Below are 114,474 nucleotides of genomic sequence, written 5' to 3'. Positions count from 1 at the left end.
GCTCTGGTCGACGTCGCATGAGGTGAACCGCAAGGCGTGCGCGGACACGAAGAACCGAGCTCGACGTGTGAGCTCCTCCGGAGCATCGACTTGGTTGAGGCTCACGCGAGGACGCTATCTCATCGGCCGGTGCCCCGGAGGCTCCGCACGGGCTCGATCACCGGCGCCACCTTGTCCTCCGGGAGCTGATCCACCAGCGCATGGCGCGGAGTACGGGGGCCGGAGGCGAGCCATGCCTTTGGTGTCCTGCCCGCGGCCCCGGCGCCGTCTTGACGTTCTTGCCTCCGGGTTTTCCTTGGGTCGCCGTCCTTGGTGGGTGTTTTACAGGGCCTTTTCGATGGCGGACACGATCGCCGGGTCCTCCGGAGTGGTCCGGGGGCGGAAACGGGCGATCACCTCGCCCTCCCGCGAGACCAGGAACTTCTCGAAGTTCCACTGGACGTCCCCCGCCTCGCCGTCCGCGTCCGGAGTCTCGGTGAGGGTGGCGTAGAGCGGGTGGCGGTCCGGGCCGTTGACGTCGGCCTTCTCCAGCAGCGGGAAGTCCACGCCGTACGTCGTCGAGCAGAACTCCTGGATCTCCTCCGCCGAGCCCGGCTCCTGGCCCATGAACTGGTTGCAGGGCATGCCGACGACGCTGAAGCCGCGCGGGCCGTAGCGCTGGTGGAGCTCCACCAGGCCGGCGTACTGCGGGGTGAGGCCGCACTTGGAGGCGACGTTCACGATCAGGAGCGTCTGGCCGCCGGCGAGCTCGCCGAGGGTGGTGGGGGAGCCCGCGAGGGTGCGGAGAGGAATGTCGCGAATGGTCATGATCCGACCCTATAGACCTCCCTCCGCGATCAGCTCCGTCGGCCGCCTTCCGGATCTCCAAACGTGATCGCCGGAAAGTGTGACGAGCCTCACATTTCGCTACAAATGCCCTGATAAGGGGCATATTACGCTCTTTGCTACGGATCTACGCACAGATGGACAACTAGCGGTAAAGGGCGCAATTCGGGCATGGTGGCGCTTCCCCGACCCCCGTTCGAAAGGGACCCCCACCCATGCCCATGCTTCGCCGCGCCGGAATCCTGATCCTCTCCGCCGCCCTCGTGACCTCCGGTGGGGCCACGGCCGCGCAGGCGCAGACCGCCCAGGCGGCCAGCAAGCACAACAAGGCCATCGCCAAGCACCTGGCCGCCAAGCGCGGCTGGACGAAGAACGGCCAGTTCAAGTGCCTCGTCAAGCTCTGGCGCCGCGAGAGCGGCTGGGACCACCGCGCCCAGAACAGCTCGTCCGGCGCGTACGGCATCCCCCAGGCGCTGCCCGGCAGCAAGATGGCCACCAAGGGCAGCGACTGGCGCACGAACCCCAGGACGCAGATCAAGTGGGGCCTGTCCTACATCAAGCAGCGCTACGGCTCGCCGTGCGGCGCGTGGGCGCACTCCGAGTCCACCGGCTGGTACTGATCCCCACGGCTATCGGGCGTCCTCGTTTCCCGTAAAGGTGGCGCAATCCCGGCGCCGGGCCGCGCCACGCGGAGCCAGCGAGACGGCGATCGGTCGTGAAGGATCTCGCAAACACCTGTCCGTCGCGTGTCGCTGTCCGTGACCGACGATTACGCAGCGTAATAGAAACCGGCTAGAGGAACGTCGCGGAGCCCTCCGGGCCGCCCAGCACGACCGGGCGGTCACAGGAACCCGGAGCGGCCGCGCGGACCGTCCTCGTCCGAGCCACGGACGCGGATCGTCAGGGCGGCCGGCCGGCCGGTGCGCCCGTCCGCACGCGACCCGACAGCAAGGATCGCATTGGACAGCAAACGCGCTCTTCACAGCGCTCTGGCCGCGACGGCAGCCGTCGTCGCGCTCGGCACCACCACAGCGGCAGCCAGGGCCGACTCGCATCCGGGAGCACTCCGGCGCGAGAGCGGCCCGCCGGTGGTCCACGAGGGCGTCTGGCACGCCCCGGTCGTCCGGATGGGCACGTGGAGCCCGTCGGCCCGACCGCGGCTCGCCACCGTGCTCATGAACGGCCGCCGCGCCGCCGACCTGCGGCCCAAGCGCAGGAACAAGGTGATCGCCCTGGACCAGGTGGTCCGCAGATCCTGGTCCTACCAGGAGTTCCGGTGCCTGGACAGCCTCTGGACCCGGGAGAGCAACTGGGACCATCGCGCCTATAACAGCTCATCCGGCGCGTACGGCATCCCGCAGGCCCTGCCCGGAGGCAAGATGAGCGGGGCCGGCGCCGACTGGCGCTCCAACCCGGCGACGCAGATCCGCTGGGGACTCGCCTACATCAAGGGCAGATACGGACGCCCGTGCGGCGCCTGGGGACACTTCCAATCGCACAACTGGTATTGACGGTCGCGCGACCGGCTTTGACGGCAGCCGTTCAGGGGAAGGGACGGCTGCCCCGCCCGGAGGGCGCCCGGTGTCAGCGGGCGCCCTCCTCGCGTGCGTGGAGCACGGTGATCGCCTGGATGAGCAGCTCGACCCCGAACTCGAACTCGGCGTCGTGGTCGCACGCCCCGAGCAGCGGCGCGAGGGCGCTCACCTCCGGGAACAGGGCCGGGTCGACGGCCTCGGCCCCGGCCAGGTGCCGGTGATGGACGGGCGCGAACGTCGGCGTCACCCCCACCTCCCGCAGCAGCGAGCCGACGATGAAGGCGATGAACAGCCGCACCACCCGCACCGCGTCGGGCCCGTCGAACCCGGCGCTGCGCAGCGTGGCCAGCGCCCGCTCGACCGGCAGCAGCCCGGCGGCGGAGGAGAGCTGGCGGCTGACCACGAGCATCGTGCAGCGCGGGTAGTGGTGCGCGATCTGCCGGAAGGCGCGCGCCTGGGTCCGCACCCGGTCGGTCCAGTCGGCGTCGGGGTCGTCGGTGAACTCGATCTCGCTGAGCACGGCCTCGGCCACGCCGTTGAGCAGCGCGTCCTTGTTGGGCACGTGGTTGTAGAGGGACATCACGCCGACGCCGAGCTCGGCCGCGATGCGCCGCATGGACACCGCGTCGGCGCCCTCCCGCTCGATGAGGTCGATCGCGGCGGTGACGATGCGCGCCCTGGACAGGGGCTCCGTGGTCATAGCTCATTCTATTGACGGACGTACGGTGTACGTGCCAGCCTCGAAAGGGTACGTACGGTGTACGTCCCCCCTTGGAGGTCCGATGTCCACGCACGATCTCTACACAGTCCCTCCCGAGCTGCGCACCTGGAGCCTGGACATGGCCGGGCAGAGCCGGTTCACCTGGGAGTACGACGACGGCCGGGACCGGATGCTCGCCCTGTACCAGAAGGGCAAGGACAAGCAGTGGGACTCCACCAAGCGCATCGACTGGGACCTGGAGGTGGACCCGTACGACGTGCTCGGCGTCCCCGACGAGACGCTCGCCATCCACGGCACCCCGCTGTGGGAGCGGATGGACGAGGCGCAGCGCCGCGAGGTGCGCCGGCACAGCGCCGCCTGGCAGTTCTCCCAGTTCCTGCACGGCGAGCAGGGCGCCATGATCTGCTCGGCGAGGATCGTCGAGAGCGTCCCCGACCTGGACTCCAAGTTCTACGCCGCCACCCAGACCATGGACGAGGCCCGCCACGCCGAGACCTACGCCCGCTTCCTCCAGGAGAAGGTCGGCCTGGCCTACCCGATCAACGAGCACCTCAAGGCGCTGCTGGACAGCACGCTGACCGACTCCCGCTGGGACATGCCGTACCTCGGCATGCAGGTGCTCATCGAGGGGCTCGCCCTGGCCGCGTTCGGCGTGATGCGCGACTTCACCACCAAGCCGCTGCCCAAGCAGATCCTCGCGTACGTCATGCAGGACGAGGCGCGGCACGTCGCCTTCGGCCGGATGGCGCTGCGCGACTACTACCGCGACCTGTCGGAGAGCGAGCTGCGCGAGCGCGAGGACTTCGTCATCGAGGGCTGCTACCTCATGCGCGACCGCCTGCGCGGCCGGGAGACCTGGGAGTACATGGGCCTGTCCAAGGCCGAGGTCGACGAGGCCATGGAGGCCACCGACCGGTCGGAGTACCTGCGGGTATTCCGCTCGCTGCTGTTCAGCCGCATCGTCCCGTGCGTGAAGGACATCGGGCTGTGGAGCCCCCGGCTCCAGCAGGCGTACGCGGACATGGGCGTGCTCGACATGGCCGGCCAGTCGCTGGAGGCCCTGATGAAGCAGGACGAGGACATCGCCGAACGGCTCGACCAGCAGCGCTTCGCCGAGGAGGAGGCCGAGCGGCACGCCGAGGTCGCCGAGACCATCGTCCTCGGCGACTCGACCTCCTGACGGCCGGCTGAGGCCCCGCGGTCAGGCGGGGCCCGCGTCGTCCTCCGCCACCCGGGCGATCAGCTCCTCCACCTGCGCGTTCAGCTTCGCCCCCCGCGACCACCCCGCGTAGTGGGTCACGAACACCACGACCTCGCGCAGCTCGCCCTCCGACAGCAGCTTCGTGCGCAGGGCGGCGTCGAGCTGGATCTCGGCCTGGTCGTCGATGCCCTGCCCGACCAGCAGGCCGAGCAGCAGCAGGCGGCGGTCCCTCATCGACAGCACGTCGCGGGCCCACAGGTCGCTGAACTGACGCTCAGCCGTCATGCCGTAGGAGTCCACGGTCTCGATCACCGGTTCCTTCATGAGAGTGCTCCCCAGTCGGAGGGATCCTCATATCTTTCGTCACTTCCTGAGAGGAACCAATGGGGGGTTGCACGAACGTTGTACGGCGGTGACCGTGGAGGGTGCCGCCCTGACTGGGGCATTGCCTGGTCTGTAACAACTGAAGCCAAGGCCCGGCCAAGATTTGGTCAAGATTTCTCACCGTACATCCGGCTCACCGAGCCTGAAAACGGGCACAACAACGGCGTCGGTCCGCAAAGCGGAGGTACCCCCCGGTGAGAACGGCACGGGCCAGGGTCGCGCTCATGGCCGCGGCCCTCATGCTGCTGTCCGCGTGCGGACAGCCCGAGTACACCTACGTGCGCGACCGGGACGGCACCACCTACTTCAAGGTGCCCTCCTCGTTCGCCCAGCTCAACGCACACCCCATCGACCTGTACCTGAGCGGGACCCAGCCCGGCTCCCTCGCCGAGGCCGAGCGCGCGCGGCGCGTCTGGTCGGTCGCCTTCGACCAGTCGGCCCAGCCGGACGTCACCCACCTGCTCGGCTCCGCCGACCCCTTCCTCTACGCCACCGTCCACCAGCTCACCGACGAGCAGCGCGACACCATCTCCCTCGACCAGTTGCGCGACTTCCTCTTCCCGGTGACCGAGCGGGTGCGCCAGCTTTACCAGGCGCGGGCGGCCGCCTCCGGCAGGCAGCCGCTGTTCAGCGGCTTCGAGGAGATCAGCGACCAGGTCCTCACCCTGGACCGGGGCGCCAGAGGCGTCAGGGTGCGCTTCAACTACCGGATCGGGACGGAGATCCAGACCTTCGACCACACCGCCATCCTCGATGAGCGGGGCGACACCGTCTCGGTCATGCTCATCGGCTGCCAGGCGATCTGCTTCCGGGCCCGCTCCGCGGAGTTCGACAAGATCGCCGACTCGTTCCGACTGCTCCGGCTGCCCGGTTAGAGGGGGCACAGTTGACCACCACCACCCACCACGAGGGGCTGCGCGCGCCCGGCAGCGGGCCGGCCGACCCCGACTCCGTCACCAGGAAGCGGATGCCGTTCTGGGACCGGAGCAAGTTCCTGCTCGGGCTGGTCCTGGCCTTCCTCGTGCTCTCCTGGAAGACCATGGCCGACTACGAGGGCATCGTCGGCTTCGCCGAGGCTGTCCGGGTCATCGCGTACGAGCACCAGTGGATCTTCTGGCTGCTCGGCGCGGAGGCCCTGCGCCAGCTCCACTTCCTCGTCAGCGAGCGCTCCTCCCGCTACCACGGCTTCTGGAGCCGCCGGGTGTTCGGCGGGCTCGAGCGCTGGTCGCAGCGGCGCTTCGACGACTGGACGCGCTACCGGATCGCCCGGGCCGTCAAGGTGGTCTTCTGGGGCGCGCTGGTGGCGCTGGTGCTCGGCGCGGTGCTGGAGACCAGCCCGTTCCTGGCGCTGTTCCGGGCCCCCGCGCTGCTGTTCCAGGCGCTGCCGTTCCTCTTCCAGATCGTCTTCCTGTTCTTCGTGGTCATCATCCAGTTCGTCGGCATGTTCTGGTTCCTGTCGCGCGGCGGCGTCGAGACGTACTTCCCCGACGACATCAAGACCCGCTTCGCCGACGTCTGGGGCCAGGACCACGTCGTCGAGCGGGTCCGCGAGAACATCGTCTTCCTCGAACGGCCCGGCGAGATCGAGCAGCGCGGCGGCTACGTGCCCAGCGGCCTGCTGCTGTGGGGGCCGCCCGGCACCGGCAAGACGCTCATGGCCGAGGCAGTCGCGGGGGAGACCGGCAAGCCGTACGTGTTCGTGGACCCCGGCGCGTTCACCAACATGTTCATGGGCATCGGCATCCTCAAGGTCAAGACGCTCTTCCGCAAGCTGCGCAAGCTCGCCCTGCGCTACGGCGGCGTGATCGTCTTCTTCGACGAGGCCGACTCGCTCGGCAAGCGCGGCCGGCTCGCCGTGCAGGGGCCGCCCGGCCAGGGCGGCGGCTGGTCGGCGTTCTCCGGCGCGCACGGCTGCCACGGCCTCGGCTACCTGTCGGAGGAGACCCGCTCGGCGCTGGCCTTCCGGCGCGCCCGCGAGCCGGAGGAGCCCGGCGCCCGCGACCGCTTCATCATGGGCGGCGGCATGAACGGCGGCGACCCCGGCACCCTCCAGGCGCTGCTCACCGAGCTGTCGGGGCTCAAGAAGCCGCGCGGGTTCTTCAACCGCCTCGTCCGGCGGCTGCTCGGCATGCGGCCCAAGCCGCCGCCCAAGTACCGCATCCTCGTCATGATGGCCACCAACCGGCCCGACGCGCTCGACGAGGCGCTGCTGCGGCCCGGCCGCATCGACCGCATCTACAAGGTCGGCTACCCGTCCAAGGCCGGACGGCTGCGCACCTACCAGGGCTACTTCGACAAGGTCGAGCACGAGCTCACCGCCGAGCAGATCGACAAGCTCGCCACCATCACCCCGTACGCCACCGGCGCCACCATCAAGGACCTGGTCAACGAGTCGCTGATCACCGCCATCCGCGACGGGCGCGAGGTCATCACCTGGTCCGACGTGCTGCGCGCCAAGCGGCTCAAGCAGCTCGGGCCGCCCGAGGACGTCGAGTACATCGAGCGGGAACGGCACGCGGTCGCCGTCCACGAGGCGTGCCACGCCGTCGTCGCCTACGTCACCCGCTTCCACCTGGAGATCGACATCGCCACCATCGAGAAGGGCGCCGACTACCTCGGCATGGTGGCCTCCATCAAGCCGGAGGACCAGTTCACCCGCTGGAAGTCCGAGTACGAGGCCGACATCATGGTCTCCCTCGCGTCCCTGGCGGGCGAGCGGATGTTCTTCGGCGAGGACAACTCCTCCGGCGTGTCCGGCGACCTGCACTCGGCGACCTACCTGACCGCGCTCATGGAGTCGCACTGGGGCATGGGCTCCGGCGTCACCTCGCTGCCCGCCCTCCAGGAGCTGGAGATCATGGGCGGCAAGGCGATGCCCCGGCGCGGCGGCGGTCCCGTCGGCATCGCCGGCAAGCCGCCCCTCCAGGGACAGGCCGAGCTGACGCCCGACGTGCTGGGGGAGCGGATCGAGTTCAACCTCGTACGGCTGCTGGAGCGGACCGAGCGGCTGCTGGAGGAGCACCGGCGCGACGTGCTGTGCGTGGCGCACGCCCTGGAGACGCACAAGACGCTCAACGGCGACGACGTGGTGGCCGTCATCCAGCGGCGGCCCGGGCCGATCATCGACGGCGCCGTCTACGCCTCGGACGAGCTGTACGAGGAGCTGGAGGCGTATCACCGGGAGGCGGCGCGGGCGCACCAGGAGCACAGCCGCATCGACCGGGACCTGCCGGAGGCCGCCGGGCCGCCGCCCGCCGGTGAGGTGGTCACCGGGGAGATCGTGCAGGTCACCACGGCCGAGCCCCCCGCGGCCGAGCCCTCCGCCGTCGGGACGTCCGCGGTGGTGGCGTCACCGGGGGCAGGGGGTGACGGGCGGCCGGAGTTCGTGCCGTGGGCGCCGGAGACCGGAACGGCCGTCGTCCCCGGGACCGGCCCCGTGGCATCGCCCGCGCCGTCCCGCCACCCGGCCGCGCCCGGTCACGGCGCCGTACCCGGTCACGGCGCCGCGCCCGGTCACGGCGCCGCACCCGGTTACGGCGCGCCGCTCCCGCAAGCCGGACCCGCCGCCGAGGCCGTCACCACCGAAGCGGTCGTGGCCTCCCACGCGCGCGGCCCGCGCGGCCGGGGCTGGGTGCCGGTCATGAGCCTGCTCGCCCTGGTGACGCTCGTGCTGCTCGTCGGCCTGGCCCTGACCGGAGTGGCGCCGTCCACCGGCGCCGGTCAGGGGGCGGGAGTCGCCTCGCCGGGGCTGCTGCTGATCGTGTTCGTCATCGTGGTCGCGGTGATCGTCGGCATCGGGCTGGCGCTCGTCGCGGTCCGCGGCATGCGCGCGGCCCAGGTCAAGGCCGAGCGCGAACGCGACGAGGCGCACGCCCGCGCGCAGCTCCTGGCCGCCGCCATGGACCCGGACACCGCGATGCGGCTGCTCGGCTACGACGGCAGGCACGGAGGGGAGGGCCGCGTCGCCTGAGCGGCGGCGGGCCGGTCGGCCGGTGAGGCGGGTCAGATCTGGATCCGCAGCCGGCCGATCGGCCCGGCCAGCTCCTCCTCCTCGTACGCGAAGTGCGACGACAGGACCTCGGCCAGCCGCACGGCCCGGGCCCTGACCTCGTCCACCTCGGCGGACCCGGCCACCAGCCGCACGCACGCCTCGTCGAGCGCCGTCAGCAGTCCCGCGATGACCTCGTGCTCCTGGGTGAGCTTGGCCACCACCGGCGCCAGCGCCGGGTCGCGCTCCGCGATGGCGGGGAACAGGTTCTCGTCCTCGATGGTGTGGTGGATCGTCACCAGCCGGCAGAACGAGGCGCAGAACGCGCCCAGCGTCCAGTGGTTCTGCCGCATGGTGAGCCGGTTGATCTGCGAGCGCAGCGCCTCGGGGTCGAGCGTGCCCGCCGCCACCTGCTCGACCGCCGTCACCACCTGCCGCATCTCGTGCCGGTAGCCGTCGTGGACGGCGGCCAGGTGCTGCCCGAGCCGGCGCTCCTCGGGGGTGAGCTCCGCCGGGTCGGTCCTGGGCGCGTGCGGCCGGGCCGCCTCGTCGAGCTCCGTCGTCGCGGCTTCATGGTGGATGTGCATGGGGGAACCTCCAGCCCGACATGATCGCACGATCCGCACAGCGGAACGTACGGACCGGTGCTGATTAACACGACGTTCACATTCGGGCAAAAACCGGGAAACGGCCGTCCGGAAGACTCGGCGTGGCTGAGAGAGACCCCGAAAGGACCGTTCGTGAGCTACAAGGCTGAGTACATCTGGATCGACGGCACCGAGCCCACCGCTCTGCTGCGCTCGAAGACCAAGATCCTTGCCGACGGCGCCGAGCCGCCCGTGTGGGGATTCGACGGCTCCAGCACCAACCAGGCCGAGGGCCACTCCTCCGACCGGGTGCTGCGCCCGGTGTTCACCTGCCCGGACCCGATCCGCGGCGGTGCCGACATCCTCGTGCTGTGCGAGGTCGAGGAGATCGACGGCACCGCGCACAAGAGCAACACCCGCGCCCTGCTGCGCCCGATCGCCGAGCAGTTCGCCGACCAGGACTCCTGGTTCGGCATCGAGCAGGAGTACACCTTCTTCAAGGGCAGCCGCCCGCTCGGCTTCCCCGAGGGCGGCTTCCCCGCGCCGCAGGGCCACTACTACTGCGGCGTCGGCGCCGAGGCCGTGTTCGGCCGCGAGATCGTCGAGCTGCACCTCGACCGCTGCCTCGCCGCCGGCCTGGCGATCTCCGGCATCAACGCCGAGGTCATGCCCGGCCAGTGGGAGTTCCAGGTCGGCCCGGCCGGCCCCCTCGAGGTCTCCGACCACCTGTGGGTCGCCCGCTACCTGCTCTACCGGACCGCCGAGGAGTTCGGCGTGGAGGCCACCCTCGACGCCAAGCCCGCCCGCGGCGACTGGAACGGCGCCGGCGCCCACACCAACTTCTCCACCAAGGCGATGCGCGAGAACTACGACGCGATCATCGCCGCGTGCGAGGCCCTCGGCGAGGGCGACAAGCCGATGGAGCACGTGACCCAGTACGGCGCCGACATCGAGCTGCGCCTGACCGGCCACCACGAGACCGCCCCGTGGAACAAGTACACCTACGGCGTGTCCAACCGCGGCGCCTCCGTCCGCATCCCGTGGCAGGTCGAGGTGGACAAGAAGGGCTACATCGAGGACCGCCGCCCCAACGCCAACGTCGACCCGTACGTGGTCACCCGCCTGCTGGTGAACACCTGCTGCGCGGCGCTGGAGAAGGCCGGCCTCGTCTGAGCGTCAGCCGCTGACGGCTGAGGGAACGCGGGCACCCCCGATGGGGCCCGCGTTCCCGTGTTTCCCGGCTGCGCACCGTCGCCGTTCGGAGCCGTTCCGTAACCGGGGTACGCCCATCCTGGCACGACGCCGCTCCGCCGGCAGGCGAACGCCGGCCGGCGGAGTGGCTTTCTTGGCTTCCGGCGGCAGGATTGTCCACCTGAGGCGCCGTATTGCCGTGTTCGTGCTACGGGAGACGGAAGTCGAGGTCCGGCGTGATGTCGGCGACGTCCATCTGCGCCTTCTGCAGGCGGCCCGAGTGGTCCCAGTTCATGGCCTGCCAGCGGGTGAACTGGTCCAGCACCCACATGCCGGACTGCCGGCTGCCGTTGCCCGACTTGCCGTTGCCGCCGAACGGCAGGTGCGCCTCCGCCCCCGACGTGGAGTTGTTGACGCTGACCATGCCGGCCGAGACGCCCTCACGGAAGCGGAAGGCGTTGCGGGCGTCGGTCGTGTAGATGGAGCTGGACAGGCCGTACCCGGGCAGGTTGGCCAGCTCGATCGCCTCGTCCAGGGTCCGGAACGTCGTCACGCCGACGATCGGCCCGAACGTCTCCTCCAGGAACAGCCGGTCGTCCGGCCGCACCCCGTCGACCACGACCGGGTGGTAGTACAGCCCGCCCTCGCCGGTGAAGTCCTGGCGCGGGCTGTCCTCGGTGACGCGCCCCGTCGGGCCCGAGACGACCCGGTGGTGGGGCTGGATCCAGGTCAGGTACTCCTCGTACCGGTCGGCGAACTTCTGGTCGAGCAGCGGGCCCGCCAGCACGTCCTGGTCCGGCTCGCCGATCCGCGCCGCGCGCACGGCCTCGGCGAAGCGCCGCAGGAACTCGTCGTGGACGCTCTCGTGCACGATCACCGTGCCGAGGCTCGTGCAGCGCTGGCCGGCCGTGCCGAACCCGGAGAACAGCGCCCCCTCGACGGCCAGCTCCAGATCGGCGTCCGGCATGATCACCATGGGGTTCTTGCCGCCCAGCTCCAGGCACGCCGACTGCAGGTGCCGTCCGGCCAGCTCGCCGACCTTCCGCCCGACCTCGCTGGAGCCGGTGAACCCGACCTTGTGCACCGTGCCCTCCTCCAGCGCCCGCTCAAGGCCCCGGAACGTCTCGGCGCCGTCGGCGAACACCACGTTGAGCACGCCGTCCGGCAGCCCGGCCGCGGCGAACAGCCGGTACAGGGCGTGCCCGGACGCGGCGGCGTACTCGGCCGGCTTCCACACCACGGCGTTGCCGCACAGCAGCGCCGGCACCAGGTACCAGGACGGCACGGCGACCGGGAAGTTCCCCGCCGTGATCACCGCCGCCACGCCGACCGGGTTGCGGAAGGTGAACAGGTTCTTGTCCGGCATCTCCGACGGCACCGTCTGCCCGTACAGCCGCCGCCCCTCGCCGAGGAAGAAGTCGCACGTGTCGACGATCTCCCGCACCTCGCCCAGCGCCTCCGCGTACGGCTTGCCGATCTCCTCGGTGACCAGCCGGGCCAGGCTCTCGGCGTTCGCCTCGACCAGCCGCCCGATGGACGCGATCACCCGGCCGCGCACCGGCGCGGGCACCTTGGCCCACTCGCGCTGGGCCTCCTTGGCGGTGCGGCAGGCGGCGGCGAACGTGTCGGCGTCCGCCATCCCGACGCTCGCGACCACCTCACGGGTGCGCGCGGGGTTGGTCGACTGGTACGTGCTCGCGCTGGCGGCGTCCTTGCCACCCACGACGGAGACGATCTGACGGGTCACCGGTGCCCTCCTCATAGTTCCTACGGTCAGACAATCATCCCGCCGCAAAAAACCCAACCTCATGGCGCTCCCGCGCCTGCTCCCGTACGCCGGGACCAGCTCGTCCCGGTGATGTCGTAGTCGTGAGTACTCCCGGCGTCGCAGTCGCGGGCCGGTCGTTGATCCCGGTGTGGTAGGGACGAATGACCTCCCACGGGGACGCCTCGGAGCGGCGGATGGCCGACGATTACCGGTCATGAGGACCCCAGTCAGGTACATCCACGGCGCGGCGTTGCTCGCCACCGGGCTGCTCGCGGGGGCGTTCGGGTACGGCGCGGCCAACGTGATCCCGACGTTCGGCGCCGTTCCGCTGGAGGTGCGCCTGACCTTCCACACCACGATGATGAAGGTCAACGAGCCGGTCATGCAGAGCGCGATGGCGCTGGCCGTCGTCACCACCTTCGGCCTGGCGGTCGCCGGGCGCGCGTGGACGCGCCGGCTGGCGCTCGGTGCCGGCGCGCTGGCGGTGCTCTCCTTGCTGATCACTCTGTTCGGCAACGTTCCGCTGCACGCGTCCTTCCGGAAGTGGGCCGCCGGCCCGGTCCCGGCCGGCTACGCCGAGGTCTTCCAGCGCTGGGAACTGTTCCACACCCTGCGCACCCTGACGGCGTTGGCCGCATTCGTGCTGATCGTCGCCGCCGCCGTCGTCCCCCGTCCCGCCACTGCCTGAGGTGGTCTGATGCCCGACTTCCACGCCTTCCTGACGCGATTGCCGTACGAGCTGGCCTTCAGCCAGGAGGACCCCGCCACGATCGTGGACCGCTACCACACGCCGGACCTCGAGTACCGCGCCGACGGCGTCATCTTCGACCGCCGGCGGCTGATCGACCACGCCGCCCCGGCCCGCAAGAACGCCCGCGAGCTGGACGTCGAGGTACACGAGACGCTGATCGACGGCGACCGGGCCGCCGCCCGCTACACCATGACCGTCCGGACCAGGAAGGACAAGGCCCTGCGGATCGAGGTCCACCTGTTCGCCCAGCTCGCCCCCGACGGGCGGGTGCGCCGCGTCGACTCCCTCACCAGGACCGTGACCCCATGAACCTGACTCTCGTCGGCTCCACGGGCCGCACCGGACGCCACGTCCTGGCCGAGGCCCTGCGGCGCGGCCATCGCGTCACCGCCTTCACCCGCGACGCCGCCGGCCTGCCGGCCGAGCCGTACGCCGTCGTGGAGGGTGACGGCCGCGACCTGGAGAAGATGCGTGCGGCCGTCGCGGGCGCGGACGCGGTGATCTCCATCATCAACGGCGGTGACCGCGACGACCCGCACCGCGCGGCCGAGGCCACCCGCACCGTCATCCGGGCCATGGCCGAGACCGGAGTGCGGAGGCTCGTGGTCACCACGCCCTATCCGATCGTCGCCCGCCGGCCGTACCCGCTGATGTGGCTGCTGCGCCGCCTGCTGGCCACCCCGTACGCCGACGCCCGCGACCTGGAGCGGGCCGTGAGCGCCAGCGACCTCGACTGGACCGTCGCCCGGCTGACCCGGCTCACCGACCGGCCCGCCACCGGGGCGGTCGTGATCCGCCGCGAGCTGCTGGCCAGGCCGCGCGCCCTGACCCGGGCGGACGCTGCCGGCACTCTGCTGGACATCGCCCAGGAGCCGCACCTGAGCGGCGTGGCCGTCAACGTCCACGGACGCTGAGCCCCGCGAAGGCCGGGAAATCCGCTGATCAGGGAGGAAGAGTGGCTGTTATCGTCCCTCGCATGGCAGAACTGATCGCTCCAACGGCACGGCTGCATTCCTCCTGGCTGGCGGCGCGTGGCGAGTGGCGGCCCGGCGCTCACCAGGACGGGGCGGGCCTGCGCCTGGTCGCGGACGACGACCTCGACAGTCCGGAAGGGTTCGCCTCGTGGGTCGAACGGCTGCGTCGGCAGTCGGACCGGTCGCTGCCCATGGGGGAGGGTCACGTCCACGCCACCCACTGGTGGATCGCCGACGGCGAGACCTACCTCGGAGCCATCGACCTACGCCACTACCTGAACGCCTTTCTGCTGGAAGGCGGCGGAAACATCGGTTACAGCATCCGGCCTTCCGCCAGAAGGCGGGGCCTGGCCACGTGGGCGTTGGGAGCGGTTCTGCGGAAGGCGCCGGCGCTCGGCCTGGACCGCGTCCTTCTCACCTGTGACGACGGCAACGTCGGCTCGGCGCGCACGATCGAACGCAACGGCGGTGTCCTGGAGGACGTGCGCGCCACGGAGATCGGGGTCAAGCGCCGTTACTGGATCGCTCTCGGCGACGCCGCTGCTCACGGCTGTTGATCGAAGACGATCCAGCGCCCGTCCGACGTTGCCCGTTCCGAGAATTCCGATCTTCATGGCGTCGAGGCCGGCTCGTCGGGCGGGCTCTTAGTGGTCAAGGGCGCTTACCTGGTACGTAATTGGCACCCCTACCTCCCCACGCCAGACTTGTCTCATCAGTGCATCGCCCTGGACCGGCGCGGCCACGGCCGTTCCGACCGTCCCAGCACCGGCTACGACATGGACACCGCGGCCGACGACCTGGCCGTGCTGATCGAGCTGCTCGACCTGCGCGACGTGATTCTCGTGGGCCACTCGATGGGCGGCGCCGAGATCGCCCGGTACCTCGCCCGGCACGGCGACGAGCGGGTCGCGCGGATCGCGCTCATCTCGGCCATGCTGCCGTTCATGCGGCAGACCGACGACAACCCCGAGGGGATCCCCGGCGCCCTGCTGGACGCGTCGATGGCCGCGATGGACGCCGACCGGCCCAAGTGGCTGGCCCGGCAGGCCCAGGCGTTCTTCGCCACCCACCTGGGCAACGACGTCTCCCCGGCGCAGGTCGACTTCACCATGCGCCAGTGCCTGGAGACCTCGCCGTGGGCGGTGCGCCAGGCCCAGCGCAACGTGGTGAACTTCGACCACCGGGCCACCCTGCCCGAGATCAAGGTCCCCACGCTGGTCGTCCACGGCGCCGCCGACTTCTCCGCGCCCATCGACGTCACCGGCCGCCGTACCGCCAAGATGATCCCCGGCGCCCTCTACCACGAGTACCCGACCGCCGGCCACGGCCTGTTCGTCAGCCACCGTGACCAGCTCAACGACGACCTGCTCGCCTTCGTCGAGGCGCGTTGAGCCGGCGCCGGCGCCGCTCCTCAGCGGCGCAGGCGCTCCAGGACGAAGGCGACGCGGGCGGCGACGTCCGCCCTGGGCAGGGGGATCACCTCGTACCCGTGCCGCCCGTACGCCTCCACCATGGCGTCGTGCGTCCGCTCCGCCTCGTCGAGGTCCTGGCGGCGTTCGGCGTCGTGGGTGTAGATCTCGGGCCACGGCGGGGCGGCGAACACGCGGCGGTGGTAGCGGAAGAGACCGGCGGCGGCCGACACGTGCGGCGGGACGGGACGGCCCAGCAGGAGGTGGTAGCCGACCACGTCGGGGACGCCCCGGTCGAAGAACACCGGGCCGGCCAGGGCGCGCGCCTCGTGGTGCGAGCGCATCTCCCAGGCCAGCATGACCTCGGCGAACAGCGCCGTGTCGCCCTCGTGCAGGGCCCGGCCGCCGATCGCGGCCTGATCGCGGATGATCGCCCGGCCCGCCTCGGCGACGCAGGCGTGACCGGCGGCGCGCAGGGCCTCGATCAGCGTGGTCTTGCCGGCGCCGGGCCCGCCGGTGATCACGACGAGGTCGTCGGGCGTGTTCATGTGGATCACCACCTCTGGTGTGTCGCGTCTGCTCGGACTCACGGGCGGAAAACGCGATGCCGTCACGCCGGAAGGGGCGGTACGGTCCGTCGCATGGCCATGATCTCGAACGACGACCTGATCGCCTCGGCCCAGGCGGTGCTCAACCCGCGCGAATCGGGTGACATGGCCTCCGGTCAGGTGGCCTCGACCCTGGTCACCGCCCAGGGCACCCTCTACTCCGGCGTGTGCATCGACACGCCCTGCGGCATGGGCTTCTGCGCGGAGCACGCGGCCATCGCCGCCATGGTCACCGCCGGAGAGTACCGCATCGCCCGGATCGTGGCGGTACGGCGCAGCGAGGAGGGCGCCCTCCACGTGCTGCCGCCGTGCGGACGCTGTCGCGAGTTCATCCGGCAGATCGACCCGGCGAACCTGGAGGCCGAGGTGGTTCTGGGCCGTGAGCGTTCCGTGCCGCTCAGGGAGATGCTCCCGTACCACGAGTGGCCCGCCGCCATCTAGGTGTATCGCCCCGCGGGCTTGCTGGTTCTGGGATTCATCGAGGGCTTCCTGCGGTGGGGTAGTCGGCCGAGCGGCTCACATCGGCCCATTTCTCGGTTTCCGCGGCGCGGATCTCGGCGGCCTTCTGGGCGGAGGCGACGGCGTCGCTGCCGAGAAGGAGTCGCCGGGGCGGGTCGTCGTCGCGGACGACGTCGATGATGATCCTGGCGGCGCGGGCGGGGTCGCCGGGCTGGGTGCCGTCGGTGTCGTGCCGGTAGCGGTGGATGGCGCCCACGGTCTGCTCGTAGTCCGGGCCGACGGGGTGGATCTCCATGGAGGAGCCCTGCCAGTCGGTACGGAACGCGCCCGGCTCGACGATGATGACCTTGACGCCGAAGGGTGCGACTTCGCTGGCGAGGACTTCGGAGAAGCCTTCGACGGCGAACTTCGCGGTCTGGTAGGCGCCCATGCCGGGAGTGCCGCCGACGCGTCCTCCGATGGAGGAGAACTGGACGAAGACCCCTGATCGCTGGGCGCGCAGGACGGGCAGGGCGGCCCGCGTGACGTTCACGACGCCGAAGAGGTTGGTTTCGATCTGGGCGCGGAAGTCGTCTTCGGCCATCTCTTCGATCGGCGCGCTGTTGCCGTAGCCGGCGTTGTTGACGACCACGTCGAGGCTGCCGAAGGCGTCGGTGGCCTCCTTGGCCGCTCGGGCGGCCGCGGCGGCGTCGGTGACGTCGAGTGCGACCGCTCGCATCCGGTCGCCGTGGCGGACCACCAGGTCGTCGAGTTGCCTGGGATCGCGTGCGGTGGCGATGACCTGGTCGCCTGCCTCGAGGACGGCTTCGGTGAGGTGGCGTCCGAAGCCGCGTGACGCTCCGGTGATGAGCCATGTCTTGGCCATGGGTGTTCCCTCTCTCTAACTGCCTCATCAATGTAGCGCTTATAGCGGCAATTGCCACGAAAATGAGACAGAGGTCTCTTCATCGGCTGTCACCGATCCCAGCCGGCCGGTTCCCCGCAGGTCTGCTCGATCCCGATGCTGACCGTCGACCGACTGATGTGCCGGTCCCGGCCTGAGATGGTCAGAAGCGGTCCACGTCGACGACGGCCTGGGCGAAGGCCGTGGGTGCTTCCTGCGGCAGGTTGTGGCCGATGCCCGGCAGGGTGCGGTGTTCGTAGGTGCCGGTGAACATGTTCCGGTACGACGAGCCGTCGCCCGGCGGCGCCGTGAACGGGTCGCGCTCGGCGTCCAGGGTGATGGTCGGCACCTTGATGACCGGCCGTGCGGCGAGCCGCTTCTCCAGACCGTCGTAGCGGCGCTCCCCGTCGGCCAGGCTCAGCCGCCACCGGTAGTTGTGGATCACGATGGCGGCGTAGTCGGGGTTCTCGAAGGCCGCGGCCGTGCGTTCGAAGGTGGCGTCGTCGAAGTCCCAGGTCGGGGAGACGGTGTCCCAGACGAGCCGGGTCAGGTCGTGGCGCTTGTCCTTGTCCTCCATGGCGAGCCGGCCCCGCTCGGTGGCGAAGTAGTACTGGTACCACCAGGCGAGTTCGGCCTTCGGCGGCAGCGGTTCGAGGTTGGCCGCGAGGTTCGTGATGAGGTAGCCGCTCACCGAGACCAGGGCCTTGCACCGCTGCGGCCACAGGGCCGCCATGATGTCGGCCGTCCTCGACCCCCAGTCGAAGCCGGCCAGTACGGCCCTGTCGATCTTGAGGGCGTCCATCAGCGCGATGATGTCGAGTGCGATCGCCGACTGCTGGGCGTTGCGGAACGTCTTCGAGGACAAGAACCGCGTCGTGCCGTGACCACGCAGGTAGGGGACGATCATCCGGTAGCCCTGCGCCGCCAGCAGCGGCACGACGTCGACGAAGCTGTGGATGTCGTACGGCCAGCCGTGCAGGCAGATGACCACCGGCCCGCGGGCGGGGCCCGCCTCGGCGTAACCGATGTCCAGCAGCCCGGCCTTGACCTGCTTCAGTGAAGTGAAGGACGTGTGCGTGCCCGGCGTGACCGCGGGCAACGCCGGGGCCGCGCCACGCGTGGTGGCGGCGGCCGGGACCACCTGCATGCCCGTCAGTGAGGCGACGGTGGCCAGCCCCAGTGCCCTGCCGAAGGTACGCCTGTCGATCATGTGAGTTCCTCCGTGTCGTGTCGCTGGGAATGCGACATCTCTCTTCCTTCGCTTCTCTACGCCGTTAAATGCCTCACTACTGTGACACTAAATTCCGTCATGTGCTACGTGAAGGGGGTATCTTGGGCGGGTGAGAGCAGACGCGACACGCAACCTGGAACGCGTTCTGAGCACGGGCGCCCGCATGCTGGCCGCCGACCCCTCGGCGAGCATCGCCGCCATCGCCGCCGAGGCAGGAGTGGACCGCCGCACGGTCTACCGCCGCTTCGCCTCCCGCGAAGACCTCATGGCCGCCGTCTACGGAGCGCGCTACGACGCGGTCGAGGAGGCCATCGAGGCCGCCAGGCTACGCGAGGCCCCGGTCGCGGTCGCACTGCATCGCTACGTCGAGGGCATCATCGCCGTCAACCGCGCCTGGCCCGTGGAGACGAGCCGCATGCTCCGCGACGTGACGATCCGCCAGCGCCGCCGTCGCCTGATCGACGAGGTCGACGCCTTCCTGCGGCGCGCCACCGACGAGGGCCTGCTGCGCTCCGACCTGCCGCCTGGTTGGGTGGCCACGGTTCTGCCGCCGCTGATGGAACGCGCCGCCGAGGACCTGTCCGAGCTGAGTGCCGCGCAGGCCGCCGACGTCGTGGTCGACACGCTGCTGCGCGGCGCCGGCACCCCGCAGGCGCGCTGACCTGCGTGCGGCGGTGATCTGGCCGGCCGACCCGCCGCAGGCATGGCCAGACCAGCACCTGGACGAGGAGCTGTCGGCGGAACGGCACCGAAGGGCGCGCGGCCACCGCGCCGGACCCCGCGCAGCGGGCCTACGACGCGGACGAATGGCTCGTGCGGTCCTGCCTGTGAAACCCGGAGGGGCAATATGGTGCGCATTCCCCCGTCCATGAGAGCGCTGGCCGTGGCCGTGATCGTGGTGGCCGTCGCCCTGGGCTGCCTCGCCCAGGTGTTCTGAGCAGTCGGCGCCGCGGCATGGCAGGGGTACGGCAAAAAGCGGTGCGTGCCGGTGTCGTCCGTCCCGCGCGGGGATAGGGATCGGGGTGTCAGGGCCCGGTCCCGGTTCTCAAGCAGGAGATGACACATGGTCACTCCCCTTCTCGTCGCCGTGAGCGCCACCTCGGCCGACCTGGGCGCCGCGCGGGCGCAGATGGCGCTCTCGCTCGGCTGGCACATCGTCCTGGCCTGCCTCGGGGTGGGCATGCCGGCGATCACGCTGCTGGCCGAGTGGCGGGGTCACCGCACCGGGGACGTCCACTACCGGCTGCTGGCCCGGCGCTGGGCCAGGGCCATGGGCGTGCTGTTCGCCGTGGGCGCCGTCTCGGGCACCATCCTGTCGTTCGAGATGGGCCTGCTGTGGCCGGGGCTCATGGGCACCTACGGCGAGGTCATCGGGCTGCCGTTCGCGCTGGAGGGCATCGCGTTCTTCATCGAGGCGATCTTCATCGGCGTCTACCTGTACGCCTGGGAGCGGCTGTCGCCCGTCCAGCACCTGCTGTCCGGCGTGCCGATCGTCCTCGCGGGCGTGGCCAGCGCCTTCTTCGTCGTCACCGCGAACGCCTGGATGCAGCAGCCCACCGGGTTCACGCTGCGCGCGGGCAAGGTGGTGGCCGTGAGCCCGTGGGCGGCGATGTTCAACCCGGCGACGCCGCCGCAGACGGTCCACATGATCCTGGCGGCGTTCATGGTCGCCGGGTACGGCATGGCGAGCGTGTACGCGGTCGCCATGCTGCGCGGCCGGCGCGACCGCTACCACCGGCTGGGGCTGCTGCTGCCGATGACCGTGGCGGCGGTCGTCACGCCGTTCCAGATCGGCGTGGGCGACTGGGCCGCGCACTTCGTGGCCGACTACCAGCCGGTCAAGCTGGCCGCCATGGAGGGCGTGTTCGCCTCGGGCCGCGGGGTGCCGCTGCACCTGGGCGGCATCGCGGTCGACGGCGAGCTGAGGTACGCCCTGGAGATCCCGTACGGGCTGTCGCTGCTGGCCCACTGGGATCCCCACGCCGTCATCCAGGGCCTGAACATGGTCCCGCCCGCCGACCGGCCGCCCGTCAACGTCGTCCACTGGGCCTTCCAGATCATGGTGGGCATGGGCATGGCGCTGCTGCTGCTCGCCGCGTGGCTGGCGGTGTCGTGGTGGCGGCGGCGCGACCTGCCGCGCACGGCGTGGTTCGCGCGCGCCGCGGCGGTGTCGGGGGTGGCGGCGGTGGTGGCCCTGGAGGCGGGCTGGGTCGTCACCGAGGTGGGGCGCCAGCCGTGGATCGTGTTCCGCGTGCTGCGCACCGCCGACGCCGTCAACCCGGCGCCCGGCCTGGTGTACGGCTTCGCGCTGGTCACGGCGGTGTACGTGGTGCTGACCGTCGCCACCGTGTACGTGCTGCGGCGGCTGGCGCGGGACGTGCCGGTGCCGGTGGCGCCGCAGGAGCCCGACGTCGCCGGCTACAAGGTGGTCTGACGATGGGGCTGCCGGAGATCATGCTCGCGGTGCTGTGGGTGGGACTGACCGCGTACGTGCTGTTCGGCGGCGCCGACTTCGGCGGCGGCGTGTGGGACCTGCTGTCCGGCGGGGCCGGGACGGGGCACCGGCGGCGGGAGCTGGTGGAGCACTCCATCGGCCCCGTCTGGGAGGCCAACCACGTGTGGCTGATCTTCGTGATCGTGCTGATGTGGACGGGCGTCCCCTCGGTGTTCGCGGCCGTCGCCTCCACCCTGTACATCCCGCTGACGCTGGCGGCGCTCGGCATCATCGCCAGGGGCTCGGCCTTCGCGTTCCGCAAGGCGTCGACGCGGCTCTGGCAGCGCCGGCTGTTCGGGGCCACGTTCGCGTTCTCGTCCGTGGTGACGCCGTTCTTCCTGGGCACGGCGGCGGGCGCCATCGCCTCCGGCCGGGTGCCGCCGGGCATCGCGCGGGGCGACCTGGTGACGAGCTGGGCCAACCCGACGTCGCTGACGGCGGGCGCGCTGGCCGTGGGCACCGCCGCGTACCTGGCCGCCTGTTACCTGACCCGCGACGCCGAGCGCACCGGGCAGCCGGACCTGGCGGAGGAGTTCCGGCGCCGGGCGCTGGTGACGGGCGTGGTCGTGGGCGTGCTGTCCGCGGCGGGGCTGCTGGTGCTGCGCGCCGACGCGCCGGGGTTGTTCGCGGAGCTGACCACGGGGCGCGCGCTGCCGTTCCTCGTGCTTTCGGTGGTGGCGGGGGTGGCCTCGCTGCCGCTGCTGTGGCTGCGCCGCTACCGGGAGGTGCGCGTCACCGCTGCGCTCGCCGTCGTGGGGCTGCTGTGGGGGTGGGGCGTGGGGCAGTACCCGGTGCTGCTGCCCGGCGTGACGCTGCGGGAGGCGGCGGCGACCACGTCCGTGCTGGCGGCGAGCCTCGGCTCGCTGGCGTTCGGCGCGGTGCTGCTGGTGCCATCGCTGTGGTGGCTGTACGCGACGTTCCAGCGGGAGCACACCGCGGGCGGCAAGCAGGCCGGGCCCTGACCCCGCGCCAACTCCTTACGCCATAAGCTATCCTCTTCCTCCGATAACTCTTTATGGCATAAAGAATCAGAGGAGAAGCGGATGACGACCACCACGGTCAAGCTGCACGACGGGGCCGCCCTCGACGTCGAGATCAGCGGTGACGGCCCCACTGTGCTCCTGCCCGTTAACCCCCGCCCCGTCGAGGGCCCGAAGGCGGCGGAGATGCGCAAGTGGGGCGTGGACCCGGCGCTGGGCCGTACCCTCATCGACGGCCTCGCCGACGCCTTCCGCGTCGTCGCGTTCGACTACGAGAACCACGTCCTGGCCCACCCCAAGGCCGACACGCTCACCCCCGCCAACGTCGCCGCCGACCTGCTGGCCGTGGCCGACGCCGCCGGCGCCGGGCGCTTCGCGTACTACGGCTACTCCTGGCTGGCGCTCAGCGGCCTCCAGCTCGCCATCCGCACCGACCGGCTGTCGGGGCTGGTCATGGGCGGCTACCCGCCGATCGGCGGCCCGTACGCGGAGATGCTCGCCGTGACCATGGCGACCCACGCGATGGCCTCGCCCGAACCGCCCGCCGCCCCCGCCGAGCCCGCGGAGCCCGCGGAGCCGGGGGACTGGTCGAAGGCCGAGGTGACGATGAGCCCCGACCAGACCAAGCAGTTCGTCACGCTCTACGAGGGGCTGCGCGGGTTCGACGACCGGGCCGTCCAGGGCCGGGTCACCTGCCCGCGGCTCTGCTTCGCCGGCTCCGCCGACGTGATCGAGTACGACCAGCGGTGGGGCGGCGTCCGCGTGGACATCGCCGGGCCGTTCCTGAACCGGCGGGCCGAGCTGGAGTCGCTCGGCTGGGAGGTGCGGGTGCTGGACGGCCTCGACCACACCGGCGCCATGCAGCCGTCCGCCGTCCTGCCCGTGCTCCGCCCCTGGCTGCAGGCCCACCTGGCGGTGGACTGACCGGGCCTCAGACGTAGTAGCCCTCCACCGGGACCCGCGCCTCCGCGTACAGGGCGGGCCCCTCCAGGCGGGGACCGGCGGCCGTGGCCGGCGGCTTGAGCCCGCTGAGCTGCTCGGCGGACAGCGCGAACACCACCCGGCCCAGGAACGAGCGCTCGATCGCGCCCGCGCACATGCCGCACGGCTGGCAGCTCGTGTACATGGTGGTGGCCGCGGCGGCGTCCGGCGTGAGCTCGCGGGCCGCCCAGCGGGCCAGCTTCAGCTCGGGGTGGGCGGTGATGTCGCCGCCGGTGACGGTCGTGTTGCGCTCCTCGGCCAGCACAGCGCCGTCCGGGCCCACCAGCAGCGAGCCGAACGGCGGGTCGCCGCCCTCGCGGGCCTCGGCGGCCAGCTCGATGGCCCGGCGCAGGAAACGCTCTTCGTCGCTGGTCATGATGTCTTCTCCGTTCGTACGAGGGAATCGGTGGGGCGGGCGGCGGCCAGCGTGGCGAGGTCGCGCCAGGCCGCCTCCGGGTGCAGGGTCTCGCGCGGGTCCGTGCCGAACGGGTCGACGACCACGGTGTCCACGCCGAGCAGCCGCAGTTCCTCCAGGTCGCCGAGCACCTGGTCGAGGGTGCCCTCGCCGGCGAGCCGGTCCGGGCCCGTGACCGGGGCGCCGGTGAGCCGGAGCCGGATGCGCGGGACCATGGCGGGCACGGGCCGTCCCAGCTCCGCGGCGGCGGCCTCCATCCGGCCCGCCGCCTCCCGCATCCAGGGCACGGTGCGCCGCAGCGGGTGCCAGGCGTCGCCGAGCCGTACGGCCCGGCGGATGCCCGCGTCGCTGTTGCCGCCCACCCACAGCGGGATGTGGCCCGCGCGGTAGTCGTCCTCGTCCTCCCACGCGGCCCGCATCGCCAGCAGGTGCTCCTCGGTCAGCCTGCCGCGCCGCTCGAACGGCACGCCCAGCGCCTCGAACTCCTGCCGCGCCCACCCGACGCCCACACCGAGCACCAGCCGCCCGCCGCTGAGCCGCTGGAGGTTCGCGGCCATCCGCGCCACCAGGAGCGGGTGGCGGTACGGGACGATGAGCACGGTCGTGCCGAGCCCGATGCGGTCCGTGACGCCGGCCAGCCACGACAGCGTGGTGAACGGCTCGTAGAACGGGGCCGGGTACTGCTCGGCCACGTCGGGCGTCACCACCACGTGGTCGGAGACCATCAGCAGGTCGAAACCGAGGCCCTCGACGGTCCGAGCCCACCGGCGCAGGGTGGCGGGGTCGGTGCCGGGGCCGAAGTTGGGGACATTGACTCCTATACGCACCCGTCCCACGCTATCCACCCCTACAGGCGGTGTGGAAGGGAATCCTCGCGGGGTATCGGCGGTGTTGCCGTGGATTCATCGGTAGTTTTGGCATATGACCGAGAATGTCGACATGACCGACTGGGCGATCATCTCCGAGCTCCAGCGGGACGGCCGGATCCCCCTCACCGAGCTGGCCCGGCGCGTCAGCCTCAGCGCCTCGGCGACGACCGAGCGGGTCAGACGGCTGGAGGCGGCGGGCGTCATCACCGGCTACCGGGCCGAGATCGACCTCGGCAAGGTGGGTTTCACGGTCCTGGCGGTGGTCCGGCTGAAGTACCCGGGCAACCGGCACGAGCCGCTGCACCGGCTGCTCGGCGAGCGCCAGGAGATCCTCGAATGCCTGCGCACCACCGGGGACGACTGCTACACGCTCAAGGTGGCGGCCGTCTCCATGGGACACCTGGAGCGGATCGTGGACGAGCTCGCGCAGTTCGGCAGCACCACCACGAACGTCGTCTACAGCCAGACGCTGCCCTACCGGGCGCCGTCCGCCCCCTGCTCCTGAGCCTCATCCTGCCCGGGTGTCCGCGCGTCCCAGCCCTTCCGTCCGCGCCTCCTCCGGCGCGCGGTCGGGGCGCAGGCCCCGCCACGAGGGGTGGCGCAGCCGCCCGTCACCCGTCACGTCCGCGTATCGCACCTCGCCCACCAGCCGCGGCTCCACCCAGCGGGCGTCGCGGGCGTACTCGCGCGGCACCGGCTGCCCGAACGGCGAGGTGGGCCGCTCCAGCGGCGCCAGCTCCGCGCGCAGCGCCTCCAGCATGGCGTCGGTGAAGCCCGTGCCGACGTGCCCCACGTACAGCAGCCGGCCGCCCGGGTCGTACGCGCCGAGCAGCAGCGACCCGATCCCCCCGGCGCGCCGCCCCGCGCCCGGCTTCCACCCGCCGACCACCACCTCCATGCTGGAGAAGTTCTTCACCTTCGTCCACTCCGGGCCGCGCCGGCCCGGCCGGTACGGCGAGTCGCGGCGCTTCACCACCACGCCCTCCAGGCCGAGCCGGTGGCTGGCCTGCAGCGCCGCGCGCGGGTCGCCGAGGAACGCCACCGGCGTCTGCCACCGGAAGCCCGGCCGCACCAGCCCCTCCAGCAGCTCCCGCCGTTCGTCGTACGGCAGCCGGACGGTGCTGTGGTCGCCGACGTGCAGCACGTCGAAGACCATGTACGTGACGGGGACCGTCTTCACCAGCTCGGCGATCCTCATGGGGCGGCGCTGGTGCATCCGCAGGGCCAGGGCGCCGAAGCTGGGCAGCCCGCTCTCGTCGAACGCGACGATCTCCCCGTCGAGCACCACGTCCTTCCCGCCCACGGCCCCGGCCATCGGGTACAGCTCCGGGTAGGCGAGCGTGACGTCACGCCCGTTGCGCGACATCAGGCGCAGCGCCCCCGCCTCGACGTACGCCAGACCGCGCACGCCGTCCCACTTCATCTCCGCCGACCACAGCTCCCGCTGCGCGGGCGGCGGGAGGGGGCCGAGCTGGGCGAGCATCGGCCGGTACGCGGGCAGTCGCCCCATGACCGATGGCCTTCCCGCCCGCGGGACGGCTACGGTCGGGCGCGGGTACAGGGCAGGCCAAGTCCCGGCAAAACGCCTTCCCGGCTGGAAAGGCCGGGCTCAGGTGGAGAGGGCCGGGCTCAGGTGGAGAGGGCCGGGCTCAGGTGGAGAAGGCCGGGCTCAGGCGGAGAAGTCGGCGAAGTCGAAGCCCGGCGACACCACGCAGCTCACCAGCACGGCCTCGTCCCCGGCCGGGCGGGCCGCCTGCCAGACCCCGCCCGGGACCACGGCCTGCGGCACCTGCCCCTCCTCCACCAGGGGCCCGAGCACGACGGTCTCGTCGCCGACGGTGAGCGCCAGCGGCCCGCCCCGGTGCCACAGCCACACCTCGTCCGACCGTACGCGGTGCGGCACCGACTCCTCGCCGGGCTGGAGCAGGAAGTAGATGCCCGTGGCGCTGGCGCGCGGGCCGGGATAGCCGTCGGGCCGGAACTCGACCGGCGCCCTCCAGGTCTGGCGGTACCAGCCGCCCTCGGGGTGGGGCAGCAGGTCGAGGGCGCGGGCGATCGGCGGGCGCTCCTCGAACCCGACCGGAGTCCCGTGGACGTCGCGGCGCAGGAACCGGGTGCCGTCCAGGACGAGCTGCCCTTCCAGGCCGCCGGCCAGGGCTTCCGCCTCGTCCGCGACCTCGATGGACGGGCCGTCGGGATAGATCATCAGCTCCACGGGCCGAGTCTATGGTCCAGGCTCTGACTAGGGTGTCAATGAGGGCTGGAAATGTCAGCCGGAGTGGCTAGTGTGCCAAGGTGATCGAACGGTGGAGCCCGGAGCAGGTGCTCGCCCTCGCCCCCGACGCGCCGTCCCGCAAGGCCGCCCAGGGCGTGGCGCGGGCTGAGGCGTGGCCGCTGCTCGGGGTCGCGACGGCCGCACCTCCCGCCGCCGTGCCCAGCAGTGTGCCCGCGACTGTGTCCGCCACCGTTCCCGCCGCCGTGCTGTTCGGCGAGTGCGAGGGCAGCGGGGCGACACCGTACCAGGTCTGCGTCGATCTCGACGACCCCGCCTACCGGTGCGGTTGCCCGAGCCGGAAGTCCCCGTGCAAGCACGCGCTCGGCCTGCTGCTCCTCTGGTCGGCCGGTGACGTGCCCGCCGCCGAGCCGCCGCCGTGGGCGGCCGACTGGCTCGCCCGCCGCGACCGCGGCGCCACCCGCTCCGGCGCGGGTGAGACCGCGCGACAGTCGCGCCAGGGCGCGACGACCGGCGGCAGGGCCGGCGCGCGGAGCGCGGCCACGGAGTCGGCCCGGCACGCGCGCGTGGCCGCCGGCCTGGCCGAACTGGAGCGCTGGCTGGCCGACCAGATCCGTCAAGGGCTGGCGACGGCCGGCGACGGCGCCTGGGACGACCTGGCCAAACGGCTGGTCGACGCCCAGGCGCCCGGGGTCGCGAGCACGGTGTCGCGCCTGCGTGAGGCGCGGGCGGCCGACGACTGGCCGGAGCGGCTGCTGGCGGAGTACGCCCTGATCGACCTGCTGGCGGTGGCCTACCGCCGCCGCGCCCACCTGCCCGCCCCGCTGGCGCAGACGGTCCTGTCGCGGGTCGGCTTCCCGGTCATGCGCGAGGAGGTGCTGGCCGGTCCGGCCGTCCGCGACCGGTGGGACGTGCTGGGGCGGCGCGACGAGGTGCAGGAGCGGCTGACCTCCCGCCGGGTGTGGCTGCGGGGGCGCGACACGGGACGGCCCGCGCTGGTGCTCTCGTTCGCCCCGCAGGGCCAGGCGCTCGACCCGTCGTTCGTCACGGGCTCCACCGTGGACGCCGACCTGGCCTTCTACCCGGGCGCCGCCCCCCTCCGCGCCCTGCCGGTCACCGCGACCACGCTCGCCTCGCCGATGGGGGAGCCGCCGGGGATGACTCCGGAGGAGGCGATGGACGAGGTGGCCGCCGCGCTCGCCGCCGACCCGTGGACCGACTCCTGGCCGCTCGTGCTGGCCGGCGTCGTGCCCGGGCGCACGGGTGTCGGCGGGTTCCCGCTGCACCGGAGCGCGTACGACCCGTGGCGGCTGATCGCGGTCTCCGGCGGACGGCCCGTCACGGTGGCCGCCGAGTGGACGCCCCACGGCCTGCGGCCCCTGACCACGTGGGCCGACGACGGGACGGTGGTGCTCCTGTGAACTGGGACGATCTCGCCTCCACGGCCCTGGTCGGCACGGACCGCCGGCCGTACCACGCGGACCTGCTGGCCGACGCGGCCGTGGAGGTCGCCCGCCGCCGCGCCGGCCGCCGCCTCGCCACGCCGCCCGCGGACGGCGGGGTCGCGGCCGGGGAGGAGCAGGAGGCCGTCGGCCGTCGGGCCGCCGAGCGGCTGGCGCGCATCCTCGGCGGCGAGTACGAGCGGCTGCTGCCCGAGTGGCTGGCCGCCGCGGCGGCGACCGGCCGCCGGGTCCCCCCGTACGTGCTGCCCGAGCTGCTCGACCGCGGCCGCCGCGACCACTCCATCCGCGCCCACCTCGGCGTGCTCGCCGGCCGGCGCGGCCGGTGGCTGGCCGGGCTCAACCCCTCCTGGGCCTACCTCCTGGAGGAGCCGACCGGCGAGACGTGGGAGCTGGGCAGCCCCGCCGACCGCCGCGCCTACCTGCGGCGGCTCAGGGCCGGCGATCCCGGGGCGGCGCGGCTGCTGCTGGAGAGCACGTGGGCGAGCGAGACGCCGGACGACCGGGCGGAGTTCGTGACGGTGCTGGCCGACGGGCTGTCCATGGCCGACGAGCCGTTCCTGGAGAACGCCCTGGACGACCGCCGCCGCGAGGTCCGCCAGCAGGCCGCCAACCTGCTGGCCCGGCTGCCCGGCTCCCGCCTGTCCGGGCGGATGGCCGAGCGGGCCCGCGCCTGCTTCACCATCGCCGCCGACGTGATGCACGTGCGCCCGCCCCAGGAGTGCGACCGGGCGATGGAGCGCGACGGCGTCAAGGCCAAGCCGCCCCGGGGCATCGGGGAGCGGGCCTGGTGGCTCCAGCAGGTCATCGCCCGCGCCCCGCTGGAGATCTGGGGCCCCGACCCGGCGCCGCTGCTGGCGCTGCGCATCCCCGACTGGGACGCCGAGGTGAAGACCGCCTGGGTGCGGGCCGCCCTGTTGCAGCGCGACCCGGAGTGGGCACGGGCGATGTTCGCCTGGGACCCGATCGCCGACCTGCTGACCGTGCTGCCGCCGGGGGAGCAGCAGGTACTCGCGGCGGCGTTCGTGCGGGACCACGACCTCGACAGCCAGTTGATCATGGTGTTGGGCGGCGTGTCCCCGCAGTGGCGCGAGGAGCTGGCCACGGCCGTCCTCGCCAAGATCGTCAAGGTGGCCGGCACCCAGCCCTGGAACCTCGGCGAGCTGGTCAAGCTCGCCGGCGAGCGCGTCGCCCCGGCGCTGGCCGAGCCGGCCGCCCGTTACTCGACCGAGCCGGCGGTGCAGCAGGTGGCCGCCCTGCTGCGGTTCCGCGCCGACATGATGGAGGAGCTCTCGTGAACGACCTCAGCCCGGTGAGCAGCCCCCGCCAGGGGAGCGACGCCGAGGTGCTGCGTCCCCACGCGGAGGAGCAGTACGCCGAGGAGCTGCACCTGCTCGCCAAGGAGGACGACCGGCCCCGGCCGCCCGGCTGGAAGCTGTCGCCGTGGGCGGTCACCACCTACCTCCTCGGCGACGGCGACCGCGTCACGCCCAAGTACGTGGGCGCCCGCCGCGTGGTCGAGGTGGCCGTCGCCACGCTCGCCACCGACCGCGCGCTCCTGCTGCTCGGCGTGCCGGGCACGGCCAAGACCTGGCTGTCGGAGCACCTGGCCGCGGCCATCAGCGGCGACTCGACGCTGCTCGTGCAGGGCACCGCCGGCACGCCCGAGGAGGCCGTGCGCTACGGCTGGAACTACGCCCGGCTGCTCGCCGAGGGCCCGTCGGTCGAGGCGCTGACCCCGTCGCCGGTGATGCGGGCCATGGCCGAGGGCCGCGTGGCCCGGGTCGAGGAGCTCACCCGCATGCCGTCCGACGTGCAGGACGCGCTGATCACCGTGCTGTCGGAGAAGACGCTGCCCATCCCCGAGCTGGGCCGGGAGGTGCAGGCGCGGCGCGGCTTCAACCTCATCGCCACCGCCAACGACCGCGACAAGGGGGTCAACGACCTGTCCAGCGCGTTGCGCCGCCGCTTCAACACGGTCGTGCTGCCCGTCCCGGCGACGGCCGAGGAGGAGGTGGACATCGTCGCCCGGCGCGTCGACCAGCTCGGCCGGTCGCTGGAGCTGCCGGGCGCGGGCACGGGGCTGGAGGAGATCCGGCGCGTGGTGACGGTGTTCAGGGAGCTGCGCTCGGGGGTCACCGAGGACGGCCGCACCCGGGTGAAGTCGCCCAGCGGCACGCTGTCCACGGCCGAGGCCATCTCGGTGCTCACCAGCGGCATCGCGCTGGCCACCCACTTCGGCGACGGGGTGCTGCGGCCGGCCGACGTGGCGGCGGGCATCGTCGGGGCCGTGGTGCAGGAGCCGGTGTCGGACCGGGTGGCGTGGCGGGAGTACCTGGAGACGGTCGTCCGCGAGCGCCCGGGCTGGCAGGACTTCTACCGCGCCTGCCGCGGCGTCTCCTGACCCGTCATGACGCTGCGCCTGTGAGGAGATGCGATTGACTGTCTCGGTCCTGGGGGTGCGCCACCACGGGCCCGGGTCGGCGCGGGCCGTCCGCGAGGAGCTGCGGCGGCTGCGGCCCGACGTGATCCTCGTCGAGGGGCCGCCGGAGGCCGACCCGCTGGTGGCCCTCGCCCCCGAGCTGGAGCCGCCGGTGGCATTGCTGGCGCACGTCCCGGGGTCGCCGTCGAGCGCGGCGTTCTGGCCGTTCGCCCGGTTCTCGCCCGAGTGGCAGGCCATCCTGTACGGGGCGGAGCGCGGCGTGCCCGTGCGCTTCTGCGACCTGCCCGCCGCGCACACCCTCGCCGACCCCGCTTCGGGGCCGCCCGCCGGGGGCCAGGAGGACCCCGGTTCGGGCCCGCCCGGCGGCGGCCACGAGGATCCCGGTTCGGGCCCGCCCGGCGGCGGCCCGGAGGACGCCGGTGAGGCGGCGCCCGTGGAGGTGCGGGCGGATCCCATCGCCGCCCTGGCCGGCGCCGCCGGCTACGACGACCCCGAACGCTGGTGGGAGGACGTCGTCGAGCACCGCGGCGACACCCCGTTCGAGGTGATCGCCGAGGCGATGGCCGCCGTGCGCGAGGGCCACCTGCCCGACGCCCGGGAGGCCCGGCGCGAGGCGTACATGCGCAAGACCCTGCGCGCGGCCCGCAAGCAGGGGCACCAGCGGATCGCGGTGGTCTGCGGCGCCTGGCACGTCCCCGCCCTGACCGGGCCGCCGCCTCCCGCCAGGGCCGACGACGCGCTGCTGCGCGGCCTGCCCAAGGTGAAGGCGGAGCTGACCTGGGTGCCGTGGACGTACGGGCGGCTGGCCTGGTGGAGCGGCTACGGCGCCGGGGTCGCCTCCCCGGGCTGGTACGACCACCTGTTCGCCGCCCCCGACCGGCCCGTCGAGCGGTGGCTGGGCGCGGCGGCGGCCGTGCTGCGCGAGGAGGGCCTCGCGGTGTCGTCCGCGCACGTGATCGAGGCGGTGCGGCTCGCCGACGGCCTCGCCACCCTGCGCGGACGTCCCCTCGCCGGGCTGGGCGAGGTCACCGAGGCGGTCCGGGCGGTGCTGTGCGAGGGGGACGAGCTGGCGGTCGAGCTCATCCAGCGCCGCATGGTCGTCGGCGACCGGCTCGGCCACGTCACCGACCGCACGCCCATGGTGCCGCTCCAGCGCGACCTGCGCGACCAGCAGCGGCGGCTGCGGCTCAAGCCCGAGGCGCTCGACCGCGACGTGACCCTCGACCTGCGCAAGCCGCTCGACCTCGAGCGCAGCCACCTGCTGCACCGGCTGCGGCTGCTCGGCGTCGGCTGGGGCACGCCGGGGGAGTCGCGGGGCAAGGGCACGTTCAAGGAGACGTGGCGGCTGCGCTGGCGGCCCGAGTTCGACCTGACGCTCATCGAGGGCGCGGCGCTCGGCGTCACGGTGGTCGAGGCCGCCACCCGGCGCGCCCGCGATCTGGCCGCGGGCGACGGCACACCGTCCGGCGGCGGCACACCGTCCGGCGGCGGCACACCGTCCGGCGGCGGTGGCTCCTCCGCCGCGGGGCGGGGCCGCACCGCCGTGGTGTCGCTGGCCGAGCTGGCGGACCTGGTCGAGCAGTGCCTGCTGGCCGAGCTGCCGGACGCGTTGCCCGAGGTGCTGGCCGCCCTGTCCGCCAGGGCCGCCCTCGACACCGACGTCACCCGCCTCATGGCCGCCCTGCCCGCGATGGCCCGCGCGCAGCGCTACGGCGACGTGCGGGGCACCCCGGCCGAGGGGCTGGCGGTGATCGTCCGCTCGATGCTGGACCGGATCCGCGTCGGGCTGCCGGCGGCGGTGACCGGGCTGGACGACGAGGCGGCGGCCACCCTGCTCGGCCACATCGACGCGGTCCACGCGGTGGTCGCCCTGCTCGACGCGCCGCCCGCGCGCGACCCGTCCCCCGAGCAAGCCGATGTGGGGGCGGCCGCGGAGGCCGAGGAAGCCGGTGTGGGGGCGACCGCGAAGGCGGTGGAGGCGGCGGAGGCCGAGGGAGCAGACGGGAGCGTGCGGGCGCGGTGGCTGCGCGCGTTGCGCAACCTCAGCGAGCGGCCCGGCCTGCACGGGCTGATCGAGGGACGGCTCACCCGGATCCTGCTCGACGCCGGCGAGCTGGGCGACGCGGCCGAGCGCATGTCCCGGGCGATGTCGCGCGGTCAGGCGCCGGCCAGGGCGGCGGCGTGGGTGGAGGGGTTCCTGGCGGGCGGCGGGCTGCTGCTGGTGCACGACGCCCGGCTGCTGGAGCTGGTGGACGGGTGGCTGACCGGGCTTTCCGGCGAGCAGTTCACCGAGGTGCTGCCGTTGCTGCGCCGCACGTTCGGCGGTTACGCCGTACCGGAGCGACGGGCGATCGGCGAGCGGGTGCGGTCGGCGGGGCGGCACGTGCGGCGGCCGGAGCGCGACGTGGACGAGCGTCGCGCGGCTCCCGCGGTCGCCACGGTGCTGGCCATCATCGGCGCCCGCGCCGGGGGAGCGGACACGGATCAGGAGAACACGGGTGAGTGACGGCACGGAGGAGCGGCTGCGCAGGTGGCGGATGGTGCTGGGCGGCGGGGAGGCCGACGGCACCGGCGTGGCGCTGCACGGGTCCGACGCGGCGATGGACGGCGCCCTGTCCGCCGTCTACGAGCGCGACGGCGGGCTCGGCGCCTCCGCCCCGCGCGTGGCCCGCTGGCTGGGCGACATCAGGACGTACTTCCCGTCCACGGTCGTCCAGGTGATGCAGAAGGACGCCATCGAACGGCTGGACCTCACCCGCCTCCTCCTCGAACCGGAGATGCTGGAGGCGGTCGAGCCCGACGTCCACCTGGTGGGCACGCTGCTCGCGCTCAACCGGGTCATGCCCGGCCGGGCGCGCGAATCGGCCCGCGCCGTGGTGCGCAAGGTGGTGCTGGAGCTGGAACGGCGGCTCGCCCAGAAGACCAGGGCGGCCGTCACCGGGGCGCTCGACCGCTCCGCCCGCACCCACCGGCCGCGCCGGGCGGCCGACATCGACTGGGACCGGACGATCCGGGCGAACCTGTCGCACTACCTGCCGGAGCACCGCACGGTCGTGCCGTCGCGGCTGGTCGGGCACGCCCGCAGGCAGCGGGCGGTGCGGCGGGAGGTGGTGCTGTGCGTCGACCAGAGCGGGTCGATGGCGGCCTCGGTGGTGTACGCGGGGGTGTTCGGCGCGGTGCTGGCGTCGCTGCGGTCGCTGCGGACGTCGATGGTGGTGTTCGACACGGCCGTGGTGGACCTCACCGACCGGCTGGACGATCCGGTGGAGGTGCTGTTCGGCACGCAGCTCGGCGGCGGCACCGACATCAACCGGGCCGTCGCCTACGCCCAGGGGCTCATCACCCGGCCCGCCGACTCGATCTTCGTGCTGGTCAGCGACCTGTACGAGGGCGGGGCGCGGGAGGAGCTGCTGCGCCGGGTCGCCGCGATGACCCAGGCGGGCGTGCAGGTGGTCGTGCTGCTGGCGCTGTCCGACGAGGGGGCGCCGTCGTACGATCGCGACAACGCGGCCGCGCTCGCGGCGCTGGGCGTGCCCGCCTTCGCGTGCACGCCCGACGCCTTCCCCGAGCTGATGGCCGCCGCGATCGAGCGGCGCGACCTGGGCCACTGGGTGGAGAGCCACACCTCATGACGGGCGCCGCCGTCAGTGGCCCGCCTGGTCGGTGCGGGCCCGCTTCGGGAGGAGGAACGACAGCGCGAGCGTGAGCCCGAGCAGCCCGATCTCGACCCACACGGTGGCCTGCATCGCCGCGCCGAAGCTCCACCGCGCCTTGAGCAGGTGGAAGAAGAACGTCCCGAGGACGGCGGTGCCGAGCGCGGCCCCGAGCTGCTGCACGGCCGTGAGCGTGCCGGAGGCGGAGCCGGACTCGTGGTTCTCGACGCCGGCCAGCACGATGTCGAAGAACGGCGCCATGATCATGCCCATCCCGATCCCGGCGATCGCCAGGCCGGGGGCGAGCTGCCACGGGGAGGCGTCCAGGCCGGTGAGGTGGACGGTCACGCCGAACACCGCGGCGCCGGCGGCCATGATCACGGCGCCGATCTGCAGCAGACCGCGGCCGAGCTTCTCCTGCAGGCCCGACATCGCCAGGCCGAAGCCGGCCACGGAGCCGAGCGCCTGCGGCAGGGACGTGAGCCCGGCCTTGAATGGGCTGTAGTGCAGACCCACCTGGGTGAACAGGGACAGGACGAGGCTGAAGCCGATCAGGCCGGAGAAGAACGCGAGCCCCGCGACCAGCCCGCCGGTGAACGCCCGCTTGCGGAACAGGCTGGGCGTGACCAGCGGGTCCTTGCCGCTCCTGGCCCGGCGCGTCTCGAAGGCGGCGAAGACGGCGAACAGCACGATCGAGCCCGCCATCGAGGCGAACGTCCAGACCGGCCAGTCGAGCTCGGGACCCTGGATGAGCGGGTAGACGAGCAGGAACGCGGCCGCGGACACGAGCAGCACACCGACGAGGTCGAGCCGGGTGGCGGCGGAGAGCCGGATCTCCGGCAGGAACTTCAGCCCGGCCAGCACCGCGGCCAGCCCGAGCGGCAGGTTGATCAAGAAGATCATCCGCCAGCCCATGCCGAACAGGTCGGCGTCGACCAGCCACCCGCCGAGGATCGGCCCGCCGACCGATCCGAGCGTCATGACGGGGCCGAACGCGCCGAACGCCTTGCCCATCTCCTCCGGCGGGAACATCTCCTTGATCATGCCGAGGCCCTGCGGGAGCATGACCGCCCCGAACAGGCCCTGCAACGCCCGGCCGGCGATGAGCAGCTCGGGGTTGCCGGCCAGGCCGCACAGCAGTGACATGACCGTGAACCCTGCCGCGCCGATCAGGAACATCCTCTTGCGGCCCAGCAGGTCGCCGAGCCGGCCCCCGGTGATGAGGCCGACGGCCATGGCCAGGGTGTAGCCGGCGCCGAGCCACTGCACCAGGCTCTCCTCGCCGCCCAGGTCCTGGCGGATGGTGGGGGCCGCGATGGTGGTGATGAGGGCGTCGAGCATGTCCATGACCTCGGCGGCCAGGATGACGCCGAGGGCCGGCCAGCGCCAGCGGTGTGGTTGCGGCGCCGTGACGACGCCGGGTGCGGTGAGGGTCATGGGGGAACTCCTTGGGAAACATCGTTCGTGATCTACGAACGCCGTTCGTCAACGAACACCGTTTTATGGGCGAACGGTGTTCGTGTCAAGTACAGTGTTCGTATGCGACGCGCGAACAGTGACGATGACCTCCCGGAAGTCCCCCTGCCGCCCTGGCGCAAGGCACGCAAGCCCTCCCAGCCCAGACCCCAGCTCAGCCGCGAGCTGATCGTCGAGACCGGCCTGCGGGTCCTCGACGCCGAAGGGCTCGACGCGCTCAGCATGCGGCGGGTCGCGCAGGAGCTCGGCACCGGCCCGGCCTCGCTGTACGCGCACGTCTCGGCCAAGGAGGAGCTGCTGGAGCTCATCTACGACCGGGTGCTCGGCGAGGTCAGGCTGCCGGAGTACGACCCCTCCCGCTGGCTGACGCTGCTGCGCCAGTGCGCGCTGGAGCTGCACCGCGTCATCGTCGGCCACGCCGACGTCGCCCGGGCGGCGCTGGCCAGCATCCCCACCGGGCCGAACGCGATCCGGCTGTCCGAGTACATGTTCGGCCTGCTCATCGACGCCGGCATGCCGCCGCGCGACGCCTCGCTGGCCTTCGACCGGATCGTCCTGTACGTCTGCGCGGACGCCTTCGAGGGCTCGCTGCACTACCCCCGCATGAAGGCGCTGGGCCACACCAAGCTCAACGAGTACTTCCACATGTACGTCGCGCAGATCGAGGAGTACTTCTCGTCGCTGCCGTCCGACCGGTTCCCGCACCTCAGCCGGCACGCGCGGGCCCTGGTGGCGGACGGCGGCGAGGCCCGCTTCCGCTACGGGCTGGACCTGCTGTTCGACGGCCTCGTGGCGCGCATGCCCGGCGGCGGGGGCAAGCCCGCGACCTGAGCCGCCCACGGGCGGGGACCCGACGGGCACGGGCCCCGCCCCCAGTCCTCAGGCCCCGCCCCCAGTCATCAGGCCCCGCCCCGAGTTCTTAGGCCCAATTGCCTAGGACCCGGGCCCGATGTGCCGCGACGGCCGTGACCCTAGCGTGCCGGTATGACAACGACTCTTGAAGCTCCCCCCGTCCCCGGCGTGGTCTCCGCCAGCTACCGGACGCTCAGCGTAGGCCTGGTGGCCCTGGTCATCCTGGTGGCGTTCGAGGCCATGGCGGTGGCCACGGCCATGCCCGTCGTGGCCCGCGAACTCGGCGGCATGCCCCTGTACAACCTGGCGTTCAGCGCCACCCTGGCGGCCAGCGTGATCGCGACCGTGCTCGGCGGCAGGTGGAGCGACGTGCGCGGCCCCGTCGCGCCGCTGGCGGCTGGTGTGGCGAGCTTCGTGGCCGGGCTGCTGGTGGCCGGGTTCGCGCCCACGATGGAGGTGCTGGTCGCCGGCCGGTTCGTGCAGGGACTCGGGGCGGGCCTCGTCCAGGTCTCGCTGTACGTGCTGGTCGCCCGGCTCTACCCGCCGGCGATGCACCCCAAGGTGTTCGGGTTGTTCTCGGCCGCGTGGGTGGTGCCGTCCATGGTGGGGCCGGCCATCGCGGGGTTCGTCGTGGAGAACGCCGACTGGCGGTGGATCTTCCTCGGTGTGTCGCTGATCGTGGTCCCCTCCGCGCTGCTGCTCTGGCGCGGCATCGCGGGCCGGGCGGAGGCGGCCCGCGGCAGCGCCGGCGACCAGGAGGGCGCGCCCCCCGCGCGCCTCGGCGGCAAGCTGGTCTGGGCCACGCTGACGGCCGTCGCCGCCGCCCTCGTCCAGTACGGCAGCGCGCTCAAGCTCGCCGGGCTGCCCCTGCTCGCCGCCGGCGTCGTCCTGCTGGCCGTCGGCCTGCCCAAGCTCCTGCTGCCCGGCTCCCTGCGCGTCGCCCGCGGCCTGCCCACCGCGCCGGTGCTGCGCGGCCTCGCCTACGGCGCGCTCATGGCCACCGAGGTGCTCATCCCGCTCATGCTGAGGAGCGAGCGCGACCTGTCGCCGACGGGCGCCGGCATCGTGCTGACGATCGGCGCGCTCGGCTGGTCCACCGGCTCCTGGATCAAGGGCCGCGGCGTCATCGGCAACGTGGCCGCGGTCCGCGGCGGCGCCGCCATGATCGCCGTGGGCATCGCGCTCGTCTCGCTCGTCCTGGTCGACTCCGCGCCGCTCGTGGTGGCCCACGTCGCCATGGCGATCTCCGGCCTCGGCATCGGCGTCCTGCACCCGACGGTCTCGGTCATGGTGCTGGAGATGTCGCGGCCGGGCGAGGAGGGCGGGAACACCGCCGCCGTCGGCGTCGGCGAGTCCGTCTTCACGGTCGTGGCCGTGGCCGGCGCCGGGGCCCTGTTCACGGCGTCGGGCGAGTCGTATCTGGTCGGGCTGGCGTTCACGTTCGCGCTGGCCGTGCTGGCGGTCGTCGTGGCGCCCCGTTTTGCCCAGTCCGCCGAGGCGGGCACACTGGAGGGAGCCGCGTCATAAAGGGGGGCACATGCCGCGAGTGCGGGAGGCGGAGGTCTACCGGATCGTCCTGCCGTTCGGCAGACGGTCCGAGAGCCTGCTCGTGAAGCTCACGGACTACGCCGGCATGACGGGATGGGGCGAGGCGCTCGCCCCCCACCCGAAGACGTTCTCCCGGCTGGAGGAGACGCTCGGCGCGCTGCTGATCGGCGTCGACTGGGAGCACCCCGACGCCCTCCCCGCCAGCGACCCGGCGGTCGACATGGCCTGCTGGGACCTGTGGACCCGCATGCGCGGCGTCCCCCTCGCCCACGCGATCGGCGGCGACCGCACTTCCCTCATGGCCACCGTCCGCCTCACGCCCGACACCTCGGCCGAGAACCTCGTCGCGCGCGTCAACCAGCAGGTCTGCGCCGGATACGGCCACGTCACGCTCGACGTCCGGCCCGGCTGGGACGTCGAACCGGTCCGGGCCGTGCGCCAGGCGTACCCCGCGCTGACGCTCGCCGTGGACGGCGGCGGCTCCTACACCGACGACGGCCAGCTCGTGGCCCTCGACTCCTACGGCATCGAGGTCATCGAGCGGCCGTTCGCCGCGGGCGACGTCTACCGCCACGCCTCGCTGCAGGACCAGGTGTCGGCCGCGGTCGCCGTCGAGGTCCGCTCGACCGCCGAACTGGACGACTACCTGACGCTGCGAGCGGCCCGCGTGCTGCTGCTGCGGCCCACGGCGTTCCCGTCGCTCACGGAGGCCCGCCGCGCCCACGACCGCGCGGCGGCGGCCGGCTGGGACATCCAGTGCGCCGGCGGGCAGGGCGCGGGCCTGGCCCGGGCGGCGACGGTCGCGGTGGCCAGCCTGCCGGGCTGCACGCTGCCCTGCGACGTCACCCAGCCGCCGCGCGCCAACCAGATCGTCACGCCCATCGTGGGCGCCAACGCGGGCGTCGTGGCGGTGCCGCTCACGCAGCCCGGCCTGGGACACACGATCGACGAGGCCCGCGTGCACCGCCTGGCCAAGGACCACGCGCGGGCGTGACCCGGGTGTGATCCGGCCGCCCTACCTTGATCGCCTACGGGTGAGGGAAGGGGCGAGGCGTTGGGGGACTCCGCGACGATCGCCGCAGAGCTTCGCGAAGGGGGCGGCATGAGCGGATTTCGTCCGGCCGGCGGGCTCGGGGTGGGCGAGATCGAGGACCTGCGCGAGCCGGGGCGCCGCCGCCGGGCGGCGCCCCGGACGCCGGTCAGGAGGCCCGTGGCAGCGAGAACGTGACGTCGTCGAAGTCGAGGTGCGTGAAGCCCTCGGCGTAGAAGCCGACCTTCCCGGACGGGTTGTGCGCCGGGTTCTCGCCTTCGAGGACGGTCTCACCGCCGACGCTGACGCTCACCGACGCCCCCCGCACCGCCATCCGCACGTCGTAGACGGTGTCGGGGCGCAGGCCGCGCTCGGCCGGCAGGACGGCCTGCCTCAGCGTCCGCCACTGCGCGTCGTAGAGCGTCCAGGTCGGCCCGGCCGCCGCGTGCCGGTAGCGGACGTAGCCGCCGCCGGCGCCGCCCTGGCGGTCGTACATGATGAGCACGGCCCCCTCGGGCACCTGCGCGGGCGTCCGCAGCCGGTACGACAGCGCGTAGTCGGTGAAGGGGCGGTCGAGCAGCGCGTTGGCGCCCTTGACGATCCGGTACCAATGGTTGCCGGCGGCGTCGGCGACGATGGCGCGGTTGGGATCGACGGGCCAGCCGTTGCCGCCGGACTCGAAGTCGGTGGCGTGCATGACGCCGTCGCCCTCGCTCACGGTGACGGCGGCCGTGTCGGTGATCTCCGGGTGGGCCTTGGAGGCGACCGAGACGGTGGTGGTGCCCGGCATGAGCGCGGTGACCGTGCCGTCGGCGCTCACCGTGGCCACCGCCGGGTCGCTGCTCGCGTACGTCACCGCCTGGTCGGTGGCGTTCCACGGCACCGGCTCGGCCCGGACGGACACCGTCTTGCCGAGCGGGACGGTGAGCTCGTCGCCGGGCAGGTGGAGGGCGGTCAGCTCGATCCGGTCGGGCCCGCCCGGCAGCCCCACCTTGCCGTGGGTGCCGATCTCGGCGAACGGGACGGCCTTGAACCCGGGGATGCGCCGGAAGACCTCGGCGTCCGCGGTCAGGGAGAAGTCACCGGCCTGCCAGTCGGTGAAGCCGGGGTTGCGGTCGGCGACCCAGTTGCCGGCGTAGTTGAGCAGGTTCTTGACGTCCCGTGCGCCGTGCTGGTTGACGCTGGACGCCCGTGCCAGCTCGGGGTTCCAGACGAGGTTGTTCTCGAAGAAGTTCTTCGCCGGGAAGTAGTGGTTCTCGTCGAAGAAGGTGAGCAGTTCCGGGTACTTCGCGGCGTACGGGGTGCCGGCGAAGCCGCCGTTCTCCTCGAAGAGCTTCCGCCAGGCCGGCAGGTAGTTCTTGTCCACCGTGTTGCCCGGCTGGTCGCCCATCCACAGCTCGTAGTTGTCGTACGGGACGTGGGTGTCGACGAAGACGTTGTTCCTGGCCTTGATGTGGTCGCCGGAGCCGCTCTTGATGGCGTCGTTGCCCATCCGGTAGAAGAGGTTCTCGTCGATCGTCAGGCCCATCGTGAGGTTGTCGGGGTAGATGCCCTCGACGCCGCCGCGCCCTTCGCCGATGTGGTGGAAGTAGTTGCGCCGGATCACGGTGCCCCGCTCGTGCGGCGTCATGCCGGCGTTCATGTAGATCGCGCCGAGGTCCTGGAAGTCCTGGCAGATGTCGTGGATGTCGTTGTACTCGATGAGGTGGTCGTTGCCGTGGACGATGATGCCGGGATGCGGCGCGTCGTGGATCTCGTTGCCGCGGGCCGTGTTCCCGACGCCGTCGAACATCACGCCCGGGTTGTACGCCCTGTGGTAGTAGGCGAAGTCGTGGATGTGCGAGTTCTCCACCCGGTTGCGGCCCGGCTCCAGGGTCTTGCCGTCGCCGCCGTTGAGGACGACGCCCACGCCGCCGACGTGCCGGATCGTGGAGGACACCACGGCGTGGTCGCGGCCCTTGCTCTTGTCCGGGATGCCGTCGTAGACGTAGCGGCCGGCCGCGTTGATGTACACGCCGCCGTCGGCGAAGTTCTGGATGTCGCTGCGTTCGATGGTGACGTGGCTGCCGCCGAGGATCACCGCGGGCAGGCTGCGCCCGTACTCCAGCGCCAGCTCCTGGAAGGAGACGTGGGAGGCGCCGGCGGTTCTGATCATCGGCTCCTTGAGCATGGTGACGGTGACGTCGCCCTGCTTCGCGCGGAAGGCCGCGTTGGGCATCAGGTACAGCACGCCCTTGGCCCGGTCGATGTAGTACTCGCCGGGGGCGTCCAGCTCCTCCAGCAGGTTCTGGGCGAAGTGGAAGTCCGGGTACCACGACTTCATCAGGCCGGACATCTCGCCGTAGCGCAGGGTGATCGTCTTCGCCTCGGGGTCGATCGCGGAGATCTTGTTGTACGACCACTCCCAGCTGTAGCCGAAGATGCCGTCCAGCCAGACGTCCTCGGCCTGCGTCCAGTGGCGCGGCCGGTCGTAGCCGTAGCTGAACGTGCCGCCACGCTTCTGCAGGTCGGCGTCCTTCACGGTGGGCCCGGCGTCGATGATCTTGTTCATCTGGACGGTACCGTCGTTGGGCCAGCGGGCCAGCGTCATGCCCTGGCCCGCCACGTACAGCTCCATGGGCGGGACGGCGCTGACGTCGTTGGCCTTCCAGTAACCGTGCCGGCTGAGCTGCCCGTAGTCGGTGATGCCGAGGGCCGCGAGGTCGGCCCGCAGCACCTTGCCCCGGGCCGGCTCGTCCACGATGCGCCGCAGCACGGCCTCGTCGGTCACCGGGGTGAAGCTGTCGTGGTCGAGCTGCCGCCCGCCGGTGAGCCGGGCCGTTTCGCCGGGGTAGGAGCGGTAGACGACCGGTGCCTTCGCCGTGCCGGAGTCCCGCTGGTCGAGCGTGAACGACGCGCTCCGCTGGTACGTGCCTTCGCGCAGGTAGACGGTCACCCCGCCGCGGGGCAGGCCGTGGCGGGCCTTGAGCTTCCTGATGGCGTCCCTGGCCCCTTCGAGGGTGCGCAAGGGGCGGCCTTTCGTCCCGCTGCCGGCGTCGTCACCGCCGGGCGCGACGTAGAGGATCTTTCCTGGCGGCCGCGGGGCGGTCTCCGCGTGCGCCACCGCGGGCGTCGCCGCCAGGGATAACAGGAGGCAGGCCGCCAGGGTGGCGCCCAGCCGTCGGGTGATGGACACTCTTCCGCCTTTCCGGGGGTGGGGGATGGGGCCCGCTCAGCCCTTGAGCGCGCCGACCGTCAGGCCGCTGATGATGTGCCGCTGCATGTGGACGAAGAAGACGATCACCGGGGCCACGGCGAGGAGGAGGTTGGGGAAGACCTTGGTCATGTCGGTCGAGTACTGGCTGATGCCGGCGTAGACGGCGGTGGTGACCGTGTAGGTGCCGGACCCGGGGCTCAGCAGGATCTGCGGGCTGATGAAGTCGTTCCAGATCCCGATCGAGTTGAGGATCAGCACCGTGATCACGGCCGGTCGGGTCAGCGGGAAGATGACCTGCCAGTACGTGCGCAGCCGCCCGGCCCCGTCGATCGCGGCCGCGCGGTCGATGTCCCGGGGGACGGTGCGGATGAAGCCGACGAACAGGAAGATGCTCACCGGCAGCGTCATGGCGACGTCGTGCAGGATCAGCCCGGTCACCGTGTTGCCCAGCCCGATCGCGCGCAGCACGTGGATCAGCGGCACGACGAGGGCCGAAGCGGGGATGAACGTGCCGGCCAGGAAGAACAGCAGCAGGAGCTGGGTGCGCCGCTTGAGGCTGCGCGCGATCACGTACGCGGCCGGCCCGGCGAACAGGACGCACAGCAGATCGACGGCGACCACCAGCGCGAGCGTGAAGCCGTAGCTCTTGAGCACGTTGTACTGGGGGCTCTGCACCGCCGCCGACAGGTGGTCCAGCGAGATGCCGGCGAACGGCAGCGAGAACGGGCTGTTCTGGATGTCCTGCCGCGGCTTGAAGCTGTTGACGAGCAGGAGGTAGACCGGCACGGACATGACGGCGAACAGCAGGGTCAGCAGCGCGGCGCGGACCGGCGACGGCCGCCGCGCCCCGGCGCGGGGGTTGAGGGTCATGGGGGCTCCTGGGGGTACCTAGCTCGCCGCGGCCCGGTCCTGCCGGTTGCGCAGGGCGGTGACGGCGACCGACAGCGCCGCGCAGGCCACCATGAGACCCACGGCCTGCGCGGTGGCGAAGCCGACGTCCGTGCCGGCGAACGACTGGGTGAGGATGACGTACGCGATGGTCTCGGTGGCCCCGGCCGGGCCGCCGCCGGTGAGGCTGACGACGATGTCGTACACCTTGATCAGCCCCACCAGGTCGAGCACCATGGCGACGGTGACCACCGGCGCGATCATCGGGATGACGATCCTCCGGTTGATCTGCCGTCGCGACGCGCCGTCGATCTGCGCCGCCTCGACGAGCTCGCGCGGCACCGTCTGCAGGCCGGCCACGAACAGCACCACGTTGAAGCCGAAGCCCGCCCACACGACGACGCCCACCAGGGTGATCACCGCGAGGTTCTCGTCGAACAGGAAGCCGACGGGGCCGACGCCGAGGTCGGCGAGGCTGTTGTTGATCGCGCCGTTGGTGCCGAGGATGGCGCTCCACAGGAAGCCCAGGATGAGCGAGCTGATCACGTGCGGGTAGTAGGCGAGGGTGCGGAAGAAGGAGTTGGCCCAGTTCCGCTCCTTGAGCTGGAGCGCGTAGACCAGGCCCAGCCCGAGCATCCCCACCGACCCGAAGCAGGCCACGATCACGGTGACCACCCCGGCCCGGGCGGTGTCCGGGTCGTCGAACAGGCGGGCGTAGTTGTCCAGGCCGACGAAGGCCGCCGAGGAGAAGCCGTTCCAGTCGGTGAGGCTCAGGTACAGCGCCACGACCACCGGGACGACGGTCATGACCGTGTACACCAGGACGGCGGGGGCGAGCATGCCCGCGCTCAGCGCCGCCTCGCGCAGGCGGCGGCGCCGGCCGCCCGGCGTGCTGCGATCGGAGCCGGGACTCCGCGCGGCCACCCGCACGGAGTCCGCGCTCAGCCCTGCGAGTCCCACCACTGGTCCAGCCTCGTGGCGACGTCACCGGCCGAGGCGCCGGTGAACAGCGACTGGATCTGCTTGTTCAGCTCGTCGGCGTAGCCCTGGACCGGCTGCCGCTCGCCCTGCTTGACCAGGACGGCCGGCGCCTCGTCGAGGATCTTCTGCACGCCGCCCCCGAGGCTGGAGACGTCGCGGGCGAACCCCTTGCGCAGGTTGCCGTCGGCGGCGAGCTGGACCTTGATGGCCTCCTCGTCGGTCACCAGCCACTCGACCAGGTCGATCGCCGCCTCGCGGTGCTTGGACTGCGCGACCACCGTGTACGGCTGCGCCATGTTGCCGAACTGGCCGGGCGGGTACGCGCCGTCGGACGGCACGGGGAAGACGCCGATGCCGTCGCTCTTGCCCGCCTCGTCGGCCGCGGGCACGAAGTAGGAGCCCATGACGTACATCGCCGAGTCGCCCTTGAGGAAGGCGGCCTGGCCGTCGGGGTACTGCAGCCCGAGCGCGCTCTTGTCGAGGAAGCCCTGGTCGAGCCAGGACCGGTAGAGCGCGTAGTAGCGCTGGTAGCCGCCGGCCGCGAAGGACGTCTCGCCCTTCTTGCGCTTGAGCGTCCAGTCGGGGTCGGCGGTGAGCACGCCCGCGTCGGCCAGCATGCTGAACTGCGCCCCGGTCACCCACTGGCCGGCGGTCTGCAGCGGGACCAGCCCGGCCTTCTTGAGCCTGCCCATCGCCTCCTCGAACTGGGCGATGGTCCGGATCCGGGTGGCGTCGAGGCCCGCGTCGGCGAACGCCTTCTTGTTGTAGAAGACCAGCGACTGGATCTGCTCGCCGACGCCGACCACGTAGTGCTTGCCGCCGATCGCGTAGTCGTCGTACAGCGGCGTCCCCGCGGCCCACGGCTCGCCGGCCAGGTCCACGAAGAGCTCGGCGGTCTCCGGGGTGGGCACCACGTGCTGCGCGATGTCGGGCGGGTCGCCGGCGGCGAGGTCCTGGCGCAGCTTGGCCTCGGCCTCGATGGTGCCGGTGAGCTCCAGTCGCACGGTCACGTCCGGGTGCTTGGCCTCGTAGCGGTCGAACAGTCCGTTCCAGAACTGCTCGGTGAGGTTGGGCGTGATGTTGACGATCATCCGCAGCGTGGTCCTGCCCGCTCCGCCGTCCGTGCCGCCACCGTCACCGCCGCACGCCGACGTCGCCGTCAGCGCGAGAGCCGTCGCCGCGGCCGCCAGCAGTCGCCTCTTCATGTGGCCTACTTCCACCGTTAATCGTCTATCGATAGCAAGGGTATTTCGCCGGTCCTCACATGTTCAAGAGCCAGTTCGTGACCGGCATCGGCGCGGCGGCGCCGTCTACCGGCGAGCCGCGCCCTCCGCCGCCAGGGCGTGGCGGAGCAGGGCGCGGGCGGCGTCCGGATCCGGCAGCCCGGACGTGTCGCCGGGCGTGGCGACGACGCGGCCGGCCAGCTCGGCGCCGAGGCGGGTGGCCGCGCCCGGCCCGGCTCCCGACAGCCGGGCCGCCAGGTAGCCGCCGAGGAACGCGTCGCCCGCGCCGACGGGGTCGCGCACCTCGCGCGCGGCGCTCGGCACGTGCGCGGGGCCCGCTTCCCCCGCGTACCAGGCGCCCTCGGGGCCGCCCTTGAGCACCACCTCGCCCACCCCGGCGGCCCTGGCCGCGGCGAACACCCGCGCCGGGTCGCTCTCGCCGAACAGCACCCGCGACTCGTCCTGGCCGAGCACCAGCAGCCCGACCCTGGGCAGGAGCGGCGCGAGCGCGGGCACCGGCAGGGCGGGGCGCAGGTTCGGGTCGAGGACGACCAGGGCGTCCCCCGCCCGCTCGCACAGGGCGGCGACCAGCCGGGCCGGTCCGGGCCCGAGCGCGGCGGTCAGGCCGGACACGACGACCGCGCGGGGACGCCGGGCCAGGATCGGCCCCGCGTCGGGGACGTCCATGGCGGAGGCGGCCGAGCCCGCGCGGTAGTAGTGGACGCGCCGCCCGCCGTCCGGCCTGATCTCCTTGAAGAACACGCCGGTCGGACGGCCGGCGTCGGTGACCACCAGGCCGGTGTCCACGCCTCTTTCCGCCGCGTCCCGCAGCACCCGCCTCCCGAACGGGTCGGTCCCGACCCGCGAGGCGAACGCCGCCCGCAGGCCGAGCCGGGCGACCGCCGTGCACACGTTCAGCTCGGCGCCCGCGACGGAGGCGTCGAAGCGCTCCGCCCCCGCGAGGTCGTCCGCCTCCAGCAGCACCATGGCCTCGCCGACGCCCACCACGTCGAGCCGCCCGGCACCGGCCTCCGGGCCGGCTCCGCGGCCGGTCACGGGAGGAACCGGGCCCGGAGGTCCGGGCGCAGGTAGGCGGCGGGCGAGGCGATCGACAGCCCGCCGTCCACCGGCAGGACCGCCCCGGTGATGAACGCGGCGCCGGGCGAGGCGAGGAAGGCCACCGCCTCGGCCACGTCCCGCGGCGTCCCGGTGCGCCCGAGCGGGTAGCCCTCCGCGGCGTTCTCCAGGCCCTCCCCGCCGATCAGGCCGGGAGCCACGGAGTTGACGCGGATCCCGGCGGGGCCGTACTCCAGGGCGAGCTGGCGGACGAACGCGTCCAGGCCGCCCTTGGCGGCGGCGTACGCGGGCACGCCCGGTGCGGCCAGGAACGCGTTGACCGAGCTGACCGCGACGACGGCGGAGCCCGGCGCGAGGCGGGGCAGCGCGGCCCTGCACAGGTGGAAGGCGGCGTCCAGGGTGGCCCCGATCGCAGACCTCCACTGCTCGTCGGTGGTGCGCACCACGGACGCGACCGGCATCACGGCCGTGGCCAGCACCAGGACGTCCAGCCGACCGAGGAGGCCCTCAGCCTCGGCGACGGCGGCGTCGGCCTCGGCGGGGACGGCGCAGTCGCGGACGAGGAAGGCGTCGTAGACGGGGTCGGCGCACGGCTGCAGGCCGATCCCGGCCACCCGGTCGCCCCGCTCGGCGAACGCGGCGGCGACGGCCAGGCCGATGCCGGAGTTGCCGCCCGCCACCAGCACGCCGCGCACCTCGGGCGTGGCCGGTGATCCGGCGCCCGCCGTCACCACAGCTCCGCCGTGAGCGCGTCGAGGAGGGCGCGGCTGTCGCGGTCCAGGGGGCGGGCGGGGGAGCGTACGGCGGCCGAGTCGATGAGCCCGCGGCGGACCAGCACCTCCTTGTGCACCGCCCAGGCCAGGCCGGGCTGCATGCCGAAGCGGATCAGCGGCAGCAGCCTGGCGTGCCCCGCGCGGGCCCGCTCCGCGCGCCCGGCCGCCCAGTCGGCCAGCACCGGCGCGAGCAGGTCGGTGAACTCGCAGGCAGGCATCGTGCCGACGGCCCCCAGCGCGTACTCCTCCAAGCAGAACAGCGCGTTCTGCCCGCCGAAGACGGCGAAGCCGTCGGGGACGCCCGCGGCCACCGCCCCGACCTTGGGCGCGGTCGGCGGCGCCTCCACCTTCACCGAGGTGACGCCGTCGAGCTTGCTGAGCTCCACGATCAACGGCTCCGGCATGCTGACGCCGGTGGCGCCGGGCGCGTCCTGCACCATCACGTCGATCCCCGCTCGCTCGGCCACGACGCCGTAGAAGTCGACGAGCTGCGCCCCGGACGGCTTGACCAGGTACGGCGGCAGCACCATGAGGGCGTCGGCGCCGCCGTCCCGCGCGGCGAGCGCCTGTTCGAGCGCGGTGGCGGTGCTGGTCGCGCCGACGCCCGCGACGACCGGGGCGGCGCCGGCGGCGGCCCGTACCTCGGCGAGCACGCGCGCGCGGTCGTCGGCGGTCAGGGCGAAGCCCTCGCTGGCCATCCCGAACACGGCCACCCCGTCGGCTCCGGAGGCGAGCTGCCACTCGGTCAGCCTGCGCAGGCTCGGCAGGTCGAGCTCGCCGCCATCGGCGAAGGGGGTGGCGAGGATGGGGATCAGTCCAGACAGAACCAACGGATACTCCCTTTCAGCTGCGTCGGAGGTGGTGGTCACAGGGCGGCGGGGTCGACGTCCACGCCGAGGCCGGGCCCGGACGGCACGGGGAACCCGGTCGCGTCGCCGGGCAGCGGCGCGGTCAGGATCGAGCCGGCCGCCTCGCAGGTGGTGGGCTGGTACTCGAAGAACGCCAGGTTGCCGAGGGCGGCGCTGACGTGGACGCCGGCGGCCAGCGCCACCCCGAGCCCGGTGGAGTGGTGCGGCGCGACCCGGACGTGGTGCGCGGCGGCGAGCTCGGCGATGGACATCAGCTCGGTGATGCCGGTGCGCCCGACATCGGGCTGGACCAGGCCGACGGCGCGGCGGCCCAGCCAGTGGGCGAACTCGTACCTGTTGCGCAGGGTCTCGCCGACGGCGACGGGCAGGTCGGCGCGGCGGACCAGCTCCCTGTGGCCCTCGACGTCCTCGGGGGCGAGCGGCGCCTCCAGGAACAGCGCGCCGCGCTCGGCCAGCCCGCGGGCCAGGCGGACGGCCTGCGGCACGTCGTAGACCCAGTGGGCGTCGACGGCGACGCGCAGCCCCGACGCGGCGACGGCGTCGTACGTGGCGAGGTCCTTCTCGACGCCGTGCCCGAGGTGGAGCTTGACCATGGTGGCGCCCTTGGCGGCCCACTCCCCGGCCAGCTCGGCGCGTTCGGCGTCGGTGGGGCGGGGCAGGCCGCTCACGTACACGGGGACGCTCTCGCGGAAGGCGCCGCCGAGCAGGGAGGCGACGGAGCGGCCGGTGAGGCGGCCGGTGAGGTCCCACAGCGCGATGTCCACGGCGGCGAGCGCGTCGGCCTGGTGGCCGGTGAGGTGGCCGCGCTCGCGCATGAGGCCGGTGAGCTTGTCCCAGAGCGGGCGGATCCGGGTGGGGTCCTCGCCGACGAGCACGGGGGCGAGCAGCTTCTCGACGATCGCGGCGGGCACCTCGGGCGCCACGGGTGCGAGCGCCTCGCCCCACCCGACGGTGCCGTCGTCGGCGGTGATCGAGACGAGCAGCGTCTCGAACCGAGCCGAGTAGAGGCTGCGCCACGGTGGGCGGACGAAGTAGCCCTCCTCCTGCGCGGGTGCGCCGAGGTAGGCGTCACGGTGCCGTAGCTTCACCGGAAAACATCGCACTTGACGGATTTGCGCCATGTGCGTGACCATCCCACATAGTGCAAGCCGATTGCAATGGAGACAGGGTGGCTTCCGATCAGAGCAACAACCAGAGCGTCGAACGGGCGATCTCGGTCCTGCGCGCCTTCCTGACGGGCCGGCCGGAGCTGCGGGTGTCGGACGTCGCCAAGGCCACCGGGCTCGGCGTCTCGACGGCGTCGCGCCTGCTGGCCACGCTGGAGACGCTGGAGTTCGTCGAACGGGACGAGGTCAGCGGCCTCTACCGGCTGGGCACCGCGCCGATCACGCTCGGCGGCGTCGCGCTCAACCAGAACCCGGTGCACCGCGAGGCCCGCCAGGTCGCCCAGGACCTCGCCGCCGCGCTCGGCCTCGGCGTCAACGTGGCGGTGCGGCGCGGCGAGTCGATGTTCTACCTGCTCAACTTCGAGGGCAGGCTGGCGCCGCGGTCCTTCGTGCTGACCGGCCAGCGCAAGCCGCTGTACGCGACGGGCATCGGCAAGTGCCTGCTGCTCGCGCTCACCCCGCAGGAGCGGCGCGAGCTGATCCCCGAGGCGTCGATGCAGCCGTACACATCGCGCACGATCGTCACGCACGAGCGGCTCGACCAGGAGCTGACCGCGGTGCTCGGCCGCGGGTACGCGACCGAGGTGGAGGAGCTGGCGTTCGGCCGGGCCTGCGTCGCGGCCCCCATCCGCGACATGTCGGGCGCGGTGGTGGCGGCGATCTCCATCTCGGGCCCGCTGTCGGCGATCGCCCTGGAGGCGCGCGAGGCCGAACTGGCCCGCACGGTCATCGAGACCGCCGACTCCATCAGCATCGGCCTCGGCTACGTCGGGCCGGTCCACGCCGTCGCGGCGGACACGGCGTGAACCGCCGGCTGACCGACGGCCAGTTCGCCTGGCTGCTCATGGTGCCGGGCCTCGCGCTGTTCCTCGCCATCATCGCCTACCCGCTGGTGTCGGCGCTGGTCACGGGCTTCTTCGAGCAGAGCCTGGTGCTTCCGGGACGCGCGTTCGTCGGACTGGACAACTTCGCCGACCTGCTCGGCGGCGACTTCTGGCCGGTGCTGCGCAACACGCTGGTCTTCACGCTCGGCGCGACGATCGCGCCGTTCGTCATCGGGTACGCGCTCGCCCTGGCGCTCGACGCCGGGCTGCCCGGCTGGCTGCGCGGCGTGTTCCTGTTCCCCTGGGTGATTCCCGGCGTGGTCGTCTCGTTCCTGTGGCTGTGGATCTTCAACGCCAACTACGGCGTGCTGAACGGTCTGCTCGGCACGCACGTGAGCTGGCTCGGCGCGCCTGCCACCGCCATGATCGCGGTGATCGTGACGAAGACCTGGGCGAGCTTCCCGTGGATGATGGTCATGCTGCTCGCGGGCCTGCAGACGATGCCGAAGGAACTGCACGAGGCCGCCTCCGTCGACGGCGCGGGCGCGATCCGCCGCTTCAGGTCGGTGACGGTGCCGCACATGCGGGCGATCGCCGGCATCGCCTTCCTGCTGGAGTTCATCTGGAACTTCCAGCACTTCGACACCATCTACGTCCTCACCGGAGGCGGCCCCGCCGGGGCGACGAAGACGTTCGCCGTGGCCGTCTACGACACCGCGTTCAAGGGCTTCGACCTGGGCCACGCCACCGCGCTCGGCGGCCTGTGGATGCTGTTGCTGCTCGTCCTCATGGCCTTCTACCTGAGGAAGGAGAACGCATGACGGCCACGCTGTCGCGCTCCGTCCCGATCACCCGCGCGCCGCGAGGGCGGAGGCCGCGCTCGCGCGCCGCCGCCTGGGCGGCCGTCGCGGTCATCGGGCTCTTCGGGCTCGCCCCGATCTACTGGCTGGTCGTCACCGCGTTCACGCCGGACGAGCGGGCCTTCACCTTCCCGCCCTCCCTGGTGCCGACCGAGCTCACCTTCGACCACTTCACCAAGCTGGCCGACAACGAGAAGCTGTTCGGCTACCTCGTCAACAGCGTCGTCGTGTCGGTCGTGACGGCCTTCCTCAGCGTCGTGGTGTCGGCGTACATGGCGTACGCGTTCTCCAAGTTCCGCTACCGCGGGCGCAAGTCGCTCATGCACCTCGTGCTCGCCTCCCAGCTGTTCCCCCAGGCGCTGCTGCTCGTCACCCTGTACGCCGTCTTCAGCGCGTCGGGGCTGCTCGGCGGCTACACGTCGCTCATCCTGTCGTTCACGACGTTCACGCTGCCGCTGTGCGTGTGGATGCTGAAGGGCATCTTCGACACGGTGCCGTCCACGCTGATGGAGGCGGCCGCGATCGACGGCGCCTCCCGGTGGCGGACGCTGCACCGGATCGCGCTGCCGCTGGCCGCCCCCGGCCTGGTCGCGGCGGGGCTGTTCGCGTTCGTCCGCGCCTGGAACGACTTCATCTTCGCGCTCACCCTCACCGACCCGGACCGGCAGACCCTGCCCCCGGGCCTGGTGCACACCTATCTCGGGGAGTTCCAAACCGCCTGGCCGGACCTCATGGCCGCGTCCTTCGTCGTCTCGCTCCCGGTCATCGCCGCGTTCATGTTCCTGCAGCGGTACCTGGTCGGCGGGCTGACGGCGGGCGCGGTCAAGGGCTGACCCCCCCCTCCCCACCCCGGAGGAGAGACATGGAAACGCTCAACCGCCGCGCCGCCTTCCGCCTGGCCGGCCTGTCCGCGCTCGGCGCCGCCCTGGCCGCCTGCGCACCCGACGCCGCCGGAGGAGGCGCGCCCAAGGGCGACGCCGCGGCCAAGAGGTTCGGCTTCACCTCGTGGTCGCTGAACGAGGAGGCGCAGAAGGCCGCCGTGCGGGCGACCGTGGACGCGTACGCGGCCAAGCACGGCGTGCGGATCGACACCGCATCGTTCCCGTACAACGAGTACCTCAACCAGGTGACGCTGAAGCTGCGCGGCGGCCAGCTGTCCGGCGCCGTCCAGCTCGACATCTCCTGGCTGGCCGCCCTGGCCGCGATGGGCAAGCTGAAGGACCTCGGCGCGCAGGCCGCCAAGGGCGGCTACACCGACGTCGCGCTGTCCAGCGGCCGGTTCCAGGACAGGCAGCTCGGCCTGCCGTGGACGACCGGCTCGATCGGCCTGGTCGCCAACACCGAGGTCCTGAAGAAGGCGGGCGTCGAGGGCATGCCGGCGACCGTCGAGGAGTTCGAGGACGCCCTGCGCAAGGTGGCCAAACTCGGCGGCGGCATCACGCCGTACGCGGCGGCGACCAAGGCGGCGCAGCTCAAGGACATCCTGCCGTGGATGCGCACGTTCGGCAGCCCCCTGATGGAGGGCGACACGATCACGGTCGGCGACGACGCGTCCGTGGCCGCGGTCGAGTGGTACAAGAAGCTGTACGACGCCAAGCTCATCGCCCCCGACGTCGACCGCTTCGACGCCCGTGCGCTGTTCGCCCAGGGCAAGGCCGCCTTCTACGACGACGCGGTCATCGCGCGGGGCGTCGTGGCCGCGCAGTCGCCCGACAAGTCGCTGACCGAGAAGATGGCGCCGCTCGCCAGGCCCGTGCTCAAGGCGGGCGACCAGCCGCAGGCGCTGCTGTGGGGGCACGTCATCGTGGTCGTCGACGGCGAGGGCTCCGACGCCGCCGCCGATTTCGCCTCGTACGCGACGTCCGACACGGCCACCGTGACGGCGTTCTTCGAGAAGGTGAAGCTGCCGCCCACGACGACGGCGGGCCTGGCCGACCCGAAGGTCGCGGGCGACGCGTTCACCACCGAGTGGACCGAGAAGATCACCAAGACCGCGACGCCGAACCCGTTCTGGCGCTACGCGGGCTACGCCCAGATCGAGACCGCCATCGCCGAGCAGGTGCAGGCCGTGCTCGTCGGGCAGTCGCCGGCCAAGGACGCGCTGGCCAGGGCCGCCGAGACGGCCAAGCCGCTGCAGAAGTAGGACACACCTTCCACCCCCCTCCCCTGAAACGAGGAACGGTGCTCCGTCCAGTCATCCTCACCGCCGCCGCGCTGCTCGCGGCCTCCCTCGCCCCCCTGCCCGCCGCCGCGAGGACGACCGCGCCGTCCGTCGCGGCCGCCACCGCGATCGCCGAGCCCTCCGTCGAGCAGGTGCCCGTCACCGTGGACTCCTCCAACCAGTCCGGCTGGTGGCGTCCGCTCGACTCGTTCGGCGGCACCGACTACTTCGCCTACAACGCCCCCGCCTCCACCGCCGGCCGCCACGAGGTGCACATCGCCTCCCGCGCCGAGGACGGCACCTGGCGCGACGGCTGCCTGCCCGACGCCTCCGGCGCCTGCGTCACGTACGTGGACGACGTCGGGCACAACCAGCCGTCGATCGTCCTGGACGGCGAGGGCGTCATCCACGCCTTCGTCTCCATGCACGGCGACGGCTGGCGCTACTACCGCGCCACCAGGCCCGGCGACGTCACCTCCCTGACCGAGGCGTCCTCCACGCTGCCCGACGCCGGGCTCGGCTTCACCTACCCGGTCACCGCGCGCGGCAAGGACGGCTCCGCGTACGTGATGGTCCGGGCGCACAGGGACGCGGCGGCCGTCCGGGACGGACGCCTGTACCGCTTCGACACCGCCGCCCACGCCTGGAGCCGCGTCGCCGTCATCGCCTCCGGCACCAACTACTCCTTCTACCCCGACGACCTGCAGGTGGACGCCGCCGGGCGGGTGCACGTGCTCTGGGAGTGGGGCCCGTGGCCGGCGACGACGCACCGGCACCTCGGCTCGTACGCCGTGTTCGACCCGGCGGACGGCTCCTGGCGCGACGTCACCGGCGCCGCGCTGACCGTGCCGCTCGCGCCGGGCGCCGGGAACGCCGTCGTCTACCAGCCGTACGAGGACGGCGAGACCATCACCTCGACCAGCCGGGCCGTCCAGAGCGCCAAGCTCGCCGTGTACGGCGACCAGCTCGCCGGCATCGCCTACCGGTACCTGACGGCGCGCTCCGGCAGCACGTTCACCGGCTTCGACGTGCGCTACGCGAGCTGGGACGGCGCCGCGTGGAAGCGGGAGACCGTCCTCGCGCGGGCCGACCACGCCGTGGACAACTCGGCCACGATCGGCGTCACCCGCGCCGGGGCCGTCACCCGGATCTACTTCGTCGCCGAGGCGGGCGGCTGCGGCGGCGTCCGCAGCCAGGTCGTGCGCGCCGAGCGGTCCGGCACCGGGCCGTGGGCGTTCAGCGCGCTCGGCGACGTCCGCCAGGGGCTCCAGCGGCTGCGCGCCCAGCGCTCCGTCAACGGCACCGACCTGCTGTACGTCACCGCGCCCGTCATCGGCGCCCTGTGGCGGGCCACCGTGCCGCGCGACGGCGAGCCGGGAGCGGGCGGGCCGTTCTCGGAGATCGCCGACCGGCTGCTCGCCTCCGGCGCGGGCGGCTTGAACGTCGCGCTGAACGCCTCCGTGACCGTGTCGTCCGTGCTGCGCGCCGGGACCGAGGGCGGCAAGGCCGTGGACGGCCTGTGCTCGGACGACAGCCGGTGGATCTCCGCCGAGGGGGACACCGCGCCGACGATCACCGTGAGGCTCGCCCGCGCGTACCCGATCAGCGAGATCCGGGTGCACTCCGGCTACACCAAGGCGCCCGTCCCCGGCACGGACGTGCTGCGCGACTTCGCCGTCGAGGCGCACACCGCGTCCGGGTGGCAGCAGGTCGCCGCGATCACCGGGAACACCGCGGGCACGGTCCGCGTCCCGGCCTCGGTGACGGCCGACCAGGTGCGCATGTCGATCTCCGACCCGTCCGGCAACGCGCTCGACGTGGCCCGCGTGTACGAGATCGAGGTCGTGTCCCGTGGCTGAGCCCCGCTGGGCGCTGACCGCCCGCCTCGTGGAGCGGCGGGTGATCGGCATCGTCCGCGCGCCGTCGCCGGACGCCGCCGTCGAGGCGGGCACCCGCCTCACGGCGGCGGACGTGACGGCCGTCGAGATCTCGCTGTCCACCCCGGGCGCGCTGTCCGCCGTCACCGCCCTGCGCGCCGCCGCGCCGCCGGGGGCGCTCGTGGGGGCGGGGACGGTGCTCGACGCCTCCCAGGCGGTGCTCGCGATCCAGGCGGGGGCCCGCTTCCTGGTGTGCCCCTCGCTGAGCCGTGAGGTGATCAGGGCCGCGCATCGCCACGGCGTGCCCGTCGCGGCGGGGGCGTCCACGCCCACGGAGATCGTGACCGCCCTGGAAGAGGGCGCTGACCTGGTCAAGCTCTTCCCCGCCTCGCAGAGCTCGCCCCGGGTGCTGCGGGACGTCCTGCAGGCGCTGCCCCACGCGCCCCTCGTCCCGACGGGCGGCGTCACCATCCGTACGGCGTCCGAGTGGATCGCGGCGGGAGCGGTCGCGGTCGGCATGGGCGGCGAACTCACCCGCGCCGCCCCCGCCGACGTCCGCGCCTTCCTGTCCGCCCTGACCTCCCTGGCCCCCTGACCTCCCCGGCCCCCTGACCCTCGGGACGGAACCGGCCGCCTGGAAGACCCCACGGGCCTACCAGGCGGCTCCCGCACAGGCCCTAGGCGAGGACGGCGTCCAGCAGCAGGGAGCCCGCTCCGAGCAGGGCGGCGTCCCGGCCGGCCCGTGCCGGCGCGATCTCCAGGTCGCGCGTGGCCAGCGGCAGGCACCGCTCGTACACGGCGGCCCGGATCGAGGTGATGAGCGGCTCGGCCGCCGACAGGCTGCCGCCCACGGCCACCACGTCGGGGTTGAAGAAGTTCACGAGCACGGTGAGCACCTCGCCGATGCGGCGCCCGGCGGTGCGGACCATGCTGGTCGCCTCCGGCACGGCGTCGTTGACCAGGTCCACGATGCCGGAGGTGTGCCGCACCTCGACGCCCGCGTCGGCCAGCGCGGCGATGAGGGCGGCGCCGCTGGCGTACGCCTCCAGGCAGTCGTGGTGGCCGCAGGCGCAGATCACGGAGGAGTCGGAGCTGACCCGCACGTGGCTGATGTCGCCGGCCGCGCCCCGGCCGCGGTGCAGGCGGCCGTCCACGATGGCGCCGCACCCTATGCCGGTGCCGACCTTGAGCACCATGAGGTTCTCGCGGCCCGGCCAGGAGCGGGCCTCGCCGGCGGCCATGAGGTTGGCGTCGTTCTCGACGAGCACGGGCAGGTCGTAGCGGGCGCGCAGGTGGTCGGCGACGGGGAAGTCGTTCCAGCCGGGCATGCGCGAGGGCGTCACCACGCGTAACGTCGCGGGGTCCACGGGGCCGGGCACGCCGGTCCCGACGCCGCGCAGCGGCACCGACGGCGGCACCCGCTCGGCCAGCAGGCGGTCGAAGGCGTCCGACAGCAGGTCGAGCGTCGCCTCGGGCCCCTCGGCGATCTCGCACGGGACCTCCTCGACGACCAGCGGGGCGCCGCTGAGGTCGAGCAGCCCGAGCCGGGCGTGGTGGGCGCCGAGGTCGGCGACCGCGAGCACGCCGGCGGTCGGCGACAGGCACAGGCGGCGCGGCCTGCGTCCGCCGCGCGAGGTGCCGGAACCCTCCTCGACCAGCAGTCCCGCCTCGATGAGCTCCTCCACGCGCAGCGACACGCTGGACGCCGCGAGGCCCGACAGCCGGGCCAGTCCGGCGCGAGACTCGGCCGCGCCGGTGGCGACGAGCCGTAACAGGTCCCCCTGAGCCCCCTGTACGGGCAGCCGCTGCTTCATGGGAGATGCATACCATCGATCTACTTCCGCCAGCAACGTGTTGACTTCGTACGAAATCCACCATTACGGTCCCCTTTATCTTCGACATCGAAGGAAGTGGACGCTCATGAAGAAGATGCTCGCTGTGCTGGCCGTCTCCGTGTTAGGCCTGACGGCCTGCGGCGAGACGAGCAACACCGCCGTGCCCGCCGTGCCCGGCGAGTCGAAGACCGCCGCTGCCGACGTGCTGGCGAACGCCCCCGTCGCCGAGGCGGCCGCGATCCTGCCCGGCTCGACCATGGAGAAGATCAAGAAGCGCGGTGAGCTCCTCGTGGGCGGCTCGCTCGACGCCCCGCTCCTGTCCCAGCAGAACCCCGCCACGGGTCAGGTCGAGGGCTTCGACGCCGACCTGGGCAAGGCGCTGGCGAAGTACATCCTCGGCGAGCCGAAGGTCAAGATCGTCAACTCGGCGTCCGAGACCCGCGAGGCCCTGCTGTCCAACGGCACCGTGGACGTCGTCTTCCAGACGTACACGATCACCGAGGAGCGCGCCAGGCAGGTCGCGTTCGCCGGTCCGTACTACACCTCGGGCCTGACGATCGCCGTGAAGAAGGGCACGTCCGGCATCACCAAGCCGGAGGACCTGAACGGCAAGAAGGTGCTCGCGGGCGCCAACACCCCGGCCATCCCCGCGATCAAGAAGCTCGCCCCCCAGGCCGAGATCATCACCTTCGGCAGCGACCCCGAGTGCGTGCAGGCCCTCAAGCAGGACCGCGGCGTCGCCTACGTCCAGGACGAGACGCTGCTGATCGCCGACGCCAAGAAGGACCCCTCCATCGAGATCGTCACCAAGCCCTTCACCGTCGACCCGTACGGCATCGGGCTCAAGCACGGCGACGACCAGATGAAGAAGTTCGTCAACGACTGGCTCGGCAAGATCCAGGGCAACGGCGTCTGGCAGGGCATCTGGAAGAACTCCATCGGCACCGTCGTCACCGGCGACGCGCCCCAGCCGCCCAAGATCGGCTCCGTCCCGGGATCCTGATGTCCGTCATCCTCGATCACCTGCCCGAGCTCTGGCAGGGCCTGGTCGTCACGCTCCAGCTCACCGCCGCGTCCTTCCTCGGCGCGGCGGTGCTGGGCGTGGTCGTCACCGCCCTGCGCGTGAGCCCCGTACGCGTGCTGCGCGCCATCGGCACCGCGTACGTGGAGACGTTCCAGAACCTGCCGCTGCTGGTGCTGCTCGTCCTCGCGGTCTTCGGCCTGCCCGAGATCGGCATCCAGGCCGACCTGCTCGTGACGGCGATCGTGGTCATCGCGGTGTACGAGGCGGCCTACATCGGCGAGGCGCTGCGCTCGGGCGTCAACGCCGTCTCCAAGGGGCAGGGCGAGGCGGCCCGGGCCATCGGGCTGACGTTCACCCAGTCGCTGCGGCACGTGATCCTGCCGCAGGCGCTGCGCACGGTCGTCCAGCCGCTCGGCAACATCTTCATCGCCCTGACCATGAACACCGCCCTGGCCGGCGCGGTCGGCGTCATCGACCTCACCGCCGCCGCCAACCGGGTGAACCTGGTCGAGGCGCAGCCCATCCCCATCTTCGTCGGCGCCGGGCTCGCGTACGCGCTGCTCGCCGCCTGCGCCGGCTTCGTGACCGGCCGCCTGGAGAAGAGGCTGGTGGTCCTCAGGTGAGCGCGCCCAGCACCGTCCTGTTCGACGAGCCGGGACCGCGCGCCCGGCGGCGCATGCGGATCGCCACCGTGCTCGGCGCGCTGGCCACCGTGGCGCTCGCGGTGCTCGCCGTGCGGCAGTTCGCCGCCAACGGCCAGCTCGACGCCGCCCGCTGGCAGCCGTACGCGACCTGGCCCATGTGGCGCTACCTGCTGAACGGCCTCGGCTCGACCGCGCTGGCCGCCGTGGTGTCGGCGGCGCTCGCCATGGCGTTCGGCCTCGTGCTGGGTCTCGGGCGCCTGTCGCCGCGGCGGTGGGCGCGCGGGCCCGCCGTCGGCTACGTCGAGGTCGTGCGGACCGTCCCGGCGCTGCTGCTGGTGTACGTGGTGCTGTTCGCGCTGCCCCGGTACGGCCTCGACCTGCCGCTGTTCTGGAAGCTGGTCGTGCCGCTGAGCGTGTCGCACGCGGCGTCGTTCGCCGAGATCTTCCGCGCCGGCATCCTGTCCGTCGAGCGCGGCCAGAGCGAGGCCGGCCTGGCCGTCGGGCTGACCCCGGGGCGCACCATGCGCCTCATCGTGCTGCCCCAGGCGGCCCGGCGGGTGCTGCCCTCGATCGTCAGCCAGTCGGTGGGCCTGCTCAAGGACACCTCGCTCGGCTTCGTCGTCAGCTACACCGAGCTGCTCTACAGCGCCAAGGTGCTGGCCAACTACAACGGGCTGCTCATCCAGACCTACATCGTGGTGGCCCTGGTCTACCTGGTGGTCAACATGTCGCTGTCCAAGCTCGCCCGCACGCTGGAGGCCCGCCAGCGCGCCGTCCTCAGGAGGAGAATCGCCCGTGGTTGACTCCACAGCGCCTGACCCCGCCCCATCGAGTCTCGCCGTCCTCGCCGAGGTCGTGCGCTCCGGCTTCACCGAGAGCGTCCACTACGGCAGCGCCGTCGGCCTGGGCCCGTCGGGCCACGCCGAGGTCGCGCTCGGCCCCGTGGACGCCCCGGTGCTGCCCCGCTCCTCCACCAAGCCCTTCCAGGCGCTGGCCTGCCTCACGGCCGGCGCCGCGCTGGCCGGCCCGCGCCTGGCCATCGCCGCGGGCAGCCACACCGGCGAGGACTTCCACGTACGGGTGGCCGGCGAGATCCTGGCCGACTACGGGCTCGGCTTCGACGCCCTGGCCTGCCCGCCGTCCTGGCCCGAGGACCAGGCCACCGCGCACGGGCTCGTCCGGCAGGGCCTCGGCCCCACCCGCGAGCGCATGAACTGCTCCGGCAAGCACGCCGCCATGCTGGCCGCCTCGGTCGCCAACGACTGGGACGTGCGGTCGTACCTGTCCGCCGACCACCCGCTCCAGCAGCGGGTCCGCTCGGTCACCGAGGAGCTGGCGGGGGAGAAGGCCGCGCACGTGGCCGTCGACGGCTGCGGCGCGCCGCTGTTCGGGCTGTCGCTGACCGGCCTCGCGCGGGCCGTGCGCGCCCTCGTGACCGCCGCCCCGGGCAGCGGGCCGCGCCAGGTCGCCGACGCCATGCGCACCCACCCCGAGTACGTCGGCGGCACCGGGCACCAGAACACCGAGCTGATGCGCGCCCTGCCCGGCGCCCTGGTCAAGGGCGGCGCCGAGGGCGTGCTGGTCGTGGCGCTCGGCTCCGGGCACGCGGTGGCCGTGAAGGTCATCGACGGCAGCCCGCGCGCCACCACGGCCGTCGCCCTGGCCGTCCTGCGACGCATGGGGGTGGACGTGTCGGGCGCCGAGGAGTTCGAACGCGTGGACGTGCTGGGCGGCGGCGTCCCGGTGGGACGGATCGTCACGCCGCTCCGCAGCCCTCGGTGAGGGACCTGGCCGGGGTGTCGGACGACTTGGCCTTCGGGGTCCTGCGCGGCCCCGGGGTGCCCGTCTCGGCCGACGGCGTCGTCCGAGGAGTGGCGGACTCGGTGGCGGCGGCCGGCGTGGGCGTCGAGGTGGCCAGGTCAGCGGCGGTCGGCGCGGGCGTGGCGCTCGCGACCGCGCCGGCCGGGACGCTGCGCGTGGACTCACGGATCGCGTCGTGGGTGATCTGGCGGATCTTCTCCCAGTCGGGGTAGCCGGTGTTGATCAGCGGCGGCACGAACTGCACGCTCGTCACCTTGGCGCCCTTGACCTTCAGCGCCAGCGGCACCAGGTCCTTGAGCATCGGCCGCGGGATGTCGGTGCGGATCAGCTCCTTGGTGGCCAGCGCGATCCGGCGGAACCGGATCAGCACGGTCGCCGGGTCGGCCTGGTCCAGCAGCGCCCCGATCACGCAGCGCTGGCGGCGCATCCGCGTGTAGTCGTCGCTGTTGGTGCGCGAGCGGGCGTACCACATGGCGTCGGCGCCCTTCAGCCTCCGGGTGCCCGCCTTGACCAGGCCCTCGTTGTACTTGCCGAAAACGACGTCCTGCTCGACGTGGATCCGCACCCCGCCGATCGCGTCGATCAGCCGGGCGAAGCCCCACATGTTGACCAGCGCGTACCAGTCGATCTTGAGGCCGAGGGTGTAGCCGATGGTGTCCATCAGCACCCCGGGGCCCTGGTGCTGCCGGCCGCCGAAGATCTCCGGGTGCGCGTCGGCGTACTCCCACACGCTGTTGAGCAGGTCGCTGCGCCCGCCGCCCGGGTCGGGCGGCAGCCGGAAGCCGTCCGGGAAGTGCTGGGCCATCGGCGTGCCCGGCCGGAACCGGACGTCCTCCAGGTTGCGGGGCAGGCTGATGAGCACGGTGTTGCCGGTCCGCACGTCGACGCTGGCCACGTTCATGCTGTCGGTGCGCACGCCGATCCGGTTGTCGTCGGCGTCGCCGCCGAGCAGCAGGATGTTGACCCGCTCGCGGCCCGCCCACGGGTCCTCCGGCCGGGACGAGCCCTGTGCCAGCGGCTCCGGGGTCTCGGGCGCGGTGAAGATGTCGTTGAGGCTCTCCCGGTAGGTCCACACGTTCTGCGCGGTCAGCCCGAACGGGATCACCACCACCACGGCGAGCAGCCCCGCGAGGGTGCCCGCGAGGACCTGACCGCCCTGGGGCAGCCCGCCCGGCCGCAGCACGACGAACGAGTGGACGACGAGGGCGAACCAGGCCACGCTCAGCACCGCCGCGCCGACCGTGATCGACATGAGCCAGGTGTCGTCGCCGGCCAGGTTGCCGAGCAGGTTGTCGGTGGTCAGCGCCACGGCGAGCAGCGCCAGCAGCAGCGCCACGTACAGGCTGAGCAGCACGAGCCCGGTCCTGCGCCACCCGGCCCGCAGGTGCGCGGCTCCGGGGGCGAGCGCCGACAGCGCGAGCCAGCCGAGGACGCCCCAGGCGCTCACCGGTTTCGTTGCCTGCCCCACGCCATCCCCGTTCCCCGTGAACCACTTCGTAGGCCGAATCGAGGCGGCAGCCTACGCGTCGAATGCGAAAAATCTCGTTATGCCGGAGTGAACATCAACAGCCGATTCGCCGTCGGGCTCGGCCGCGCGGCGGCCCGCCTGACGCGGGTGACCGCTCTGCCGGATATTGAACCGCCCCGCCGGGCCCCGCGTCCCCCTCTTCGCCAGGACCGGAGGGTCCGTCCGGGATGCCCATCAAAGCGGTGAAACCCTATGGTGTCTCTTATGTACGAGATCACCGTTCTGCCGATGAAGCCAGACTTCGAGGGCGAGGTCGTCGCCACGCTCGTCTCCCGGCGCACAGGCTCCCGCCGGGCGGTGCTCTACCTGCACGGATTCACCGACTACTTCTTCCAGGACCACCTCGCCGAGCACTACCTCGGCCGCGGCATCGACTTCTACGCCCTCGACCTGCGCAAGTACGGCCGGTCGCTGCTGCCCCACCAGACCAGGGGCCTGGTCAGGAGCGTCACCGAGTACTTCCCGGAGATCGACGAGGCCGTCCGCCTCATCGGCCGCGACCACGACGAGGTGACGATCAACGCCCACTCCACCGGCGGGCTCGTCGCGTCCCTGTGGGCCGACCGGGTCCGCGGCCGCGGCCTCGTCCGGGGGCTCGTCCTCAACAGCCCGTTCTTCGACCTCAACGTGCCCACCCCGCTCCGCGTGGCCGCCGACCTGCTCAAGACGCCGCTCTCGTACAGCAAGAGGGCGCTGCCGCTGCCCCCCAGCACCGTGTACGGCCGCACCCTGCACCGCTCCGAGGGCGGCGAGTGGGACTACGACCTGGAGCTGAAGCCGCTCGGCGGGTTCCCCGTGCACGCCACGTGGCTGGCCGCGATCCGCCGCGCGCAGCGCCGCCTGCACGCCGGGCTGTCCGTGGACGTGCCCGTGCTCGTGCTCGCCTCGTCCCGGGGACTGCGGGTGCGCGACCTCGTCCCCGAGGCCAGGTCGGCCGACGTCGTCCTCGACCCCGAGCACATCGCCCGCTGGTCCACCTGCGTGGGCCCGCACGTCACGTGCGTGCGCGTGCCCGACGGCGTCCACGACCTGGTGCTGTCGGCCGAGCCGGTGCGCGAGCGCGTGTTCGCCGAGATCGACCGCTGGATGGACGCGTACGTCACCGCGCCCCTTCGGGACGCTCACCAGGGGAACGCGAACAAGCCGTAATAGGCGGCCGCCACCAGCAGCAGCCCCGTGCCGCCCAGCACGCCGGCCATCGCCACGTGCTGCCAGCGGCTCGGCCGCATCCCCTCGCGCAGCGCGGACACCACCGCCGCGACCGCGGTCACCTCCTGCACGAGCATCAGCGCGGCCAGCACCCGCACGATCACCCAGCCGGCCAGCACCGCCGGCCACGCCCCGGCCTGGTTGACCGCGAACAGCACCAGCACCGTGATGAACAGCACCACCGAGGCCAGCAGCCCCAGCCCCGTCCACGCCATCCTGGTCAGCCGCCGCCTGATCGGCGGCCACAGCCGCGCGTCGGTCTCGCCCAGCGCGAGCGGCCCGCCGCGCAGCCGTACGAGCATGACGGCGACCGGCCCGGCCACGTAGCCGACCGCGGTCAGGCACAGCGTCAGCCCGAGCATCGCGCCGCCCGCGTACCACGGCGCGGCCGGCACGTCCGCCGCCTCGAAACGCTGGACCGGCGTCGCGCCCGCCAGGTGCACCGGCGGGACCGCCGTACCGGGCAGGCCGATGATCCAGTTGGCCATCGTGTCCAGGTAGCCGGGGGTGAAGTCGCCGCCGTTGATCCGCATCGCGTGGTCGCCGCCGGCCATGAACCGAATGGTGTAGCGGTTGTTGCCCGACTCCGTCAGCGCCGTGGTCAGCGCCCGCGTCGACTCCACGAACGGGATCGACGGGTCCTGCGTGCCGTAGAAGGCCAGCACCGGCTGCCTGATCTGGCGCAGCGCCGGCATCGCGTCGTAGCGCAGGAAGTCGAAGCCCACCCCGCCCATGGCCCGGGTCAGCAGGTCGCGCACCCCGATCGGCGCGCGCAGCCGCAGGAGCTGCTCGTTCAGCGCCCACGCCACCTGCCGCAGCGGGGAGACGTTCGGCGAGGACACCAGCACCGCGAACCCCACCGCCGGGCTCTTGGCCGCCGCGATCGGCACCACCCAGCCGCCCTCGCTCACGCCCCACAGCCCGATCCGCGACGGGTCCACGTCCGGCCGCTTGGCCAGCAGCTCCACCATGCGCAGCGTGTCGTCGGCCAGCAGGCCGAAGTCGCGGTCGCGGAAGTTGTAGCCCACCGTCCGCTTGTCGTAGGCCAGCGTCACCACGCCCGCCCGGGCCAGGAACTCGGCCTGCGGCGTGAACTCCGTCCGCGACCCGTTGCCCGACCCCGACACGAACACCAGCGCCGGATGCCGCCCCGGCGTCAGCGGCGCCCGCACGGTGCCCTCCAGGCTCTGGCCCTCGGCCGGGACCGTCACGCTCTGCTCGGCGAAGCGCGCGTGCCGCGCCACGGGACGCAGCTCGCCGCGCGGCTGCGCCGGGATCGCCTGGAAGGCGTGGTCGGCCTGGAGCGGCGGGGGGTCGAACGCGGGAGGCAGGACGTAGCCGACGCACGCCAGAACCACCAGCACCAGACCGGCGGCGACGCTCAAGGTGCCACGGCCCGCGCCCATCGGCCTCCCCATGTGCGTTGGTTTGCCCGCTGATCTTCCAGCCTACTCCCGGGTTCTGTGGCGTATGAGGCCGCATTTGTCGGTGGGAACTGTTAGCTTCCTGCGACATGCGGATCCTGCACACCTCCGACTGGCACCTCGGGCGCTCCTTCCACCGGGAGAGCCTGCTGGAGGGGCAGGCGGCGTTCGTCGACCACCTGGTCGAGACCGTGCGCGCCGAGCGGGTCGAGGTGGTCGCGGTGTCCGGCGACGTCTACGACCGGGCGCTGCCCCCGGTCGACGCGGTCTCCCTGTGCAACGAGGCGCTGGCCCGCCTGCGGTCCGCCGGTGCGCGCGTGATCCTCATCAGCGGCAACCACGACTCGGCGCGGCGCCTCGGGTTCGGCGCCTCGCTGTTCGACGCCTCCGGCGTCCACCTGCGCACCGACCCGGCCCGCGCCTGGGAGCCGGTGCTCGTCGACGACGTCGCCTTCTACGGCATCCCCTACCTGGAGCCCGAACTGGTCCGCACCCCCTGGGAGCTGGACGAGCGCAGCCACACGGCGGCGCTGACGTACGCGATGCGGCGCGTGCGCGCCGACGCGGCCCGCCGCCGCGCCTCGGTCGTCCTCGCGCACGCCTTCGTCACCGGGGGAGAGGCGAGCGACAGCGAGCGCGACATCACCGTCGGCGGCGTCGCCCACGTGCCGCTCACCGCGTTCGACGGGGTGAGCTACGTCGCGCTCGGCCACCTGCACGGCCGCCAGCGCATGTCCGAGACCGTCCGCTACTCCGGCTCGCCGCTGGCCTACTCCTTCTCCGAGGCCGACCACGTCAAGGGCTCGTGGCTGGTGACGATCGGGGCCTCGGGGGCCGTGGACGGCGCCGAGTTCGTGGCGGCGCCGGTGCCCCGGCCGGTGGCCCGCCTGCGCGGCCTCCTCGACGACCTGCTCGCCGCTCCTTCCCTCGCCGTCCACGAGGACCACTGGCTGCAGGTCACCCTCACCGACCCGGTGCGGCCCAAGTCCGCCATGGACCGGCTGCGCGCCCGCTTCCCGCACACGCTCGCCCTGTCCTTCGACCCGGTCGGCGCGGCGCCCGCCGCCGCGCCCGTGCGGCTCAGCGGCCGTCCCGAGGCGGAGGTCGCGCTCGACTTCGTCCGCGAGGTGCGCGGCGAGCCCGCCGGCCCCGACGAGGAGGAGCTGCTGAGACAGGCCGTCGAGGCGTCGCGGATGAAGGAGGCGATGGCGTAGATGCGTCCGCACCTGCTCTCCCTGACCGCCTTCGGCTCGTTCCCCGGCACGGAGACCGTCGACTTCGACGCGCTCGCCGAGGCGGGCCTGTTCCTCGTGCACGGGCCCACCGGCGCGGGCAAGACCACCATCCTCGACGCGCTCTGCTTCGCCCTGTACGGCCAGGTGCCCGGCCAGCGCAACAGCGCCCGGGCCCTGCGCTGCGACCACGCCCCGCCCGGCACGGGCCCGTCGGTCACGCTGGAGGTCACCATCCGGGGCCGCCGGCTGCGCGTGCGCCGCTCGCCGGCCTGGCAGCGTCCCAAGCTGCGCGGCACGGGCGTCACCGAGGAGAAGGCCAAGGTGGTGGTGGAGGAGCGGGCCGGCGGCGGCTGGCAGGGGCTCACCACCCGCTCCGACGAGGCCGGCGACCTCATCGGGGGGCTGCTCGGCATGAACGCCGACCAGTTCTGCCAGGTCGCCATGCTGCCCCAGGGCGACTTCGCCCGCTTCCTGCGCGCCGACGGCGACGACCGGCGCCGGCTGCTGGAGCGCCTGTTCACGGTCAAGGTGTTCACGCAGGCGGAGTCGTGGCTGGCCGAGCACCGCAAGCAGACGTGGCGGGAGCAGGTCGAGCTGCGGCAGCAGGTGGACTACGCGATCCAGCGCCTCCAGGAGGCCGCCGGCCCCGACCTGCCGACGCCCGCGACCGCCACCCAGGAGCCCACACCCGACCCCGCCTCCATGAACGGCCCCGACCCCGCCTCCATGGACGGCCCCGACCCCGCCTCCATGGACGGCCCCGACCCCGCCGCCGTGGACGGCCCCGACGCCGCCTACAAGGACGGCCCCGACCGCCCGAGTGACGCCACCAACTCCCGGATCAACGTCCCCTCCCCAAGGGCCCCCGTCCTCTCCCCGGCGAGGCCCGCGTCCGAGGCCGGCGCGACGACCGGCGCGACCCCGGCTTCGTCCTCGGCCGCGACCCCGGCTTCGTCCCCGCCGTCGCCCGAGAGCGACCCGCTGGGCTGGGCGGGAGCCCTGCTCGACGCGGCCCGCGCCGTCGTGTCCCGTACCGGCGCCGGCCACGCCGAAGCGGAACGCGCGCTCAGAGCGGCCCGCACCCGCTACGAGCAGGCCGCCGCCCTCGCCGCCCGTCAGCGCCGCCACGCCGAGGCGCTGACGATGCGCCGCACCCTCGACGAGCGCGCCGACGAGCGGGCCGAGCTCCAGGCGATCCTGGACGACGCGCTGCGCGCGGACCGCGTCCTGCCGCTCATCACGGCCGCCCGCCAGCGCGCCGAGGCGGCCGCCAAGGCCCGCGCCCTCGCCGCCGACGCCCTGGCCCGCGCCCGCCCTCTCCTGCACCCCACGTCCGCCACGTCCGCCGGCGCCCGTACGGGGGAGAGCACCGCACGACACGACGGCCTCTCCATGGGTCACGCGGACGACGCGCGCCGAGAGGGCGTCCCGAGCGGTCACGGCGACACCTCGGAGAGACCGGCCCAAGCCACCCCCACTCCGCTCGGCATGGTGGAGCCGGAGCGGCTGGCCACGCTCGAACGGGAGCGGCAGGCGGAGATCGCGCGCCTGTCCGAGCTGCTCACCGAAGAGGCCAGGCTGCTGGTGGTCCGCCGCGACCTGACCCGCGTCGAAGGCGAACTCGCCCAGCTCGTCACCGAGGAGGAGAGCACGACGGCCAGGCTGGCGACGTTGCCCGCCCTGGTGGAGGCGGCCGAGTCCAGGCTCGCCTCCGCGCGCCTGGACGCCGCCCGCGTCCCGGCCGCCGAAGCCGTGCGCGCCTGCGCCGCCGAGCTCATCGGCGTCGACCGCGACCACGTCCGGGTGGGCGACGACATCGCCCGGCTGGAGCGGCAGGCGGCCGAGGTGGCCGCCGCCGAGAGCGAACTGCCCGCACGGCTCGCCCACGCCCACGAACGGCTCACCGCGACGCGGGCCGAGGCGGCGGCGATCCCGGCCGCGAGCGCCGCGCTCGACGCCGCGAGGGCGTCCCGCGACACGGTCCGGCGCCGCGACGCGCTCGCGGCCGAGATCGAGGCGGCCTCCGCCACCCGCCAGGCGCTCGTGGACCGGGCCCAGGAGCTGCGCGAACGCTGGCTCGACATCCGCCAGGCCCGCATCGACGGCATGGCCGCCGAGTTGGCCCGCGACCTGACCGAGGGCCGTCCCTGCGCGGTGTGCGGCTCCGACCACCACCCCGCGCCCGCCTCACCCGCGCCCAGCGCCCCGTCACCCGACGACGAACGTGCCGCCGAGAGCGCCCACGAACGCGCCCTCGCCGAGCGGGAGGCGGCCGAGCGCGCGCTGGCCACCCTCCAGTCCCGCCACGCCGACGCGGCCGAGGCCACGCACGGGCTGGACCTCGACGCCGCCGAGTCGGCCGTCCGGGAGGCGGAGCAGGAGGTGGCGCGTCTGGAGGCGCTCGCCGCCCAGGAGCCGGGGCTGGCCGCCGCGTACGAGCGGATCGAGGCCGAACGCGACCGGGTGCGGGAGCGGTCCCGGGAGCTGGGCGAAGCGCTGGCCGCCCGTCGCGCCCACCAGAGCCGTCTGCGCGCCGAACACACCCGTCTGGCCGCCCGCCTCCTCCAGAGCGACCTGACCGTCCTCGCCCCCTTCCGCCGGGCGATCCCCGAGGGGCTGTCCGGCGCACACCAGGAGGAGACACCCGACACCGTCTCCGAACCGGGCGCGATCTGGGACGCGGACGCGTACTCGCGAGAGGACGCGTCGTCACAAGCGGGCGCGCCCTCCCAGGGTGGCGCGTCTTTGGACGGAGGGGCGCTCTCGGATGGTGGCGCGTCCTCGGGTGAGGCGTCGTCGCAGGGTGGCGCGTCTTTGCGTGGAGGGGCGTTCTCGCGGGGTGGCGCGCCCTCGCTCGGCGACGCGACTTCGCGTGAGGGTGGGTTCTCGGATGGTGGCGCGTCCTCGGGAGAGGCGTCGTCGCAGGGTGGCGCGTCTGCGCGAGAGGTCGCGTCCGCGCGAGAGGCCGCGTTCTCGCTCGGCGATGCGACTTCACGAGGGGATGCGGCCTCGTGGGGAGACATGGAGGGTTCGCAGCAGACGGAGTTTTCGCAGGGCGGGGAGCTTCCGCCGGAGGTCGGGGCCGCCGCGCTCGCCGAGGCCGAGGAGGCGGTGCGGCGGTTGCGGGCGTCGGCGGGGCGGGAGCCCGCGCTGGCGGCTGAGGCGGCGAGGCTGGCGCGCGAGCGGCTGGAGCTGGAAGAGCGCGCCCGCCGGGTCACCGCGCGCCTGGCCGCGGGCCGTACCCGGCAGGAGGAGCTGAGCGGCGACGCGGCGCGGCTGACCGCCCGGCTCGACAGCGCGCGCGGCGGCGACGCGACACTCACCGCGCGCCTGTCCCGGCTGAACGACGAGGCCGAACTGCTCCGCGAGGCGCTGGAGGCGACCCAGCGGGCCGCCATCGCCGAGCGGGAACGCGCCGAGGCGGCGGGCGCCGCGGAGCGGGCGGCGGCCGAGGCCGGGTTCGGCGACGCGGCCGAGGCGGCCGGCGCGGCCCGCCCCCTGGCCGAGCAGGAACGCAGGGCAGAGGCGCTGCGGCGGCTGGACGACGAGTACGCGGCGGTCACCGCGACCCTCGCCGACCCCGAGCTGGTGGCCGCGGCGGCCGAGCCAGTTCCCGACCTGGAGACCCTGGAGGCCGAGCGCGACGAGGCCGAACGCGCCCACACCGCCCTCGCGTCGGCCCGCGACCGGGCGGAGGCGAGGCAGCGGCGGCTGCGCGAGCTGATCGCGGAGCTTGAGGCGGACCTCGACCGGTGGCGTCCGGCCGCCGAGCGGCACCGGCTGGCCGAGCGCCTGGCCGCCCTGGCCAGCGGAACGTCCGGTGACAACCGGTGGAGCATGAGCCTGTCGTCGTTCGTGCTGGGGGAGCGGCTCAGGCAGGTGGTCGACGCCGCCAACGAACGGCTCGACCACATGTCGGCCGGCCGCTACCTCCTCCAGCACGACCTGCGCAAGACGGCCGGCGCGCGGGGGCGCTCGGGCGGTGGGCTGGGGCTGCGGGTGTCCGACGGATGGACGGGCGTGGACCGCGACCCGGCCACGCTGTCCGGCGGCGAGAGCTTCATCACCTCGCTCGCGCTGGCGCTCGGGCTGGCCGACGTGGTCACGGCGGAGGCGGGCGGGGCGGAGATCGGCACGCTGTTCGTGGACGAGGGGTTCGGCACGCTGGACGAGGACACGCTCGACGGGGTGCTCGACATCCTCGACGGGCTGCGCGACGGGGGGCGCGCGGTGGGCATCATCAGCCATGTCGCCGAGCTGCGCAGCCGCATCCCGGCCCAGCTCAAGGTCACCAAGTCCCGCACCGGCTCGACGCTCACGGCGCACGTCTCCTCGCTCGCCTGAGGGCCGATCGCCTCCCGCCGGCTGGCGGTCTCCGCGTGGTGGGCGCCGGAAGAGCCGGGTCGGATAAGGTCCCCCGGCTCGTGCGTCCCGGCGGCGTCGGCGTCAAGGGTCCCGGTCGGTCGCCGTCCGCCAGGGGCGGTCGCCGTCCGCCGGGGGCGGTCGCGGTCTTTCTGGGTCGGGTGCCCTGGCGTGGTCGGCGTCGAGGGGTCGGGGCGGGTGTCATGGCGTCGTCGGTGTCGAGGGGCTGGGTCGGTCGCCGTCTGCCGCGGCGGGTGTCCTGGCGTGGTCGGTGTCGAGGGGTCGGGGCGGGTGACCGGTGGGTCGGTGCGCATCGGTGACATCGCCGGTCCCGCGCCGTCCCGCACAGCGGGCCTTTATCGGACGGCCGGTCCGCGTGACACTCTGGTCATGTCGGCCCCCCGCCCCGCCACCCGCCCACCCGCCGCCCTGTGCGGTCGCGCCGAGGAGGAGGACGCCGTACGGCGGATCCTCGACCGAGCGCGTCACGACGACGGCGGCGCGCTGGCGCTGCTCGGCCCGCCGGGAATCGGCAAGACCGCCGTGCTCGACCTGGCCGTCACCCTGGCGGGAGGCTTCACCGTGCTGCGGGCGCGCGGGGTCCCGCAGGAGACGCGGCTGGCGCTCGCCGGGCTGCACGCGCTCCTGTGGCCGGTCGCGGACCGCGTCGGGGCGCGCGTGCTGAGAAGGGCGCTCAGCCTGGGGGTGGCCGGCGGCGGGCTGGCGTTGCGGGCCGCGTTCCTGGAGTTCCTGCGCGAGCTGGCCACGGTGGAGCCGGTGCTGGTCTGCGTCGACGACGCGCACCTGCTCGACGAGGACAGCCGCGGGGTGCTGTCGTTCGCGGCCAGGAGGTTGGCGGGCGAGCGGATCGCGGTGCTGTTCGCCGCGCGCGAGGACGCCGGCCTGCCCGACGACGTTCCGGCGCGCGTGCTGGCCCCCCTGGACCGCACGGCGAGCCGGGCGCTGGCCGACGGGCTGCTGCCCGGCCGGCTCTCGGACGACCTGCACGCCTGCCTCGACCGGGTCGCCCGCGGCAACCCGCTGGCCCTGCGCGAGCTCGTCGAGTCGCTGACCCCCGACCAGGTCGCGGGCCTGGCCGCACCGCCCGACCGTGTCCCGGCAGGGGGACGGCTGCACCGCGCTCACGCCGGCCGCCTGGCGTGCCTGCCGGCGGACACCAGGTTCGTGCTCCTGCTGCTGGCGGCCCATCCCCCTCTCGACACCGCGACGCTGATCCGGGCCGCCGAGCCCGCGGACGCCCCGGCCGTGCTCGTTCCCGCCGAACGGGCCGGCGTGGTGCGCGCCGAAGGGGAGCGGTACGTCTTCGCCGACGACATGGTGCGCGACGTCGCGTACGCCGAGGCGCCTCTCACCCGCAGGCGGGACGCCCATCGCCTCCTCGCGGGCCTGTTCGGCCAGGGACACGACCGGCTCGCCGGAGCATGGCACCGCGCCGCCGCGCTCGACGGGCCGCCCGAACGGCTGGCCGCCGAGCTGGCGGCAGCCGCCTCCGCCGTCCCGCACGGCGCTCACCCCGGCGGCCGGCCCGGGAGCCACCCCGGTCCCTCGCTCGCGTTCGAACGGGCCGCCGAGCTCACCGGGCACCCGGAGCGCAGGGCGGAGTGGCTCGCCGCGGCGGCCCACCACGCGTGGACGGCCGGCGACCCGCGACGGGCGGCGTCCCTGCTGTCCCGGCTGCGCGGCCCCGTGGTCCCGGAGACGTCGCGGGCCCGTGCCGAGCTGATGCGCGGACGGCTGGAGCTGATCAGCGGGCCGGCCGGCAGCGCCTGCGGCAAGCTCCTGGCCGCGGCCGCGCACCTGCTGGAAGGCGACCGGGACGCCGGGGTCAAGGCGCTGGTCCACGCCGCGGAGGCCAGCTACCGGGCCGGCGACCTGCGCACGTTCCTGGCCATCGCCGGGCAGGCGGCGGTGCTGCGGCGCGCGGACGACTGCCCGGCGGCGCAGTTGATGTTCGAGTACCTGGACGGGATGGCGGCGACGTTCAGCGGCCGGCACGAGGACGCCGCCGCGCCGCTGCGCAGGGTCGTGGAGCTGGCGCCGGCGGTGCGGAGCCCGACGAAGCTGGCCTGGGCGTGCGTGGCGAGCCTGCTGCTCGGCGAGGACGCCGCGGCGCTCGAACTGTCGAGCCGGGCCGTCGACACGGCCCGCCGGCGCGGCGCGGTCTCCGTCATGCCCCGGCTGCTGGAGGCGATGATCCAGGCTCATCTCTCGCTGGGCCACTACTCCTCGGTCGCGGCCCACGCCGCGGAGGGGCTGCGGCTGGCCCGGTCCTCGGGGCAGCTCAACACCGCCGCCCAGCACCTGGCGTGGCTGGCGCTGACGGCGGCCGTCCAGGGCGACGCGCAGAGCTGCCGCGACCACGCCCACGCCGCCATCGACCTGGCCGACGTCAACGGCCTGGGCATCACCACCACCCTCGGCAACTGGGCGCTGGCTCATCTGGACCTGGCCGCCGGACGCCCCGCCGACGCGGCGGCGCGGCTGCGCGGCCATCGCGGCAACGACCATGTCGTCATCCGGGTCATGGCCAGCCCCCAGTTCGTCGAGGCGGCCGCGCGCACGGGCGACGTCGAGCGGGCCGGGGCCGCGCTGCGGGTGCTGGACCGCTGGGCCGGCAGCACCCGCAGCGCCGACCGGCTGGCGCTCGTGGCGCGCTGTCGCGCCCTGCTGGCGTCGCCCGCCGAGGCCGACGAGCTGTTCCAGGAGGCTCTGGAGCTGCACCGGCAGGGTTTGTGCCGGTTCGAGACGGCCCGCACCCAGTTGCTGTACGGCGGAGCCCTGCGCAGGCAGCGCCGGCCCGGCGCCGCGAGGGAGCACCTGCACGGTGCGCTGGAGACCTTCCAGCGGTTCGGCGCGCGGCTGTGGGCGGAGCGGGCGCGTGAGGAGCTGCGCGCCTCGGGGGAGACCGTCGCGCCCGCCCGCTCCGCCGGGGCCCCCGAGCAGGTGCTGACCGCGCAGCAGTTGCAGATCGCCCGGCTGGTGGCGGAGGGCGCGACCAACCGGGAGGTGGCCGCGCGGCTGTTCCTCAGCCCGCGCACCATCGATCACCACTTGAGGAACGTCTTCGTCCGGCTGGGGGTGCGCTCCCGCGTCGAGCTGGCCCGCCTGCTCGCGTGAGTCGCGCGTGAGACGCCGGCCCGCCTGCTCCCGTGAGTCACCGGGGAGACGCCGCCCGCCTGGTCGCGTCAATCGCCTGTGAGACGCCTGCCCGCCTGCGTGGCCGCGAGACCGGCGATTCCGCCGATGCGGGGTTTGACCGGCGATCCGACAATCTCCACGGAAAGCGGTTGACCCCCCAGCGAACGGAGTCCCCACGTGTCTCTGCCAGCCGCGAGAACCCTCACCAAGCTCACCCTCGCCACCGCCCTCGCCCTGACCGGCGGCGCCCTCACCGCCGCGCCGGCCGGCCACGCCGCCGCCCAGGCCGCCCCCCTCGTGCCCCGGACGGCCGGCGTCGCCGCCGCTCAGGCCGCCGGGCCCTACGAACGCGGCCCCGCCCCCACCGACGCGCTCCTGGAAGCCCTCCGCGGCCCGTTCACGACCTCCGAGCAGGCCGTCTCGCCGCTGAGCGTGCGAGGGTTCGGCGGGGGCCGGGTCTACTATCCCGACGACACCAGCCAGGGCACGTTCGGCGCGGTCGCCATCTCACCCGGGTACACCGCCTCGTGGGCCAGCATCTCCTGGCTCGGCCCGCGCATCGCCTCGCACGGGTTCGTGGTGATCGGCATCGACACCCTCACCCGCACCGACCAGCCCGCCAGCCGGGGCCGCCAGCTCCTGGCCGCGCTGGACTACCTGGTGCAGGACAGTCCGGCGGCGGTCCGCAGCCGGATCGACGCCTCCAGGCTCGCCGTCGCGGGCCACTCGATGGGCGGCGGCGGGTCCCTGGAGGCGGCCGAGGACCGTCCGCAGCTCCAGGCGGCGATCCCCCTCGCGCCGTGGAACCTGACCAAGAACTGGTCGGGCGTACGGGTGCCGACCCTGATCATCGGCGCCGAGTACGACACCGTCGCCCCGGTCGCCACCCACTCCCAGCTCTTCTACGAGAGCATCCCCGCCTCGTCGGAGAAGGCGTACCTGGAGCTCAACGGCGCCGGCCACCTGTTCCCGGCGACGGTCGACACCACGACCGGGAAGTACATGGTCGCGTGGCTGAAGCGGTTCGTGGACGACGACACGCGCTACGAGCCGTTCCTCTGCCCGGCGCCCCGTGGCGGCGCGATCGAGGAGTACCGCGACACCTGCCCGCACACCTGACGGACCCCGGATCCCCCGGCGACGGCGCTCGCCGGGGGTCCGGCACGTGCGGGAGCGGCGCGACCGGGCGGCTCAGGACGCGGTACCCGTCCCCGGCTCAGGACGCGGTACGCGTCCCCGGCTCAGGACGCGGAACCCGTCCCCGGCGCGGGCGCGGTGCTCCGGCGCACCACCAGGCTGGTGGGCACGAGGTCGGTGCCCGGCCGGGACGACTGCCCGTCGCGGATCTGGGCCAGGACCTGCCGCACGCACCTCCGCCCCACCTCGGCGAAGTCCTGGTGGACCGTGGTCAGCGGCGGCACGAAGTACGCCGACTCCGGGATGTCGTCGAAGCCGACCACGCTGATCTCGCCCGGCACGTCCCGGCCGCGCTCGTGGAAGGCGCGCAGCAGCCCGAGCGCCATCTGGTCGTTGGCCGCGAACACCGCCGTGCACCCGGGCTCGCCGGCCAGCGCCAGCCCGGCGGCGTAGCCGGACTCGGCCGACCAGTCGCCCGGCAGGGGCTCCGGCACGGGCCGGCCGGCCGACTCCAGCGTGGCCCGCCAGGCGCGGGCGCGGCTCTGGGCGGCGTACGAGGTGTGCGGCCCGGTCACGTGCCAGACGGTGCGGTGGCCCAGGTCGAGCAGGTGGCGCACGGCCCGGCGCGCCCCGTCGGCCTGGTCGGTGTCGACGACGCTGTAGCGGTCGCCGGCGTCGGAGTCCACGACCACGACGTGCACCCCCGGCGGCAGCGTCACGGTGATCGTGTCGAGCAGGTGGATCTCGATGATGACGATGACCGCGTCCACGGCCAGCTCGCCCATCCGGGTGAACGCCCCGAGCACGTTGTCCTGGGTCGGCACGTCGATGGGGATGAGCGTGATGGCGTACCCCTCGGCGGCGGCGTGGGTGGCGATCGCCTCCACCGTGCGGCTGTTGCCGGTCGAGGCCAGGCTGAACAGGATGACGCCGATGGTGTTGAACTGGCCGTACCGCAGCGCGCGGGCGGCGCTGTTGGGCCGGTAGCCCAGCTCGCGCATGGCGGCGAGCACCTGCTCGCGGGTCGCGTCGATGACGCCGGGATGGCCGTTGGAGACCCGCGAGACGGTCTGCGACGACACGCCCGCCAGCTTGGCGACGTCGGCCATGGAGACGCGCTGCTTGCGCCGCCCGCCCGGGATGTCGGACCCGCCGCGCCGGGCGCTCCCGCTGATCGGGGTGCCCGGGCGCTCCGGGCGGGTGTCCCCGCTGCTTGGGGTGCCCGGGCGCTCCGGGTGGGTGTCCCCGCCGCTTGGGGTGCCCGCCTGCTCGCGGCGGGTGTCCCCGCTGTTCGGGGTGCCCGCCTGCTCCCGGTCGTCCCGGTTCACTGCTCCCATGCTGCCCGCCCTTCGTCGCCGGGCGAGGACGCGACCTCGTGCGAAGTCGTGACCTCCCGTACGGCCGTTAACGTCCGGGAAACCTTGACGGCCCGTGTGGGCGGTGCCACGATACCGCACGGACGTTTACGTAAACATCCCCTGCTCGATCTTCTCCGACAACCCCCGGCCGCCTGGGCCGGGGGCTTCGTCGTCCGGACGATGTTTACGTAAACACGACGCGAGGTCGGGGATCCCGGCAGGGAGGAGGAACCGGTGGTCGCAACACCGCGGGCCGGCGCGCCGAGCGGGAGGAGGGCGGCGTCCCCGGGGCGGCGCTCGTGGACGGGCTGGCGGTTCGTGGGGCCGTTCATGGCGGTGTTCGCGCTCGTCTTCCTGGCGCCGATCGCGTACTCGATCTACCTGAGCCTGTTCCGCACCCAGCTCATCGGCGGCACCACGTTCGTCGGCGCCGACAACTACGTCAAGGCGCTGGGCGATCCGCAGTTCTGGTCCGCCTTCGGCAGGGTGGCGCTGTTCCTGGTCGTGCAGGTCCCGATCATGCTGTTCCTGGCGCTGCTGGTGGCGCTCGCGATCGACAGCGGCCGGCTGTACGGGGCGAGCTTCTTCCGCATCTCGGTCTTCCTGCCCTATGCCGTGCCCGCCGTCGTCGCGGCCCTGATGTGGGGCTTCATGTACGGCACCCGGTTCGGCCTCATCGGCAACCTCAACGACGCGCTCGGGGTGTCGCTGCCCGACCCGCTGTCCTCCGACCTGATCCTCGCCTCGATCGGCAACATCGTGACCTGGGAGTTCGTCGGCTACAACATGCTGATCCTGTACTCCGCCCTGCGGGTGGTGAACCCGTCGCTGTACGAGGCGGCGGAGATGGACGGCGCCGGCCAGCTCCGCATCGTCTGGGCGATCAAGCTGCCCGCCCTGCGCGGCGCGCTGCTGATCGCCACGATCTTCTCGATCATCGGCAGCTTCCAGCTCTTCAACGAGCCGGCCATCCTCAGGGACCTGGCGCCGAACGCGATCACGACGTACTTCACGCCGAACTACTACGCCTACTCGCTGTCCTTCCGCGGCCAGCAGTTCAACTACTCGGCGACCGTCGCCATCGTCATGGGCGTGATCACCATGGTCATCGCCTACGTCGTCCAGCTCCGCGGCATGCGCAAGGGGGCCTGACCATGACCGCCACCACCTCCTCCGCCACCGCCGGCCCGCTGGTGATCCGGCGCCGCCCGCGACGCAGCCGGCGCAGCGTCACGCTGACCGTCCTGACCACGATCATGCTGGTCTACACGCTCCTCCCGCTGGCCTGGCTGGTGATCAACGCCACCAAGACCCAGGAGGGGCTGTTCCGCTCGTTCGGCCTGTGGTTCGACGGCGACTTCGCGCTGTTCGGCAACATCGCCGCCACCTTCACCTACGGCGGCGGCATCTTCACCCGCTGGCTGCTCAACACGCTGCTGTACGTGGTCGTCGGCGCGGGCGGCGCGACGCTGCTCGCCACGATCGCCGGCTACGGGCTGGCGAAGTTCGACTTCCCCGGCAAGAAGGCCGTGTTCGCGACCGTCATCGGCGCGGTCGCGGTGCCCGGCACGGCGCTGGCCGTCCCGACGTTCCTCATGTTCTCCACCATGGGCCTGACCGACACGCCGTGGGCGATCGTCATCCCGTCGCTCATCTCGCCGTTCGGCCTCTACCTCATGTGGACCTTCGCCTCCGACGCCGTCCCCGACGAGATCCTCGAATCGGCGCGCGTGGACGGCGCCCGCGAGTTCCAGACGTTCTTCCGCATCAGCCTGCCGCTGCTGGCGCCCGGGATCGTCACGGTCCTGCTGTTCACCGTCGTCGCGACGTGGAACAACTACTTCCTGCCGCTGATCATGCTGAAGGACCCGGCCTGGTACCCGCTCACGGTCGGCCTCAACAGCTGGAACGCCCAGGCGACCACCGCGGGCGGCGAGGTCGTCTTCAACCTGGTGATCACCGGATCGCTGCTCACCATCGTCCCGCTGATCGCGGCGTTCCTGCTGCTCCAGCGGTACTGGCAGTCGGGACTGGCCGCCGGAAGCGTCAAGGGCTAGCCGCCCGCCCCGCGCCCGCCACCCCCGACCTGGCACACCCATGAAAGGGACATCCATGACGACAACCCGCCGCCACGCCCTGCTGCTGGGCGCCGCACTGTCGGTATCGCTGTTCGCCACCGCCTGCGGCTCCTCCGGCGGCACCGGATCCGGGACCGCCGCCGCCACCCAGAGCGCGTCGGCCGACGACCTCCAGGCCGCGCTGGACGCCGGCGGCAGCATCACGGTCTGGGCGTGGGAGCCCACCCTGAAGCAGGTGGTCGCCGACTTCCAGACCAAGTACCCCAAGGTCAAGGTCAACCTGGTCAACGCCGGCACCGGCAACGACCAGTACACGGCCCTGCAGAACGCGGTCAAGGCCGGCTCCGGCCTGCCCGACGTCGCCCAGATCGAGTACTACGCCCTGCCGCAGTTCGCGCTCGGCAAGGCGGTCACCGACCTGACGGCCTTCGGCGCGGACAAGCTCGACGGCACCTTCACCCCCGGCCCGTGGAACTCCGTGCACTCCGGCGGCGGCATCTACGGCCTGCCCATGGACTCCGGCCCGATGGCGCTGTTCTACAACAAGGACGTCTTCGACAAGCACAAGATCGAGGTGCCGAAGACCTGGGAGGAGTACATCGCGGCGGCCAAGAAGCTGCACGAGGCCGACCCGAAGGCGTACATCACCAACGACGTCGGCGACGCCGGCTTCACCACCAGCATGATCTGGCAGGCCGGCGGCAAGCCGTACAAGGTGGACGGCACCAAGGTCGGCATCGACTTCGGCGACGCGGGCACCCAGAAGTTCACCGCGGCCTGGCAGCAGCTCGTCAGCGGCAAGCTGGTCGCGCCCGTCGCCTCGTGGAGCGACGCCTGGTACAAGGGCCTCGGCGACGGCACCATCGCCACGCTGGTGATCGGCGCCTGGATGCCGGCCAACCTGGAGACCGGCGTCAAGGCCGGGGCCGGCAAGTGGCGGGTCGCCCCCATGCCGCAGTGGGAGAGCGGCGGCAAGGCCACCTCCGAGAACGGCGGCAGCTCGCTGGCCATCCCGGAGGGCGCCGCCGACAAGAAGCTCGCCTACGCCTTCCTCAAGTACGCCAACGTGGACGAGGGCGTGCAGGCCCGCGTGGACGGCGGCGCGTTCCCCGCGACCACCGCGCAGCTCAACGCGCCGGAGTTCACGGACAAGAAGTTCCCGTACTTCGGCGACCAGCAGGTCAACCAGGTCCTCGCCGAGTCGGCGGGCCAGGTCGTCAGCGGCTGGTCCTACCTGCCGTACCAGGTCTACGCCAACAGCGTCTTCAACGACACCGTCGGCAAGGCGTACATCAGCGGCACCACGCTGCAGGACGGCCTGAAGGCGTGGCAGGACGCCTCCGTCAAGTACGGCCAGGAGCAGGGGTTCACCATGCAGTAGCCCCCGGGGGAGCGCGAAGGCCGGTCGCGGACCGTGAGATCCGCGACCGGCCTTCGGCGTCCCGGTCGGCGACCGGCCGGTCAGGAGGGGCGGCGCAGCACGCACACCTGGCGCGGCCCCAGGGTGAGGTCCGCCGCCAGGCAGGGCCCCCGGAGCACCTCGCCGGCCACGCCGTCCACCACGACGGCGCGGTCGGTGCGGTTGACGAGGAACCAGTAGTCGGCCTCGCCGTCGGTGCGGACCGCCAGCTCCACCGCTCCGGCCACGGCGGCCGGCAGCTCGGAGCGCACCCCGCTGGTCGCGAGGAGGTGCGCCAGCACCGGGGCCAGGCCCTCGGGGCCGAGCCGGGTCGAGACGTACGAGGCCGAGCCGGTGCCCACGGGGCGGGTCGTGACCGCGGGCCGGCCCGCGTGGTCGCCGGAGGTGTAGGCGGCCACGACCTTGACCCCGGAGTCGGTGACGTCGATCCGGTCGCTCCACAGCGTGCCGGAGACGCCCAGGTCGAGGTCCACCCGCTCGTCGTCGAGCAGCGGGCCGAACTCCTCGATCCGGATGCCCAGCAGGTCGCGCAGCGCGCCGGGGTAGCCGCCCAGCCACACGTGGTCGTTCTCGTCCACGACGCCGGAGAAGTACGTGGTCACCAGGTGGCCGCCGCCCGCCACGTACGCCTCCAGCCGGCCGGCCAGCTCCCGCGGCACGACGTGCAGGATCGGCGCCACCAGCAGGTCGTAGCCGGTGAACGCGTCGGCCGAGCCGATCACGTCCACGCGCACCCCGGCCGCGGCGAACGCGGAGTACCAGTCGAGCGCCTCCTGCCGGTAGCGCAGCCGGGACGAGGGGTGGGAGTCCAGCTCGCCGGCCCACCACGAGTCCCAGTCGAACACGATCGCCGCGGCGGCGGGGCGCCGGCGCGTCCCCGCGACAGGGGCGAGCGCCTCCAGGGTCGCGCCGAGCTCGGCGACCGAGCGGAAGACCTCGCTGTCGGTGCCGGCGTGCGGGATCATCGCCGAGTGGTACTGCTCGGCCCCTCCCGCCGACTGCCGCCACTGGAAGAAGCACACGGCGTCCGCCCCGTACGCGACGTGGGTGAGCGAGTCGCGGGCCATGCCGCCGGGCCGCTTGGCCTTGTTGACCGGCTGCCAGTTCACCGCGCTGGTGGAGTGCTCCATGAGGAACCAGGGGCGCCCCCCGGCCAGCATGCCGGTCAGGTTGGCCGAGAACGACAGCTCGTCCTGCGCCTGCGGGCCGGTCAGCAGGTAGTGGTCGTTGGAGACGAAGTCCACCTCGCGCGCCCAGGCGGCGTAGTCCATGCCCTTGGTCTCGCCCATGACCATGAAGTTGCTGGTGACCGGGATGCCGGGGGTGAGCTCGGCCAGCAGGTCCCGTTCGGCCCGCAGGTGGTCGCGCAGCGCGTCGGAGGAGAAGCGCCTGAAGTCGAGCTGCTGGGTCGGGTTGGGGTAGGAGGCGGCCAGGCGCGGCGGCAGCACCTCCTCCCAGGCGCCGTACGCCTGCGACCAGAACGAGGTGGCCCACGCCCGGTTCAGCTCCTCGACCGTGCCGTACCGCTCGCGCAGCCAGGCCCGGAACGCCGCGGCGGCGTCGTCGGAGTAGTCGTGGACGTTGTGGCAGCCCAGCTCGTTGTTCACGTGCCAGGCGGCCAGGGCCGGGTGGCTCCCGTACCGCTCGGCCATGGCGCGGACCAGGCGCAGGGCGTGCTCCCGGAAGACCGGCGAGGTGGGGCGCCAGTGCTGGCGCGCGCCGGGCCACAGGGTGCGGCCGTCGTGGTCGACGGGCAGGATCTCCGGGTGCCGGGCGGTCAGCCACGGCGGCGGGGACGCGGTCGCGGTCGCGAGGTCCACGGCGACGCCGTTGGCGTGCAGGAGGTCCATGACCTCGTCCAGCCAGCCGAAGGTCCACGTGTCCGCGCGCGGCTGCAGGCGCGCCCAGGAGAAGATCGCCAGCGAGACGATGTTCACCCCGGCGGCGCGCATCGCCCGGACGTCCTCCTCCCACACCTCCCGGCCCCACTGCTCGGGGTTGTAGTCCGCGCCGAAGGCCAGCCGCCCCCGGCCGGGGTCCGTGGGCCAGCGAAGCCAGCGAGGCTGCCGATGAGCTGTCACTACCACTCCTCACAGGGAGACCGGCCCTCACAGGGAGACCGAGCGATGTTCACGTGAACATGTTTACGTAAACATGCGTCGGCGGCAACCCGGGAACGCGGCGCGGGCGGCCGCTCCCCGTGGGAGCGCCGCCCGCGACCGGCCCCTGGGCCGCCTGAAGGCAGGCCGCTACTTGCCGACGCCCTCCGTGAGCCCGCGCAGGAACTGCCGCTGCCCGATCAGGAACAGCAGGATCGTCGGCAGGGCCGCGATGGTCAGGCCCGCCAGCACCACCGGCCAGTCCGTCAGCAGCCGGCTCTGCATCGACACCAGGCCCACCGGCAGTGTCTTCAGCGACTCGTCGCTGACGAACACCAGCGCGAACGCGAACTCGTTCCACGCGAACAGCGCCTGCAGCAGCGCCGCCGACACCAGGATCGGCCGGCTCATCGGCAGGATGACGCGCCAGAAGATCTGCGCCCGCGACGCCCCGTCGATGGTGGCCGCCTCGTCCACGGAGCGCGGCAGCTCGATCATGTACGCCCGGATCAGGAAGATCGTGAACGGGATGCGGAACGCCGTGTAGAGCACGATCAGTGCCCAGTACGTGTCGAACAGCCCGATCGCGGTCAGCAGCCGGAACAGCGGGATGAGCGCCACCGTCGGCGACAGCAGCAACCCGCCCAGCACCAGCAGCGCCACCCCGTTGCCGAAGGGCAGCTTCAGCCGGCACAGCCCGTACGCCGCCCACGCGCTGATCAGCGTGGTGGCCACGATCGAGGCCGAGGTCACGATGACGCTGTTGGTGAAGTAGCGGACCACGCCGAGGTCCCAGGCGCGGGCGTAGTTCTCCCAGCGCAGCTCGCCGGGCAGCCCCCACGGCTGGTTGAAGACCTCCTGGTTGTCCTTGAACCCGCTGAGCACCATCCACAGCACCGGGTACAGCACGGCCACGGCGAACGCGCCGAGCAGGGTCCAGCCGAGCACCCGGCCCACCACCGAGCGGAAGCTCACGGTGGCGCGGGGCCGGTGCTTGGCGGTGGTCCGGCGGTCGACCCCGGAGTCCAGCGCGATCACGAGTCATACCTCCGGCGTCGGGAGAGGGCCAGTTGCCCGGCCGCGATGGCGAACGTGATGACGAAGATCACCGTGGCCACGGACGCGGCGTACCCCATGTCGTCCTCGAAGAAGGCCTTGCGGTACAGCCAGGTGCCGAGGACCTGGCTGGAGTTGTCCGGGCCGCCGGCCGTCATCACCATGACCTCGTTGAAGACCAGGAACGCCCCCGAGATCGTCAGGATGACGATCAGCGTGGTCATCTCGCGCACCATCGGCAGCGTGATGGAGAAGAACGTGCGCACCGCGCCGCTGCCGTCCACCTTGGCCGCCTCGTAGTACTCGCGGGGGATGCGCTGCATGGCCACCACGAACAGCACGGCGGTGTAGCCGACCGACTGCCACTGGCTCATCGCGATGACGCTCCAGATGGCCGACGACTCCTCGCCGAGCCAGGCGCGGGCGAGGTGGCCGAGGCCGACGGCCTGCAGCGCCTCGTTCACCAGCCCGTACCGGGGGTTGTAGAGGAAGGAGAACAGGACGCCCGCGACGGTGATCGACATGGCCGCCGGGATGAAGTACAGCGTCCGGAGCAGTCCGCGCAGCCGCTTGCCGACGAGCTCCTCCAGCAGCGCCGCGAGCACCAGCGACAGGCCGGCCTGGAAGACCAGGGAGACGACGGCGTAGGCGACGTTGTTGAGCAGGGCCCGCCAGAACACCGGGTCGGTGAACATCTCCGTGTAGTTGTCCACGCCCACGAACCGGGGCTCGGGCGAGAAGGCGTTCCAGGAGAAGAAGCTCAGCCGCAGGTTGTCCACGATCGGGTAGTAGACGAACACCAGCAGCAGGGCGACGGCGGGCAGCACCCAGACCCAGGCGCGCCAGCGGGTCAGCAAGGCGCCCATGGCATCAACCCACTTCCTTCTTCGCCTTCGCGGCCGCCGCGCGGACGCCGGTCATGACCTGCTCGGGGCTCTTGGAGCCGGACAGCATGCCCTCGACGCCGGACAGGTACGCGCTGGCGACCTCGGCGTGGGTGATGGTGTCCAGCCAGATCGCGAAATTTCCGGCCTTGTCCATGTCGGCCAGGGCGTCCGTGAGCTGCTTGTTCGCGTTGGCCGCGCTCGCCGACCCCTTGACCGGGCTGAGCCAGCCGAGGTCCTTGGTCAGCGCCGCCGCGTTCTGCTGGCTGGTCATGAACTTCAGGAAGTCCACCGCCAGCCCGGCGTTCTTGCTCTGGGCGTTGACCAGGAACCCGTCGGGCGCGCCCGTGAGCGCCGAGGGGTCGCCGGCGGCGCCGGACGGCGCGGGCAGCCGGAAGAAGCCCCAGTCGAGCGGCGGCTTGGCCTTGTCGACCGCCTCGAACTCGACCGACTCCAGGTAGTGCATGCCGGCCTTGCCGGACAGGAACTGCGCCTGCGCGGTCTCGTGCGACAGGCCGTTGGCGTCCTTGGTGCCGCAGCGGCCCACCAGATCGGAGAACTGCTTCAGCGCCGTGACGTAGCCGGGGTCGGTGAACGCCCCGGTCGCCGGGGTGTAGTCGGCGGTCAGCGTCTTGGCCGGCACGTCGTAGGCGTTGAGCTGGGTGATGTAGTGGATGGCGGCCCAGCCGTACTGGTTGCCGAACGCGATCGGCTGCACGCCCGCGGCCTTCAGCTTGTCGCAGGCCGTCAGCAGGTCCTCGAACGAGGCCGGCACCGTGACGCCCGCCTTGTCGAAGACGGCCTTGTTGTAGGCGAGGTACTTGCCGTCGAGGTCGAGCGGCATGCCGTAGTTCTTGCCGCCGTACTCGAACGCCTTGAGCGCCGCCGGCGCGAACGTCGAGCCCCACGGCGTGCTGGGCCCGATGACGCTCGTCAGGTCGGCCGCCAGGCCCGCCCGCACGAACTTGTTGGCGAAGTCGCCCGCCCACGAGAAGTAGATGTCGGGCAGGTCGCGCGAGGCGCTCAGCACCCGGATCTTGTCCTTGTACGCCTGGTCGCCGACCTGCTCCAGCTTGATGTCGACCTTCGGGTTGGCCTTCTCGTACTCGGCCACCACCTTCTCGAAGTACGGCGCGTACTCGGGGTTGGCGAACTTCGTCACCATCGTCAGCGTGCCGGACTTCTCCTTGGGCGCGGCCAGGTCGGCCTTGCCGGGCGTCGCGCTCGTCCCGCCACCGCCGCAGCCTGCCGCGGCGACGATGAGGGTGGCCAGGGAGAGCGCGCTCCAGCGGTGCTTGTTCATGCTGACTCCTTGCTGTTGGGCAGGACCGCCGCGGGGGCGTCACGGGGGGTGGCGAGGGTGGCGTCGAGGGGGGCCTCGTGCCCGAAGGCCCCGTAGGAGGCGCAGGCCGCGGACGCGTAGGCCGTGGCGGCGGCGGCGAGGTCCGGCAGGTCCTCGCCGCGGACGGCGCCGACGAGCAGGCGGGCGATGAACGCGTCTCCCGCTCCCAGGGTGTCCACCACGGTAACCGGCTCCGCGGGTGCCCAGGCCGTCTCGTCGCCGCTGATCAGCACGGCCCCCTGGGAGCCGAGCGTCACCGCGACGGTCGAGGGACCCAGGTCCCGCACCCGGCGGGCCAGCGCGTGCGCCTCGTCGCGCGCGCCGGACGGTGCCGACAGGATCGCGATGCCGGCGTGGCGGGCGTGTGCCTCGACGTACTCCCAGGGGCGCTCGGAGAAGTCGAACGACAGCAGCCGCGCGGCCGTGGCCAGCTCGGGAAGCTGGTCCTCCAGTAAAGAGCACTCGCCGGTGTGGACCACGTCGGCCTCGGCCAGCCGGTCGAGGTCGGCGGCGGTGAGGCGGAAGCGGGACACGCCCTCCTGACCGCCGGTGAACTTGCGCTCACCGGCGACGAGGCGGACGGTCGCGGAGGCGTTCGGTCCCTCGACGACGCGCAGCAGCGACAGGTCCACGCCCTCGCCGGCGAGCGCGGCGCGCACCACCCGGCCCGCCGCGTCGGTGCCCACGGCGCCCAGGTAGCCTGATGCGGCGCCGAGCCTGCGGGCATGGACGGCGACGTTGACGGCGTTCCCGCCGGGATACATGACGCCGAGGTCGGGGTAGCAGTCGACGACGTTGTCGCCGACGGCAACCAGGCGTGGGTTCACACGGGCTCCTGTGACTGGGAAGGTTCTCACTCACTTGGGTGAGAACGTTCTCAATCTGTGGGACCCATGTCAAGAGTTGCCGCCGAATCCGCTACGGTGGCCCGTTGATCACCCCTTTCGTTCTTCCCGAGGGGGGATGATGTCCAGGACACGACCAAGCAGCACCGGGGGTGCGCATGAGCGGCAGCGTCCGGCGGACGACCATGCCGTCGATCGAGATCGTCGCCAAGGAGGCGGGCGTCTCCACCGCGACGGCCGGCCGGGCCCTCGGCGGCTACGGCTCGGTGAGCAGGAAGAGCCGCGAGGCCGTCCTGGCCGCCGCCGAACGCCTCGGCTACCGGCCCAACAGCCTGGCCCGCAGCATGATCACGGGGCTGACGCACACGCTCGGCGTGCTCGTGCCCGACATCGAGAACCCGTTCTTCTCGCGCGCCCTGCGCGGCATCGCCGACGCCGCCCACGAGCGCGGCTGGGAGGTGCTGCTCGTCAACACCGACGAGGACCTCGCGCTCGAACGCAAGGCGCTGAGCGTGCTCACCGAGCGCCGCGTCGACGGCCTCGTCGTGGCCCCGACGGACGTCGCCGACCGTGACGCGCTGCAGGCCGTCGTGGACGCCGGCATCCCGGTCGTGCTGCTCGACCGGCGGGTGCCCGGCCTCGAAGCCGACACGGTCGGCATCGACAACCGGGCCGCCGCCAAGGACGCCACCGAGCGGCTGCTGAAACTCGGGCACCGGTCGGTCGCCTTACTGACCGGCGGCGATGAGAAGCTCCGTCCCAAGCTGTCCCGTCCCGGCCTGCGGGGGGTGGAGCGGCTGGCGGCCACCACGGTCGGCGCGCGCGCCGCCGGCTACCGCGACGCGCTGGTGGAGGCGGGGATCGAGCCCCGGCCGGAGCTGGTGAGCGCCGAGGGCTTCCGCCGGGAGGACGCGGCCGCCGCCACCCGGCGCCTGCTCGCGCTGCCGGACCCGCCGACGGCGATCCTCGCCCTGGACAGCCTCCTGGCGCTGGGGGTGCTCCAGGCGCTGCGCGGGCTCGGGCTGCGCTGCCCGGTGGACGTGTCGCTGGTGGCCTTCGACGACGCCGACTGGGCCGAGGCGATCTCGCCGCCGCTGAGCGTGGTGGCGCAGCCGATCTACGAGCTGGGGGCGGAGGCGGGGCGGCTGCTCCTCGACCGCGTCCAGGGGAGCGACAAGCGCTTCACCCACCGGCGGCTTCCGACGCGCTTCATCGAGCGGGAGTCGGCCACTTCTCGATGATCTTCAGTTACGGCTGAGCCCCGCCGGCGCCAGTCGCCGTACGGGGCTGAGGGCCTCCAGGGAGACGGCCGCTGACCCCGCACGGGGCCGGGCGCCGTCACGCGCGCCTCCTCGGCCGTCGCCGAGCGCCCCGGGTCAGGGCAGCAGGCCGGCCGCCGCGTGCGGCCGTACCGGGGTCAGCCAGTGCCGGTAGCGGGAGTCGCGGCCGTGCACGGCCTCCGCGTAGGCGGCGGCCAGCGCGCTCGTCACCGGCCCCGGCGCGGCCAGGTCGCGCCCGTCGATCGAGCGCACCGGCACCACTCCGGCGGCCGTGCCGCACAGGAACACCTCGTCGGCGCCGTAGAGGTCGGAACGCATCACGTCGCGCCTCGTCACCGGCATGCCGAGGTCGGCGGCCAGCTGCTCGACGGTGTCCTGCGTGATGCCCTCCAGCGCCCCGGCGCTCGCCTGCGGGGTGCTCACCCGTCCCTCGCGGACCACGAACAGGTTGGCGGCGGTGCACTCGCTGACCTGGCCGGCCGCGTTCAGCAGCACCGCCTCGTCGTAGCCGCCCTCGACCGCCTCGGCCTTGGCCAGCACCGAGTTGAGGTAGGGGCCCGTCGCCTTGGCGGCCGTCGGCACGGCCGCCTGGTCGTTGCGCCGCCACGAGCTGGTCATCAGCCGCAGGCCGGCGGCCGGCGCCGCCCACTCCCACGTCGCGATCGACACCACGATGGGGTTGGCGCGCGCGGCCAGGCCCAGCTCGCCGTAGCCGCGGTGCACGAGGTGGCGGATGTAGCAGGCGCGGTGGCCGTTGGCGGCGACGGTCTCCAGCGTGGCCGCCTCCAGCTCCTCCAGCTCGTACGGCACCCGCATCCCGACGATCCGGGCGCTGCGGTAGAGCCGTTCGAGGTGCTCGCGCAGCCGGAAGACCGCCGGCCCGGCACCGGTGTCGAACGCCCGCGTGCCCTCCAGCACTCCCGTGCCGTAGTGCAGCGCGTGCGAGAGCACGTGCACCCGGGCCTCGCCCCACGGGACGAGCGTCCCGTCCATCCAGATGCGGCCTGTCTCCATGGATGCCACCTCCTCAAGTGGCTCAGCACGGTACGCCACTGATCGGCAAAGTGGCAAGCTACTATGGGCCTCATGGAACCGCTCGTCACGCTGGTCATCGACCGGATCCGGCTGCACCAGGGGCCGCCGAGCCGTCGCCTGGCGGGTGCGCTGGCCGACCTCGCCCAGACCGGCGCCCTCGCGCCCGGCGAGCGGCTGCCGTCGGAGCGGGAGCTGGCCCAGGCCGTCGGCATGAGCCGGGGCACGGTGGCGGCCGCGTTCAACGCCCTGTGCGAGGAGGGGCTGTGCGAGCGCCGCCACGGCAGCGGCACCTACGTCACCCGGACGGGATCCATGGCCGGGCTGCTCACCGACGCCGTCCTGCCCGCCCACCTGTCGACCTCCGTCGTGCCCGACCCCTCCCACCTGGCGATGCCGCCGCTCGATCCGGCCACGCTGCTGCGCAGCCCGAGCGGCCACGGCTACGACGCCATGGGCGACCCGCGCCTGCGCGCCCTGCTCGGCTCCGGTGACGCCGCGGCGGCGGACGGGTCCGTGCTGATCACCGGAGGGGCGCAGCAGGGCATCGACCTGACCGCGCGCACGCTGCTGCGGCCGGGGGAGCGCGTGCTCGTCGGCGACCCCACGTACGTCGGGGCGTTGGCGGCGTTCCGCCGAGCCGGGGCGCACGCCGTCCCCGTGGACCTCACCGACCCCGGCGCCGCCGAGGCCGCCTTCGCCCGCCATGGCCCGGCCGCCGTCTACGTGGCGGGCGTCGGCAACCCGACGGGAGCCGTGCCCGACCTGCGGCACGTCGCCGAGCTGGCGAGGGCCGCCGGAGTGCCCCTGGTCGAGGATCGAGCCCTGGCCGGCCTCGTCCACGACGGCGCCGCGCCGCCCGAGCCGCTGTCGCGGCTGCACCCGCACGGCACCGTGACGGTGGGCTCCCTGTCCAAGGTGCTGTGGGGCGGCCTGCGGATCGGCTGGCTGACGGCTCCCGAGGCGCTGCTGTCCCGGATCACCGAGGTCAAGCTGGACTCCGACCTGGCCACCAGCGCCGTGGCGCAGCGGCTGGCCGCCGAACTGCTGGAACACAACCCCGTCGGCCCGTGGGTGGACGAGCTGACCCGCCGCCGCGACCGCTTCACCGCCGTCCTGGCCGACCGGCTGCCCGACTGGACCTGGACCCGGCCCGCCGGGGGCCTGTCGGTGTGGGTACGCCTGCCGGGCGCCGACGGCGACAGGTTCGCGGCGCTGGCCCGCGAGGAGGGGGTGGCGGTCGCGCCCGGCTCGCTGTTCTCGGCGGACGGCCGCCATCGCGACCACCTGCGCCTCAGCTTCGCCCTGCCGGCGCCGGTGGCCGACCAGGCCGTGGCGGCGCTCGCGCGCGCCTGGGCCCGAGTGAGCTGACCTCGACGCGACGGCGGGGCCAGGCGTCGGCCTCCCTCCCCGTCCGCTGCGGGACCCGGGACCGGGATCAGCCGCGCAGCAGTGGCCGGCCGGGGAGCTTGACCTTGGCCTTCATCAGGCTGGGCGCGCCGTTGCCGCCGATGTTGACGAAGTAGAGCGTCCTGCCGTCGAAGGCCATGCTGGCCGGGCTGTCCAGTTCGTCGGCGAGGAGCTCCACGCCGCCGCCGGTGCGGATGACGGCGAGCGTGTTGCCGGTGAAGCTGGAGACGTAGAGCTGCCCCCGTACGTCGAAGGCCACGCCGTCGGCGCCGGCCAGCTCGGCGTCCTTGACGTGGACGGCCGGCACGCCGGCCTGACCGCCCCTGCCGTAGGGGATGCGGACGATCTGCGCCTGATCGGAGACGGCGACGTAGAACGCGCCCGAGCGCCAGGCGACGCCGTTCGCTCCCACACCGTCCGCGCCGGGGGCCAGCAGCGGCGACTTCACCCAGACCGCGGCCTTGCCGTCGGCCACCCGGTAGATCACGCCGTGCGTGGAGTCGGTGACGTAGAGAGCGCCGTCGGGCCCGAAGGCCAGCGCGTTGGCGAAGCCGACCGGCAGCGCGGCGTGCAGCTGCGCGTCGCCGTCCGGGGTGATCCGCCAGACGCCGTTGGTGGCGGCCTGACCGGAGTTGAGCAGGGCGTAGACGGTGCCGCGCCGGTCGGTGGCGAGGCCGTTCAGCCGCCCTTCGCCGATGGGCAGGGCGGCCAGCAGGCTGTCGGCGCCCGTGGCGTCGACCTTCCTGATCTCGCCCTTGGACAGCAGCCCGACGTAGACCGTGCCGTCCGGCGCGACGGTGACGCCCTCGGTGAGATCGGCGTAGGGCCGCACGACGACCGGGTGGAGCCCGGCGGCCTGAGCGGGCGTGGCGATCAGCGTCAACAGCGCGATCGCGGCGAGGAGGAGGGGGATGCGCTTCATGGGTGTGATCATGTCGTCGCCGGCTCGCCATTGTGTCACCGGAACTTCCGCGAATCGTCACGTGGGAATCTCCCGGCATCCTGAACGCCGCATCAGCATCGGCGCGACCTCGCGCAAGAACTGCCTTATTACGGCTACTTCCCAGGTCAAAGCCATGGCCGACATTGTGGCGCAGAATGGCGGGCCGAGATTTCCGGCCCGCGGGCCGAGGGGCGAATCGGCCATTCCCTGCCGTCGCCACACTGCCTCGAAAAGGGCCGCCGGAATAGCGGATTTCGGAGGCCCGGCCGAGCCTGACGGGTCAGACCAGCCAGCCCTTCTCCTCGGCGATCTCGACGGCCTCGGCCCGGGTGCGGGCGCCGAGCTTCTGGATCGCGGCCGACAGGTGGTTGCGTACGGTGCCCGGCGACAGGTAGAGCTCGCGGGCCAGCTCGGCGATGGTGCCGTGCCCGCGCGAGGCGGCGAGGATCTCGGTCTCGCGCGGCGTGAGCGGGGAGGAGCCCTCGCTGAGCGCCTGCACCGCGAGCGCCGGGTCGATCACCCGCTGCCCGGCCGCGACCCGGCGGATGGCGTCCGCCAGCTCGGTGACCGGCGCGTCCTTGAGCAGGAAGCCCGAGGCCCCGGCGGCCAGGGCCGCGTGCAGGTAGCCGGTGCGGCCGAACGTGGTGACGATGATCACCTTGGTCCCGGGCACCGCCTTGGACAGCCTGCGCGCCGCCTCCAGCCCGTCGATGCCCGGCATCTCGATGTCGAGCAGGGCGAGGTCCGGGCGGAACGCCTCGCAGGCGCCCACGACCTCGTCACCGCGTCCGACGTCGCCGACCACCTCGATGTCGGGCTCCATCCCCAGCAGGGTCGCCATGGCGCCGCGGAACATGGTCTGGTCCTCCGCGAGCAGCACGCGGATGGTGGTCATGCGGGTCTCCCTCGGATCGGCGGGGACGCGGTCGGATCGGCGGGACGCAGGGGGCGGGGCGGGGCTGGAGGAGGCGGTGGCGGGTCAGGTGAGGGGGACGCGGACGTGGAGACGGAAGCCGCCGCCCTCCGGGCGTTCGCCGGCGGTGATCGTGCCGCCCAGGGCGGCGGCGCGCTCCGACAGCCCCACGAGCCCGTTGCCCCCGCCCGATCGGCCCGGTCCGTCCGATCCGCCCGGTCCCTCCGATCCGTTCGGTTCGCCCGGGTCTGCGGGGGCCGCGCCGTCGTCGCGGATCTCCACCCCGGCCGAACGCTCGTCCAGGGTCAGCGTGATGGAGCAGGTCCGGGCCCTGCTGTGGCGCAGGACGTTCGTGATGCCCTCCCGTACGGTCCAGGCCAGCAGTCCCTCCACCGGCACCGGCAGGTCCCAGGTGTCCGGCATGGTCACCGCGCACGGGATGTCCACCGAACGGGTCGCCGAGACCGCCCCGGAGATCTCCGCGGCCAGGGTCGGCTGCTTGTAGTTGGTGACCGCCTGCCGCACCTCCGCGAGGGCCCGGCGGACCACCGCGTCGATGTCGGCCAGCTCAGTCTCCGCCCGTCCGGGGTCGACGGCCACGAGCCTCCTGGTCAGCTCGGTCTTCACGGCCACCACCGAGAGGCTGTGGCCGACGAGGTCGTGCAGGTCACGGGCGATGCGGTTGCGCTCCTCGACCACGGCGAGCCGGGCCAGCTCGCGGCGCGTCTCGCGCAGCTCCTCGATCAGGTCGGCGGTCCGCCGGCTCTGGGCGGCGAACAGGCCAGGCAGCAGCACGAACGCCCCCATGACGACCACCACGCTCGGATCGGCGCGATGCGCCAGGGCCAGCAGGCACGCCGCCGCGGTGATGCCCGCCACCTCCTTGCCGCGCAACCTCCAGCCGGCGACCCGGGTCGCCCACGTGGCCAGGACCGCCCAGGGCCAGCCCGCCCACGCCTCCAGCGTCAGCACGGCCGCGACGAGCGCCACGTACCAGTGCCGTTCGGGGCGGGCCTTGGCCAGGCCGCCGAGCGCGACGACGCCGAGCGCCCACGGCACGACGACGACCTGGCTCCACAGCGGGGGCCGCTGGGCGATGTGGAAGAGCACCGCCCACCCGGTGGCCAGCAGCATGAGCAGCGACCGGACGTCGTAGAGCCCGGCGAGCGAGGCTCGCCGGGCCCTCCATCGGCTCCACCGGCTCATCGGGCGTGGGACTCGCGTCGCCACAGGGCCAGGGCCGCGGCCCCGGCGACGAGCGCCCAGGCGCCGAGCACCGCCAGGCCCGTCGCCGCCGGCCCGTGCCCGCCGACGATCGCGAAGCCGGCCTGGGCGAGGTTGTAGGTGGGCAGGTAGTGCCGGACCTGCTCCAGCGCGTACGGCATGGTGCCGGACCCGATGAGGCCGCCCAGCGCGGCCAGCGCGAAGAACACCACCACGATACCGATCTGGGCGCTCTTGCCCTTGAGCGTCAGGCCCAGGGACAGCCCGAGCAGCGCGAACGGCAGCGAGCCGAGCAGCAGCAGGGCGAGCAGCGCGGCCCACCGGCCGGCGGACAGGTGGACGTGTCCCGTGGTCACCGCGGCGATCGTCACGCCGGCGACGCCGGGCACGATCATCAGCACCCCCTGGACGATCTTGCCGGCCAGCCAGTGCCGGTCGGCCAGCGGGGTGACCTTGAGCTGGCGCAGCCAGCCGCGCATCCGGTCCTCGGCGACGCCGCCGCCGGAGCCGATCAGGCCGCCGGCCGTGGCGGCGTACACGGTCATGGCGACCATGGCGAGCGCCGAGTCGGACGTCCGGCCGTAGATCAGGTACAGGCCGACGGGCGTGACGACGAGGAAGAGGAGGTACTTGACATTGCGAAGAGCTCTGAAGACCTCGAACCGCACGAAGCTGAACATTACGCACTCTGCCTTCCGGACGTAAGGGGATCTTGGGGGAGAGGGGCGGGACGGCGGCGTCAGTTCCGCGCCGAGGTGAGCTTGATGAGGGCGTCCTCCAGGTCGGCGCCGGAGACGTGCAGGTCGCGTACGCCGCCGATCGAGGAGTACAGCGCCGCGACGGCGCGGTCGGCGTCGCCGGCCCGGAGGGTGACGTCGTCGCCGTGGACCTCGACCTCCAGCACGCCGGGCAAAGCGAGCAGCCGCGCCGGGTCGGGGGAGTCGAGCACGCACCGGATGGTCCTGGCGCCCGCCATGGCCTTGATGGTGGAGGGCGTGCCGCTGGCGACGACCTTGCCGCCGGCCATCACGATGACCCGGTCGGCGTGGGCGTCGGCCTCCTCCAGGTAGTGGGTGGCGAACACCGTGGTCGTCCCGCTCGCGCGGACCGCGGTCCAGAACGCCCGCCTGGACTCCACGTCCATGGCGACCGTCGGCTCGTCGAGGAAGAGCAGCTCCGGCCGGCCGGCCATGGCGACCGCGAAGCGCACCCGCTGGGCCTGGCCGCCGGACAGCTCGTCGCATCCGCGCCGGGCGAGGGGGGTGAGGCCGGCCAGCTCCAGCACCTCGGCGACCGTGCGCCTGCCGCCGTAGAGCCGGACGGCCAGCGTGACGACGTCGGCGACGGAGGTGTCGGCGGGCAGCCCGCCCGACTGGAGCATCGCGCCGACCCGGCCCTGGGCCACCGCGCGGCCCGGCTCGGTGCCGAGGATGGCGATCGTGCCGCGGTCGGGCTTGGCGAGCCCCAGCATGAGGTCCACGGAGGTGGACTTGCCCGCGCCGTTGGGGCCCAGCAGCGCCACGGTCTCGCCCTGTGCCACGTGGAAGGTGACGTCGTCGAGGGCGCGCACCCGTCCGTAGCTCTTGCTGACTCCGGTGAAGGTCACGGTGTTCGTCATGTCTTCGACGGTAGGTCCGCGATCTTCCCGGGATAAGTGTCCCCGGTCGTGACCTGACCCCTGACGACCGTCACAGGCGTACCCCTGACGTCGGGGATCGGCGCAGGTCAGAAGCGGTGAAGGGGCCGCCCCGGGTGAGGTCCCCGGACGGGGCGGGCGGCCCCTGGGGTCAGCCGAGCGCGGCCCCTGGGGTCAGCCGAGCGCGGCCCCTGGGGTCAGCTGAGCGCGGCCCCTGCGGTCAGCTGAGCGCGGCCCCTGTGGTCAGCCGAGCGCGGCGACGAGGCCCGGCAGGACGGCGGGGTCGTCGAACAGGCCCGTGGCGCCCAGCCCGGACAGGCGCTCCGGCGGCGTGAGCCCACCCGTGAACCCCAGGCAGCGCATGCCCGCCGCCCGCGCGGCCCGCACCCCGAAGGGGCTGTCCTCCACCACCACGCACCGCTCCGGCGGCGTCCCCATGGTGGCGGCGGCGTGCAGGAACAGGTCCGGGGCCGGCTTGCCCCGGGCGACGTCCTCGGCGCTGAAGACGCGGCCGGCGAAGCGCGCGGCCAGCCCGGTCAGCCGCAGGCTGCGCGCGATCTTGGCGTGGCCGCCGTTGGAGGCGACGCACGCGGGCACGGTCAGGCCCTCCAGCGCCTCGGGCATGCCCGGCACCGGGGTCAGCTCGGCCTCCATGGCCGCGTCGTGCTCCTCCGCCAGCCGTTCCCGCCACCCCGGCGGGACGTCCGCGCCCACCTCGCGCCACCAGTGCTCGTCGCTGCACCCGACGAACCTGGCGGCGTACTCGCGCTCGTCGATCTCCCACCCCAGCCGGCGCAGCGCCGCCGTGCCGACGCGGACCGAGATGCGCTCGCTGTCCACCAGCACGCCGTCGCAGTCCAGGATCACCAGCTCGACGGGCACCCCTCCTCCTCTCCCGACAGGGGCCCGTTCACGGGCCCCTTCCCCGGGGCCTTTCACCGGCCCCCGTCATGGCGGTCCCCCCGCCGGAGCTCCGGCGGGGGGACCGTTCCGGTCCGCGTGCGGGATCAGTAGTCGACCTTGAACATGTAGTTGCGCTTGTCCAGGTCGTGGCCGCGCACGGCCTCGTAGTGACGGGCGACCCGGTCCATCAGCACGGCGATCGCCAGCGGCGAGAACTCGCCGCGCAGCTCCGCCGGGATGCCCGGCAGGGTCAGGTTCTTCGTGTCGATGTGGAAGGTCTTCTTGCTGGCGTACGTGTCGAGGAAGCGCTTGGCCCGCTCGGCCATGGGCCGCGACGGGTCCTCGCCGAGCAGGTTGATGACGGCCACGTCGTCGTTGACGACCTCGAACGCGCCCTGGAAGAACTCGCCCGAGTTGAAGCCCGCCGCGTGCTTCCACTGCATCTCCTGCAGGAAGCACATGGCCAGCCCGTACGCCCAGTTGTAGCTGGGGCCGGAGCCGAGGACGTAGGTGATGGGCTCGTCCTTGAGCGTCTCGGCGATGATCCGGGCCCGCTCCTCGTGCTCCTGGGCGGCCGACAGCAGCGCCTCGGGCAGCGCCTCCAGGGCCTGGTCGAGCAGCGCCCAGTCACGCTCGACGCCGCTCTGCCGCATGACGGCGTACGCGGCGAGCTGCAGGAACAGGTCGCTCTGGCCGGTGAAGGCGACGTTGGCCGCCTCGGCCAGCGGGCCGCCGTCCTTGCTCACGATGGCGACGGTCGCCCCGGCGCTGCGGGCGTACTGGGCGGCGGCCACGGTCTCCTTGGTCTTGCCCGTGTAGGAGGCCAGGAAGACCAGCGAACCCTCGCCGAGCCGCTTGGTGCGGCCGGTGTTCAGCTCGTCGCTCTGCAGCTTGTAGACGGGGACGGTGTCCTCGCGCTCCAGCAGGTAGTGGCCGGGGTAGGCGGCGATGAGCGAGCCGCCCGCGCCCACGAAGAACACGTTGCGCAGGCCCTTCGAGACGGCCTCCGCGACGAGCTCCTCCAGCTGGGGGCGCTGGGCGATGGTGTTGCGCGCCTTCTCCGTCAGGTCGGACTCGATGGGCTTGAGCGGCAGCTGGTCGGTCACGATCTCTCCGTTCGCTTCTCAAGAAATTGAGAACGTTCTCAACGATGCGTTGGTAACGTTCTCACTCGAAGTGAGAGCCCGTCAAGAGCCGGATCGGGAAGAAGGCGTGCTGGTAGCGTCAACATGTCAGATGTTGAGACGACCATTCAGATGATGAGACGAAATGCCCTCACGCCCGGAGCCGGAACGCTGGGCCGCCCTGGTTGGCCCAGCGCCCGGGGGTGGGGGAGCGGCCGTCGGGGGGTACGTGGGCGCGACGGCCGTGCTGAGCGTGGTGTGCCCGCTCGCGCTGCCCGAGACTCGCGGCCGAGCGCCGGACGTCGACGGAGCGTCATGAACAGGGGGTCGGCCGGGGGGTGATCCGGCGGGGAGCGGTCAGTGCGGTGAGGGGTCAGGGCGGTGAGAGGCCAGGGTGGGGAGAGGTCAGCCGGCCTCGTAGCCCGGGAACAGCAGCGACAGCTCGCGCGGATGCGCCGCGATCAGCCGCAGCTCGTCGTCGGTCAGCGGGCGGCCGGTCATCGCGTTGCAGAGCTGCACCACGCGGAACGTCAGGTCCTCGTCGCCCACCTCGGCGCCCAGGCCCTCCATGACGTGGCGGAACCCCGCCTTGCCGCCGTACTCGCCGGTCAGCACGACCCGGCCGGCGCGCTCGTGCCAGTCGGCCGGGAACGGGCCGAGCGTCGCCTCGTCGTACAGCTCGTAGTTGCCGTGGTCCTTCAGCGCGCCGTCCGCGTGGATGCCGCTCTCGTGGGCGAATGCGTTGCGTCCCACACCCACCTGGTTGTACGGCAACGGCTGCCCGAACGCGTACGACGCCCACAGCCCGAACCGGCGCGCCCACGACAGGTCGAGCGGATCGCCGATCCCGGCCTCCTCGGCCTCGAGGCCGAACCCGTGCCGGAAGGCGAGGATCGTGGACAGCAGGTCGGCGTTGCCGGAGCGCTCGCCGATGCCGTTCACGCAGGTGTTGACCCACGCGTCCTGGCCGGCCTCCAGGTCGCCGAGGGCGCCGGAGACGGAGTTGGCCACGGCCATCCCGAGGTCGTTGTGGCAGTGCGTCTCGACCGGCATGCCGGTGGCCGAGGCCAGCGCCGCGAACCGCTCGCGGACGCGGCCGGGCGTGTCGCCGCCGATCGTGTCGCAGTACCGTACCCGGTCGGCGCCCGCCTCCTTGGCGGCCAGCGCGAACTCCACCAGGAACCCGATGTCCGTACGCGACCCGTCCTCGGCGTTGACGCCGACCGTCTCGGCGCCCGCGTCCTTGGCGGCGCGGACGGCGGCCGTCATCTCGCGCACGATCGCGTCGCGGTCGAGCCGGCCGCGGAACTTGTTCTGGATCATGTAGTCGGACGTCGAGATGGACAGGTTGTAGTGCCGCAGGCCCAGGGGCGCCGTGCGCTCCACGTCCGCCGCCACGCCCCGGCACCAGCCGGACAGCCGCAGCCCGCCGAACGCTCCGGCCTCGGCCAGCGCCACCTGCGCCCGGACGTACGGGACCTCGTGGAACAGGAAGGGGAAGCCGATCTCGGACTGCGCCACGCCGAGCTTGGCCAGATAGAAGTTGACCATGGTCTTGCCGAACTTGGACAGGCCGGTGCGCGCGGTCTGCACGCCGTCCCGGTTGGTCACGTCGAGGAAGTGAATCTGGGGCATGCCCTCACGTTGACATGGCTGTTCAATGTGTATCAATATTGATTTTCGTCAACATGGATCAGGTGGACGGGTTCCGGAGGGCGCGGGGACGTGGAGTGGATCGACGCCGCCACGGCGGCCGAGCGGCTCGGGGTCAAGCCCGCGACGCTCTACGCGTACGTGAGCCGCGGGCTGCTCACGCGGCGGCACGGCGACGACCGCAGGAGCCTGTTCGACGCCGCCGAGATCGAGCGGCTGGCGCGCCGCGGCCGGCCCCGGGGGCAGCCGCCGGAGCTCGTGGTGGAGTCGGCGGTCACGGCGCTGGGGCTCGACCGGCCGTACTACCGTGGGCGCGACGCGTTCACCCTGGCCACGACGTACGGGTTCGAGGCGGTCGCGGAGTGGCTCTGGACCGGGGACCCCGCCGCCCTGGCGGGGCCGCCGGAGGGCGCCGCGGGGTGGGCGTGCGAGGAGGAGGCGCTGCGGGCCGCGGTGAAGGCGCAGCAGGGGCTCCCCGCCGACCTGCTGCCTCTGGACCGGCTCCAGGTCATCACCACTGTGCTGGGGGCGTCCGACTCGCTGCGCCACCAGCTCGACCCCGCCTCGGTGGCCGCCACCGGCCGCCGCCTCATCGCGGGCCTCGTGGACGCCCTGCCCCGCGCGGACGCCCTGCCCGCCGGGGAGACGCTGCCCGGTGCGGGCGCGCTGCCCCGTGGGGAGGCCCCGCCCCCTGCGAGCGCCCCGCTCCGGGCGGGCGACTCCCTCTCGGGTGGCGTGACGTCGGGCGGCTCCGCGTCGGGTGGGGTGACGGCGGGCGACGGGCCCTCAGGGGGCGGTACCCCGGGAGACCGGGTCGCGGAGGACGGCGGGGCGGTGGCTGAGCGGCTTTGGGCGCGGCTGTGTCCGCGTCCCGCCACGCCCGGCCTGCTCGCCGCCCTGGAGGCCGCCCTCGTCCTGCTCGCCGACCACGAGCTGGCCGCCTCCACCCTGGCCGCGCGGGTGGCCGCCTCCGCCCGCGCCGACCCGTACGCGGTCGTGCTCACCGGCCTCGGCGTCCTCGGCGGCCCGCTGCACGGCGGAGCCTCGTACGGCGCGGAACGCCTGCTCGCCGAGGTGACCGAGCCCGGGCGCGCGGCGCGCGTGATCGCCGACCGGGTGCGGCGCGGCGAGCGCATCCCCGGATTCGGGCACAGCGTCTACAAGAACGGCGACGCCCGCGGCGAGCTGCTCCTCGCACTCGTACGGGAGGCGGCGCCCGGCCATGAGCGGCTCGCCGCCACGCAGGCCGTCCTGGAGGAGGCTCGCAGGCGCCGGCTCCCCGAGCGGAACCTCGACTTCGCCCTGGCCGCCCTCACCACCGTCGCCGGGATGGTGCCGGGCGCCGGAGAGGCGATCTTCGCGGTGGCCAGGACCGCCGGCTGGCTGGCGCACGCCATGGAGGAGTACGAACGCGGCTCCCTCCTACGGCTGCGCGCCTCGTACACGGGCCCGCCCCCCGAGCGCGCCACCGACGACCCGGCGGCCCCCTGAACCCGTCACCCCACCCAGCCCCCGGGCACGCGTCACGACGGGAGGGCGGCGCGTCACCTCATGTGGTCGGCCATGACCCGCCGCATGTCCGAGGCGGCCCGCATCGTGCCCCGGACGGTGCCGGTGACCTTGGAACGGCCCGCTCTGCGCAGGTAGTCCACCTCCACCTCCGCGATCCGCCAGCCGGAGGCCGCCGCGCGCAGCACCATCTCCAGCGGGTAGCCGAACCTGCGGTCGGTCAGCCCGAGCGCCAGCAGCTCGGACCGCCGGGCGGCCCGCATGGGGCCGAGGTCGTGCAGCGGCGCCCCGGTGCGGCGGCGCAGGCCGCGGGCGAGGACGGCGTTGCCGAGCCGGGCATGCCACGGCCAGGCGCCCGCGGCGCGCGGCCGGCGGGCGCCGAGCACCAGGTCGGCGCGGCCTCCCAGGACGGGTTCGGCGACTGCCGGGAGCTGGCGGGGGTCGAGGGAGGCGTCGGCGTCCATGAAGCAGACCACCTCCGCGCCCGCGGCCAGCAGCCCCGCGTGGCAGGCGGCGCCGAAGCCACGGCGTGGCTCGTCGACCACCCGGGCGCCGAGGTCGCGGGCGATCTCGGCCGAGCGGTCGGTGGAGCCGTTGTCCACCACCACGGCGCGGTAGCCGTCGGGCATGCGCCCGAGCACCCAGCCGAGCGCGGCCTCCTCGTTCAGGCAGGGCAGGATCACCTCGACGGTCATGACCACGCGAACTCCTTCATGCCCGCCTCGAACCCGATCTCGGCGTGGAAGCCGAGCTCGCGGCCCGCCCGCTCGGGTGAGGCGACGATGTGGCGGACGTCCCCGAGCCGGTAGCCGCCGGTGATCCGCGGAGCCGGCCCGCCACGCTCGGCGGCCAGCGCGGCGGCCATCTCGCCGACGGTGTGCGGGGTGCCGCTGGCGATGTTGTAGGCGCGCGCCTCGCCGGGGCGCGGGGGCGCCAGGGCGGCCGCCAGGTTCGCCCGGGCGACGTCGCGCACGTGGACGAAGTCGCGCGTCTGAGCGCCGTCCTCGAAGACCTTCGGCGGGCGTCCCGCCTCCAGCTCGGAGCGGAAGATCGCGGCGACGCCGGCGTAGGGGGTGTCGCGGGGCATCCGGGGGCCGTAGACGTTGTGGTACCGCAGCGCGACGACGCTTCCGGAGGTCTCCCGCGCCCAGTTGGCGGCCAGGTGCTCCTGGGCGAGCTTGCTGGTGGCGTAGGCGTTGCGCGGGTCGAGCGGCGCGTCCTCGGCGATGGTGGCGCGGCGGACCGGCCTGCCGCAGCCGGGACAGACGGGGTCGAACCGGCCCTCCTCCAGGTCCCGTCTCGTACGCGGGCCCGGTCGCACCGGGCCGTGCCCGGGACACTCGTAGGAGCCTTCGCCGTAGACCACCATCGAGGAGGCCAGCACCAGCCGCTCGACCCGATGGCGGGCCATGGCCGCCAGCAGCACGGCCGTGCCGTACACGTTGGCCGAGGCGTAGTCCGGCAGGTCGGAGACGTCCACGCCGAGACCCACCTTGGCGGCCTGGTGCACCACGAGGTCCACCCCCGGCAGCAGCCGGTCCAGCGTCGCGCCGTCGCGCACGTCGGCGCCGGTGCGCAGATCGAGGCCGGTGACCTCGTGCCCGTCGGCCGCGAACGCCTCGGCCACGTGACCGCCGACGAATCCGGCCGAGCCGGTGACCATCACTCTCACCCCGCCGACGCTAGCCCCGCGCGCGGCCCGACCGGGGCGACGTTCGCACTTCGTAAGAGTTCTTGTGAAGTGCGAACGTCTCGCGCTCCGGCGGCCAGGAACCGCCTCCGAGATGTGAGGCTGCCTGCGTGATGCTCATCGTCGTGCTCGTGGGCCTGGCCCTCGCCGTGGTGCGGACGGTGGCCGGGGCGCCCGGTCTGGGGTGGTACCTGCTCACCTGGGCGCTGTTCGCCGTGGCGGTGTGGCTGGCACGCCGGGAGCCGGACAGGCGGCTGGCCGTCCTGGTCGTCGCCGGCGGCGTCGTGATGGCCACGGCGGGGCTGTCGGCGCAGCCGAGCAGCAGCACCGACTCCTTCCGGTACGCCTGGGACGGGCGGGTGCAGGCGGCGGGCGTCTCCCCGTACGACCACCCACCGGCCGACCCGGCGCTCGCCGGGCTACGCGACGGCTGGCTCTTCCCGTCCGAGTGCGCGGCCCGCGACCGGTGGCCGCTGCCCGACGGGGGATGCACCAGGATCAACCGTCCCACCGTGCCCACCATCTACCCGCCGGTCGCCCAGGGCTACTTCCTCCTGGTCCACTGGCTGTCGCCGGACGGCGCCCGGCACAAGGTCCTGCAGCTCGGCGGCTGGGTGATGGCCGTCGCCGTGCTGCTCGCACTGTGCGGGTGGAACGTCCGGACGGCCGCGTACTGGGCGTGGTGCCCCGCCGTACCCGTCGAGGCCGTGAACAACGCGCACGTGGACATGCTCGCCGTGCTGCTGGTCGTGCTCGCCATGCGCGCGGGGCGCGGGCGGGGGGCGCTGCTGGGCGCCGCCGTGGCGGCCAAGCTGCTGCCCGTCGTGACGCTGCCCGGCGCGCTGTCGGGAGTCCTGGCGAACGGAGCGGACCGGCGACGCATCGTCAGGACACTGGTGCCGGCCGCCCTGGTCGTGGTGCTCGCCTACCTGCCCTACGTGCTGCTCTCGCGGGCGCCCGTCGTCGGCTACCTGCCGGGCTACCTCCAGGAGGAGCGTTACGGGAGCCCCGCCGACGGCCACCGCTACGCCCTGGTGCGGTTGGTGCTGCCGGACTCCTGGGCGCCCTACGCCGCGATCGCGCTGCTCGCGCTGGTCGCTCTGTTCGTCCTGCGCCACGGCGATCCCGACCGGCCGTGGCGCGGCGCGCTGATCGTCACCGGGTCGCTGCTGCTCCTCCTCACGCCGGGTTACTCCTGGTACGCGCTGCCGGTCGTCGCGCTGGCCGCGATGGACGGCCGGTGGGAGTGGCTGGGGGTGGCGCTGGCGGGCGGGGTCGCCTACGTCGCGGGACCGATGGCGTCCACCAGCCCGGCGACCGCCTTCTACCTGGCGGCGGCACTGGCCGTGCCGGCCGGCTGGGCCGTACGCCGGCGGGCACGGGCGTCCCACGCGACACACCCGCAGACCCACGGGACGCACCCGCAGACCCAGGCGACGCACCCGCAGACCCACCGGACACACCCGCAGACCCAGGCGACGCAGCCGCAGGCCCACGCGACCGGGCCGCCTTCCCACGAGACCGGGCCGCCCACCCACGAGACCGGGCCGCCCACCCACGAGACCAGACTGCCATCCCATGAGACCGGCGCCGCCCTCCCACGCCCAGGAGATCGAGGGCCGGGCGCGCACGATGCGGGAGCGCGCCGATGACCTCCGGTAAGCGATCACGTACGTCCCCCTTGTCGGCCTCCGTCACGGAAGGACCACGCATGCCGCCCAGCGGTTCGGCGCAAATCCTGATCATCGCCAAGGAGCCGGTGGCGGGGCGGGTCAAGACCCGGCTGACGCCGCCGTTCACCCCGGCCGAGGCCGCCGCGCTCGCCGAGGCCGCCCTCCGCGACAGCCTGCGCGCGGTGTCCGCCACGCCCGCCACCCAGCGGCTGCTCGCCCTGGACGGGCTGCCGGGCGGCTGGCTGCCCGCCGGCTTCGCGGTCATCCCCCAGCGTGGCGCGAGCCTGGACGAGCGTCTTGCGGCGGCGTTCTCGGACGCCCACCGGCTCCGGCCGGACCCCGTCGTACTGATCGGCATGGACACCCCGCAGGTGACCCCGGCCCTGCTCGGCGAGGCCGTCGCCGCGCTTGAGGGCCACGACGCGGTCTACGGGCCGGCGGCCGACGGCGGCTTCTGGCTGCTCGGCCTGCGCAGGCCGGATCCCGCTCTGGTGCTGGGCGTACCGATGTCGCACCCGGAGACCGGCAAGCTCCAGCTCGACCGGCTGGACCGCGCCGGGCTGGCCGTTCACCTGCTGCCCGAACTGACCGACGTCGACACCGCGGCCGACGCCGCCACCGTGGCCGCCCACGCGCCGCACACCCACTTCGCCGCCACGCTCCGGGAGCTCGACCGATGATGGGGGAGCTGTACGCCGACGCGCTCGGCGGGGTGCGGGCCGAGCTGGAGTACGTGGACGGCACGCGCGTCGCGCTGGACACCGCGCGCTGGTTCGACCTGATCGACGGCGACGAGACGCTGCTGGAGCGGTGCGCCAGCCCGACGCTCGACATCGGCTCCGGCCCCGGCCGGCTCACCGTCGAGCTGGCCCGCCGCGGCGTGCGGGCGCTCGGCATCGACATCACGCCCCGTGCCGTCGCGCTGACCCGCCGGGCGGGCGGCTTCGCCCTGCTCCGCGACGTCTTCGACGAGGTTCCGGGCAGCGGCCGGTGGACGACGGCGCTGCTGGCCGATGGCAACATCGGCATCGGCGGCCACCCGGAGGCGCTCCTGCGCCGGGTCGGGCAGCTGATCCGCCCGGGCGGCGCCGTCCTGGCCGAGCTCGCGCCGCCCGACGCGACCAGCCGCGTGGACCGGGTACGGCTGCGCCGCGGCCCGCTCGCCGGCGACTGGTTCGGCTGGGCGACCGTGTCCACGAGCGACATCCGGCGGCTCGCCCACGCCGCCGGTTTCCGGCAGGTGGAGCACTGGACGGCACACGGCCGGTGGCTGGCACGCCTCAGCCGCTAGCCCCGGCCGACGCTCCTGAGCCGCAGGCCCACGCACCTGAGCCGCCGGCCGACGCGCCTCAGCCGCCGGCGCCGGCCGACGCGCCTCTGCCGCCGGCGCCGGTCGACATGCCTCAGCCGCCGGCGCCGGCCGGTGCGCCTGAGTCGTCGGGCGCCGCCGCGGCCGGGGTCCTGTCCACGTACGCGGCCAGCGCCCGTACCCGCTCGGCGTGCTGGTCGTGCCCCACGATCACCGGCGGCTCGTTGTACGGCATCGCATCCGACGACCGGCGCAGCTTGATGTACTGCCCGCACGCGTCGATCGCGTACGGCTCCATGTCGTCCTGCAGCGCCCCGATCACCGTGATCCCGTACGTCTCGCCGATGCGCCGGAACAGCGCCACCGCCTCCCGCCGGTGCTCCTTGCCCAGGTTGCGGCCCAGCTCGTCCAGCACCAGGCACAGGTGGCCGCCGCCGGACGAGGCGATCGCCGCCGCGCACACCAGCTTGACCGCCTTCTCGTCCATCAGCGCGGTGTTGGCCCGCCGGTTGTAGGGCACGAACCCCTGCCCCTCGCCGCGCCGCCACTTCGGCGTCACCCGCCACTGCCAGCGCTGCTCCGGGTCGGCCGGCGCGGGCGGCACCGGGAACTCCAGCGTCGCGCCGTAGCCGCCGTACGAGGTGTCGAGCTTCTCGAACTCCTCCGCCACGCGGGTGAGCCGCGCCTTGATCGCCGCGCTGAGCGCCGCCCGGTGGACGGCCGTCGACTGCGCCGCCTCCTCCGCGCCCTTGTCGGCCGCCGCCAGGTCGCGCTGCCGCGACACGAGCTGCGCCTCGATCTGCCGCCGCTGGTGCTTCTCGTACTCCTCCTGCCCGCGCAGGTAGGACGCGAGCGCCCCGCACACCGCCGCGAACGTCGCCTGCTCGCGCGCCGTGCTCCCGCCGCGCTCCGACAGCAGGAACGCCAGCTCCTCGGGGATCTCGGCGTCCTCCTCCGGGAACGTGTCGCGCAACGCCTGGTCGAAGTGGCGCTCGGCGATCCGCCACCACTCCTCGGCGGTGCGCGGCCGTTCCTCCTCGGGCAGCGCCCGCAGCCACTCGCGGGCCGTCTCGGCGGGGCCGCCCCAGTCGGCCGCCAGCACGGCCAGCTTCAACGCCTCCCGGTCGGCGCCGACGCGGGTCTCCTGCTCGCGCGCCTGGACGCGCTCGGCCTCGTGCCGCTGCCGCCGGCCCTCCAGCCGTTCGATCTCCATGTCCCGGGTACGGGCCCGGAAGTCGAGCCCGGCGGCCTGACGCTCGGCCTCGGCCACGGCCGGGACCACCTCCTCCAGCGCACCGGCCAGCTCCTCCAGCCGCGCCCGCCGCTCGGCCAGCCGTTCCTCCACCTCGGCGAGCCGCACCCCCGCCCGCGCGCCGTCGAGCCGGCGCTGCGCCTCGGCGACGGCCTCCTCCTCGTCGTGTACGGCCTGCGCCGCGGTCTCCTGCGCGTCGCGGGCCCGGTTCAGGCGCTGCTCGGCGGCCTTGATGCGCGCCTCGCGCCCGGTCGCCACCCCGTCGAACGCCCCCACGACGCTCACCCCGGCCGCGCTGACCAGCACCGACCCGGGCAGGTCGCGCAGCGCCCGGGCCGCCTCGTCCAGCCGTCCGGCGTCGACGATCACCGCGTGCTCGTGCGGCCAGCCGCGCAGCCCGCCCAGGCTCAGCCCCGGGGCGCGGGACTGGTCGCGCGCCTGCTCGGCCACGTCCAGCGCGTCCAGCAGGCCGGTGGCGGGAAGACCGTTCGCGGCCAGGGCGTTGAGCTGCGCCGCGGCCGGGCCGCCCTCGGCGTCGTCCAGGGCCGCCTGGGCGGAGGCCACCTCCCGGTCGGCGACGCCGAGCGCCTTCAACGCCTCGTTCAGCCGCAGCCGGGCCTCGCGCAGCTCCCCCTCGGCCGCCGGGACGTCCCGGCCGTCGGCGAACCGGCGAGCCTCCTCCAGCTCCGGGATCCGGCCGCGCAGCTCGTCGGCGGAGTTCTCGGCCACGGCCCGGTCGGCCTCCAGCTTGGCGGCCCGCGCCTGGAGCGCCGCCAGCTCCCGCCGCGCCTCGGTGACGCGCCGGTCCAGCGTGTCGTCCTTCAACGTGGCGATCTCGGCCTTGACCATGGCGATCGCCTCGGCCGCCGCCTCGTTCGCCGCCCGGTGCGCGGCGAGCTCCTCGGCCAGCGCCTCGTCCTTGGCCGCCGCGTCGGCCAGCTTGCGCGCCTGCCTGCCGCGCCAGCACCGCAGCGCCTCGGCCAGCCGCACCCGCGCCTGGTCGCGACGGTCGAACGTGGTCAGCAGCGCCTTCGACTCCGCCTCGAACTCGGCCAGCCGCTCGCCGGCCTGCGCCGCGCGCACCCGCTTGGCGTGCTCGTCGCGGCGTGCCTCGCGCTCCTGCTCCAGCTCGGCGTCGAGCCCGGTCAGCGCCGCGATCGCCTCGAACACCCGCTCCGGGGAGATCTCGTTGAGCGGCTGGGACAGCAGGTTCGTGGCCACCTTGCTGCGGACGGAGGTGGACAGGAACGACACGCAGCGGACACGGTCGCCGTAAAGGACCTTGGTGAGGTCGCGCGCCACCACGTCGCGCCGCCCGGCGGAGCGGGGGAGCGACGCCCAGATCTCGTCGGCCCGCGCGACCCGCTCCGCCTCGGACGCGGCGGACGCCAGGTGGACGCCGTCACGCCAGCGGATCTCCAGGTGCGGCGCCTCCTGGTTGACGCGCAGCCACACGGTCATGGCGCCGCCGGAGGTGTCGGGGACGGCGAAGAGCTCCCCGCTCTCCAGCGGTTCACCGCCGTCTCCCGCGGCACCCCCGCCGTCTCCCGCGGCCCCGGCGCCGCGGGCGCCTCGACCGACCTCGAACCCTTCCGCGCCCGCGCTCGCTGCACCCCGGTTTTCCGTGCCCGCGCTTGCTGCACCCCGGCTTTCCGCGCCTGGAGCTCCCGCGCTGTGGGCTTCCTCGTTCGGGGCCGCCGCGTCGAGAGCTTCCGCGCCGGGGCGGGGCTCACCTGCGCCGGTGACCGCCGTCGCCCTGGACTGCAGGACGCGCGCCAGATCACCCGTACGCACCTCGGGCGGGCCGAAGACCCCCACGATGTAGCCGTGGTCGGCGCTCGCCCACTGCCGCCCGCCCGCCCCGCTGGCCAGCTCCGCGTTGAACAGCAGCTCCGACACGGCCTTGGCGCCCGAGGCGAACCTCCACTGCTCGTCGCCCAGCAGCGCCGTGATCGACGCGATGAACGACGACTTGCCGGCTCCGTTGGAGTCCTTGGGACCCGCGCCGGCGACGACGATGAGCGTGCCCGGGACGGTCGGCACCGGATGGGTCGAGAGCCGCGAGATGTTGACCGCCTGCACGGCGATCAGCACCCGGTCCCCGACCACGTTCTCCACCTGCGACACTCGAACTCCCGCCACCCTTCCTGCGCGCTCACGCCATCCACTGACCCGGCTCGCCGCCGGACAGCCTCGTACCTGTCCACCACCCGCACGGCCCTGAGGCCGCGCGGTCCCGCCTCACCCACGCGATCCGAAAGCCGCGCGGTCGTGCCCAATCCACGCGGCCCGAGAGCCGCGCGTTCCTGCCTCATCCGCGGAGCCCGGAAGCCCGCGCAAGCCCGCCTCGCCCACGCGACCCCGAGGCCGCGCGGTCCCGCTTCATCCGCACGGCCCTGAGGCCGCGCGGTTCCGCTTCATCCGCACGGCCCTGAGGCCACGCGGTCCCGCCTCACCCACGCGATCCGAAAGCCGCGCAATCCCACCTCACCGCCCGACCGTGAGGTCGTCCGGTGCCGCCGCCTCATTCATCCGGCCCTGACGCCGACCGGGCAGGCGGTCGTGTCCCTCCACGCCCGTCCGGTCGCATCCGACGGCACAGTGACGCCGTCTCCAGCGACGCCCACATCCGGTCGCCGGCCCGGCGGCCTCCTATCCGGCCGATCTTCGGGCCCGTACGGCTGCCGCGAGCGGTGTGTGCGGGCCGGCCGCCAGGATCAGCTCCTCCTGCAACCGCCGCCGCGCCGCCGGGGTGAGCCGATGGAACTGGGGGCCGGGCACGTAGCCGCCCGCCTCCTCGCCCGCCTTCACCTGCGCCAGCAGCCCCGCGTGCCGCAGCACCCGCAGCGCCGCCTCCAGCTCGCCGATCGGCACCTGGGTGTGCCGCCGCAGCTCCTCGACCGGTGTGGGGTGCGGGGACAGCCACGTGTCCTCCGGCAGCACGCCTTCGGCCCGGGGGATCGCCACGGAGTGCACGAGCACCAGCGTGAGCACCGCCCGCTCCGCCTCACCCAGCCCCGTCGAGCCGCTGGGCCCGTTCGAGACGCCGAAGCCCGCGGAGCCACGCTGGCTTCGGGGCCGCCCTGGCGAAGCGAGGGAGCCGCCGTTCCCGAGTGCGTCTACGGTCGAGACGGCCGCGGGCACGACCCCGGCAGCAGCGTCTGCGGGCGAGGCGGTGGCGTCTGCTGGTGAGGCGTTCGCGCCTGCGTGGGACGTATTCGGGCTGCCGGGCGCGGTGGCCGTGCCTGCGGCGGACATGTCCGTGCTCGCGGACACGGCCGTCGCGCCTGCCTCGGGGGCCGTGGTGCCCGCGGCGTGGGCCCGTGCGCCTGTGCCGGTGCCCTTCGGCCCGGGCCGGGTCGCGTCACCGGCCCCGCCGGACCGGCCGAGAAGGCCGGAACCCTCTGCCTCGCGGGACGGGTCGAGAGTGCCGGGCCCCGCTGCCTCGCGGGACGGGCCGTGAGTGCCGGGCCCCGCTGCCTCGCCGGACGGGCCGTGAGTGCCGGGCCCCGCTGCCTCGCCGGACGGGCCGTGAGTGCCGGGCCTCTCCGCCTCACGGGACGGGTCAAGAGCGCCGGGCCTCTCCGCCTCGCCGGCCCGGTCGAGAGCGCCGCCAGCCTCACCGGCGATGCCCGCCCCGCCCGCAAGACCCGTGCCGGCAGTCTCGCGGAGTTGCCGGAGCGCCCGGGCGGCGGTCTCGTCGGAGTATCCGGAGATCCAGCGTTCGCGGTGCTGGATCAGCGTGCGACCGCGCCGGGCGAGCATCTCGCCGAGCGTGTGCCGCAGCGCCGGGTCGCGCAGCGCGGCGAAGCGCGCCTCCTGGACGGGCTCGGCGGCGTACTCCACCACCATGTACGCGGCGACCAGCTCGGCCCGCCGCCTCTCGTCGTAGCCGTCGAGGAGATCGTCGAAGTCGGGCACCCCGGCCTCGGCCCGCCCACCGAGAGCCGGCAAGGCACCCGCCCCGGCCCCGGCGGCCCGGGACCCCGCCGCCTCGGCCTGGGACGGCCGCGGCTCGCCGCCGAGGGCGGTCTCCGCCGCCGCTCCTTCGGGACGGGACCCGGCCGCCGGAGCCTCGGCCCGTTCGGTGGCGGCCGACCGGCTCTCATCCTCGCGGGTTTCGGGCCCGGCGGCATCCGCGTCCGCCTCGGCCCGTTCGGCGGCGGCCGAGCGGCTCTCGCCCTCGCCGGTTTCCGGCCCGGCGGCATTCCCGTCCGCCTCGGACGCGCCCTGGTCCGCTCCGGCGGCCGTCGCCGCGCGGGCCGCCGCGACGATGTCGGAGTCCGCCACCACCCTCAGTTCCTGACGCTCCGGCTCCGGGATCCGGCGTACGAGCTCCTTGAGCTGCGCCAGCGACGACACGGGCCACAGCGCGCACCTCGGCCCGAGGGTCACCAGCCCGTCGGCCATGACGACCCAGGCCGAGTCGTGCAGGCGGCGCAGCGCCCCGATCGCCCAGTTGCGCATGAGGTCGTCCGTGCGGCCGATCAGGGCCCGGTACGTGGCCAGCACCAGCTCCACCGGCGCGGGCTCTCCCGGCCACGGGTCGATGGAGTGGTCGGTCCAGCAGCACTTGAGACACGCGGCCAGGACACGGCGCGTCTCACCGGAGCGCTCCACCGGCACCGGGGCCACCTGGTGCTCCTCCAGCAGCGCCGGGGTGACGCCGTCGGGCCACACCGGGAGCGCCTGGCCGGTGGAGTCGGGCCGGGTGAGCCGGAGCATGCCCGGCGGGGCCGCCGCCCCCGCGCCCAGCGCCAGCGGACCACCGGCGCGGGCCAGCACGTGGGCGGTGGCGCCGTCCGCGGGCGCGCGCTTCGAGGCCCTCGTCATGACTCCCCTCCGGGAAGGCTCGACACGCCCGCGCGAGGAAGACGCGTCGCGTCCCCATGAACGCGAACACGAACACGAACGCCGCCGCCAACGCCAACGCCAACGCCAACGCGAGCATGAACACGAGCGCGAACGCCGACGCCGACGCCGACGCCGACGCGAGCGAGCGGCGTCGGACAGGAACGGGTGCGGATCATGAGGTGCGCTCCAGGTGCCCGTGGGACAGCCAGGCCGGTTCCCGGTCCGGGTCGATGCTGAGGTCGTCGGACCAGGTCAGCCGGTACGGCAGCTCCGGCCGCAGGTCGATCGTGGTCAGGTCGGCGAGCAGCCGCCGGGCGGAGGGCCAGTCGTCGCCGAGCACGTCGGCCAGCGCCACCCGCGACGAGGCCCCGAGCAGCGACTCCGCGACCCCCGTCAGGCGCTCCACGACGGCGCCGGGCGAGGAGTCGAGCGAGGCCTGTGGGCCCGGGTCGGGCAGGGCCGAGCGCGGGGGAGTGGGCTGCGCGGGCGCCGGGCGGGGCGCCTCGTCGACCGCCCGCGCGATCGCCGCCGGGTCGTGCCACGGCGCCGGCGCGTCGAACACGAACCCGTCGAGCACCGCCGCCAGCCGCTCCTTGGAGGCGGTCTGCGTGAACGTGCGCCACGTCTCGGTCGGCAGCAGCGTGAGGTTGCGGGTGGTGCCCGCCGAGTCGGCCAGGCGGCCGGCCGCGCGCCGGGAGGCGTCGCTGTAGGCGTAGATGGCGGCCCGCAGGTCGGTGCAGACCCGGTCGAGCTCGGGCCAGCGGGTCAGGATGGTGCCGTGCAGGCTCTGGGCGCGCCGGGCGATCTCCTCGGTGCCCCACAGCTTGGGCGCCTGCTCGCGCAGCTCCTCGATCGTGCCGGTGGTGAGCGTGATCAGCTCCAGCGCCCACAGCCGGAACGCGCGGGCGAGGTTGGCGGCGCTCTGCCGGGCCTCGTCCATGGTGGTGCGCGGGTCGGCGACGTTGAGGTCCTCGAGGGCGAGCAGCCGGTGCATCTCGGACTGGCCGCCGTCGTCCATCATCCGCCGGATGAACATCAGCCCCACGACGCTGGTGAACGACGCGCGGTAGCGGAGCTGGTTGGGCTTGGGGAACACCTCGCGGATGGCCCCGAGCCCCTTGAGCACCCGCAGCCGGTTGTCGAACTGGTCACCCGGGTAGGCCCGGCAGGCGAAGCGCATCTGCTCGTGCGTCAGCCACTCCTCGCCCGCCTCCGCGAACGCGGCGAACAGGGTCTCGGCGATGTCGACCAGGGCAGGGTCGTCCACCACGGCCCCGCTGTCACGGGCCAGGGCCGCGAACATGCGGCGGTAGGTCGACAGGACCGCCTCGTCGGAGAGCGCGGCGTCGAGGGTCAGGGGCTGATCGGGCACGCGCTCTAAGGTAAGGCTTCCGGCCGACAATCTCGGACCGCGGCGGGACGCGGCCTTCCCGCTCCGGTTCGGCTCCGGGTGGGCGATGCGGCAGAATCCAGGCGCACCGGTACAGGTCGGCGAAGGGGCGGGTGGGCGTGCGGAGTGTCGAGGCGCAGCTGCTGCACCGGCCGCCGGGCCTGGGCGCGGGCGAGGTCGTGCGGCGCCTGCTCGCCGTGCAGGCCCAGGACGTCCCCTCCGCCTGTCTGGCCTTCCGCGCCCGGTCGCCGTCGCTGCTGCTCGCGGACGTCGAGTCGGCGTGGCGCGACCGCGAGATCGTCCGCGTCTGGGGCCCGCGCGGCACCCTGCACTTCGTCCACGCCGACGACCTGCCGTGGCTGCACGCTGTCACCCGGCGCGACGCCGCCACCCTGCGCCGACTGGCCCAGGAGGGCGTCTCCGGCGACGACCTGCTGCCCCTGATCGAGGGCGCCCTGTCCGGTCAGGGGCCGCTGACCAAGGCCGAACTGGAGGAGCGGCTGGCGGGCAGGGCGCGCGGGCAGGGCGTCGTGCACCTGGTCGCGCTGGCCGCCTTCCACGGGCTGGCGGTGCTCGCGCCGCCCCGGGGCGGCAAGCCCACGTACGTCCACGCCGCCGACTGGCTCGGTGCCCCGATCACGCCGGAGCCCGACCGGGAGCGGGCGCTGGCCGAGCTGGCCCGCCGCTACCGCCGGGCCCACCGGCCGTCCGAGCCGGAAGACCTGGCCGCCTGGTCCGGGCTCTCCCTCGGCGAGGCGCGCACGGCCTGGCGCCTGAGCGGCCCCGGCCCCAGCCCGAGCCCCGGCCCCAACCCCGACACCGGCCTCGGCACCGGCACGCCGGACCCGCTCCCCGCGGAGGACGTCCCGGTACGGCTCGTCCCCGCGTTCGACGAGTTCCTGCTCGGCTGGAAGAGCCGCGACCCCGTCGTGCCCGCCGCCCACGCCAGGCAGGTGTTCCCCGGAGGAGGCATCCTGCGCCCCGTGGTGCTGGCCGGCGGCGTGGCGGCGGGCGTCTGGGAGCGCAGGGGCGCGGAGGCGACCGTGAAGCCCTTCGGCCCGCTGCCGGCGGAGGCGCTCGCGGAGGAGGTGGCCGACGTCCGCCGCTTCCTCACCCCGACGAAGGGGTGATGATCTCGTCCGCCGCCCACCGGGCCACTCCTGCGGGGAACGGCGGGCGCAGGTTGAGCACGATGTGGGTCAGCCCGATCCCCGCCAGCTCCTTGACCACGGCGCGGGTCGCCCCCGGGTCCTCGTACGAGACGGTGACCTGCGTGGAGCGGATCAGTGACGCCGGGTCGCGTCCGATGGCCGCGCACCGCTCGTCGAGCGCCCGGTTGCGCTCCGCCACGAACTCCAGGGAGTTGTGCGGCGGGCCGGGCACGTTCCAGATGTCGGCGTGCTCGGCCACGACGCCCAGCGTCCGGTCGCCCCAGCCGCCGACGAGCAGCGGCGGCCGGCGGGCCGGCTTGGGCTCGCAGACCACGTCGCGCAGCCGGTAGTGGCGGCCCTCGAAGTCGAAGCGGTCCTCGGTCCACATGCGCCTGATGATCTGGCAGGACTCCGCGAGCCGGGCCACGCCCTCGCCGGGGGAGGCGATGTGCAGCCCGTACGCGCCGTACTCCCGCGGCACGAGGGTGTCGCCCGGCTGACGGGTGCCGCCCACGCCGAGCCCGAGGACGAGCCGGCCGGGCGCGACGGCGTCCACGGTGGCCGCCATCTTGGCGAGCAGGGCGGGCGCCCGGGTGAGGTTGCCGGTCACGAGATGGCCGAAGGAGAGGCGCTCCGTGCGGGCCGCGAGGGCCGCCAGCATGGTCCAGCCCTCGTGGATGGGCGTGTCCACCGGCCCGAACAGCGGCAGGAGGTGGTCCCACAGCCACGCGTGCTCGATGGCGGGCAGCTCGTCCGCCTCCTGCCAGACCCGCAGCAGGTCGGTGTACGTGACGCCGACGGGAACGGTCTTGATGCCGAAACTCAGCAATGTCAGCTCCACTGATCGTCAGTAAGACTGATGATTACCGTAGTGCGAGAATCTCCCTGTGTCGAGACGCCGCCTGGGTTACCTGTTCAAGCACGCGCAGCTCCGCCTGACCCGGCTCACCGGGCCGGCGCTGGAGCCGCTGGGCATCGACGGCCGCGAGCTGGCCGTGCTCACCGTGCTCGACGCCCGCTCGCCGGTGTCGCAGCAGCAGGCCGCCCAGGAGCTGCGCATCGACCGCACCACGATGGTCGCCATGCTCGACGCGCTGGAGGGCAAGGGGCTCGTGGCGCGCCGCCCCCACCCCGACGACCGGCGCAAGAACGCGGTGGAGCTCACCGCGCACGGCCGCGACGTGCTCACGCGCGGCGCGGCGGCGGTCGAGGAGGCCGAGCGCGCGTTCCTGGAGCCGCTGCCGGAGGACGAGCGGCGCCTGCTCCGCGCCGCCCTCGACCGCCTGGCCTCCGACGGCTAGAGCCGGTGATCTCGTCCTCGCTCCCGGCCAAGCCGGAGACGGCCCGCGGTCTCGCGCCGTGCTGGAGCGCATCGAGATCCGCTCCAGAGGGTTCGCAGCACCATCAGTGCCGCGGCGTAGGCCATGCCGTAGCCCGCGGGGAGCCAGCCGCCTCCGGTCACGGCGACGGTGAGGCTGATCGCCGAGACCGCGGCGAGTATCGCCACGCCGGCGATCCGCTCCCGGCCGGCTTGCGCCGCCACCCCGGCCGCCCCCAGCATGCCCGAGGCGGCGAGGAGATCCGCGATGAGCCACATGTCGAGCAGCCCCGCCCGTGCCAGCAGGTCGAGCAGCGGCAACGGGAGCCCCGGCGTCCAGATCGAGGTGAACCCGCCGATCAAGTTGGCGGCCGAGGGGAGCGCGAGCAGCAGCGACGCCGCGGCCAGTGCCCACCCGCGCCGGCGCCCGCCGATCAGAGTTTCACCCCGGGCCGATCGGTGACCCCGGTGTCCAGACGGACGCCGAGCGGGCGCGGCAGCCGCCGCTCGGCGTAGCCGTGCATCGACGCACCGTGGCGGTGGAACAGCGCGGCGAAGCTCGCCAGGGCTCCGGATGTCATCGGCCGTCTTCCGTTGCGTGGATCCATCGCCCCTTATTCACCGATCGCCCCGAGAGCGTTCAGTCGCGAGGATCCGGAGCGCAGTGACCGCGTGGGTTTCCGTACGGAGCGCGGACGCGGAGGAGGCGGCGACGACGGGCCGGCGCCTGACGAGCGCGCGACGGCGGACGTGCAGGCGTCGCGGGCGGCCGGGGGACGGACAGGGCCGTGGTCAGTGGTCCTGGCGGGAGGGGATCACAGCGGGTTCATCAGGTACGCGCCCGCCGCCACCGACGCGCACGCCACCACCAGGAAGAAGAACACGTAGAAACCGCCCGGCAGGAAC

General features: G+C 73.4%; 100 protein-coding genes (2 of these 100 running past the window's edge). 51 read left to right on the top strand and 49 right to left on the bottom strand.

The window, feature by feature from the left end:
• On the bottom strand, window positions 1–105 hold the 5' end (the start) of the coding sequence (locus tag HT134_RS28965) for a hypothetical protein (protein ID WP_175603624.1). The gene continues 543 nt to the left of window position 1, outside the view; the window shows 105 of its 648 coding nt (coding positions 1–105); its start codon is at window positions 103–105; the stop codon falls past the left edge of the window.
• A 216-nt stretch (window positions 106–321) separates the two neighbouring features.
• A complete protein-coding gene (locus tag HT134_RS28960) occupies window positions 322–807 on the bottom strand; it encodes a glutathione peroxidase (protein ID WP_175603623.1) in 486 nt (161 codons plus the stop codon).
• A 233-nt stretch (window positions 808–1,040) separates the two neighbouring features.
• On the opposite strand from HT134_RS28960, the gene HT134_RS46080 reads away from it, so the two are divergent.
• On the top strand, window positions 1,041–1,445 hold the full coding sequence (locus tag HT134_RS46080; protein WP_376768117.1) for an aggregation-promoting factor C-terminal-like domain-containing protein: 405 nt from the start codon (window positions 1,041–1,043) through the stop codon (window positions 1,443–1,445).
• A 339-nt stretch (window positions 1,446–1,784) separates the two neighbouring features.
• Window positions 1,785–2,336: an aggregation-promoting factor C-terminal-like domain-containing protein gene (locus HT134_RS48170; RefSeq protein ID WP_246365704.1), complete on the top strand. Its 552-nt coding sequence runs from the start codon at window positions 1,785–1,787 to the stop codon at window positions 2,334–2,336.
• Window positions 2,337–2,409: 73 nt separating this feature from the next.
• Here the strand turns inward: HT134_RS48170 and HT134_RS28945 are convergent, their stop codons facing one another.
• On the bottom strand, window positions 2,410–3,060 hold the full coding sequence (locus HT134_RS28945; RefSeq protein WP_175603622.1) for a TetR/AcrR family transcriptional regulator: 651 nt from the start codon (window positions 3,058–3,060) through the stop codon (window positions 2,410–2,412).
• Window positions 3,061–3,142: 82 nt separating this feature from the next.
• Between HT134_RS28945 and HT134_RS28940 the strand changes: the two genes are divergently transcribed.
• Complete coding sequence (locus HT134_RS28940) at window positions 3,143–4,261, top strand: ferritin-like domain-containing protein (protein ID WP_175603621.1); 1,119 nt, start codon at window positions 3,143–3,145, stop codon at window positions 4,259–4,261.
• A gap of 21 nt (window positions 4,262–4,282) precedes the next feature.
• Here HT134_RS28940 and HT134_RS28935 read toward each other — a convergent pair whose 3' ends face one another.
• Entirely contained in the window at window positions 4,283–4,606 is a 324-nt protein-coding gene (locus HT134_RS28935; protein ID WP_175603620.1) for a carboxymuconolactone decarboxylase family protein, read from the bottom strand.
• Window positions 4,607–4,860: 254 nt separating this feature from the next.
• On the opposite strand from HT134_RS28935, the gene HT134_RS28930 reads away from it, so the two are divergent.
• A complete protein-coding gene (locus tag HT134_RS28930) occupies window positions 4,861–5,541 on the top strand; it encodes a hypothetical protein (RefSeq protein ID WP_175603619.1) in 681 nt (226 codons plus the stop codon).
• A gap of 11 nt (window positions 5,542–5,552) precedes the next feature.
• Window positions 5,553–8,636 (top strand): AAA family ATPase, encoded by a 3,084-nt coding sequence (locus tag HT134_RS28925; protein WP_217708513.1) that lies wholly within the window; start codon window positions 5,553–5,555, stop codon window positions 8,634–8,636.
• 32 nt (window positions 8,637–8,668) lie between these two features.
• On the opposite strand, the gene HT134_RS28920 is transcribed toward HT134_RS28925, so the two are convergent.
• Window positions 8,669–9,241, bottom strand: a complete 573-nt coding sequence (locus HT134_RS28920) for a hemerythrin domain-containing protein (RefSeq protein ID WP_175603618.1) — start codon at window positions 9,239–9,241, stop codon at window positions 8,669–8,671.
• Between the two features lie 153 nt (window positions 9,242–9,394).
• On the opposite strand from HT134_RS28920, the gene glnII reads away from it, so the two are divergent.
• Window positions 9,395–10,414 (top strand): glutamine synthetase, encoded by a 1,020-nt coding sequence (gene glnII / locus HT134_RS28915; RefSeq protein ID WP_175603617.1) that lies wholly within the window; start codon window positions 9,395–9,397, stop codon window positions 10,412–10,414.
• 226 nt (window positions 10,415–10,640) lie between these two features.
• On the opposite strand, the gene HT134_RS28910 is transcribed toward glnII, so the two are convergent.
• Window positions 10,641–12,179, bottom strand: coding sequence for an aldehyde dehydrogenase family protein (locus HT134_RS28910; RefSeq protein WP_312888514.1), 1,539 nt, complete (start codon window positions 12,177–12,179; stop codon window positions 10,641–10,643).
• 235 nt (window positions 12,180–12,414) lie between these two features.
• Between HT134_RS28910 and HT134_RS28905 the strand changes: the two genes are divergently transcribed.
• The 5 genes from HT134_RS28905 to HT134_RS28885 all read left to right on the top strand — a co-directional run bounded on the left by HT134_RS28905 (window position 12,415) and on the right by HT134_RS28885 (window position 15,316).
• Window positions 12,415–12,888, top strand: a complete 474-nt coding sequence (locus HT134_RS28905; RefSeq protein WP_175603615.1) for an anthrone oxygenase family protein — start codon at window positions 12,415–12,417, stop codon at window positions 12,886–12,888.
• A 9-nt stretch (window positions 12,889–12,897) separates the two neighbouring features.
• A complete protein-coding gene (locus tag HT134_RS28900) occupies window positions 12,898–13,260 on the top strand; it encodes a nuclear transport factor 2 family protein (protein ID WP_175603614.1) in 363 nt (120 codons plus the stop codon).
• Window positions 13,257–13,865: an NAD(P)-dependent oxidoreductase gene (locus HT134_RS28895; RefSeq protein ID WP_175603613.1), complete on the top strand. Its 609-nt coding sequence runs from the start codon at window positions 13,257–13,259 to the stop codon at window positions 13,863–13,865. The genes HT134_RS28900 and HT134_RS28895 overlap by 4 nt, the downstream gene beginning before the upstream one ends.
• A gap of 62 nt (window positions 13,866–13,927) precedes the next feature.
• A complete protein-coding gene (locus HT134_RS28890) occupies window positions 13,928–14,482 on the top strand; it encodes a GNAT family N-acetyltransferase (RefSeq protein WP_175603612.1) in 555 nt (184 codons plus the stop codon).
• A 90-nt stretch (window positions 14,483–14,572) separates the two neighbouring features.
• The gene (locus HT134_RS28885; protein WP_376768116.1) at window positions 14,573–15,316 is read left to right on the top strand and encodes an alpha/beta fold hydrolase; all 744 of its coding nucleotides are present in this window, start codon (window positions 14,573–14,575) and stop codon (window positions 15,314–15,316) included.
• 20 nt (window positions 15,317–15,336) lie between these two features.
• Here the strand turns inward: HT134_RS28885 and HT134_RS28880 are convergent, their stop codons facing one another.
• Window positions 15,337–15,882: an AAA family ATPase gene (locus HT134_RS28880; protein WP_175603611.1), complete on the bottom strand. Its 546-nt coding sequence runs from the start codon at window positions 15,880–15,882 to the stop codon at window positions 15,337–15,339.
• 93 nt (window positions 15,883–15,975) lie between these two features.
• On the opposite strand from HT134_RS28880, the gene HT134_RS28875 reads away from it, so the two are divergent.
• Entirely contained in the window at window positions 15,976–16,383 is a 408-nt protein-coding gene (locus HT134_RS28875) for a cytidine deaminase family protein (protein WP_217708512.1), read from the top strand.
• A gap of 34 nt (window positions 16,384–16,417) precedes the next feature.
• Here the strand turns inward: HT134_RS28875 and HT134_RS28870 are convergent, their stop codons facing one another.
• A complete protein-coding gene (locus HT134_RS28870; RefSeq protein WP_175603610.1) occupies window positions 16,418–17,266 on the bottom strand; it encodes an oxidoreductase in 849 nt (282 codons plus the stop codon).
• 181 nt (window positions 17,267–17,447) lie between these two features.
• The gene (locus tag HT134_RS28865) at window positions 17,448–18,494 is read right to left on the bottom strand and encodes an alpha/beta fold hydrolase (protein ID WP_175603609.1); all 1,047 of its coding nucleotides are present in this window, start codon (window positions 18,492–18,494) and stop codon (window positions 17,448–17,450) included.
• A 130-nt stretch (window positions 18,495–18,624) separates the two neighbouring features.
• On the opposite strand from HT134_RS28865, the gene HT134_RS28860 reads away from it, so the two are divergent.
• The 4 genes from HT134_RS28860 (at window position 18,625) to HT134_RS28845 (ending at window position 22,913) form a co-directional block, all read left to right on the top strand.
• Window positions 18,625–19,176: a TetR/AcrR family transcriptional regulator gene (locus HT134_RS28860; RefSeq protein WP_175603608.1), complete on the top strand. Its 552-nt coding sequence runs from the start codon at window positions 18,625–18,627 to the stop codon at window positions 19,174–19,176.
• 402 nt (window positions 19,177–19,578) lie between these two features.
• Window positions 19,579–20,949: a cytochrome ubiquinol oxidase subunit I gene (locus HT134_RS28855; RefSeq protein ID WP_175603607.1), complete on the top strand. Its 1,371-nt coding sequence runs from the start codon at window positions 19,579–19,581 to the stop codon at window positions 20,947–20,949.
• A 2-nt stretch (window positions 20,950–20,951) separates the two neighbouring features.
• Complete coding sequence (locus tag HT134_RS28850) at window positions 20,952–21,971, top strand: cytochrome d ubiquinol oxidase subunit II (RefSeq protein WP_175603606.1); 1,020 nt, start codon at window positions 20,952–20,954, stop codon at window positions 21,969–21,971.
• Window positions 21,972–22,052: 81 nt separating this feature from the next.
• Window positions 22,053–22,913 (top strand): alpha/beta fold hydrolase, encoded by an 861-nt coding sequence (locus tag HT134_RS28845; protein ID WP_175603605.1) that lies wholly within the window; start codon window positions 22,053–22,055, stop codon window positions 22,911–22,913.
• Between the two features lie 7 nt (window positions 22,914–22,920).
• Here HT134_RS28845 and HT134_RS28840 read toward each other — a convergent pair whose 3' ends face one another.
• Together HT134_RS28840 and HT134_RS28835 are read right to left on the bottom strand one after the other, a co-directional pair.
• Window positions 22,921–23,346, bottom strand: a complete 426-nt coding sequence (locus tag HT134_RS28840; protein ID WP_175603604.1) for a nucleoside deaminase — start codon at window positions 23,344–23,346, stop codon at window positions 22,921–22,923.
• The gene (locus HT134_RS28835) at window positions 23,343–24,212 is read right to left on the bottom strand and encodes an LLM class flavin-dependent oxidoreductase (RefSeq protein ID WP_175603603.1); all 870 of its coding nucleotides are present in this window, start codon (window positions 24,210–24,212) and stop codon (window positions 23,343–23,345) included. Before HT134_RS28835 ends, HT134_RS28840 begins: the two co-directional genes overlap by 4 nt.
• A 94-nt stretch (window positions 24,213–24,306) precedes the next feature.
• On the opposite strand from HT134_RS28835, the gene HT134_RS28830 reads away from it, so the two are divergent.
• On the top strand, window positions 24,307–24,759 hold the full coding sequence (locus HT134_RS28830) for an Lrp/AsnC family transcriptional regulator (protein ID WP_175603602.1): 453 nt from the start codon (window positions 24,307–24,309) through the stop codon (window positions 24,757–24,759).
• A gap of 3 nt (window positions 24,760–24,762) precedes the next feature.
• On the opposite strand, the gene ligD is transcribed toward HT134_RS28830, so the two are convergent.
• Entirely contained in the window at window positions 24,763–25,764 is a 1,002-nt protein-coding gene (gene ligD / locus HT134_RS28825; protein WP_175603601.1) for a non-homologous end-joining DNA ligase, read from the bottom strand.
• Window positions 25,765–25,923: 159 nt separating this feature from the next.
• A complete protein-coding gene (locus tag HT134_RS28820; RefSeq protein WP_175603817.1) occupies window positions 25,924–26,460 on the bottom strand; it encodes a cupin domain-containing protein in 537 nt (178 codons plus the stop codon).
• An 89-nt stretch (window positions 26,461–26,549) separates the two neighbouring features.
• On the opposite strand from HT134_RS28820, the gene HT134_RS28815 reads away from it, so the two are divergent.
• From HT134_RS28815 to HT134_RS28795, 5 genes are read left to right on the top strand one after another with little or no spacing between them, the layout of a single operon-like run.
• Complete coding sequence (locus HT134_RS28815) at window positions 26,550–27,908, top strand: SWIM zinc finger family protein (protein WP_312888513.1); 1,359 nt, start codon at window positions 26,550–26,552, stop codon at window positions 27,906–27,908.
• On the top strand, window positions 27,905–29,245 hold the full coding sequence (locus HT134_RS28810) for a DUF5691 domain-containing protein (RefSeq protein ID WP_175603600.1): 1,341 nt from the start codon (window positions 27,905–27,907) through the stop codon (window positions 29,243–29,245). Before HT134_RS28815 ends, HT134_RS28810 begins: the two co-directional genes overlap by 4 nt.
• Complete coding sequence (locus tag HT134_RS28805) at window positions 29,242–30,351, top strand: ATP-binding protein (RefSeq protein WP_175603599.1); 1,110 nt, start codon at window positions 29,242–29,244, stop codon at window positions 30,349–30,351. Before HT134_RS28810 ends, HT134_RS28805 begins: the two co-directional genes overlap by 4 nt.
• Before the next feature lie 28 nt (window positions 30,352–30,379).
• Complete coding sequence (locus tag HT134_RS28800) at window positions 30,380–32,896, top strand: DUF5682 family protein (protein WP_175603598.1); 2,517 nt, start codon at window positions 30,380–30,382, stop codon at window positions 32,894–32,896.
• A gap of 31 nt (window positions 32,897–32,927) precedes the next feature.
• On the top strand, window positions 32,928–34,022 hold the full coding sequence (locus tag HT134_RS28795; protein ID WP_175603815.1) for a VWA domain-containing protein: 1,095 nt from the start codon (window positions 32,928–32,930) through the stop codon (window positions 34,020–34,022).
• A 12-nt stretch (window positions 34,023–34,034) separates the two neighbouring features.
• On the opposite strand, the gene HT134_RS28790 is transcribed toward HT134_RS28795, so the two are convergent.
• Window positions 34,035–35,480, bottom strand: coding sequence for a DHA2 family efflux MFS transporter permease subunit (locus tag HT134_RS28790; RefSeq protein WP_175603597.1), 1,446 nt, complete (start codon window positions 35,478–35,480; stop codon window positions 34,035–34,037).
• A 102-nt stretch (window positions 35,481–35,582) separates the two neighbouring features.
• Here HT134_RS28790 and HT134_RS28785 point away from each other — a divergent pair, with 102 nt between their 5' ends.
• The 3 genes from HT134_RS28785 (at window position 35,583) to HT134_RS28775 (ending at window position 38,913) form a co-directional block, all read left to right on the top strand.
• Complete coding sequence (locus HT134_RS28785; RefSeq protein WP_175603596.1) at window positions 35,583–36,350, top strand: TetR/AcrR family transcriptional regulator C-terminal domain-containing protein; 768 nt, start codon at window positions 35,583–35,585, stop codon at window positions 36,348–36,350.
• Window positions 36,351–36,503: 153 nt separating this feature from the next.
• Window positions 36,504–37,898 carry an MFS transporter gene (locus HT134_RS28780; RefSeq protein WP_217708511.1) on the top strand — a complete coding sequence of 465 codons (1,395 nt, stop codon included), beginning with the start codon at window positions 36,504–36,506 and terminating at the stop codon, window positions 37,896–37,898.
• 10 nt (window positions 37,899–37,908) lie between these two features.
• A complete protein-coding gene (locus HT134_RS28775; RefSeq protein WP_175603595.1) occupies window positions 37,909–38,913 on the top strand; it encodes an enolase C-terminal domain-like protein in 1,005 nt (334 codons plus the stop codon).
• A gap of 205 nt (window positions 38,914–39,118) precedes the next feature.
• Here the strand turns inward: HT134_RS28775 and HT134_RS28770 are convergent, their stop codons facing one another.
• From HT134_RS28770 to HT134_RS28735, 8 genes are all read right to left on the bottom strand, one after another.
• Entirely contained in the window at window positions 39,119–42,124 is a 3,006-nt protein-coding gene (locus HT134_RS28770) for an Ig-like domain-containing protein (RefSeq protein ID WP_217708510.1), read from the bottom strand.
• A 36-nt stretch (window positions 42,125–42,160) separates the two neighbouring features.
• Window positions 42,161–43,015, bottom strand: coding sequence for a carbohydrate ABC transporter permease (locus HT134_RS28765; protein WP_175603594.1), 855 nt, complete (start codon window positions 43,013–43,015; stop codon window positions 42,161–42,163).
• 18 nt (window positions 43,016–43,033) lie between these two features.
• Window positions 43,034–43,996 (bottom strand): carbohydrate ABC transporter permease, encoded by a 963-nt coding sequence (locus HT134_RS28760; protein ID WP_217708509.1) that lies wholly within the window; start codon window positions 43,994–43,996, stop codon window positions 43,034–43,036.
• On the bottom strand, window positions 43,975–45,219 hold the full coding sequence (locus HT134_RS28755) for an ABC transporter substrate-binding protein (protein ID WP_175603593.1): 1,245 nt from the start codon (window positions 45,217–45,219) through the stop codon (window positions 43,975–43,977). Before HT134_RS28755 ends, HT134_RS28760 begins: the two co-directional genes overlap by 22 nt.
• Before the next feature lie 105 nt (window positions 45,220–45,324).
• The gene (locus tag HT134_RS28750; RefSeq protein WP_175603592.1) at window positions 45,325–46,293 is read right to left on the bottom strand and encodes a sugar kinase; all 969 of its coding nucleotides are present in this window, start codon (window positions 46,291–46,293) and stop codon (window positions 45,325–45,327) included.
• Window positions 46,290–47,045: an SDR family NAD(P)-dependent oxidoreductase gene (locus HT134_RS28745; RefSeq protein ID WP_217708508.1), complete on the bottom strand. Its 756-nt coding sequence runs from the start codon at window positions 47,043–47,045 to the stop codon at window positions 46,290–46,292. The genes HT134_RS28750 and HT134_RS28745 overlap by 4 nt, the downstream gene beginning before the upstream one ends.
• Window positions 47,042–47,917 (bottom strand): dihydrodipicolinate synthase family protein, encoded by an 876-nt coding sequence (locus HT134_RS28740; RefSeq protein ID WP_175603590.1) that lies wholly within the window; start codon window positions 47,915–47,917, stop codon window positions 47,042–47,044. The genes HT134_RS28745 and HT134_RS28740 overlap by 4 nt, the downstream gene beginning before the upstream one ends.
• Before the next feature lie 35 nt (window positions 47,918–47,952).
• Window positions 47,953–49,044, bottom strand: a complete 1,092-nt coding sequence (locus HT134_RS28735; protein WP_217708507.1) for a mandelate racemase/muconate lactonizing enzyme family protein — start codon at window positions 49,042–49,044, stop codon at window positions 47,953–47,955.
• Window positions 49,045–49,124: 80 nt separating this feature from the next.
• On the opposite strand from HT134_RS28735, the gene HT134_RS47790 reads away from it, so the two are divergent.
• The 6 genes from HT134_RS47790 to HT134_RS28705 are packed head-to-tail and all read left to right on the top strand — an operon-like array spanning window position 49,125 to window position 55,439.
• Window positions 49,125–49,928 (top strand): IclR family transcriptional regulator, encoded by an 804-nt coding sequence (locus tag HT134_RS47790; RefSeq protein ID WP_175603589.1) that lies wholly within the window; start codon window positions 49,125–49,127, stop codon window positions 49,926–49,928.
• The gene (locus tag HT134_RS28725) at window positions 49,925–50,767 is read left to right on the top strand and encodes a carbohydrate ABC transporter permease (RefSeq protein ID WP_217708506.1); all 843 of its coding nucleotides are present in this window, start codon (window positions 49,925–49,927) and stop codon (window positions 50,765–50,767) included. Before HT134_RS47790 ends, HT134_RS28725 begins: the two co-directional genes overlap by 4 nt.
• Window positions 50,764–51,639, top strand: a complete 876-nt coding sequence (locus HT134_RS28720; RefSeq protein WP_175603588.1) for a carbohydrate ABC transporter permease — start codon at window positions 50,764–50,766, stop codon at window positions 51,637–51,639. Before HT134_RS28725 ends, HT134_RS28720 begins: the two co-directional genes overlap by 4 nt.
• A 29-nt stretch (window positions 51,640–51,668) precedes the next feature.
• Window positions 51,669–52,949: an ABC transporter substrate-binding protein gene (locus tag HT134_RS28715; protein ID WP_175603587.1), complete on the top strand. Its 1,281-nt coding sequence runs from the start codon at window positions 51,669–51,671 to the stop codon at window positions 52,947–52,949.
• A gap of 38 nt (window positions 52,950–52,987) precedes the next feature.
• Window positions 52,988–54,826, top strand: coding sequence for a BNR-4 repeat-containing protein (locus HT134_RS28710; RefSeq protein ID WP_175603586.1), 1,839 nt, complete (start codon window positions 52,988–52,990; stop codon window positions 54,824–54,826).
• Window positions 54,819–55,439, top strand: coding sequence for a bifunctional 4-hydroxy-2-oxoglutarate aldolase/2-dehydro-3-deoxy-phosphogluconate aldolase (locus HT134_RS28705; RefSeq protein WP_217708505.1), 621 nt, complete (start codon window positions 54,819–54,821; stop codon window positions 55,437–55,439). Before HT134_RS28710 ends, HT134_RS28705 begins: the two co-directional genes overlap by 8 nt.
• Before the next feature lie 82 nt (window positions 55,440–55,521).
• Here HT134_RS28705 and HT134_RS28700 read toward each other — a convergent pair whose 3' ends face one another.
• Window positions 55,522–56,658, bottom strand: coding sequence for an ROK family protein (locus HT134_RS28700; RefSeq protein WP_175603585.1), 1,137 nt, complete (start codon window positions 56,656–56,658; stop codon window positions 55,522–55,524).
• Between the two features lie 106 nt (window positions 56,659–56,764).
• Between HT134_RS28700 and HT134_RS28695 the strand changes: the two genes are divergently transcribed.
• Genes HT134_RS28695 through HT134_RS28680 form a run of 4 tightly spaced genes read left to right on the top strand, consistent with a single transcriptional unit; the run spans window position 56,765 to window position 60,129 of the window.
• Entirely contained in the window at window positions 56,765–57,682 is a 918-nt protein-coding gene (locus HT134_RS28695) for a glutamate ABC transporter substrate-binding protein (RefSeq protein ID WP_175603584.1), read from the top strand.
• Complete coding sequence (locus HT134_RS28690) at window positions 57,682–58,326, top strand: amino acid ABC transporter permease (protein WP_175603583.1); 645 nt, start codon at window positions 57,682–57,684, stop codon at window positions 58,324–58,326. The genes HT134_RS28695 and HT134_RS28690 overlap by 1 nt, the downstream gene beginning before the upstream one ends.
• The gene (locus HT134_RS28685) at window positions 58,323–59,150 is read left to right on the top strand and encodes an amino acid ABC transporter permease (protein WP_312888510.1); all 828 of its coding nucleotides are present in this window, start codon (window positions 58,323–58,325) and stop codon (window positions 59,148–59,150) included. Before HT134_RS28690 ends, HT134_RS28685 begins: the two co-directional genes overlap by 4 nt.
• Complete coding sequence (locus tag HT134_RS28680) at window positions 59,143–60,129, top strand: asparaginase (RefSeq protein ID WP_175603582.1); 987 nt, start codon at window positions 59,143–59,145, stop codon at window positions 60,127–60,129. Before HT134_RS28685 ends, HT134_RS28680 begins: the two co-directional genes overlap by 8 nt.
• On the opposite strand, the gene HT134_RS28675 is transcribed toward HT134_RS28680, so the two are convergent.
• Complete coding sequence (locus tag HT134_RS28675) at window positions 60,104–61,615, bottom strand: LCP family protein (RefSeq protein WP_175603807.1); 1,512 nt, start codon at window positions 61,613–61,615, stop codon at window positions 60,104–60,106. The genes HT134_RS28680 and HT134_RS28675 overlap by 26 nt on opposite strands.
• Before the next feature lie 309 nt (window positions 61,616–61,924).
• On the opposite strand from HT134_RS28675, the gene HT134_RS28670 reads away from it, so the two are divergent.
• Window positions 61,925–62,845, top strand: a complete 921-nt coding sequence (locus tag HT134_RS28670; RefSeq protein ID WP_246365700.1) for an alpha/beta hydrolase — start codon at window positions 61,925–61,927, stop codon at window positions 62,843–62,845.
• Here HT134_RS28670 and HT134_RS28665 read toward each other — a convergent pair.
• The gene (locus HT134_RS28665) at window positions 62,818–64,311 is read right to left on the bottom strand and encodes an alpha/beta hydrolase family protein (protein WP_175603580.1); all 1,494 of its coding nucleotides are present in this window, start codon (window positions 64,309–64,311) and stop codon (window positions 62,818–62,820) included. The two genes, HT134_RS28670 and HT134_RS28665, sit on opposite strands and share 28 nt — an antisense overlap.
• 107 nt (window positions 64,312–64,418) lie before the next feature.
• Here HT134_RS28665 and HT134_RS28660 point away from each other — a divergent pair, with 107 nt between their 5' ends.
• The 4 genes from HT134_RS28660 to HT134_RS28645 all read left to right on the top strand — a co-directional run bounded on the left by HT134_RS28660 (window position 64,419) and on the right by HT134_RS28645 (window position 74,204).
• Window positions 64,419–65,543 carry a metallophosphoesterase family protein gene (locus HT134_RS28660; RefSeq protein WP_175603579.1) on the top strand — a complete coding sequence of 375 codons (1,125 nt, stop codon included), beginning with the start codon at window positions 64,419–64,421 and terminating at the stop codon, window positions 65,541–65,543.
• Window positions 65,544–69,908 (top strand): AAA family ATPase, encoded by a 4,365-nt coding sequence (locus HT134_RS28655; protein WP_175603578.1) that lies wholly within the window; start codon window positions 65,544–65,546, stop codon window positions 69,906–69,908. It begins immediately after the preceding gene.
• A gap of 408 nt (window positions 69,909–70,316) precedes the next feature.
• On the top strand, window positions 70,317–73,064 hold the full coding sequence (locus HT134_RS28650) for a helix-turn-helix transcriptional regulator (RefSeq protein ID WP_175603577.1): 2,748 nt from the start codon (window positions 70,317–70,319) through the stop codon (window positions 73,062–73,064).
• A 255-nt stretch (window positions 73,065–73,319) separates the two neighbouring features.
• The gene (locus HT134_RS28645) at window positions 73,320–74,204 is read left to right on the top strand and encodes an alpha/beta hydrolase family protein (protein ID WP_175603806.1); all 885 of its coding nucleotides are present in this window, start codon (window positions 73,320–73,322) and stop codon (window positions 74,202–74,204) included.
• Between the two features lie 122 nt (window positions 74,205–74,326).
• Here the strand turns inward: HT134_RS28645 and HT134_RS28640 are convergent, their stop codons facing one another.
• The gene (locus HT134_RS28640) at window positions 74,327–75,559 is read right to left on the bottom strand and encodes a LacI family DNA-binding transcriptional regulator (protein WP_246365696.1); all 1,233 of its coding nucleotides are present in this window, start codon (window positions 75,557–75,559) and stop codon (window positions 74,327–74,329) included.
• Between the two features lie 255 nt (window positions 75,560–75,814).
• Here HT134_RS28640 and HT134_RS28635 point away from each other — a divergent pair, with 255 nt between their 5' ends.
• The 3 genes from HT134_RS28635 to HT134_RS28625 are packed head-to-tail and all read left to right on the top strand — an operon-like array spanning window position 75,815 to window position 79,039.
• On the top strand, window positions 75,815–76,732 hold the full coding sequence (locus HT134_RS28635; RefSeq protein WP_312888508.1) for a carbohydrate ABC transporter permease: 918 nt from the start codon (window positions 75,815–75,817) through the stop codon (window positions 76,730–76,732).
• 2 nt (window positions 76,733–76,734) lie between these two features.
• Window positions 76,735–77,637, top strand: a complete 903-nt coding sequence (locus tag HT134_RS28630; protein ID WP_175603576.1) for a carbohydrate ABC transporter permease — start codon at window positions 76,735–76,737, stop codon at window positions 77,635–77,637.
• A gap of 55 nt (window positions 77,638–77,692) precedes the next feature.
• The gene (locus HT134_RS28625; RefSeq protein ID WP_175603575.1) at window positions 77,693–79,039 is read left to right on the top strand and encodes an ABC transporter substrate-binding protein; all 1,347 of its coding nucleotides are present in this window, start codon (window positions 77,693–77,695) and stop codon (window positions 79,037–79,039) included.
• 80 nt (window positions 79,040–79,119) lie between these two features.
• Here the strand turns inward: HT134_RS28625 and HT134_RS28620 are convergent, their stop codons facing one another.
• The 5 genes from HT134_RS28620 to HT134_RS28600 form a co-directional block, all read right to left on the bottom strand.
• On the bottom strand, window positions 79,120–81,159 hold the full coding sequence (locus HT134_RS28620) for a beta-galactosidase (protein WP_175603574.1): 2,040 nt from the start codon (window positions 81,157–81,159) through the stop codon (window positions 79,120–79,122).
• Window positions 81,160–81,327: 168 nt separating this feature from the next.
• A complete protein-coding gene (locus tag HT134_RS28615; protein ID WP_217708503.1) occupies window positions 81,328–82,215 on the bottom strand; it encodes a carbohydrate ABC transporter permease in 888 nt (295 codons plus the stop codon).
• Window positions 82,212–83,099, bottom strand: coding sequence for a carbohydrate ABC transporter permease (locus tag HT134_RS28610; RefSeq protein ID WP_175603573.1), 888 nt, complete (start codon window positions 83,097–83,099; stop codon window positions 82,212–82,214). Before HT134_RS28610 ends, HT134_RS28615 begins: the two co-directional genes overlap by 4 nt.
• 4 nt (window positions 83,100–83,103) lie before the next feature.
• A complete protein-coding gene (locus HT134_RS28605) occupies window positions 83,104–84,420 on the bottom strand; it encodes an ABC transporter substrate-binding protein (protein WP_175603572.1) in 1,317 nt (438 codons plus the stop codon).
• Window positions 84,417–85,286 carry a PfkB family carbohydrate kinase gene (locus HT134_RS28600; protein WP_175603571.1) on the bottom strand — a complete coding sequence of 290 codons (870 nt, stop codon included), beginning with the start codon at window positions 85,284–85,286 and terminating at the stop codon, window positions 84,417–84,419. Before HT134_RS28600 ends, HT134_RS28605 begins: the two co-directional genes overlap by 4 nt.
• A 176-nt stretch (window positions 85,287–85,462) precedes the next feature.
• On the opposite strand from HT134_RS28600, the gene HT134_RS28595 reads away from it, so the two are divergent.
• Complete coding sequence (locus tag HT134_RS28595; protein WP_175603570.1) at window positions 85,463–86,545, top strand: LacI family DNA-binding transcriptional regulator; 1,083 nt, start codon at window positions 85,463–85,465, stop codon at window positions 86,543–86,545.
• 135 nt (window positions 86,546–86,680) lie between these two features.
• Here HT134_RS28595 and HT134_RS28590 read toward each other — a convergent pair whose 3' ends face one another.
• Window positions 86,681–87,598 carry a branched-chain amino acid transaminase gene (locus HT134_RS28590; protein WP_175603569.1) on the bottom strand — a complete coding sequence of 306 codons (918 nt, stop codon included), beginning with the start codon at window positions 87,596–87,598 and terminating at the stop codon, window positions 86,681–86,683.
• A 72-nt stretch (window positions 87,599–87,670) separates the two neighbouring features.
• Here HT134_RS28590 and HT134_RS28585 point away from each other — a divergent pair, with 72 nt between their 5' ends.
• Window positions 87,671–88,987 (top strand): aminotransferase-like domain-containing protein, encoded by a 1,317-nt coding sequence (locus HT134_RS28585; RefSeq protein ID WP_246365694.1) that lies wholly within the window; start codon window positions 87,671–87,673, stop codon window positions 88,985–88,987.
• 67 nt (window positions 88,988–89,054) lie between these two features.
• Here HT134_RS28585 and HT134_RS28580 read toward each other — a convergent pair whose 3' ends face one another.
• From HT134_RS28580 to HT134_RS28545, 8 genes are all read right to left on the bottom strand, one after another.
• A complete protein-coding gene (locus HT134_RS28580; protein WP_175603567.1) occupies window positions 89,055–89,948 on the bottom strand; it encodes an SMP-30/gluconolactonase/LRE family protein in 894 nt (297 codons plus the stop codon).
• 301 nt (window positions 89,949–90,249) lie between these two features.
• On the bottom strand, window positions 90,250–90,864 hold the full coding sequence (locus tag HT134_RS28575) for a response regulator transcription factor (protein WP_175603566.1): 615 nt from the start codon (window positions 90,862–90,864) through the stop codon (window positions 90,250–90,252).
• A gap of 84 nt (window positions 90,865–90,948) precedes the next feature.
• Window positions 90,949–92,088, bottom strand: coding sequence for a sensor histidine kinase (locus tag HT134_RS28570; RefSeq protein ID WP_175603565.1), 1,140 nt, complete (start codon window positions 92,086–92,088; stop codon window positions 90,949–90,951).
• Window positions 92,085–92,786 (bottom strand): ABC transporter permease, encoded by a 702-nt coding sequence (locus tag HT134_RS28565; RefSeq protein ID WP_175603564.1) that lies wholly within the window; start codon window positions 92,784–92,786, stop codon window positions 92,085–92,087. The genes HT134_RS28570 and HT134_RS28565 overlap by 4 nt, the downstream gene beginning before the upstream one ends.
• A 59-nt stretch (window positions 92,787–92,845) precedes the next feature.
• Window positions 92,846–93,724 (bottom strand): ABC transporter ATP-binding protein, encoded by an 879-nt coding sequence (locus tag HT134_RS28560; RefSeq protein WP_175603563.1) that lies wholly within the window; start codon window positions 93,722–93,724, stop codon window positions 92,846–92,848.
• A 261-nt stretch (window positions 93,725–93,985) separates the two neighbouring features.
• Window positions 93,986–94,624, bottom strand: a complete 639-nt coding sequence (locus HT134_RS28555; RefSeq protein WP_175603562.1) for an HAD family hydrolase — start codon at window positions 94,622–94,624, stop codon at window positions 93,986–93,988.
• A 125-nt stretch (window positions 94,625–94,749) separates the two neighbouring features.
• Window positions 94,750–95,751: an SIS domain-containing protein gene (locus HT134_RS28550; RefSeq protein WP_175603561.1), complete on the bottom strand. Its 1,002-nt coding sequence runs from the start codon at window positions 95,749–95,751 to the stop codon at window positions 94,750–94,752.
• A 423-nt stretch (window positions 95,752–96,174) separates the two neighbouring features.
• The gene (locus HT134_RS28545) at window positions 96,175–97,404 is read right to left on the bottom strand and encodes a LeuA family protein (protein ID WP_175603560.1); all 1,230 of its coding nucleotides are present in this window, start codon (window positions 97,402–97,404) and stop codon (window positions 96,175–96,177) included.
• 90 nt (window positions 97,405–97,494) lie between these two features.
• On the opposite strand from HT134_RS28545, the gene HT134_RS28540 reads away from it, so the two are divergent.
• Window positions 97,495–98,913, top strand: coding sequence for a citrate/2-methylcitrate synthase (locus HT134_RS28540; protein WP_312888507.1), 1,419 nt, complete (start codon window positions 97,495–97,497; stop codon window positions 98,911–98,913).
• Window positions 98,914–98,966: 53 nt separating this feature from the next.
• On the opposite strand, the gene HT134_RS28535 is transcribed toward HT134_RS28540, so the two are convergent.
• Window positions 98,967–99,626 carry a glycosyltransferase family 2 protein gene (locus tag HT134_RS28535; protein WP_175603559.1) on the bottom strand — a complete coding sequence of 220 codons (660 nt, stop codon included), beginning with the start codon at window positions 99,624–99,626 and terminating at the stop codon, window positions 98,967–98,969.
• The gene (locus HT134_RS28530) at window positions 99,623–100,594 is read right to left on the bottom strand and encodes an NAD-dependent epimerase/dehydratase family protein (protein WP_217708531.1); all 972 of its coding nucleotides are present in this window, start codon (window positions 100,592–100,594) and stop codon (window positions 99,623–99,625) included. The genes HT134_RS28535 and HT134_RS28530 overlap by 4 nt, the downstream gene beginning before the upstream one ends.
• A 140-nt stretch (window positions 100,595–100,734) precedes the next feature.
• On the opposite strand from HT134_RS28530, the gene HT134_RS28525 reads away from it, so the two are divergent.
• Genes HT134_RS28525 through HT134_RS28515 form a run of 3 tightly spaced genes read left to right on the top strand, consistent with a single transcriptional unit; the run spans window position 100,735 to window position 103,585 of the window.
• A complete protein-coding gene (locus HT134_RS28525; RefSeq protein ID WP_175603801.1) occupies window positions 100,735–102,273 on the top strand; it encodes a glycosyltransferase 87 family protein in 1,539 nt (512 codons plus the stop codon).
• A gap of 59 nt (window positions 102,274–102,332) precedes the next feature.
• Window positions 102,333–102,974, top strand: a complete 642-nt coding sequence (locus HT134_RS28520; RefSeq protein WP_175603557.1) for a TIGR04282 family arsenosugar biosynthesis glycosyltransferase — start codon at window positions 102,333–102,335, stop codon at window positions 102,972–102,974.
• Window positions 102,971–103,585, top strand: a complete 615-nt coding sequence (locus HT134_RS28515; protein ID WP_175603556.1) for a class I SAM-dependent methyltransferase — start codon at window positions 102,971–102,973, stop codon at window positions 103,583–103,585. The genes HT134_RS28520 and HT134_RS28515 overlap by 4 nt, the downstream gene beginning before the upstream one ends.
• Window positions 103,586–103,697: 112 nt before the next feature.
• Here the strand turns inward: HT134_RS28515 and HT134_RS28510 are convergent, their stop codons facing one another.
• The 3 genes from HT134_RS28510 to HT134_RS28495 form a co-directional block, all read right to left on the bottom strand.
• Entirely contained in the window at window positions 103,698–106,997 is a 3,300-nt protein-coding gene (locus HT134_RS28510; RefSeq protein WP_312888505.1) for a chromosome partitioning protein ParA, read from the bottom strand.
• Window positions 106,998–107,507: 510 nt separating this feature from the next.
• The gene (locus tag HT134_RS46070) at window positions 107,508–109,688 is read right to left on the bottom strand and encodes a hypothetical protein (RefSeq protein WP_246365692.1); all 2,181 of its coding nucleotides are present in this window, start codon (window positions 109,686–109,688) and stop codon (window positions 107,508–107,510) included.
• Window positions 109,689–109,881: 193 nt separating this feature from the next.
• Window positions 109,882–111,081 carry a hypothetical protein gene (locus tag HT134_RS28495; protein ID WP_175603555.1) on the bottom strand — a complete coding sequence of 400 codons (1,200 nt, stop codon included), beginning with the start codon at window positions 111,079–111,081 and terminating at the stop codon, window positions 109,882–109,884.
• Window positions 111,082–111,218: 137 nt separating this feature from the next.
• Between HT134_RS28495 and HT134_RS28490 the strand changes: the two genes are divergently transcribed.
• Window positions 111,219–112,229 (top strand): winged helix DNA-binding domain-containing protein, encoded by a 1,011-nt coding sequence (locus HT134_RS28490; protein ID WP_175603554.1) that lies wholly within the window; start codon window positions 111,219–111,221, stop codon window positions 112,227–112,229.
• On the opposite strand, the gene HT134_RS28485 is transcribed toward HT134_RS28490, so the two are convergent.
• Window positions 112,210–113,079 carry an LLM class flavin-dependent oxidoreductase gene (locus HT134_RS28485; protein ID WP_246365689.1) on the bottom strand — a complete coding sequence of 290 codons (870 nt, stop codon included), beginning with the start codon at window positions 113,077–113,079 and terminating at the stop codon, window positions 112,210–112,212. The two genes, HT134_RS28490 and HT134_RS28485, sit on opposite strands and share 20 nt — an antisense overlap.
• Window positions 113,080–113,137: 58 nt before the next feature.
• On the opposite strand from HT134_RS28485, the gene HT134_RS28480 reads away from it, so the two are divergent.
• The gene (locus tag HT134_RS28480) at window positions 113,138–113,551 is read left to right on the top strand and encodes a MarR family winged helix-turn-helix transcriptional regulator (protein ID WP_175603552.1); all 414 of its coding nucleotides are present in this window, start codon (window positions 113,138–113,140) and stop codon (window positions 113,549–113,551) included.
• On the opposite strand, the gene HT134_RS28475 is transcribed toward HT134_RS28480, so the two are convergent.
• The 3 genes from HT134_RS28475 to HT134_RS28465 all read right to left on the bottom strand — a co-directional run.
• Entirely contained in the window at window positions 113,548–113,931 is a 384-nt protein-coding gene (locus HT134_RS28475; protein WP_175603551.1) for a hypothetical protein, read from the bottom strand. The genes HT134_RS28480 and HT134_RS28475 overlap by 4 nt on opposite strands.
• Window positions 113,932–114,002: 71 nt before the next feature.
• Window positions 114,003–114,149 carry a hypothetical protein gene (locus tag HT134_RS28470; RefSeq protein WP_175603550.1) on the bottom strand — a complete coding sequence of 49 codons (147 nt, stop codon included), beginning with the start codon at window positions 114,147–114,149 and terminating at the stop codon, window positions 114,003–114,005.
• Between the two features lie 234 nt (window positions 114,150–114,383).
• A protein-coding gene (locus HT134_RS28465) for a M50 family metallopeptidase (protein ID WP_175603549.1) crosses the window boundary here: on the bottom strand, window positions 114,384–114,474 show its 3' end. The gene runs 608 nt beyond the window's last position; the window shows 91 of its 699 coding nt (coding positions 609–699); its start codon lies off the right edge, out of view; its stop codon occupies window positions 114,384–114,386.

This window comes from Nonomuraea rhodomycinica (assembly GCF_013363995.1).
Taxonomy (GTDB): Bacteria; Actinomycetota; Actinomycetes; order Streptosporangiales; family Streptosporangiaceae; genus Nonomuraea; species Nonomuraea rhodomycinica.
This window is presented reverse-complemented; position numbering and strand designations above follow the sequence as displayed.

Coding starts and splice junctions, on each gene's coding strand:
- HT134_RS28960 (WP_175603623.1), bottom strand. CDS start 807: ATGACCATTCGCGACATTCCTCTCCGCACCCTCGCGGGCTCCCCCACC.
- HT134_RS46080 (WP_376768117.1), top strand. CDS start 1,041: ATGCCCATGCTTCGCCGCGCCGGAATCCTGATCCTCTCCGCCGCCCTC.
- HT134_RS28945 (WP_175603622.1), bottom strand. CDS start 3,060: ATGACCACGGAGCCCCTGTCCAGGGCGCGCATCGTCACCGCCGCGATC.
- HT134_RS28940 (WP_175603621.1), top strand. CDS start 3,143: ATGTCCACGCACGATCTCTACACAGTCCCTCCCGAGCTGCGCACCTGG.
- HT134_RS28935 (WP_175603620.1), bottom strand. CDS start 4,606: ATGAAGGAACCGGTGATCGAGACCGTGGACTCCTACGGCATGACGGCT.
- HT134_RS28920 (WP_175603618.1), bottom strand. CDS start 9,241: ATGCACATCCACCATGAAGCCGCGACGACGGAGCTCGACGAGGCGGCC.
- HT134_RS28905 (WP_175603615.1), top strand. CDS start 12,415: ATGAGGACCCCAGTCAGGTACATCCACGGCGCGGCGTTGCTCGCCACC.
- HT134_RS28900 (WP_175603614.1), top strand. CDS start 12,898: ATGCCCGACTTCCACGCCTTCCTGACGCGATTGCCGTACGAGCTGGCC.
- HT134_RS28895 (WP_175603613.1), top strand. CDS start 13,257: ATGAACCTGACTCTCGTCGGCTCCACGGGCCGCACCGGACGCCACGTC.
- HT134_RS28890 (WP_175603612.1), top strand. CDS start 13,928: ATGGCAGAACTGATCGCTCCAACGGCACGGCTGCATTCCTCCTGGCTG.
- HT134_RS28880 (WP_175603611.1), bottom strand. CDS start 15,882: ATGAACACGCCCGACGACCTCGTCGTGATCACCGGCGGGCCCGGCGCC.
- HT134_RS28875 (WP_217708512.1), top strand. CDS start 15,976: ATGGCCATGATCTCGAACGACGACCTGATCGCCTCGGCCCAGGCGGTG.
- HT134_RS28870 (WP_175603610.1), bottom strand. CDS start 17,266: ATGGCCAAGACATGGCTCATCACCGGAGCGTCACGCGGCTTCGGACGC.
- HT134_RS28865 (WP_175603609.1), bottom strand. CDS start 18,494: ATGATCGACAGGCGTACCTTCGGCAGGGCACTGGGGCTGGCCACCGTC.
- HT134_RS28855 (WP_175603607.1), top strand. CDS start 19,579: ATGGTCACTCCCCTTCTCGTCGCCGTGAGCGCCACCTCGGCCGACCTG.
- HT134_RS28850 (WP_175603606.1), top strand. CDS start 20,952: ATGGGGCTGCCGGAGATCATGCTCGCGGTGCTGTGGGTGGGACTGACC.
- HT134_RS28845 (WP_175603605.1), top strand. CDS start 22,053: ATGACGACCACCACGGTCAAGCTGCACGACGGGGCCGCCCTCGACGTC.
- HT134_RS28840 (WP_175603604.1), bottom strand. CDS start 23,346: ATGACCAGCGACGAAGAGCGTTTCCTGCGCCGGGCCATCGAGCTGGCC.
- HT134_RS28830 (WP_175603602.1), top strand. CDS start 24,307: ATGACCGAGAATGTCGACATGACCGACTGGGCGATCATCTCCGAGCTC.
- ligD (WP_175603601.1), bottom strand. CDS start 25,764: ATGGGGCGACTGCCCGCGTACCGGCCGATGCTCGCCCAGCTCGGCCCC.
- HT134_RS28820 (WP_175603817.1), bottom strand. CDS start 26,460: ATGATCTATCCCGACGGCCCGTCCATCGAGGTCGCGGACGAGGCGGAA.
- HT134_RS28800 (WP_175603598.1), top strand. CDS start 30,380: ATGCGATTGACTGTCTCGGTCCTGGGGGTGCGCCACCACGGGCCCGGG.
- HT134_RS28795 (WP_175603815.1), top strand. CDS start 32,928: ATGGTGCTGGGCGGCGGGGAGGCCGACGGCACCGGCGTGGCGCTGCAC.
- HT134_RS28790 (WP_175603597.1), bottom strand. CDS start 35,480: ATGACCCTCACCGCACCCGGCGTCGTCACGGCGCCGCAACCACACCGC.
- HT134_RS28785 (WP_175603596.1), top strand. CDS start 35,583: ATGCGACGCGCGAACAGTGACGATGACCTCCCGGAAGTCCCCCTGCCG.
- HT134_RS28780 (WP_217708511.1), top strand. CDS start 36,504: ATGACAACGACTCTTGAAGCTCCCCCCGTCCCCGGCGTGGTCTCCGCC.
- HT134_RS28775 (WP_175603595.1), top strand. CDS start 37,909: ATGCCGCGAGTGCGGGAGGCGGAGGTCTACCGGATCGTCCTGCCGTTC.
- HT134_RS28765 (WP_175603594.1), bottom strand. CDS start 43,015: ATGACCCTCAACCCCCGCGCCGGGGCGCGGCGGCCGTCGCCGGTCCGC.
- HT134_RS28755 (WP_175603593.1), bottom strand. CDS start 45,219: ATGAAGAGGCGACTGCTGGCGGCCGCGGCGACGGCTCTCGCGCTGACG.
- HT134_RS28720 (WP_175603588.1), top strand. CDS start 50,764: ATGACGGCCACGCTGTCGCGCTCCGTCCCGATCACCCGCGCGCCGCGA.
- HT134_RS28715 (WP_175603587.1), top strand. CDS start 51,669: ATGGAAACGCTCAACCGCCGCGCCGCCTTCCGCCTGGCCGGCCTGTCC.
- HT134_RS28700 (WP_175603585.1), bottom strand. CDS start 56,658: ATGAAGCAGCGGCTGCCCGTACAGGGGGCTCAGGGGGACCTGTTACGG.
- HT134_RS28695 (WP_175603584.1), top strand. CDS start 56,765: ATGAAGAAGATGCTCGCTGTGCTGGCCGTCTCCGTGTTAGGCCTGACG.
- HT134_RS28690 (WP_175603583.1), top strand. CDS start 57,682: ATGTCCGTCATCCTCGATCACCTGCCCGAGCTCTGGCAGGGCCTGGTC.
- HT134_RS28670 (WP_246365700.1), top strand. CDS start 61,925: ATGAAGCCAGACTTCGAGGGCGAGGTCGTCGCCACGCTCGTCTCCCGG.
- HT134_RS28665 (WP_175603580.1), bottom strand. CDS start 64,311: ATGGGCGCGGGCCGTGGCACCTTGAGCGTCGCCGCCGGTCTGGTGCTG.
- HT134_RS28660 (WP_175603579.1), top strand. CDS start 64,419: ATGCGGATCCTGCACACCTCCGACTGGCACCTCGGGCGCTCCTTCCAC.
- HT134_RS28655 (WP_175603578.1), top strand. CDS start 65,544: ATGCGTCCGCACCTGCTCTCCCTGACCGCCTTCGGCTCGTTCCCCGGC.
- HT134_RS28650 (WP_175603577.1), top strand. CDS start 70,317: ATGTCGGCCCCCCGCCCCGCCACCCGCCCACCCGCCGCCCTGTGCGGT.
- HT134_RS28640 (WP_246365696.1), bottom strand. CDS start 75,559: ATGGGAGCAGTGAACCGGGACGACCGGGAGCAGGCGGGCACCCCGAAC.
- HT134_RS28630 (WP_175603576.1), top strand. CDS start 76,735: ATGACCGCCACCACCTCCTCCGCCACCGCCGGCCCGCTGGTGATCCGG.
- HT134_RS28625 (WP_175603575.1), top strand. CDS start 77,693: ATGACGACAACCCGCCGCCACGCCCTGCTGCTGGGCGCCGCACTGTCG.
- HT134_RS28610 (WP_175603573.1), bottom strand. CDS start 83,099: ATGGGCGCCTTGCTGACCCGCTGGCGCGCCTGGGTCTGGGTGCTGCCC.
- HT134_RS28605 (WP_175603572.1), bottom strand. CDS start 84,420: ATGAACAAGCACCGCTGGAGCGCGCTCTCCCTGGCCACCCTCATCGTC.
- HT134_RS28595 (WP_175603570.1), top strand. CDS start 85,463: ATGAGCGGCAGCGTCCGGCGGACGACCATGCCGTCGATCGAGATCGTC.
- HT134_RS28590 (WP_175603569.1), bottom strand. CDS start 87,598: ATGGAGACAGGCCGCATCTGGATGGACGGGACGCTCGTCCCGTGGGGC.
- HT134_RS28585 (WP_246365694.1), top strand. CDS start 87,671: ATGGAACCGCTCGTCACGCTGGTCATCGACCGGATCCGGCTGCACCAG.
- HT134_RS28580 (WP_175603567.1), bottom strand. CDS start 89,948: ATGAAGCGCATCCCCCTCCTCCTCGCCGCGATCGCGCTGTTGACGCTG.
- HT134_RS28575 (WP_175603566.1), bottom strand. CDS start 90,864: ATGACCACCATCCGCGTGCTGCTCGCGGAGGACCAGACCATGTTCCGC.
- HT134_RS28570 (WP_175603565.1), bottom strand. CDS start 92,088: ATGAGCCGGTGGAGCCGATGGAGGGCCCGGCGAGCCTCGCTCGCCGGG.
- HT134_RS28565 (WP_175603564.1), bottom strand. CDS start 92,786: ATGTTCAGCTTCGTGCGGTTCGAGGTCTTCAGAGCTCTTCGCAATGTC.
- HT134_RS28560 (WP_175603563.1), bottom strand. CDS start 93,724: ATGACGAACACCGTGACCTTCACCGGAGTCAGCAAGAGCTACGGACGG.
- HT134_RS28545 (WP_175603560.1), bottom strand. CDS start 97,404: ATGCCCCAGATTCACTTCCTCGACGTGACCAACCGGGACGGCGTGCAG.
- HT134_RS28535 (WP_175603559.1), bottom strand. CDS start 99,626: ATGACCGTCGAGGTGATCCTGCCCTGCCTGAACGAGGAGGCCGCGCTC.
- HT134_RS28530 (WP_217708531.1), bottom strand. CDS start 100,594: ATGGTCACCGGCTCGGCCGGATTCGTCGGCGGTCACGTGGCCGAGGCG.
- HT134_RS28525 (WP_175603801.1), top strand. CDS start 100,735: ATGCTCATCGTCGTGCTCGTGGGCCTGGCCCTCGCCGTGGTGCGGACG.
- HT134_RS28520 (WP_175603557.1), top strand. CDS start 102,333: ATGCCGCCCAGCGGTTCGGCGCAAATCCTGATCATCGCCAAGGAGCCG.
- HT134_RS28515 (WP_175603556.1), top strand. CDS start 102,971: ATGATGGGGGAGCTGTACGCCGACGCGCTCGGCGGGGTGCGGGCCGAG.
- HT134_RS46070 (WP_246365692.1), bottom strand. CDS start 109,688: ATGACGAGGGCCTCGAAGCGCGCGCCCGCGGACGGCGCCACCGCCCAC.
- HT134_RS28470 (WP_175603550.1), bottom strand. CDS start 114,149: ATGACATCCGGAGCCCTGGCGAGCTTCGCCGCGCTGTTCCACCGCCAC.